General features: G+C 62.8%; 89 protein-coding genes, 1 tRNA gene and 1 pseudogene. 55 read left to right on the forward strand and 36 right to left on the reverse strand.

Annotated elements, in window-relative coordinates; genetic code table 11:
• Positions 1 to 490 precede the first annotated feature (490 nt).
• The 6 genes from PARACOCCUSGL_RS0110000 (at position 491) to PARACOCCUSGL_RS0110025 (ending at position 7676) form a co-directional block, all read left to right on the forward strand.
• Complete coding sequence (locus tag PARACOCCUSGL_RS0110000; RefSeq protein ID WP_029371975.1) at positions 491 to 1618, forward strand: aminodeoxychorismate synthase component I; 1128 nt, start codon at positions 491 to 493, stop codon at positions 1616 to 1618.
• Complete coding sequence (locus PARACOCCUSGL_RS0110005; protein WP_010395915.1) at positions 1576 to 2211, forward strand: aminotransferase class IV family protein; 636 nt, start codon at positions 1576 to 1578, stop codon at positions 2209 to 2211. Before PARACOCCUSGL_RS0110000 ends, PARACOCCUSGL_RS0110005 begins: the two co-directional genes overlap by 43 nt.
• A 186-nt stretch (positions 2212 to 2397) precedes the next feature.
• On the forward strand, positions 2398 to 3450 hold the full coding sequence (nadA, locus tag PARACOCCUSGL_RS0110010; protein ID WP_010395918.1) for a quinolinate synthase NadA: 1053 nt from the start codon (positions 2398 to 2400) through the stop codon (positions 3448 to 3450).
• A gap of 3 nt (positions 3451 to 3453) precedes the next feature.
• On the forward strand, positions 3454 to 5019 hold the full coding sequence (locus tag PARACOCCUSGL_RS0110015; RefSeq protein ID WP_010395921.1) for an L-aspartate oxidase: 1566 nt from the start codon (positions 3454 to 3456) through the stop codon (positions 5017 to 5019).
• Complete coding sequence (gene nadC, locus PARACOCCUSGL_RS0110020) at positions 5016 to 5867, forward strand: carboxylating nicotinate-nucleotide diphosphorylase (protein WP_010395923.1); 852 nt, start codon at positions 5016 to 5018, stop codon at positions 5865 to 5867. Before PARACOCCUSGL_RS0110015 ends, nadC begins: the two co-directional genes overlap by 4 nt.
• Positions 5868 to 6044: 177 nt before the next feature.
• Complete coding sequence (locus PARACOCCUSGL_RS0110025) at positions 6045 to 7676, forward strand: alpha-D-glucose phosphate-specific phosphoglucomutase (protein WP_010395925.1); 1632 nt, start codon at positions 6045 to 6047, stop codon at positions 7674 to 7676.
• Positions 7677 to 7725: 49 nt separating this feature from the next.
• Here PARACOCCUSGL_RS0110025 and PARACOCCUSGL_RS0110030 read toward each other — a convergent pair whose 3' ends face one another.
• The 4 genes from PARACOCCUSGL_RS0110030 to PARACOCCUSGL_RS0110045 all read right to left on the reverse strand — a co-directional run bounded on the left by PARACOCCUSGL_RS0110030 (position 7726) and on the right by PARACOCCUSGL_RS0110045 (position 10375).
• Complete coding sequence (locus PARACOCCUSGL_RS0110030; protein WP_029371978.1) at positions 7726 to 8868, reverse strand: alpha-D-ribose 1-methylphosphonate 5-triphosphate diphosphatase; 1143 nt, start codon at positions 8866 to 8868, stop codon at positions 7726 to 7728.
• A gap of 160 nt (positions 8869 to 9028) precedes the next feature.
• Positions 9029 to 9709 (reverse strand): NAD-dependent deacylase, encoded by a 681-nt coding sequence (locus tag PARACOCCUSGL_RS0110035; RefSeq protein WP_010395928.1) that lies wholly within the window; start codon positions 9707 to 9709, stop codon positions 9029 to 9031.
• 7 nt (positions 9710 to 9716) lie between these two features.
• On the reverse strand, positions 9717 to 10022 hold the full coding sequence (locus PARACOCCUSGL_RS0110040) for a hypothetical protein (protein ID WP_010395931.1): 306 nt from the start codon (positions 10020 to 10022) through the stop codon (positions 9717 to 9719).
• A gap of 167 nt (positions 10023 to 10189) precedes the next feature.
• Positions 10190 to 10375, reverse strand: coding sequence for a heavy-metal-associated domain-containing protein (locus tag PARACOCCUSGL_RS0110045; protein WP_010395932.1), 186 nt, complete (start codon positions 10373 to 10375; stop codon positions 10190 to 10192).
• Between the two features lie 104 nt (positions 10376 to 10479).
• Here PARACOCCUSGL_RS0110045 and PARACOCCUSGL_RS0110050 point away from each other — a divergent pair, with 104 nt between their 5' ends.
• The 4 genes from PARACOCCUSGL_RS0110050 to PARACOCCUSGL_RS0110065 all read left to right on the forward strand — a co-directional run bounded on the left by PARACOCCUSGL_RS0110050 (position 10480) and on the right by PARACOCCUSGL_RS0110065 (position 14186).
• Positions 10480 to 11382 carry a DMT family transporter gene (locus PARACOCCUSGL_RS0110050; protein ID WP_010395934.1) on the forward strand — a complete coding sequence of 301 codons (903 nt, stop codon included), beginning with the start codon at positions 10480 to 10482 and terminating at the stop codon, positions 11380 to 11382.
• A 41-nt stretch (positions 11383 to 11423) separates the two neighbouring features.
• Entirely contained in the window at positions 11424 to 13223 is a 1800-nt protein-coding gene (gene lepA / locus PARACOCCUSGL_RS0110055) for a translation elongation factor 4 (protein WP_010395937.1), read from the forward strand.
• 269 nt (positions 13224 to 13492) lie between these two features.
• Positions 13493 to 13804 carry a hypothetical protein gene (locus tag PARACOCCUSGL_RS20485; protein ID WP_050804183.1) on the forward strand — a complete coding sequence of 104 codons (312 nt, stop codon included), beginning with the start codon at positions 13493 to 13495 and terminating at the stop codon, positions 13802 to 13804.
• A gap of 79 nt (positions 13805 to 13883) precedes the next feature.
• On the forward strand, positions 13884 to 14186 hold the full coding sequence (locus tag PARACOCCUSGL_RS0110065; protein WP_010395942.1) for a hypothetical protein: 303 nt from the start codon (positions 13884 to 13886) through the stop codon (positions 14184 to 14186).
• Between the two features lie 32 nt (positions 14187 to 14218).
• Here the strand turns inward: PARACOCCUSGL_RS0110065 and PARACOCCUSGL_RS0110070 are convergent, their stop codons facing one another.
• Positions 14219 to 14989: an alpha/beta fold hydrolase gene (locus tag PARACOCCUSGL_RS0110070; RefSeq protein WP_029371984.1), complete on the reverse strand. Its 771-nt coding sequence runs from the start codon at positions 14987 to 14989 to the stop codon at positions 14219 to 14221.
• Positions 14990 to 15075: 86 nt separating this feature from the next.
• Here PARACOCCUSGL_RS0110070 and PARACOCCUSGL_RS0110075 point away from each other — a divergent pair, with 86 nt between their 5' ends.
• Positions 15076 to 15459: a hypothetical protein gene (locus PARACOCCUSGL_RS0110075; protein WP_040601964.1), complete on the forward strand. Its 384-nt coding sequence runs from the start codon at positions 15076 to 15078 to the stop codon at positions 15457 to 15459.
• A gap of 178 nt (positions 15460 to 15637) precedes the next feature.
• Here PARACOCCUSGL_RS0110075 and glyA read toward each other — a convergent pair whose 3' ends face one another.
• Positions 15638 to 16921, reverse strand: coding sequence for a serine hydroxymethyltransferase (gene glyA / locus PARACOCCUSGL_RS0110080; RefSeq protein ID WP_010395948.1), 1284 nt, complete (start codon positions 16919 to 16921; stop codon positions 15638 to 15640).
• 143 nt (positions 16922 to 17064) lie between these two features.
• On the opposite strand from glyA, the gene PARACOCCUSGL_RS0110085 reads away from it, so the two are divergent.
• Positions 17065 to 17814 (forward strand): NAD kinase, encoded by a 750-nt coding sequence (locus PARACOCCUSGL_RS0110085; protein ID WP_010395950.1) that lies wholly within the window; start codon positions 17065 to 17067, stop codon positions 17812 to 17814.
• A 49-nt stretch (positions 17815 to 17863) separates the two neighbouring features.
• The gene (locus tag PARACOCCUSGL_RS0110090) at positions 17864 to 19459 is read left to right on the forward strand and encodes a peptide chain release factor 3 (RefSeq protein ID WP_010395952.1); all 1596 of its coding nucleotides are present in this window, start codon (positions 17864 to 17866) and stop codon (positions 19457 to 19459) included.
• A 41-nt stretch (positions 19460 to 19500) separates the two neighbouring features.
• Here the strand turns inward: PARACOCCUSGL_RS0110090 and PARACOCCUSGL_RS0110095 are convergent, their stop codons facing one another.
• A complete protein-coding gene (locus PARACOCCUSGL_RS0110095) occupies positions 19501 to 20808 on the reverse strand; it encodes an MFS transporter (RefSeq protein ID WP_010395954.1) in 1308 nt (435 codons plus the stop codon).
• A gap of 255 nt (positions 20809 to 21063) precedes the next feature.
• A complete protein-coding gene (locus PARACOCCUSGL_RS0110100) occupies positions 21064 to 21486 on the reverse strand; it encodes an OsmC family protein (protein WP_010395957.1) in 423 nt (140 codons plus the stop codon).
• 105 nt (positions 21487 to 21591) lie between these two features.
• On the opposite strand from PARACOCCUSGL_RS0110100, the gene PARACOCCUSGL_RS0110105 reads away from it, so the two are divergent.
• Positions 21592 to 22485 (forward strand): DMT family transporter, encoded by an 894-nt coding sequence (locus PARACOCCUSGL_RS0110105; protein ID WP_010395960.1) that lies wholly within the window; start codon positions 21592 to 21594, stop codon positions 22483 to 22485.
• Between the two features lie 68 nt (positions 22486 to 22553).
• Positions 22554 to 22913: a DUF305 domain-containing protein gene (locus PARACOCCUSGL_RS0110110; protein WP_010395962.1), complete on the forward strand. Its 360-nt coding sequence runs from the start codon at positions 22554 to 22556 to the stop codon at positions 22911 to 22913.
• Positions 22914 to 23003: 90 nt separating this feature from the next.
• Here PARACOCCUSGL_RS0110110 and PARACOCCUSGL_RS0110115 read toward each other — a convergent pair whose 3' ends face one another.
• A complete protein-coding gene (locus PARACOCCUSGL_RS0110115) occupies positions 23004 to 24140 on the reverse strand; it encodes a deoxyguanosinetriphosphate triphosphohydrolase (RefSeq protein WP_010395964.1) in 1137 nt (378 codons plus the stop codon).
• 75 nt (positions 24141 to 24215) lie between these two features.
• Between PARACOCCUSGL_RS0110115 and PARACOCCUSGL_RS0110120 the strand changes: the two genes are divergently transcribed.
• Together PARACOCCUSGL_RS0110120 and xth are read left to right on the forward strand one after the other, a co-directional pair.
• Positions 24216 to 24551 (forward strand): iron-sulfur cluster assembly accessory protein, encoded by a 336-nt coding sequence (locus PARACOCCUSGL_RS0110120; RefSeq protein WP_010395967.1) that lies wholly within the window; start codon positions 24216 to 24218, stop codon positions 24549 to 24551.
• A 38-nt stretch (positions 24552 to 24589) separates the two neighbouring features.
• A complete protein-coding gene (gene xth / locus PARACOCCUSGL_RS0110125; protein ID WP_010395970.1) occupies positions 24590 to 25375 on the forward strand; it encodes an exodeoxyribonuclease III in 786 nt (261 codons plus the stop codon).
• An 80-nt stretch (positions 25376 to 25455) separates the two neighbouring features.
• Here xth and PARACOCCUSGL_RS0110130 read toward each other — a convergent pair whose 3' ends face one another.
• Genes PARACOCCUSGL_RS0110130 through PARACOCCUSGL_RS0110140 form a run of 3 tightly spaced genes read right to left on the reverse strand, consistent with a single transcriptional unit; the run spans position 25456 to position 27785 of the window.
• Positions 25456 to 25794 carry a hypothetical protein gene (locus PARACOCCUSGL_RS0110130; RefSeq protein WP_010395971.1) on the reverse strand — a complete coding sequence of 113 codons (339 nt, stop codon included), beginning with the start codon at positions 25792 to 25794 and terminating at the stop codon, positions 25456 to 25458.
• Positions 25794 to 25931 carry a hypothetical protein gene (locus PARACOCCUSGL_RS22155; protein ID WP_010395973.1) on the reverse strand — a complete coding sequence of 46 codons (138 nt, stop codon included), beginning with the start codon at positions 25929 to 25931 and terminating at the stop codon, positions 25794 to 25796. The genes PARACOCCUSGL_RS0110130 and PARACOCCUSGL_RS22155 overlap by 1 nt, the downstream gene beginning before the upstream one ends.
• The gene (locus tag PARACOCCUSGL_RS0110140) at positions 25932 to 27785 is read right to left on the reverse strand and encodes an extracellular solute-binding protein (RefSeq protein ID WP_010395975.1); all 1854 of its coding nucleotides are present in this window, start codon (positions 27783 to 27785) and stop codon (positions 25932 to 25934) included.
• On the opposite strand from PARACOCCUSGL_RS0110140, the gene PARACOCCUSGL_RS22160 reads away from it, so the two are divergent.
• Both PARACOCCUSGL_RS22160 and PARACOCCUSGL_RS0110150 read left to right on the forward strand, forming a co-directional pair.
• The gene (locus PARACOCCUSGL_RS22160) at positions 27685 to 27945 is read left to right on the forward strand and encodes a hypothetical protein (RefSeq protein WP_176224523.1); all 261 of its coding nucleotides are present in this window, start codon (positions 27685 to 27687) and stop codon (positions 27943 to 27945) included. The two genes, PARACOCCUSGL_RS0110140 and PARACOCCUSGL_RS22160, sit on opposite strands and share 101 nt — an antisense overlap.
• Before the next feature lie 125 nt (positions 27946 to 28070).
• Entirely contained in the window at positions 28071 to 28853 is a 783-nt protein-coding gene (locus PARACOCCUSGL_RS0110150) for a 3-hydroxybutyrate dehydrogenase (protein ID WP_029371988.1), read from the forward strand.
• A gap of 47 nt (positions 28854 to 28900) precedes the next feature.
• Here PARACOCCUSGL_RS0110150 and thyX read toward each other — a convergent pair whose 3' ends face one another.
• Positions 28901 to 29806, reverse strand: a complete 906-nt coding sequence (thyX, locus tag PARACOCCUSGL_RS0110155; protein ID WP_010395983.1) for an FAD-dependent thymidylate synthase — start codon at positions 29804 to 29806, stop codon at positions 28901 to 28903.
• A gap of 189 nt (positions 29807 to 29995) precedes the next feature.
• On the opposite strand from thyX, the gene PARACOCCUSGL_RS0110160 reads away from it, so the two are divergent.
• Positions 29996 to 30424, forward strand: a complete 429-nt coding sequence (locus PARACOCCUSGL_RS0110160; protein WP_010395985.1) for a VOC family protein — start codon at positions 29996 to 29998, stop codon at positions 30422 to 30424.
• 72 nt (positions 30425 to 30496) lie between these two features.
• Here PARACOCCUSGL_RS0110160 and PARACOCCUSGL_RS0110165 read toward each other — a convergent pair whose 3' ends face one another.
• Together PARACOCCUSGL_RS0110165 and PARACOCCUSGL_RS0110170 are read right to left on the reverse strand one after the other, a co-directional pair.
• Entirely contained in the window at positions 30497 to 31009 is a 513-nt protein-coding gene (locus PARACOCCUSGL_RS0110165; RefSeq protein ID WP_138918330.1) for a MarR family winged helix-turn-helix transcriptional regulator, read from the reverse strand.
• A 91-nt stretch (positions 31010 to 31100) separates the two neighbouring features.
• Positions 31101 to 31346 (reverse strand): succinate dehydrogenase assembly factor 2, encoded by a 246-nt coding sequence (locus PARACOCCUSGL_RS0110170; protein ID WP_010395989.1) that lies wholly within the window; start codon positions 31344 to 31346, stop codon positions 31101 to 31103.
• A 106-nt stretch (positions 31347 to 31452) separates the two neighbouring features.
• Between PARACOCCUSGL_RS0110170 and PARACOCCUSGL_RS0110175 the strand changes: the two genes are divergently transcribed.
• On the forward strand, positions 31453 to 32655 hold the full coding sequence (locus tag PARACOCCUSGL_RS0110175) for a pyridoxal phosphate-dependent aminotransferase (protein ID WP_010395991.1): 1203 nt from the start codon (positions 31453 to 31455) through the stop codon (positions 32653 to 32655).
• Between the two features lie 48 nt (positions 32656 to 32703).
• On the opposite strand, the gene aspA is transcribed toward PARACOCCUSGL_RS0110175, so the two are convergent.
• The 3 genes from aspA to PARACOCCUSGL_RS0110190 form a co-directional block, all read right to left on the reverse strand.
• A complete protein-coding gene (aspA, locus tag PARACOCCUSGL_RS0110180; RefSeq protein ID WP_040601966.1) occupies positions 32704 to 34110 on the reverse strand; it encodes an aspartate ammonia-lyase in 1407 nt (468 codons plus the stop codon).
• A 155-nt stretch (positions 34111 to 34265) separates the two neighbouring features.
• Positions 34266 to 35162: a LysR family transcriptional regulator gene (locus PARACOCCUSGL_RS0110185; RefSeq protein WP_010395996.1), complete on the reverse strand. Its 897-nt coding sequence runs from the start codon at positions 35160 to 35162 to the stop codon at positions 34266 to 34268.
• Positions 35163 to 35237: 75 nt separating this feature from the next.
• The gene (locus PARACOCCUSGL_RS0110190) at positions 35238 to 35702 is read right to left on the reverse strand and encodes an Lrp/AsnC family transcriptional regulator (protein WP_010395998.1); all 465 of its coding nucleotides are present in this window, start codon (positions 35700 to 35702) and stop codon (positions 35238 to 35240) included.
• Positions 35703 to 35812: 110 nt separating this feature from the next.
• Here PARACOCCUSGL_RS0110190 and putA point away from each other — a divergent pair, with 110 nt between their 5' ends.
• Positions 35813 to 39238 carry a bifunctional proline dehydrogenase/L-glutamate gamma-semialdehyde dehydrogenase PutA gene (putA, locus tag PARACOCCUSGL_RS0110195; protein ID WP_010396000.1) on the forward strand — a complete coding sequence of 1142 codons (3426 nt, stop codon included), beginning with the start codon at positions 35813 to 35815 and terminating at the stop codon, positions 39236 to 39238.
• Between the two features lie 35 nt (positions 39239 to 39273).
• On the opposite strand, the gene PARACOCCUSGL_RS0110200 is transcribed toward putA, so the two are convergent.
• The 5 genes from PARACOCCUSGL_RS0110200 to PARACOCCUSGL_RS0110220 all read right to left on the reverse strand — a co-directional run bounded on the left by PARACOCCUSGL_RS0110200 (position 39274) and on the right by PARACOCCUSGL_RS0110220 (position 44391).
• Positions 39274 to 40107, reverse strand: a complete 834-nt coding sequence (locus PARACOCCUSGL_RS0110200) for an alpha/beta fold hydrolase (RefSeq protein ID WP_010396002.1) — start codon at positions 40105 to 40107, stop codon at positions 39274 to 39276.
• The gene (locus tag PARACOCCUSGL_RS0110205) at positions 40107 to 40895 is read right to left on the reverse strand and encodes an enoyl-ACP reductase (protein WP_010396004.1); all 789 of its coding nucleotides are present in this window, start codon (positions 40893 to 40895) and stop codon (positions 40107 to 40109) included. Before PARACOCCUSGL_RS0110205 ends, PARACOCCUSGL_RS0110200 begins: the two co-directional genes overlap by 1 nt.
• Before the next feature lie 19 nt (positions 40896 to 40914).
• Positions 40915 to 42144, reverse strand: a complete 1230-nt coding sequence (gene fabB / locus PARACOCCUSGL_RS0110210) for a beta-ketoacyl-ACP synthase I (protein WP_010396005.1) — start codon at positions 42142 to 42144, stop codon at positions 40915 to 40917.
• A gap of 21 nt (positions 42145 to 42165) precedes the next feature.
• Positions 42166 to 42675, reverse strand: coding sequence for a bifunctional 3-hydroxydecanoyl-ACP dehydratase/trans-2-decenoyl-ACP isomerase (fabA, locus tag PARACOCCUSGL_RS0110215; protein ID WP_010396008.1), 510 nt, complete (start codon positions 42673 to 42675; stop codon positions 42166 to 42168).
• A gap of 231 nt (positions 42676 to 42906) precedes the next feature.
• Positions 42907 to 44391, reverse strand: coding sequence for a PLP-dependent aminotransferase family protein (locus PARACOCCUSGL_RS0110220; protein ID WP_010396011.1), 1485 nt, complete (start codon positions 44389 to 44391; stop codon positions 42907 to 42909).
• A gap of 167 nt (positions 44392 to 44558) precedes the next feature.
• Between PARACOCCUSGL_RS0110220 and tauA the strand changes: the two genes are divergently transcribed.
• The 8 genes from tauA (at position 44559) to pta (ending at position 53083) form a co-directional block, all read left to right on the forward strand.
• Positions 44559 to 45578: a taurine ABC transporter substrate-binding protein gene (gene tauA / locus PARACOCCUSGL_RS0110225; protein WP_010396012.1), complete on the forward strand. Its 1020-nt coding sequence runs from the start codon at positions 44559 to 44561 to the stop codon at positions 45576 to 45578.
• A gap of 63 nt (positions 45579 to 45641) precedes the next feature.
• On the forward strand, positions 45642 to 46451 hold the full coding sequence (locus tag PARACOCCUSGL_RS0110230; RefSeq protein ID WP_010396014.1) for a taurine ABC transporter ATP-binding protein: 810 nt from the start codon (positions 45642 to 45644) through the stop codon (positions 46449 to 46451).
• Positions 46444 to 47271 carry an ABC transporter permease subunit gene (locus PARACOCCUSGL_RS0110235; protein ID WP_010396016.1) on the forward strand — a complete coding sequence of 276 codons (828 nt, stop codon included), beginning with the start codon at positions 46444 to 46446 and terminating at the stop codon, positions 47269 to 47271. The genes PARACOCCUSGL_RS0110230 and PARACOCCUSGL_RS0110235 overlap by 8 nt, the downstream gene beginning before the upstream one ends.
• An 88-nt stretch (positions 47272 to 47359) precedes the next feature.
• Positions 47360 to 47770 carry a nuclear transport factor 2 family protein gene (locus PARACOCCUSGL_RS0110240; RefSeq protein ID WP_010396017.1) on the forward strand — a complete coding sequence of 137 codons (411 nt, stop codon included), beginning with the start codon at positions 47360 to 47362 and terminating at the stop codon, positions 47768 to 47770.
• 8 nt (positions 47771 to 47778) lie between these two features.
• Positions 47779 to 49170 (forward strand): FAD-binding oxidoreductase, encoded by a 1392-nt coding sequence (locus tag PARACOCCUSGL_RS0110245; RefSeq protein WP_010396018.1) that lies wholly within the window; start codon positions 47779 to 47781, stop codon positions 49168 to 49170.
• A 12-nt stretch (positions 49171 to 49182) separates the two neighbouring features.
• Positions 49183 to 50964 (forward strand): sulfoacetaldehyde acetyltransferase, encoded by a 1782-nt coding sequence (gene xsc / locus PARACOCCUSGL_RS0110250; RefSeq protein WP_010396019.1) that lies wholly within the window; start codon positions 49183 to 49185, stop codon positions 50962 to 50964.
• A gap of 120 nt (positions 50965 to 51084) precedes the next feature.
• Positions 51085 to 52101, forward strand: a complete 1017-nt coding sequence (locus tag PARACOCCUSGL_RS0110260; protein WP_029371998.1) for a YeiH family protein — start codon at positions 51085 to 51087, stop codon at positions 52099 to 52101.
• Positions 52102 to 52105: 4 nt separating this feature from the next.
• Positions 52106 to 53083: a phosphate acetyltransferase gene (gene pta, locus PARACOCCUSGL_RS0110265; RefSeq protein WP_010396022.1), complete on the forward strand. Its 978-nt coding sequence runs from the start codon at positions 52106 to 52108 to the stop codon at positions 53081 to 53083.
• Here pta and PARACOCCUSGL_RS0110270 read toward each other — a convergent pair.
• The gene (locus tag PARACOCCUSGL_RS0110270) at positions 53080 to 54546 is read right to left on the reverse strand and encodes a PLP-dependent aminotransferase family protein (protein ID WP_010396024.1); all 1467 of its coding nucleotides are present in this window, start codon (positions 54544 to 54546) and stop codon (positions 53080 to 53082) included. The genes pta and PARACOCCUSGL_RS0110270 overlap by 4 nt on opposite strands.
• A gap of 63 nt (positions 54547 to 54609) precedes the next feature.
• Positions 54610 to 55989, reverse strand: coding sequence for a hypotaurine--pyruvate aminotransferase Tpa (gene tpa / locus PARACOCCUSGL_RS0110275; RefSeq protein ID WP_010396025.1), 1380 nt, complete (start codon positions 55987 to 55989; stop codon positions 54610 to 54612).
• A 331-nt stretch (positions 55990 to 56320) separates the two neighbouring features.
• Here tpa and PARACOCCUSGL_RS0110280 point away from each other — a divergent pair, with 331 nt between their 5' ends.
• From PARACOCCUSGL_RS0110280 to PARACOCCUSGL_RS0110315, 8 genes are all read left to right on the forward strand, one after another.
• Entirely contained in the window at positions 56321 to 57532 is a 1212-nt protein-coding gene (locus tag PARACOCCUSGL_RS0110280; protein WP_010396026.1) for an ABC transporter substrate-binding protein, read from the forward strand.
• Between the two features lie 64 nt (positions 57533 to 57596).
• Positions 57597 to 58451: a branched-chain amino acid ABC transporter permease gene (locus tag PARACOCCUSGL_RS0110285; RefSeq protein ID WP_010396027.1), complete on the forward strand. Its 855-nt coding sequence runs from the start codon at positions 57597 to 57599 to the stop codon at positions 58449 to 58451.
• Between the two features lie 2 nt (positions 58452 to 58453).
• Positions 58454 to 59431 carry a branched-chain amino acid ABC transporter permease gene (locus PARACOCCUSGL_RS0110290; protein WP_083825831.1) on the forward strand — a complete coding sequence of 326 codons (978 nt, stop codon included), beginning with the start codon at positions 58454 to 58456 and terminating at the stop codon, positions 59429 to 59431.
• A gap of 1 nt (position 59432) precedes the next feature.
• Entirely contained in the window at positions 59433 to 60200 is a 768-nt protein-coding gene (locus tag PARACOCCUSGL_RS0110295) for an ABC transporter ATP-binding protein (RefSeq protein ID WP_010396031.1), read from the forward strand.
• Positions 60197 to 60901: an ABC transporter ATP-binding protein gene (locus PARACOCCUSGL_RS0110300; RefSeq protein WP_010396033.1), complete on the forward strand. Its 705-nt coding sequence runs from the start codon at positions 60197 to 60199 to the stop codon at positions 60899 to 60901. Before PARACOCCUSGL_RS0110295 ends, PARACOCCUSGL_RS0110300 begins: the two co-directional genes overlap by 4 nt.
• 10 nt (positions 60902 to 60911) lie before the next feature.
• Positions 60912 to 62171: a Zn-dependent hydrolase gene (locus tag PARACOCCUSGL_RS0110305; RefSeq protein ID WP_010396036.1), complete on the forward strand. Its 1260-nt coding sequence runs from the start codon at positions 60912 to 60914 to the stop codon at positions 62169 to 62171.
• Complete coding sequence (locus PARACOCCUSGL_RS0110310; RefSeq protein WP_010396038.1) at positions 62168 to 63652, forward strand: M81 family metallopeptidase; 1485 nt, start codon at positions 62168 to 62170, stop codon at positions 63650 to 63652. Before PARACOCCUSGL_RS0110305 ends, PARACOCCUSGL_RS0110310 begins: the two co-directional genes overlap by 4 nt.
• A gap of 8 nt (positions 63653 to 63660) precedes the next feature.
• The gene (locus PARACOCCUSGL_RS0110315; protein WP_010396040.1) at positions 63661 to 64431 is read left to right on the forward strand and encodes a FadR/GntR family transcriptional regulator; all 771 of its coding nucleotides are present in this window, start codon (positions 63661 to 63663) and stop codon (positions 64429 to 64431) included.
• Positions 64432 to 64467: 36 nt separating this feature from the next.
• Here PARACOCCUSGL_RS0110315 and ssb read toward each other — a convergent pair whose 3' ends face one another.
• Positions 64468 to 64959, reverse strand: coding sequence for a single-stranded DNA-binding protein (ssb, locus tag PARACOCCUSGL_RS0110320; protein WP_010396041.1), 492 nt, complete (start codon positions 64957 to 64959; stop codon positions 64468 to 64470).
• A 211-nt stretch (positions 64960 to 65170) separates the two neighbouring features.
• On the opposite strand from ssb, the gene PARACOCCUSGL_RS0110325 reads away from it, so the two are divergent.
• Positions 65171 to 65818 carry a lytic transglycosylase domain-containing protein gene (locus PARACOCCUSGL_RS0110325; RefSeq protein WP_010396043.1) on the forward strand — a complete coding sequence of 216 codons (648 nt, stop codon included), beginning with the start codon at positions 65171 to 65173 and terminating at the stop codon, positions 65816 to 65818.
• Positions 65819 to 65874: 56 nt separating this feature from the next.
• Here the strand turns inward: PARACOCCUSGL_RS0110325 and PARACOCCUSGL_RS0110330 are convergent, their stop codons facing one another.
• Both PARACOCCUSGL_RS0110330 and hemB read right to left on the reverse strand, forming a co-directional pair.
• Positions 65875 to 66429 carry a YSC84-related protein gene (locus PARACOCCUSGL_RS0110330; protein ID WP_010396045.1) on the reverse strand — a complete coding sequence of 185 codons (555 nt, stop codon included), beginning with the start codon at positions 66427 to 66429 and terminating at the stop codon, positions 65875 to 65877.
• A gap of 89 nt (positions 66430 to 66518) precedes the next feature.
• Entirely contained in the window at positions 66519 to 67517 is a 999-nt protein-coding gene (gene hemB / locus PARACOCCUSGL_RS0110335) for a porphobilinogen synthase (protein WP_010396047.1), read from the reverse strand.
• A gap of 154 nt (positions 67518 to 67671) precedes the next feature.
• Between hemB and PARACOCCUSGL_RS0110340 the strand changes: the two genes are divergently transcribed.
• The gene (locus PARACOCCUSGL_RS0110340; RefSeq protein WP_010396049.1) at positions 67672 to 68238 is read left to right on the forward strand and encodes a hypothetical protein; all 567 of its coding nucleotides are present in this window, start codon (positions 67672 to 67674) and stop codon (positions 68236 to 68238) included.
• A gap of 42 nt (positions 68239 to 68280) precedes the next feature.
• Positions 68281 to 71745, forward strand: a complete 3465-nt coding sequence (mfd, locus tag PARACOCCUSGL_RS0110345; RefSeq protein WP_010396052.1) for a transcription-repair coupling factor — start codon at positions 68281 to 68283, stop codon at positions 71743 to 71745.
• Positions 71746 to 72165: 420 nt separating this feature from the next.
• On the opposite strand, the gene clpA is transcribed toward mfd, so the two are convergent.
• Both clpA and gloB read right to left on the reverse strand, forming a co-directional pair.
• Positions 72166 to 74487, reverse strand: a complete 2322-nt coding sequence (gene clpA / locus PARACOCCUSGL_RS0110350; protein WP_010396055.1) for an ATP-dependent Clp protease ATP-binding subunit ClpA — start codon at positions 74485 to 74487, stop codon at positions 72166 to 72168.
• A gap of 261 nt (positions 74488 to 74748) precedes the next feature.
• Positions 74749 to 75495: a hydroxyacylglutathione hydrolase gene (gloB, locus tag PARACOCCUSGL_RS0110355; protein ID WP_010396057.1), complete on the reverse strand. Its 747-nt coding sequence runs from the start codon at positions 75493 to 75495 to the stop codon at positions 74749 to 74751.
• Positions 75496 to 75546: 51 nt separating this feature from the next.
• Between gloB and PARACOCCUSGL_RS20490 the strand changes: the two genes are divergently transcribed.
• From PARACOCCUSGL_RS20490 to PARACOCCUSGL_RS0110390, 7 genes are all read left to right on the forward strand, one after another.
• Positions 75547 to 76335, forward strand: coding sequence for a methyltransferase domain-containing protein (locus PARACOCCUSGL_RS20490; RefSeq protein WP_010396058.1), 789 nt, complete (start codon positions 75547 to 75549; stop codon positions 76333 to 76335).
• Between the two features lie 325 nt (positions 76336 to 76660).
• Positions 76661 to 77221, forward strand: coding sequence for a F0F1 ATP synthase subunit delta (locus PARACOCCUSGL_RS0110365; protein ID WP_176224526.1), 561 nt, complete (start codon positions 76661 to 76663; stop codon positions 77219 to 77221).
• Entirely contained in the window at positions 77221 to 78756 is a 1536-nt protein-coding gene (atpA, locus tag PARACOCCUSGL_RS0110370; protein WP_010396062.1) for a F0F1 ATP synthase subunit alpha, read from the forward strand. The genes PARACOCCUSGL_RS0110365 and atpA overlap by 1 nt, the downstream gene beginning before the upstream one ends.
• 12 nt (positions 78757 to 78768) lie before the next feature.
• Positions 78769 to 79641 carry a F0F1 ATP synthase subunit gamma gene (locus tag PARACOCCUSGL_RS0110375; RefSeq protein ID WP_010396064.1) on the forward strand — a complete coding sequence of 291 codons (873 nt, stop codon included), beginning with the start codon at positions 78769 to 78771 and terminating at the stop codon, positions 79639 to 79641.
• Between the two features lie 18 nt (positions 79642 to 79659).
• Positions 79660 to 81084, forward strand: a complete 1425-nt coding sequence (gene atpD, locus PARACOCCUSGL_RS0110380) for a F0F1 ATP synthase subunit beta (protein WP_010396066.1) — start codon at positions 79660 to 79662, stop codon at positions 81082 to 81084.
• 9 nt (positions 81085 to 81093) lie between these two features.
• The gene (locus PARACOCCUSGL_RS0110385; protein ID WP_010396070.1) at positions 81094 to 81540 is read left to right on the forward strand and encodes a F0F1 ATP synthase subunit epsilon; all 447 of its coding nucleotides are present in this window, start codon (positions 81094 to 81096) and stop codon (positions 81538 to 81540) included.
• A gap of 154 nt (positions 81541 to 81694) precedes the next feature.
• Complete coding sequence (locus tag PARACOCCUSGL_RS0110390) at positions 81695 to 81994, forward strand: H-type lectin domain-containing protein (protein WP_050804186.1); 300 nt, start codon at positions 81695 to 81697, stop codon at positions 81992 to 81994.
• Between the two features lie 9 nt (positions 81995 to 82003).
• On the opposite strand, the gene PARACOCCUSGL_RS0110395 is transcribed toward PARACOCCUSGL_RS0110390, so the two are convergent.
• Together PARACOCCUSGL_RS0110395 and PARACOCCUSGL_RS0110400 are read right to left on the reverse strand one after the other, a co-directional pair.
• Positions 82004 to 82774 (reverse strand): alpha/beta fold hydrolase, encoded by a 771-nt coding sequence (locus tag PARACOCCUSGL_RS0110395; RefSeq protein ID WP_010396073.1) that lies wholly within the window; start codon positions 82772 to 82774, stop codon positions 82004 to 82006.
• A complete protein-coding gene (locus PARACOCCUSGL_RS0110400; RefSeq protein ID WP_010396074.1) occupies positions 82771 to 83370 on the reverse strand; it encodes a 2-hydroxychromene-2-carboxylate isomerase in 600 nt (199 codons plus the stop codon). The genes PARACOCCUSGL_RS0110395 and PARACOCCUSGL_RS0110400 overlap by 4 nt, the downstream gene beginning before the upstream one ends.
• Positions 83371 to 83451: 81 nt before the next feature.
• Here PARACOCCUSGL_RS0110400 and PARACOCCUSGL_RS0110405 point away from each other — a divergent pair, with 81 nt between their 5' ends.
• Entirely contained in the window at positions 83452 to 84471 is a 1020-nt protein-coding gene (locus PARACOCCUSGL_RS0110405) for a ribose-phosphate pyrophosphokinase (protein ID WP_010396076.1), read from the forward strand.
• A 69-nt stretch (positions 84472 to 84540) separates the two neighbouring features.
• On the opposite strand, the gene PARACOCCUSGL_RS0110410 is transcribed toward PARACOCCUSGL_RS0110405, so the two are convergent.
• The 3 genes from PARACOCCUSGL_RS0110410 to rlmB form a co-directional block, all read right to left on the reverse strand.
• A complete protein-coding gene (locus tag PARACOCCUSGL_RS0110410; RefSeq protein ID WP_010396080.1) occupies positions 84541 to 84993 on the reverse strand; it encodes a CoA-binding protein in 453 nt (150 codons plus the stop codon).
• A gap of 187 nt (positions 84994 to 85180) precedes the next feature.
• Complete coding sequence (locus tag PARACOCCUSGL_RS0110415) at positions 85181 to 85594, reverse strand: YHS domain-containing (seleno)protein (RefSeq protein ID WP_010396084.1); 414 nt, start codon at positions 85592 to 85594, stop codon at positions 85181 to 85183.
• Between the two features lie 98 nt (positions 85595 to 85692).
• Complete coding sequence (gene rlmB, locus PARACOCCUSGL_RS0110420; RefSeq protein ID WP_010396086.1) at positions 85693 to 86490, reverse strand: 23S rRNA (guanosine(2251)-2'-O)-methyltransferase RlmB; 798 nt, start codon at positions 86488 to 86490, stop codon at positions 85693 to 85695.
• A 167-nt stretch (positions 86491 to 86657) separates the two neighbouring features.
• Here rlmB and PARACOCCUSGL_RS0110425 point away from each other — a divergent pair.
• From PARACOCCUSGL_RS0110425 to PARACOCCUSGL_RS20495, 6 genes are all read left to right on the forward strand, one after another.
• Positions 86658 to 86741, forward strand: a tRNA-Tyr gene (locus PARACOCCUSGL_RS0110425).
• A 230-nt stretch (positions 86742 to 86971) separates the two neighbouring features.
• Positions 86972 to 87829 (forward strand): hypothetical protein, encoded by an 858-nt coding sequence (locus PARACOCCUSGL_RS0110430; protein WP_010396088.1) that lies wholly within the window; start codon positions 86972 to 86974, stop codon positions 87827 to 87829.
• On the forward strand, positions 87822 to 89183 hold the full coding sequence (locus PARACOCCUSGL_RS0110435; protein WP_010396090.1) for a plasmid recombination protein: 1362 nt from the start codon (positions 87822 to 87824) through the stop codon (positions 89181 to 89183). Before PARACOCCUSGL_RS0110430 ends, PARACOCCUSGL_RS0110435 begins: the two co-directional genes overlap by 8 nt.
• A 104-nt stretch (positions 89184 to 89287) precedes the next feature.
• Positions 89288 to 89533 (forward strand): type II toxin-antitoxin system ParD family antitoxin, encoded by a 246-nt coding sequence (locus tag PARACOCCUSGL_RS0110440; protein WP_010396097.1) that lies wholly within the window; start codon positions 89288 to 89290, stop codon positions 89531 to 89533.
• A complete protein-coding gene (locus PARACOCCUSGL_RS22405) occupies positions 89530 to 89706 on the forward strand; it encodes a type II toxin-antitoxin system RelE/ParE family toxin (RefSeq protein ID WP_237701510.1) in 177 nt (58 codons plus the stop codon). The genes PARACOCCUSGL_RS0110440 and PARACOCCUSGL_RS22405 overlap by 4 nt, the downstream gene beginning before the upstream one ends.
• Entirely contained in the window at positions 89622 to 89810 is a 189-nt protein-coding gene (locus tag PARACOCCUSGL_RS20495) for a type II toxin-antitoxin system RelE/ParE family toxin (RefSeq protein ID WP_237701509.1), read from the forward strand. The genes PARACOCCUSGL_RS22405 and PARACOCCUSGL_RS20495 overlap by 85 nt, the downstream gene beginning before the upstream one ends.
• A gap of 77 nt (positions 89811 to 89887) precedes the next feature.
• On the opposite strand, the pseudogene PARACOCCUSGL_RS20500 reads toward PARACOCCUSGL_RS20495, so the two are convergent.
• A pseudogene (locus PARACOCCUSGL_RS20500) lies at positions 89888 to 90049 on the reverse strand (transposase domain-containing protein); the annotation flags it as partial.
• Between the last annotated feature and the right edge of the window lie 33 nt (positions 90050 to 90082).

Genomic DNA, 90082 nt, shown 5'->3' on the forward strand with positions numbered 1-90082 from the left:
GCTTCGCCATTTGTCAACATGACCTAGTCCTTGGATTTCTCTCTGTCCGGAAATATTCCGTGCATTCCAGCACCGTATAGTTTCGTCAGTTTGCGACTGGAATCCAGTGGGTCACACAGTTGGATCAGCCGCGCCATCGCCTGTCGCGCGGATCAGATGCCGCGCATCAGATCCGCATCTCCATCGGCCACTCGGGGGCTGTCAGGAGGGGTTTGCCAATATCCATGGCTAGGCGACGCGCGCCATTCCCCACCCGCCGATCGGGTGGTCGGCCCAATCCGGCGGTGATCTTTCCCGCTATTCGTGAGGGGCTTGAGGGCGTCATCTTCGTCGATGTCTGCCTGCGCTCAGGCCGGCGCAATCGGGCCTGGGTGTCGCTCGCGCTATAATCGCCCCGGCGTCCACTGTTGTTGTCGCGTCGGTTCCTTTGCCGGCCATTGTTCCTGTCGCCGCGCCTGTGCTACCTCGCGGCGCAGGAATGGAGGCATGTGTGATCCTTTGCGAATTCGGTCCTGAGAGCGGGCCGGTCCTGTTTCAGGACCCGCAGGAAGTCGTGGTAGTGACCCGCGCCGAGGACGCCGCCCCCGCGCTTTCCCGGCTTGAGGATCTGCGTCGGCGGGGGGCGTGGATCGCGGGCTGGCTGTCCTATGAGCTGGGCTATGCGCTGGAGCCGGTGCTGACCGCTGATATGCCCGCCGACCGCCGTGCGCCGTTGATGGTCTTTGCCGCCTTTGCCGCGCCCGTGCCCGCGCCCGCGCTGCCATCCGGCGATGGCGCACGGCTTGCGCCCTTGCAGCCGATGATCTCGCAAGGGGAATATGCCGCGGCCTTTGCCCGTACGCTCGACTATATCGGGGCGGGGGATTGCTATCAGATCAACCTGACCTTTCCGATCCGCTCGTGCCTGGTGGCAGGCACCCCGCCTGAACTTTACGCGGCGCTGGCCGCGCGGCAGCCGGTGGGGTTTGGTGCCTATGTCGACCTTGGGGTGGGGCCGGTGGTGGTTTCACGCTCGCCCGAGCTGTTCTTTCGCCTCGATGCGCAAGGCAGGATCGAGGCGCGGCCGATGAAGGGCACGGCCCCGCGAGATCCCGATCCGCTGCGGGACGCGGCGCTGGCGGCGGGGCTTGCCGCCTCGGAAAAGAACCGGGCCGAGAACCTGATGATCGTCGATCTTTTGCGCAACGATATTGCCCGCATTTCGCATGTCGGCTCGGTGCGGGTGCCCGAGCTTTTCGCCGTGGACAGCTTTGCCACTGTCCATCAGATGAGCTCGCGCGTGACTGGTCAGCTTGCGCGTCCGGCCGAGCTGGGCGAGCTGATGCGGGCGCTGTTTCCCTGCGGATCGATCACCGGTGCGCCCAAAATACGGGCCATGCAGATCATCCGCGAGGTCGAACCGTACCCTCGCGACGTCTATTGCGGTTCGATCGGCTGGATGGCGCCGGATGGGAGGGCGTGTTTCTCGGTCGCGATCCGGACCCTGTCGATCTGGCCCGATGGAGAGGTCATCCTGAATGTCGGCGGCGGCGTCGTCCAGGATTCGACCGCCGAGGGCGAATGGGAGGAGGCATTATGGAAAGCGGGCTACGCGCAGCATCTGGCGACCCCGACCTGAGGCTGATCGAGACGGTGCTGTGGGACGGCATCCAATGCCCCCGGATCGAAGGGCATCTGGCCCGTCTTGCCTCGGGTGCGCGCGCGCTTGGCTGGCCATGCGATCTGCGGGCGGCGCGCGCGGCACTGGTCGCCCCGTGGGGCCAGCCTGCGCGGCTGCGCCTGACCCTCGACCACGCCGGGCGGACTGAGGTGACGCAGGCGGCGCTGCCCCGATCGCGGCCCGAGTGGCGGCTGGCACTGGCCGGGACCCAGCTGTCTTCGGACGATCCGTGGCTGCGGCTCAAGACCACGCGGCGGGCGCATTACGATGCTGCCCGCGCCGCTTTGCCCAAAGGGATCGACGAGGTGATTTTTCTTAACGAGCGGGGTGAGGTTTGCGACGGCACAATCACCACGCTGTTCTTTGATCGCGGACAGGGTATGCGCACGCCGCCGCTTGCCTCAGGCCTGTTGCCGGGTGTCCTGCGCGGCCAGATGCTTGCCAGCGGGGAATGCCGTGAAGAGTTGCTGCTGGCTGCGGATATGCCCCATCTCAGGCTATGGGTCGGCAATGCGCTGCGCGGCCTGATCCCGGCGGTCTGGGTGGGATAGGGCGCGACGGGGGGCTTTCGTCCGGGGATCAGCGGCTTGGGCCTTGTTACCTAACTGTCGCATTTGCATTGCCCGAGTGACCTCCATCCGTTAGGAAACCCGACTCACGGGCGGGGGCGGCTTTGGCATCAGGCTGACCGCATCGCATCGGAGGGACCGCGCCGCGGGCAGAGCAGGGGGGACCGAATGCTCGATCTGACGACCATCCGCAGCGAGCTTGGCTCGCATTACGATCTTGAGCCCTCGCTCGAACTGGCCGAGCGTATGGCCGATATCCATGCGCGCATGGGCCGTGTCATGCCATGGCCGGACTGGGCAATTCATGCCCCCTATGTCGCCGCGATCAACAAGCTCAAGAAAGAGCGGAATGCCGTCGTGCTGGCGCATAACTATATGACGCCCCAGATCTATCACGGTATTTCGGATGTCGTGGGCGACAGCCTTGCGCTTGCCATCGCAGCGACCAGGGTCGAGGCCGAGGTGATCGTCCAATGCGGCGTGCATTTCATGGCCGAGACCTCAAAGATCCTGAACCCGCAAAAGACCGTGCTGATGCCTGATATGGAGGCCGGCTGCTCGCTTGCCGAAAGCATCACCCCAGAGGGGATCGCTGAAATGCGCGCCCGTTTCCCGGATGCGCCGGTGGTCAGCTATGTCAACACCACGGCCGAGGTAAAGGCTGCCTCGGACATTTGCTGCACCTCTGCCAATGCGGCGCAGATCGTTGCGGCGCTGGACTGCGATACGATCATCATGACGCCTGACAAGTGGCTGGCACAGAATGTCGCCCGGCAGGTCCCGCAAAAGCGGATCGTCTGGTGGGACGGGGCTTGCGTTGTGCATGAACGCTTTACTGCGCAGGATCTGCGGGATTTTCGCTCGTGGAACCCGGGGCTGAAGATTATCGCCCACCCTGAATGCCCGCCCGAGGTGGTGGCCGAGGCCGATTATGCCGGCTCGACCGCCAGTATTCAGGACTGGGTCGAACGTGAGCAGCCCCGGCAGGTGATGTTGGTCACCGAATGTTCGATGGCCTCGAACATCTCGGACACTAACCCGGACGTCGAGTTCCTGGGCCCCTGCAACATGTGCCCCTATATGCAAAAGATCACGCTGGAAAAGGTGCTCTGGTCGCTGCACACCATGACCGGAGTGGTCGAGGTGGACCCCGAAATCGCTGCACGCGCGCGCCTTTCGGTCCAGCGTATGATCGACCTGTCGCAACGCTTGGCGGCCTGACGCATGCGCGAGGTCTCGACCGGCCGCGTCGTCATCGTCGGCGCCGGGCTGGGCGCGCTTTATGCGGCGCTGAAACTGGCGCCGCGCCCTGTGCTGATGATCTCGCCCGAGGTGCTGGGGCAGGGGGCCAGTTCGGCTTGGGCGCAGGGCGGGGTGGCTGCGGCCATGGACCCCGCCGACAGCCCTGCCGCCCATGCCCGCGACACGCTGATTGCGGGTGCGGGCACCGTCGATCCCGAGGTTGCCCACCGCGTCACCCAAGAGGCCCGCGCCCATATCCTTGACCTGACCACGCTTGGCACGCCGTTCGACCGCAGGCCGGACGGCGGCTATGTCATGTCGCGTGAGGCGGCGCACAGCTTTGCCCGCGTCGTGCGCGTGCGCGGGGATCAGGCGGGGGCGGAAATCATGCGCGTCCTTGTCGCCTGCGTGCGCGAGACGCCCTCGGTGCAGGTGCTTGAGGGCGTGATTGCAACTGGCCTGTCGGTCGAAAACGGCGCCGTGACGGGGGTCGATGTGGCGCTTTCCGGTCCGCAAGGTTCGGCCCCTTTGCGCATCCGCGCCCCGGCGGTGCTGCTGGCGGGCGGCGGCTCGGGCGGGCTTTACGCGCTGACGACCAACCCTTCGCGCATTCGCGGACAGGTGATCGGCATGGCGGCGCGGGCCGGGGCGGAAATCGCCGATGCCGAATTTGTCCAGTTTCATCCGACTGCGATTGATTGCGGCGAAGATCCCGCGCCCCTGGCGACCGAGGCGCTGCGGGGTGAGGGGGCGCATCTGATCAACCGTCTGGGTGAGCGGTTCATGCCGGCGATCCACCCCGATGCCGAGCTTGCGCCACGCGATGTGGTGGCCCGCGCCATTTATGCCCAGACTCAGGCAGGGCTGCGGCCGATGCTTGACACCCGGGCCTGTCTTGGGCCGCGCCTCCTCACCGATTTTCCCGCTGTGGCCGAGGCCTGTGCCAGGGCGGGCATCGACCCCACGCGCGAGCCGATCCCGGTCGCTGCCGCCGCGCATTACCATATGGGCGGCATCGCGGTGGATGATGATGGCAGGGCCAGCCTAGACCGGCTTTGGGTCTGTGGCGAGGCCAGCTCGACCGGGCTGCATGGTGCAAACCGGCTGGCCTCGAACGGGCTGCTTGAGGCGCTGGTCTTTGCCCGCCGCTGCGCGCTTTCGATTGAGGCGCAACCAGTTCCTGTGCAGGATGAACCACAGGTCCTGTTGCCCGATTTGCCTCCGGGCACGGTGCCCGATCCTGCGCTGGTCGCCCGGCTGCGCCGTGCCATGACCGAGGGCGCGGGCGTCTTGCGCGACGCCGATGGCCTTGCCCGCTGCCTGCGCGAGATTGCTGCCATCGAGGCTGCCCAACCCGATTGCCCCGCGCTTTTGAACATGACCGCAACCGCGACCCTGATCGCTGCGGCGGCGCTGATGCGGCAGGAAAGCCGGGGGGCGCATTGCCGCACCGATTTCCCGCAGACCATGGCCGAGGGCCGCCGCTCGCGCCTGACGCTGGCGCAGGCGCTGGCCTTGCGCGCCTCGCTTGAACCGGAGACGACATGACCGACATGCCCCCGCTGCCCGAGATGATCCTTGAGCCCCTGGTACGGGCCGCACTGACCGAGGATCTGGGCACCTATGGCGATATCACCACCCGCACGGTGATCCCGGCCGGGACCCACTATCGGGCACGGATCGTGGCACGCGAGGCGGGCGTTGCCTCGGGCATGCAACTGGCTGCCATCGCCTTTCGGCTGATCGACCCGAGCCTTGTCTGGCGGCTGCATCATTCTGACGGCAGCCCCTTTCAGCCGGGCGATACCTTGGCCGAGATCGAGGGCGAGGCCGCCTCGATCCTATCGGCCGAGCGGGTGGCGCTGAACTTTGCCGGCCGCCTTTCCGGTATTGCGACCCAGACGGCGGCTTTCGTGGCCGAGACGGCGGGCACCCGGGCGCGCATCACCTGCACGCGCAAGACCACTCCGGGTCTGCGGTTGGTCGAGAAACAGGCGGTGCTGCATGGCGGCGGTTTCAACCACCGTTTCAGTCTGTCGGATGCGATCCTGATCAAGGACAATCATATCGCCGCGGCGGGCGGCATTCGGCCGGTGTTGCAGGCGGTCAAGGCGCGCGCCTCGCATATGATGCGGGTCGAGATCGAGGTTGACCGCCTTGACCAGCTTGCCGAGGTACTGGACGAAGGCGGTGCCGATGTCGTTCTGCTTGACAATATGCGGACCGAGGATCTGCGCGAGGCGGTAGTGATGGCACAGGGCCGCGTGGTGCTGGAGGCGTCGGGCAATATGAGACTTGCCCGTATCGCCGAGGTGGCGACGACGGGTGTTGACTATATCTCGGTCGGGGCGCTGACCCATTCGGCACGCACGCTGGATCTGGGCCTGGATTTCTGAGACACAGAGCCATGTCGCCGCCCTGCGCGGGATCCTGCCCATGCACCTGTTGCCTGCCCGGCGCATAGCCACACAGGCTGTTGCGCCGGGCCTTGATAGCTGGTGATTTCCAACCATTGCCCTTAGTCGTGCTGGCTGCCAGCATCCCGCCCGACCAAGAACGTTAAGGAGAGGTCCATGACCGTTCATACCGTCCCGACCCGGCCCATTGAGGGCCAAAAGCCCGGCACGTCCGGCCTGCGCAAGAAGACCCCGGTCTTTATGCAGCCGCATTATCTGGAAAATTTCGTGCAGGCGATCTGGAACGGTACCGGGGGCGCGTCGGGTAAGACCTATGTTCTGGGTGGGGACGGGCGCTATTTCAGCGACCGCGCCGCGCAGGTGATCCTGCGCATGGCTGCGGCGAGCGGCGCGAAAAAGGTGATCGTCGGGCAGAATGCACTGCTGTCGACCCCCGCCGCCTCGCATCTGATCAGGCTGCGCAAGGCAGATGGCGGCATTATCATGTCGGCCAGCCACAACCCCGGCGGCCCGAATGAGGATTTCGGCGTCAAATACAACACCGCCAATGGCGGCCCCGCGCCCGAGCCGGTGACCGAGGCGATTTTTGCCGCCAGCAAGACGCTTGGTGAATATCACATCCTGGATGCACAGGACGTCGATCTTTCCACCCCCGGTACAACGACCCTTGGCGGGATGGAGGTCGAGGTCGTCGATCCGGTCGCCGATTATGCCGAGCTGATGCGCTCGATCTTTGATTTTGACAAGATCCGGGCGCTGTTTGGCGATGGTTTCCGCATCCGCTTTGACGCCATGCATGCCGTCACCGGGCCCTATGCCAAGGCGATACTTGAGGGCGCGTTGGGGGCGCCTGCGGGTTCGGTGGTCAATGCCGTGCCTAGCCCCGATTTCGGCGGCGGTCATCCCGATCCCAACCCGATCTGGGCCAAGGATCTGATGGATGTAATGTTTGGCGCCGATGCGCCGGATTTCGGCGCTGCCTCGGACGGGGATGGCGACCGCAACATGATCGTCGGGCGGAATTGCTATGTGACGCCCTCGGACAGCCTTGCGGTACTTGCCGCCAACGCGACGCTGGTGCCTGCCTATGCCAAGGGGCTGAAGGGGGTTGCCCGTTCGATGCCGACCTCGCGTGCGCTGGACCGCGTGGCCGAAAGCCTGGGCCTTGCCTGCTGCGAAACCCCGACCGGATGGAAGTTCTTTGGCAATCTGCTTGACGCCGACCGCGCCACGCTTTGCGGCGAGGAAAGCGCCGGAACCGGTTCGGATCATGTGCGGGAAAAGGACGGCTTGTGGGCGGTGCTGTTCTGGCTGAACGTGCTTGCCGAGCGCCGTCAGTCGGTTGCCGAGGTCATGGCTGATCACTGGGCGAAATTCGGCCGCAACTATTATTCGCGCCACGATTACGAGGCGGTTGATGCCGGCGCGGCCTCGGAGCTGATGGAGGCATTGCGCGCCCGTCTGTCCGAACTGCCGGGCCAGACCATTGCCGGCCTGCGTATCGAGGCGGCGGATGAGTTTGCCTATGATGACCCGGTGGATGGTTCGCGGACCGAACGTCAGGGCCTGCGGATCATGACCCAAGGTGGTGGGCGCATCGTAATGCGCCTGTCGGGTACCGGGACCGAAGGCGCGACCCTGCGCGTCTATCTTGAGCGGGTCGAGACCGATCCGGCCCGGATGAAGGACGATCCGCAAGCGGCACTGGCCCCGATCATCACAGCCGCCGAGGAAATCGCCGGTATCCGCGCCCGTACCGGCCGGCCTCGGCCCGATGTGATTACCTGAGACCTTGCGGCGGCGGGGTGTCCCCGCCGCCCTTGTCCACTGCCGGTGTTCAGACCCTTTGGCCGCGCACCCATGTTCCGCGCATGACCGGGGTTTCGCCCATCATTGAGAATCGGATCAGATCGGCCCGCAGCCCCGGCGCGATACGGCCGCGATCTGCAAGGCCCGCAGCCTTGGCCGGGTTTCGGGTTACAGTTGCGATGGCACGGGGCAGGTCATCCCAGATCCGCGCAAGGATCAGCGCCCCGGCCAGCAAAGCCGAGGGCACATAATCCGAGGACAGAATGTCCAGATGCCCGGCCCGTGCCAGTTCGGCTGCCGAGACATTGCCGGAATGCGATCCGCCACGCATCAGGTTCGGCGCCCCCATCATCACCATGATGCCATGAGCGTGGCATGCGGCCGCCGCCTCGGGCGTGGTCGGGAACTCTGCCAGCCGCACCCCATGACCTGCCGAAGTCACGACATGTTCGGCGGTAGTGTCGTCATGGCTGGCGAGTACCGCGCCCAGACGATGCGCGATCTCGACCGCCGCTGCCTCGTGCTGGTCGCCGAAACGGGCACGCAAATCCCGCAGTCTTGCGACATGCCGGGCGAATTCCTCGTCCGACAGTTTGTACTTGCCCTGCACATACTGGGCGAGCTTGCTGATATCGCGGAACTGACGCTGACCGGGGGTATGGTCCATCAGGCTGATGATACCGACGCGGTCCTCGGGGCCGAATTCGTCCAGTTCGGCCAGCAGGGTCTCTGAGCAGACCTCGGCACGCAGATGCAGCAGATGACTGATCCGCAGCACATCTTTTTCACGCAGCGCGGCCAGTTCATGGGCAAGCGCGCGGGCATATTTCTCGTAATCCTTGTCCGGTCCATTATTCGGGATCGAGCCCACGCGCATCGCATCAAAGACCGTGGTGATGCCACAGCCTGCCAGCTCGGCATCATGGGCGAGGATGGCATTGGCATGGGGCCAATCCACGCCAGGGCGCGGGCGCAGGTGACGTTCAAGGTTGTCGGTATGCAGCTCGACCATGCCGGGGGCGAGGAAATCGCCTTGCAGATCCTCGGCCCCCGTCGGGACAATCTCGCCGGGCTCGATCGCTGTGATGACACCATTCTCGATGATAAGTGCGCCGGTCGTCACGGTATCAGGCAGGATCAGGCGGGCATTGGCGAGGATGGTGCGGGTCATGGTGGGCCTTGAGGTTGCGGGCAGGCGAAAGGTGCAGGCAAGGGGTGGCGGATCGGCTTGCAATGGTCAAGCCTTGCCCCCTGCTCTGCTGCGGGCTGCTGTTGCGCCGGCGGCGCGGATCAATGGATATTTAGACACGAAAGAAGTCTGGAGGCGCTGCTCAGGAGCAGAGCATATCGACCCATTCGGGCACGACCGTCGTGGCGGGGCCGATGCGGCGTTGGGTGAAGTCGCGACTGACGGCCGAGTCGACGAGATTCAGCTCGATGGTTTCGGCACCATTGCGGCGCGCGTGTTGGGCGAGACCGGCGGCGGGATAGACGAGGCCCGAGGTGCCGATGGCGGCAAAGATCCCGGCGTTTTCGACAGCAGCCCAGATTGCCTCCATATGATAGGGGATTTCGCCGAACCAGACGATATCGGGCCGGGTTTCCGGTGCCCCGCAGGAGGGGCAGAGATCTTGTGCCCGCATCACCAGCGGTGCTGGCCATCGACAGCCGCAGGCGGCGCAGAGGGCGCCGAGCAGGCTGCCGTGCATATGGATCACCTCGGTCGAGCCGCCGCGTTCGTGCAGATCGTCGACATTCTGCGTGATCAGTGTCAGGTGGTGATGCCGGGCCAGCCGGGCCAGCGCCCGATGCGCGGCGTTGGGCTGGGCGCGGACCGCAGTGGCGCGGCGCTGGTTATAAAAGCGATGAACCAAAGCTGGATCACGCCGAAAGCCCTCGGGCGTTGCGACGTCCTCGATCCTATGATTTTCCCACAGCCCGTCACTGGCGCGAAAGGTCCGGATCCCGCTTTCGGCCGAGATGCCGGCCCCGGTCAGCACGGTGATGCGCATATCAGGCTCAGCGTGCGCAATAGGCCTCGGCCGCGGCGGCAAAGCTTTTGTAGCGTGCCCAGAAGGCGTTGTCGGCGTCGCTTTTCGACATGCGGACCTTTTGCGCCTCGTCCGCGTCACGGAAAAAGCGGGCAGCGCGGCGCTGGTCAGAGCGCGATAGCGTCTGGTCGGCGACCTGCTGGATGCAGCCACAGACCTGGCTGTTGCGGGCGCCGCGTTCTGAGCGCACGCATGCAGAATCAATCGGCCCTGCTACGGCCCATGGCGCAGTAAGCACCACCGCCGCGGCGGCGGTCATCAGTCGGTTGAACATTCCTGTCTCCTCGGCTCGTGTCGCGGCATGGGGCTGGGCACCCTCTGTCTGCTGCGATCTTTCTGCCATCAAGGTTAGCAGAAGCTGCCTTTGGTCTCAATTATGGCGGGCAGCGAACGACGGGCCAAGGATGGCGGCTGAGCCGCGACGAGGCCCAAGATATGCCCTCAGGCCGGTTCGGGGGTATAGCCGGCGTCGCGAATCACCTGGGCGGCGCGGTCGCGCTCCAGCCCCTCGACAGTGACGCTATGCGTGGGCAGATCGCAGCTGGCATGGCCGCCTGCCTCGGCCACCGCCTTTTCGATCGCGGCAGTGCAATGGTTGCAGCTCATGTCCTCAACGCGGAACTTCATCAGGGCATCCTTTCGCCTGGCCGGACCTTTCGCTTGTCCGGGAACCGACCTATGATCGCGCCACGGCGCCACGGGCGCAACTCCCCCTCATGAGGCTGCGACCGATGGTCACCGAAAATTTCCGTGGTGCGATCCTGATGGTGATCTCGATGGTGCTGTTCGCCTTCGAGGACATGTTCATCAAGCTGCTTTCGGCCGAGCTGCCTTACGCCCAAGTGCTGGCGCTGATCGGGCTTTTGGGGCTTTGCGTCTTTGGCACCATGCTGAAGCTGAAAGGTGGGCGGCTTTTTACCCGTGACCTTGTACGGCCAGTCGTGTTGTTCCGCGGGTTGATGGAGGCAGTCGGCTCGATCGGGATCGTCGTGGCGCTGGCACTGACAGAGCTGTCTTCAACTTCGGCGATCATGCAGGCCTTGCCGCTTGCCATCGTGGTTGGCGCGGCGCTGATGGGCGAGCCGGTCGGCTGGAGACGCTGGGTCGCGATTATTGTCGGCTTTCTTGGCGTATTGTTGGTGATCCGGCCGGGGCTGGACGGGTTCCAGCCGATCTCGCTGATGGCGCTTCTGGCGGTGGTGGGGCTTGCAGGCCGTGATCTGTGCACCCGGCATGTACCGGCGCGTATCCATTCCGACCAGCTTGCCGCCTCGGCTTTCTTTGCCATTTTGATTGCTGCCCTGCAGATGGGGTGGGTGCTGGGGCAGGAGTTCGTCATGCCCGACCTGCGTCAATGGCTGCTGGTAGTGGGCTGTATCGCTGTGGGTGTGGGTGGGTATGGATTGCTGGTTGCCGCAACCCGCGTCGGTGAGGCCTCGGCCCTGGCTCCATATCGTTATGCCCGTCTGGTGTTTGCCCTGATTCTTGCCTTTGTGGTCTTTGGTGAGCGGCCGGATGTTCTGACCATGCTGGGTGCTGCGATCATCGTTGCCTCGGGTTGCTACACGATGTGGCGCGAGGCGGTGCTGCGTCGGCGCCAGCTGCGCGCAGCCGGCTTTGCCCCGATCTCTTGAATCCTCTTCCCGCAACGCAAAAGCCCTTGTATAGCCCGGCCATGACCGACCTTGATCTCATCCGCAATTTTTCGATCGTGGCACATATCGACCACGGTAAATCCACCTTGGCCGACCGGCTGATCCAGATGACGGGCACGGTCGCCGAACGCGACATGAAAGCCCAGCTGCTGGACAGCATGGATATCGAACGCGAGCGCGGTATCACCATCAAGGCCAACACCGTGCGCATCGAATACCCGGCCAGGGACGGGCGCACCTATGTGCTGAACCTGATCGACACCCCCGGCCACGTCGACTTTGCCTATGAAGTCAGCCGCAGCATGCGCGCCGTCGAAGGCTCGCTGTTGGTTGTGGACGCCACGCAAGGGGTCGAGGCACAGACGCTCGCCAACGTTTATCAGGCCATCGATGCCGGGCATGAGATCGTGCCGGTTCTGAACAAGATCGACCTGCCTGCCGCCGAGCCTGGTCGCGTCAAGGAGCAGATCGAGGACGTGATCGGCATCGACGCCCATGACGCGATCGAGATCTCGGCCAAGACCGGTCTTGGCATCCCTGATGTGCTTGAGGCCATCGTTACCCGCCTGCCAGCACCCAAGGGCGACCGGGACGCACCGCTTAAGGCGATGCTCGTCGATTCGTGGTATGATCCCTATCTGGGCGTTGTCGTGATGATCCGTGTCATGGATGGGGTGATCCGCAGGGGCGACCGCATCCGTATGATGCAGACTAATGCCGTCTACGGCATCGACAAGCTTGCGGTCCTGCGTCCCCAGATGCAGGATATTGCCGAGCTGGGGCCGGGTGAAATTGGCGTGCTGACTGCGTCGATCAAGCAGGTGCGTGACACCCGCGTCGGCGATACCATCACCCATGAGCGTAAGGGCTGTGAGCAGCCGCTGCCGGGCTTCAAACCCGCGCAGCCGGTCGTATTCTGCGGGCTCTTCCCGGTCGATGCCAACGATTTTGAGGCGTTGCGCGATGCTATCGAAAAGCTCGCACTGAACGACGCCAGCTTTAGCTATGAGATGGAGACCTCGGCCGCGTTGGGTTTCGGTTTCCGCTGCGGATTCCTGGGCCTTTTGCATCTTGAGGTGATCCGGGACCGGCTGGAGCGCGAATACGATCTGGATCTCATTACTACTGCACCTTCGGTGGTGTTCAAACTTTACATGAAGGATGGCGAGGTGCGGGACCTTCACAACCCCGCTGATATGCCTGACCTGACCCATGTTGATCACATCGAAGAGCCGCGGATCAAAGCCACCATTATGGTGCCTGACGAATATCTGGGTGATGTGCTGAAGCTTTGTCAGGACCGGCGTGGTATCCAGCTTGACCTGACCTATGCCGGCAATCGGGCCATGGTGGTTTATGACCTGCCGTTGGCCGAGGTGGTTTTCGACTTCTATGACCGGCTCAAGTCGGTGACCAAGGGCTATGCCAGCTTTGATTACCAGATCTCGGAATATCGCGAGGATTATCTGGTCAAGATGTCGATTCTTGTGAACGATGAACCGGTCGATGCGCTGGCGATCATGGTTCACCGCGACCGGGCCGAATCGCGTGGCCGTGCCATGGTCGAAAAGCTTAAGGACCTGATCCCGCGGCACATGTTCAAAATTCCGATTCAGGCAGCGATCGGTGGTCGGGTGATTGCGCGTGAAACGCTTAGCGCCCTGCGTAAGGACGTGACGGCAAAATGTTATGGCGGTGACGCAACGCGTAAGAAAAAATTGCTGGAAAAACAAAAGGCTGGCAAGAAAAAGATGCGCCAGTTCGGCAAGGTCGAAATTCCGCAGACCGCCTTTATTCAGGCGCTGAAGATGGATAGCTGATAGTTGCACTACCCTGAACCGGGTGCGCGCAAGCAGCCCCGGTTCAGGGCAGATATGTGCAAAAGAAGGCAGGCGAGTGCTGGTCGTCATAGACCCATCCTGGCGCCCACAGGTTAAATTCGGGTTACCTTCAAAGAGGCTGGGGGTCCCTGCGGCAGATAAATCCCTCCCACTGCATGTCTGGTTGGGAAGGTCGCAGCAAATTGACGCAGATCAAAGTCGCCGAGGCGCATTTTGTGTATGGCCCTGTCCGCGAACAGGAGCGCCTTATGAAGCTGACCACCCGCAAAACCATTTTGACCGCGCGTCGAGATGCTATTCATGCTGATCTGGCGATGATTCGTCATGAGCTTGAGGCCTCTCAGCCCCAATCTATTTCAGGGGAACACGGGGCCGTTATTCACGCCCTTGGTCAAGCTGGTCAGGCTGAACTGGAGCAGATCGAATCGGCGCTGCAGCGGATCGCTGGCGGTGACTATGGAGTTTGCACCTGCTGCGGTGCTGTGATCCCGGCAGAGCGGTTGGATTCGTTGCCGGATATCCTCACCTGCACGGGCTGCCAATCGCGCGGGTTAAGCTGAGGCGACAGTCCGGCCGCCTGATTAATTGCCTAGTCGTAAGGGTTTGTTAACCCCTGGTGGCTAAACAGGGGTCATGCGTATGATCCTGTCCCTGGTCCTGATTCTTTCCGCCTGCGCTTCGCCATCGCCGCAATTCTTTGGCGCCACCCGGTATGACACGACGCTGGATGGTGTCCGGTTTGTCGTTTTTCACGACGGTGCGCGGGCGCAGGTGATCCGCCTTGGTTATCTTGACCGTCAGACCCGTGCCAGAATTCCTGAACTGATGGTGGTGGCCGCCGAACAGACAACCGGATGCCGGGTCATTCCCAACAGCCTTCGCAGTCGCATTCCCGGCGACACAGGCGAGGCGCAGCTGTCTCTGCGGTGCCCTGACGGATGATCCGTGATAAATGCCGCTGTCTGGGTCAGGACTTAGTCCAGAAAGGCCGCGACTGTCCCGGCCACTTCGGCGGGACGATCCGCATGCAGCCAATGTCCGGCACCGGCGATGGTGCGAATGTCAGCCTGCGGGAAATGCGCCCTGATCGCTTCGGATTGCTGCGGGGCGCGACAATAGTCCGATTCCGAGCCGATCAGAAATAACGCAGGGCCGGTAAAGCTGCCTTTCGGGGCGTTCTCGGGCCAGCCCACCAGAAACGGCATCTGATCCCGCAAAGCTGCAAGGTTGAATTTCCACTGCGGCGGATCGGCTTTCAGGTCCAGCGATTGCAACAGAAAGGCACGCACACCCGGATCTGAAATATGTTCGGCCAGACGTGCGTCTGCCTCGGACCGCCGCTCGATACCGGCCAGATCGGTTGCCTCCATTGCGTCGATATGGCTGGCTTGACTATGCGCATAGGCAAAGGGGGCGATATCCATGATGATCAGCCGACGAACAAGGTCCGGCTGGGTCAGCGCCAGCATCATTGCCGCCTTGCCTCCCATCGAATGGCCCAGAATATCGGCCTGTCCCCCTTCGGCAGCGACGATCTGGGCCAGATCATGGGCGAGGGCGGGGTAGCTGTGATCGGGATCGTGAAAGCTGTCGCCATGATTGCGCATATCGACCGCGATCACTCGCCGTGTCTCACTCAGGCGACGGGCCAGACCGCCCAGATTGCGCCCCGATCCGAACAGCCCGTGCGCCAGCAGAACTGGCGGCTGATCCGAATCTCTACCCGTAATTGTCATGTTCAGCATCATGGATCTAACCTAGCGACACTGGCGAGCTTGCGCCAGAGAGGGTAGGTTGGCGAAAACCTGCAATGGGCGTGACGGGGGACGTCATGGGTATCGAGAAGATCCGGCCGATGGCCGATGAGGTGGCGGGCCTTATGGCGGCGCGGTTTGGTGGTGTCCGTCGCGGGCAGCACGCCGATCTGGGGAGCATGCTGCGCAAGCGCGGCGGTGCCTTGCCGCGGCGGCTGAGGCGCGAGGCCCGGGTACTGGCCGACGCCGATCTGAAGGCTGGACAGCCCAAATTGGCGCGGCAGGTCGATTTTGAACAGCTTGAGCGCGCGCATAAGGCGCTGGTTTCTTACCTGCGTCCGCTTGGGCAGGGGGGGCGGATGCAAGGAGGCGTGGTCGGCGTTGCGGCAAGCGTGATGTTCGGCCTGCTGATTCTGGCGGCCGTCGCCATCTGGATCATGAAGGTGCGCGGGTTGATCTGAGCCGCAGGGGGGGAGGGTCGAGCCTGAAGAGCACAATAGAAAAAGCCGGCGCATATTGGCCGGCTTTTTCTTTGTATCAGATGCTCAAAGAAGGTGTGGGTCAGGAATGCTGTAAGAATACCTATTCCGCCCGGTCTTGTGAGCTGCGCAGGGCTGTCTGTCCCGCGCAGCGTTGCGATCACAGGCCTTCGTAAAGGGGGAAGCGGGCGCAGAGCTCGGTCACCTCGGCCTTGACGCGGGCCTCGACCTCGGCGTTGCCCTCTTCGCCATTTGCGGCCAGGCCATCGACCACTTCGACGATCCAGCGGGCGATCTGGCGGAACTCTTCTTCCTTGAAGCCGCGCGTGGTGCCAGCCGGTGCGCCCAGCCGGATGCCCGATGTCACGAAGGGTTTTTCGGGATCAAAGGGCACGCCGTTCTTGTTGCAGGTGATATGCGCGCGACCCAATGCCGCCTCGGTCGCCTTGCCGGTCACGCCTTTGGGGCGCAGGTCTGCAAGGCACAGGTGGTTGTCGGTGCCGCCCGAGACGATGTCGATGCCGCCCTTCATCAGTTCGTCCGCCATGGCGCGGGCGTTGGCCACGACCTGAGCGGCATAGCCCTTGAACTCGGGGCGCAACGCCTCGCCAAAGGCGACGGCCTTGGCGGCGATGACATGCATCAGCGGGCCGCCCTGCAGGCCGGGGAAGACGGCCGAGTTGATCTTTTTGGCGATCTCGGCGTCATTGGTCAGGATCATGCCGCCACGCGGGCCGCGCAGGGATTTGTGGGTGGTCGTGGTGACGACATGTGCGTGGGGCAGCGGCGAGGGATGCTGGCCGCCCGCCACCAGACCGGCGATATGGGCCATGTCCACCATCAGATATGCGCCCACTTCGTCGGCGATCTTGCGGAATTCAGCCCAGTCCCAGATGCGGCTGTAGGCGGTGCCACCGGCAAGGATCAGCTTGGGCTTATGCTCATGGGCGTGTTTGCGGATCTCTTCCATGTCAAGCAGCTGGTCCTGCTGGCGCACGCCGTACGAGACAACGTTGAACCATTTGCCCGACATGTTGACCGGCGAACCGTGGGTCAGGTGGCCGCCCGAGTTCAGGTCAAGCCCCATGAAAGTGTCGCCCGGCTGCAAGAGAGCCAGGAACACTGCCTGGTTCATCTGGCTGCCCGAGTTCGGCTGAACGTTGGCAAATTCGCAGCCAAACAGCTCTTTGGCGCGCTCGATGGCCAGATTCTCGACGATATCGACATATTGGCAGCCGCCATAGTAGCGCTTGCCCGGATAGCCTTCGGCGTATTTGTTGGTCAGAACCGAGCCCTGCGCCTCAAGCACCGCTTTGGAGACGATGTTTTCGGAGGCGATCAGCTCGATCTCGTCGCGCTGCCGGCCCAGTTCCTTGCGGATGGCGTCGAAAATCGAAGAGTCGCGGCTGGCGAGCGTCTCGGTGAAGAATCCGGTGTCGGTCATCTGGTCCTCATGCAAAAAGCAGGCTCGCTGGCCTTCTAACGCGTTTCATTCTGGCCCGCTAGGATGGATGCGACGCAGGGGCGGTAGATTATCCCATATGCCAAAGGGCTTGCACCCGGCACGCTGCACGCCATGATGGCCGCATGAAAATGCACTTTATCGCCTCTGGTACCGAAACCGCCGTGACCGCCGCCGAGGCGTTGTCCGAACGTTATGGTCATGTGCCGATCCGCGAGGCAGAGGTGATCGTCGCGCTTGGTGGCGACGGGCTGATGCTGTCGGTGATGCATCAGAACCGCGGGCTGCCGGTCTATGGCATGAACCGGGGCACGGTCGGTTTTCTGATGAACACCTATTCAGAAGAGGATCTGCCCGGCCGCATCAGGGCAGCCGAAGAGACGCTGATCAACCCGCTGGCCATGACCGCCGGAACCACCGACGGGCATGAGCACTGCGCACTGGCGATAAATGAGGTCAGCATGCTGCGCGCCGGACCACAGGCGGCACGGCTGCGCATCAGCGTGAACGGCCGGGTGCGGCTGGAAGAGCTGATCTGCGATGGTGTTCTGCTATCCACGCCTGCAGGCTCGACGGCCTATAATTATTCGGCAAACGGGCCAATCCTGCCCTTGGGTTCAGGTGTGCTGGCGCTGACGGCCATCGCCGCCTTTCGCCCGCGGCGCTGGCGTGGGGCGATCCTGCCGAAAAGCGCGACAGTGCGCTTTGACGTGCTTGAACCCGACAAGCGCCCCGTGATGGCCGATGCCGATTCGCGTGGCGTCGATTCGGTCCTGTGGGTCGAGATCCGGTCCGAGAAAACGATCCGTCATCGCCTGCTGTTTGATCCCGGACACGGGCTTGAGGAACGGGTGATCCGCGAACAGTTCGTCTGACGCCCGATTCCATTTGAGACTGCGCGCGCTGCGCGGTAAAGGGCCGGACATGATGAATCGTCCTGATCTTCCCGCCGAAATCGCTCGCCGCCGCACCTTTGCGATCATTTCGCATCCCGACGCCGGCAAGACCACCCTGACCGAAAAGTTCCTGCTGTTTGGCGGGGCGATTCAGATGGCTGGTCAGGTCCGGGCCAAAGGCGAGGCGCGGCGTACGCGCTCGGACTTCATGAAAATGGAGCAGGAGCGGGGGATTTCGGTCTCGGCCTCGGCCATGTCCTTTGACTTTGACAACTGGCGCTTCAACCTGGTCGATACCCCCGGCCACAGCGATTTCTCTGAGGACACATATCGCACCCTGACTGCGGTGGACGCGGCGATCATGGTCATCGACGGCGCCAAGGGCGTCGAAAGCCAGACGCGTAAACTGTTCGAGGTTTGCCGGTTGCGCGACCTGCCCATCCTGACCTTCTGTAACAAGATGGACCGCGAAAGCCGCGACACGTTCGAGATCATCGACGAGATTCAGGAAAATCTGGCCATCGACGTCGCCCCGGCTTCATGGCCGATTGGCATGGGCCGCGACTTTATCGGCGCCTATGACCTTTTGAACGACCGGCTGGAGATCATGGACCGCGCCGACCGCAACAAGGTGGCCGAGTCGATTCAGATCAGCGGGCTCGACGATCCGAAACTGGCCGAACATGTCCCCGCCGGTCAGCTGGAAAAGCTGCGCGAAGAGCTTGAGATGGCACGTGAGCTTTTGCCCGCCTTCAATCGCCAGTCCTTCCTTGAGGGGCATATGACCCCGATCTGGTTCGGTTCTGCCATCAACAGCTTTGGTGTGCGCGAGCTGATGCGCGGCATCGGCGAATTCGGCCCTGAGCCGCAGCCGCAAGGCGCGGCTGAGCGTCAGATCGCGCCCGAGGAAAAGCCGGTGACGGGCTTTGTTTTCAAGGTTCAGGCCAATATGGACCCCAAGCACCGTGACCGGGTGGCCTTTGTCCGTCTTGCCTCGGGCCATTTCGAACGTGGGATGAAGCTTTTGCACGTCCGTTCGAAAAAGCAGATGGCGGTGTCGAACCCGGTGCTGTTTCTTGCCGCCGATCGCGAACTGGCCGAAGAGGCCTGGGCGGGCGATATCATCGGCATTCCGAACCACGGCCAGCTGCGCATCGGCGATGCGCTGACCGAGGGCGAGGCGCTGCGCTTTACCGGCATCCCCTCATTCGCGCCCGAGCTTTTGCAGGCCGTGCGCGCGGGCGACCCGATGAAGGCCAAGCATCTGGAAAAGGCGCTGATGCAATTCGCCGAAGAAGGCGCGGCCAAGGTCTTTAAACCGATGATCGGCTCGGGCTTTATCGTGGGCGTCGTCGGGGCGCTGCAATTCGAGGTGCTCGCCAGCCGGATCGAACTTGAATATGGCCTGCCGGTTCGGTTCGAGGCGACGCAGTTCACCTCGGCCCGCTGGCTTTCGGGTCCGAAAGACAAGGTCGAGGCCTTTTCGCAGACGAACAAGGGCCATATGGCGCAGGATCATGACGGCGATCTGGTCTATCTGACCCGGCTGCAATGGGACATCGACCGGGTTACCCGTGACCACCCCGAGCTTAAGCTGACCGCCACCAAGGAAATGATGGTGTAAGCGAAATCCGTGGCGACGTGGATCGCCGCCACGGTGATCTTTCAGCGCAGTTGCTTGCGCTTGGTCTCTGGCGCCCACATGATCGAAAAGATCAGCCCGATAAGCGGGAACATCGCCATGATGATCATGGTTTTGGATGCGCCCAGGACCTCAAGCGAGGTTGGCAGCAGATAAACCGCCGTAGCTGCTGATATCCGCGAGAAGGCGGCCGAGAAACCGACGCCGGTCGAACGCAGCCGGGTTTCAAAGATCTCGGCCGGATAGACGTATTCGATGTTGTTTGCAGCCGGGGCGACGAACATGTAGATCGCAAACAGCGCGACCACCACCCAGACCGGCGCCTGCGGGAACAGGCCAATCGCCAGCAGGACCGCGAACATGACCGCGAAGGTCGAGATCACGAAATGCCGCCGCGTCAGCCAGTGCAGCAGAAACAGGCCAAAGATCGCGCCGAGAATTTGCACCGTATTCAGCCAGACATCGACCACTGTCGCATCATGGATCTGAAGCATCTCAAAGACCGGGCCGACAAAGGTGAAGATGGCGAAGAACGGCCCGACCTGACAGAACCAGAACAGCCCGGAATAGATGTGCTGGCGCCAATGAGGCGAGGTCAGCAGCTCGACCGGCGAGGCGTGCGATTTCTCCAGCACCACATCAGGGATGTCGTATTCGGCTCCGAAATGTTTGGTGACCACTGCGCGGGCTTCGGTGTCACGCCCCCGCGCCTTGAGCCACATCGGGGTTTCGGGCAGGCGCAGCCGCAACAAAAAGGTGATCAGCGCCGGTACCGCGCTGGTCGCCAAAAGAAAGCGCCAGTCATCGCCCTTGTAAAGATTGCCGATGATAAAGGCGGCGGTAAAACCGACCTGCCACCCGACTGAGAAACAGCCCAGCAGCACGCCACGCCCTTTGCGGCGCGAGAACTCGGCCAGAACCGAGGTTCCGACGGCGTATTCCACCCCGATCGCCAGTCCCAGGGCCAGCCGCAGCGCCACCAGCTGCCAGACCTCGCCCACCATGAGCTGCAAAAGCGACAGCACCACAAAGGCCAGCAGGTTATAGGCGAACACTGGCCGGCGGCCATATTTGTCCGCAAGGTTGCCAAAGAACATCCCACCGACGAAAACGCCTATCAGCGCGCTTGCCGCGATCAGGCCCTGGCTTAGCGCAGAAAGCGCCAGTTCTTGCTTGGCGAGCGTCAGCGAGGGGCCGACGATACCCAGAACATAGCCATCCAGCGCCGCGCCCCCCAGCGAGGCGGCAACGGCGATGATGTGAATGGGCTTCAGCGGCGCCTCGTCCAGACTGCGCAGCCGGGGGCCTCCGTTCTCGGCGAATTGTTTCATGCAGTTCCTCCTGCTCCTCTTACCCCGCCCGAGACCGGCAGCTCGCAGCCGGGATAGATCGGGAGGGGTGCCTCCGCGGCAGAGGATGCATTGCGCCAAGGCAGCAGCAAGGGGGGAAGCGGGCAATATCAGCCTTAGGATACCGTGGGTTGCGACACCTGCCCGGATGAATTGCGACAAGGGGTCTTTTGCATGGAATATGCCGCCGCCCGTAAAGCACAGGGGGCGGCGTAACGCGATTCTGTACGGTCGTTCTCAGACCACCGTGACGTCCATCGTCACCTCGGCATTCAATACCTTGCTGACGGGGCAGCCTTTTTCGGCCTTGCGGGCGCATTCCTCGATCACTGCCTTGTCGCCGTCGCCGCGGATTCTGGTGTTCAGATGCGCAGTCTTGATCGAAAAGCCGTCGCCATCCTTGGCCAAGCCGATTTCCGAGGTGGTCTCGATCTTCACATTGGTGATGCCCGCTTCTTGCAGGATCAGGGACAGCGCCATGCTGAAACAGGCGGCATGAGCCGCGCCGATCAGTTCTTCGGGGTTGGTGCCGGGCAGCCCCTCAAAGCGGGTGTTAAAGCCATAGGGCTGGCTGCTCAGCGCACCGGATTTGGTCGATACTGCGCCCTTGCCGTCCTTGAGCGCGCCTTCCCATACTGCTGAACCGGAATTGACAATCATCGCCGTTCTCCTTTCTGCCGTGACCTGCCGACAGAATGCGCAATCCCTTGCGCGGGTTCAATCGCCAGCCTATCCCGCCACAAGGAATGGTAGAGGAAAAACCGCATGCCGGTGCATGAACTTGCCGCTTTGGGCGCTGCGGCCTGCTGGGCGATTACCGGCATCCTGTCGCAATCGGCGGCCCAGGCGCTGGGACCGTTCGGCTTTAACCGCCTGCGTCAGGGCATGGTCGCGATCATGCTGGCGGTTATTGTCATTGCTACCGGGCGGCTGGGCGGGATCGCTTTCGGGGATCTGTGGCGGCTTTCCTTGTCGGGCGTGGTCGGCATTTTTCTGGGCGATACACTGCTTTACGTGACGCTGATCCGGCTTGGCCCAAGGCGCTCGGGGGCGCTGTTTGCACTGAACGCGCCTATGGCGGCACTGATGGGCTGGCTTGCTCTTGGCGAGTCTCTCTCTCCCTTGGCGATGCTCGGCGTCGTGCTCTCGACGGCTGGCGTTGCCATGGCGGTGCTGGGCCGGCCTGGACGATCGGGCGCGCACCGGTTCGAGACGATCGAGGGTTCGGTCTGGATCGCTACCGGTTACGGGCTGCTGGCGGCGGCGGGGCAGGCGCTTGGCTCGCTGATCGCGCGGCCGGTCATGGCATCGGGCTTTGACCCCTATGTGGCCTCTCTGGTGCGGGTTTCGATCGCGGTCGCCTGCCTTATTCTGCTCATGGCGCTGCCGATCGCCGAATTAAAGCCCCGCAATAAGCCGACACCACGCGTGCTGCTGCTGACTGCGCTCTCAGGGCTGATCGCCATGGTCATTGGCATGACGCTGCTGATGTTTGCGCTGCAGGGGGGCAAGGTCGGCATCGTCTCAACGCTTTCCGCGCTGTCGCCAGTCCTGATCCTGCCGGTACTTTGGGCGATGACAGGGGCGCGACCCTCGCCGACCTCATGGGCGGGGGCTGTGATGGCGGTCATGGGTATGGCGCTGATCTTTCTTTCCTGACGGGGATGTCATTAGCTGGTGGATGCGGTGCCCGGCTTCCATCAGCGCCGCCTTACGGAGAAAGCACCATGCGTTCTGTTACCTTTATTGCAACCACTCTGATCGCCCTGCCTGCCATCGCACAAGAGGCCGCGACCATGGACCATTCCGGCCATGGTGCCGTCACGAGTTCCTCGACCGTCGACTATGAACAGGCGATGGAGCGGATGCACGCCGATATGATGATTGAATATACGGGTGACGCCGATGTCGATTTCATGCGCGGTATGATCCCGCATCATCAGGGTGCCGTAGACATGGCGAAGGTCGTACTGGAGCAAGGCAAGGACCCCGAGGTCCGCAAACTTGCCGAAGAGGTCATCCGCACCCAAGAGGCTGAAATCGAGCAGATGCAGAAATGGCTGCAAGAGCACGACAAGGCTGAATAAACCTGATTCTTTTGTGTCCAAATATCCTGGGGGAGCTGATCTGGCCCCCGTCGAGGGGGCCGGATCAGCGGGGGCAAAGCCCCCATCCCCTTAGCCCAACAGACGCTGCGCCTCGTGAATGGCGAAACGGTCGGTCATGCCAGCGACATAGTCCAGGACCACCCGGGCACGGCCGGTCTCGTCCCTTGCACCATCGGCTGCCTCGCTCCAGGTCTGCGGCATCTTTGACGGATCGTTCAGGAACAGCGGGAACAGCCCGTTCAGCATTTCTGTAACCCGCTTGCGTTCGGTCACCACCGATGGCGCGCGGTACATGCGCTGGAACAGGAACAGCTTGATCGCCTTGAGGTTCTGGTACAACGGCTTTGAAAAGCGGATGATCGGCCCCTCCATATCACGGATTTCCTGCACATTTCCGGGCTGCAGGCTGGCAAGACGGTTCTGGGCGACCGCGATTACATCCTCGACCATGACGCCAAAGACGCGGCGCAAGGCCTCGTGCCGGCGCCGCATGGTCTCAAGCCCCGGGTGCAGACGGTCTACTTCGGCAAAGGCTTCGCCGATAACCGGCAGTGCTGCCAGGTCTTCTTCGGTAAACAGCCCTGCACGCAGCCCGTCATGCAGGTCATGATGGTTATAGGCGACATCATCGGCGACGGCTGCGACCTGTGCCTCGGCGCTGGCATTGCTATGCAGCTCAAGATCCCATTCTTCGTTCACCTCGGCCAGCGCATAGGGCAGGGGACCGGAGACCGGGCCATTGTGTTTGGCGATGCCTTCAAGGCTTTCCCAGGTCAGGTTCAGCCCATCGAAATCGGCGTAATGACGTTCAAGCCTGGTCACGATGCGCAGCGCCTGTGCATTATGGTCAAAGCCGCCATAAGGGGCCATCAGCGCCGCCAAAGCGTCCTCGCCCGTGTGGCCAAAAGGCGGGTGGCCCAGGTCATGGGCCAGCGCCACGGTCTCGGCCAGATCGGTATTCAGCCCCAGCGCCCCGGCAATCGTGCGGGCGACCTGGGCGACCTCGATCGTATGGGTCAGGCGGGTGCGGTAATAATCGCCCTCATGTTCCACAAAGACCTGGGTCTTGTGCTTAAGGCGGCGAAAGGCGCTAGAGTGGATGATCCGGTCGCGGTCCCGCTGCCAGGGACTACGAAAGGTGGACATGCGCTCGGGCCAGCGGCGGCCACGGCTTTCTTCGGGCTGGCAAGCATAAGGTGCCGTCATCTGATCCTGCGTTTCTTGCGAGACTGCGGTCCAGACCCTATATTCCACAGCGGAAGACGGAAACGGGAACGCCCCATGAACAATGGCTTAAACCTGCCCCCTAAGGTTACCGAACGCGCCTTTGCCCGGCTGGCCGAAATCAATGGTGACGGCCCGGTGCGCCCCTTGCGGGTCGCCGTCGCGGGCGGCGGCTGTTCGGGGTTTCAGTATGACATCCGCCTGGACGACGTGGCCGAGGATGATCTGATCCTCAGCAACGGCGGCCAGGCCGTGGTTGTCGATCCGGTCTCGTTGCCCTTTCTTGCCGGGGCGACCATCGACTTTACGGATGAGTTGATCGGTGCGCGCTTTACCATCGACAACCCCAACGCCAGCTCGTCCTGTGGCTGCGGCACCTCTTTCTCGATCTGATCTGGCGCGCGGACGGGCAGGCGGCTAGTCTTGCCCGTATGAAAATCGCGACCTTCAACATCAATGGCGTCCGCGCCCGTATCGAGACCCTGACCGGTTGGCTGGCCGCAGTCCAGCCCGACGTCGTCGTCCTGCAGGAGATCAAGACCCAGGACGAAGGTTTTCCGCATGAGCCGATCGCCGATCTTGGCTACAACATCGAAACCCACGGGCAGAAGGGTTTCAACGGCGTCGCTATCCTCTCCAGGCTGCCGCTTGAGGATGTGAGCCGCGGCCTGCCCGGCGATGACGGTGATGAGCAGGCCCGCTATATTGAGGCGACGGTTGTCGGCCGTGATGCCCTGCGCATTGCGGGGCTCTACCTGCCGAACGGCAACCCTCAGCCGGGACCCAAGTTTGATTACAAGCTGGCGTGGATGCAGCGGCTGCACGACCGGGCAAGGGCGCTGCTGAAGTCCGAGATGCCGGTGGCGATGATGGGTGACTATAACGTTATCCCCGAGCCACGCGATGCGGCCTTCCCCGAAAAATGGGTCGACGACGCGCTGTTTCAGCCCGAAAGCCGGGCGGCCCTGCGCCGCATCATCCATGACGGCTGGATCGAAGCGGTACGGCTGCATCATCACGGCAGCCAGCGCGGCCCGTTCACTTTTTGGGATTATCAGGCCGGTGCCTGGCAAAAGGACAACGGCATCCGCATCGATCATGTGCTGTTGTCGCCCGAGGCCGCTGATCTGCTGATAGATGTCGGCATCGACCGCGATGAGCGGGCAAAGGAAAAGCCCAGCGACCACGTTCCGGTCTGGGTCGATCTGAACCTGTAAAGGCCACGCCCGCAGGAAAGGGCGGGGATCACCTGCCCTGCATGCCCCCTTGGCACGGGTTCCCGTGGACGGCGATTGCTTTAGTCGCCGTCGTCAGGCACCTCGTCATCATCGCCAAAGCGGGCGTCGTCGTCAAATTCGTCTTCGCCCTCACCAACATATTTCGAGGACAATCTGATCGAATGATTGTCATGGATCGGGTCCATGACGATATCTGCCGGGATCTCTCCCGCCAGCCATTCGCGGATTTCGTCCTTGGTCTCGTCGACGTCCTGTTCCGTGACCCTGGCGATATAGGTTATGAAGGCACGCTGATCGCCGTCGATCTCTTCCAGGTCGCCTTCATCGGCCTCGGGCCATTTTTCAACGATGGCGTCGAAAAAGGCGGGCCAGTTATCGCGGACATGTGCCCATTTCATCAGTAGCCCCCTCCACCACCGAAGCTGCCCTGAACCAGACGCGACGCGCCGGTGATATCTTCGCCTATGCCGGCAACGGTATTGCACGCCGTCAGTCCAAGAAGGGTCAGGACAACAACGATTCGACTAAGTCTCATTTACTTTACCTCCTGCCACCAGGTTTCTGGCATAAAGCCGGGCCAGTCACCGTAAAGCGGCGTCTTTTCAGGATAATCCAGATCGGCGCGATGGGCCAAGCGGGAAATCCGTGAATAGCTGACCGGGATGACATAACGTCCGGCGGTTAAGACACGGTCAAGCGCCCTCACCGCGGCGAGATAATCCTCGCGCGAGCGGGCCTGACCCATTTCGGCGATCATCGCCTCGGCGGCGGGCGAATCCATGCCCATCCAGTTCTTGCTGCCTGTCGTCGTCACCCCGTCGCGGCCCCAATACAGCCGCTGCTCATTGCCCGGCGACAGTGACAGGCCGCGCTCATACCAGGTCATGTCGAACTGGTAATTGTTGGTCCGCTCGACATATTGCGCGGCATCGAGTTGGGTGACGCGTGGGTGAATACCCAGATTGCGCAGCGACTGGACAAAGATATCGACGATCTGCCGGGTCTCGGCGGCGGTGCGCATGGCGCTGCCGGACTGGTTCAGCAAGATCTCAAAGCTGAACGGGCGGCCCTGCGCGTCACGCAGCTCGCCATCTTGCACGGTCCAGCCCGCCTCGGCCAAAAGCTCAAGCGCGGCGCGGATCCCCTTGCGGTCGATGGCCCGCTCACCCCCTTCGGGCAGGGCATAGCCTCCGATCGTGCCGGGGGGCAGGTCGTTGGCAAAGGGGGCCAGCAACTCGGCCTCGCGGCCAGAAGCGGGACCGGGTTCCATCGCCAATTCCGAGTTTGAGAAATAGCTGGTGATACGAGGGTCCTTGCCGCCGCTAAGCGTCATATTGATGAAGCGGTAGTTAAAGGCTTCGATCATCGCTTGCCGCACCCGCCAGTCGGCGAATAGCGGATTGCGGGTGTTCATCACCAGACCAATGATGCCCGAGGGCCGGCCATGGGTGATTTCGGATTTCACGATCCGGCCGTCGCGCATGGCAGGAAAATCAAAGTTCTTTTCCCAGCGTGCCGCGACCAGCTCGCGCCAGACGTCGATCTCGCCAGCCTTGAAAGCCTCGAACATGGCTGAGGCGTCGCCGAAATAGTCGTAACGGATGGTGTCGAAATTGTTCATGCCGCGGGTCACCGGCAGATCGCGTGCCCAGTAGTCGGGGTTGCGGCGCAGTGTGATCGCGCGACCCGGATCAACCTTGTCGATGATATAGGGGCCCGAGCCGATGGGGGCCATCAGGCTGGACTGACCAAAGTCGCGCCCCTCCCATTGCGCCTTTTTCAGTATCGGGCGCATGCCCATCAGCATCACAAGCTCACGATCCGGGGTATTGAAGGTAAAGCGGACCGAGCGCGGGCCAGTCTGCTCCATCTTTTCGACCTTTGACCAGACGACGGTGTAGCGCGGATGCCCTTTGGTCCCCAGCGTCTCATATGACCACATCACATCTTCGATAGTGACCGGAGAACCGTCCGAAAAACGCGCTTCGGGACGCAGAGTGAACTCAACCCAGCTGCGTTCATCATCGGTTTCGACTGTTTCAGCAAGCAGTCCGTAAAGCGTGAAGGGCTCGTCCAGCGAACGCATCATCAGCGGCTCGGCCACGATTCCCGGCTGGGTAAACAGGGGCCAGACCGGGTTGCCCATCAGGATCCACGGGTTCAGCGAATCGAAAGTGCCCGTCTCGGCCAGGCGAATCGTCCCGCCTTTTGGCGCCTCGGGGTTGACGTAAGGCAGATGAGGAAAGCCCGGTTCAAGCGCAGGTTCTCCATACATTGCAATGGCATGCATGGGTTCGGCAGCACTTGCCAGCGGCATGCATGCAACACCCAGACAAAGCGCGATTCGCCGCCAGATCGCGGATTCGTTAGCAAATTTGAAGAATCGCATGCTCGATTGCCCTGATTTCCGGGTCGGTGATCTTGTTAAGCCCGAGATTAACCGGCTGTTCACCGCGACGCAAACTTACGCCTTGGACTCAGAAGGCGAAAAGCGTATAGATAAGGCACTGCTCGATAGGTTTCTTGCCTGTATGAAACCTGCCTCATGACTTGCGCCCGCCTAGTGCGGGCGCTTTTTTTCCTGGGCCTTTCGACCGCTGCTCCTGCTCTTGTGTGGGGCAGGCTTTTTGCCCATGCTGCCGCCAGATTTTGGTTCATGTGGCAGGAGACGGCGATGTTCGAGAAATTCCTTGGCGGCAAGACGGCGGTGGTAACCGGCTCGAATTCGGGAATCGGCCTTGGCATCGCCCATGAACTGGCGCGGGCTGGTGCGGATGTCGTTCTGAACAGCTTTACCGATGCGCCCGAGGATCATGCGCTTGCCGAAAGCATGGCACGTGAACATGGTGTCAAGGTGCGCTATATTCAGGCTGACATGTCAAAGGGGGCCGATTGCCGCGCGCTGATCGAAAAGGCGGGGACCTGCGATATCCTGGTGAATAATGCGGGCATCCAGCATGTTGCGCCGATCCCAGATTTTCCGGCCGGGAAGTGGGATGCGATCATCGCCATCAACTTAAGCTCGGCCTTTCATACCACTGCGGCGGCGCTGCCGCTGATGCGCAAGGCCGGGTGGGGGCGGGTGATCAATATCGCCTCGGCCCACGGCCTGACCGCGAGCGAGTATAAATCGGCTTATGTTGCGGCCAAACATGGTGTCGTCGGTCTGACCAAGGTCACGGCGCTTGAGACGGCGAAAGAGCCGATCACCTGCAACGCGATTTGCCCGGGCTATGTTCTGACCCCGATCGTGGAAAAGCAGATCCCGGACCAGATGAAGACCCATAACATGAGCCGTGAGGATGTGATCGCCAAGGTCATGTTGCAGCGCCAGCCTTCGGGGCAATTCGCCACAGTCGAGCAAATGGGTGGTACCGCAGTGTTCCTGTGCTCGCCCGCAGCGGATCAGATCACCGGGACGACCATTTCGGTCGATGGTGGCTGGACGGCGCTGTAAGCTGGAATTATGGGGCGGCCCGACCGCCCCATAATTTGATCCGGGCCTTAGCCCCAAACCGCCTCAAACTCGCGCCACTCGCCCTTGCTCATGCCGCTGTTTTCCTGGGTCACCGTCTCGCCGGCGAGGCGGCGTTTCAAAACCTCGACGCCTTTCGCGGATAGCTGGACGGCACCCAGACGGTAATCCTCGAACGCGGCATAGGCATGGGGGACCCAGTCGCGGACGATGTTACAAATCACCTCGGCATAGGCGCGAATTTCATATTGTGCATGGGCGTCGGCGCGCAGACGCAGGAAGTGGAACAGGTTGTGCAGGTCCACCTTCCAATACCATTGCGTATAGACATTGGCGGGCAGATTCATGCGCGCCAGTTCACGGGCCAGACCCTGCTGACCTTCCTGGCTCAGCATCTGTTCGTAATGGTCATAGGCGCGCATCGCGTCCTCGCGCAGCAGGTCAAGCACGCGCGCAGCCTCATCCCCTTCCAGCACCTGACCCCGGCCCTGATTGTTCACTGTCGATTGCGCCGCCAGATGCTCGGGGGCGGGAATGTAGAACTCACGGTCAAGAATCGAATAGCGCGCCGAATATTCGTTTACGTTGGCAGTGCGGTGGCGAATCCATTGACGGGCGACAAAGACCGGCAGCTTGACGTGAAGCTTGATCTCGCACATCTCGAAGGGGGTCGAATGCCAGTGCCGCATCAGATAGCGGATCAGCCCTTCGTCATTCGACACCGATTTCGTGCCCCGGCCATAGCTGACCCGCGCCGCCTGGGTGATGGCGGAATCGTCGCCCATATAGTCGATGACACGCACAAGGCCGTGGTCCAGAACCTCATGGGCCTTGTAAAGATGCTGCTCCATCCCCTCGGAAACCGCACGCAGGGTAGGGCTGGGATTTGCACGCTGCTCGTCGATCTGGGCCTGTTGTTCGGGGGTGATGGGCATGGCGGAATCCTCGGCTGATTAAGCATATCTTGTGGCATTACCCGCCGCTACATTCAACAGTTTGTGTCGGCCGTTTGCCGGGGCAGGCTGCCGCAGGCGTTGCAGATACGGGCGTGAAATGTCACTCTGCCGGCGATGGGGCGCCATGACTTGCGCCCGCCAGGCACATCCTGACAGGAGGAAACTACGATGAAGATTCGATATCTGCACACTATGGTGCGGGTGCTGGACCTTGAAAAGAGCATGGCGTTTTTCAAGCTGCTGGGGCTTGAGGAAACCCGGCGCATCGAAAACGAAAACGGGCGTTTTACGCTGGTCTTCATGGCACCGCCCGGCCAGCCCGAATGTCCGGTCGAGCTGACTTGGAACTGGGACGGTGATGAGGGGCTACCGTCGGACAGCCGTCACTTTGGTCATCTCGCCTATCGCGTCGAGAATATCTATGAGATTTGCCAGAAACTGATGGATGCCGGCGTTGCCATCAACCGCCCGCCGCGCGACGGGCACATGGCCTTTGTCCGCAGCCCCGACAATGTCTCGATCGAGCTGTTGCAGGAGGGTGAGCATTTACCCCCGCAAGAACCTTGGGCCAGCATGGAAAATACCGGCCACTGGTAAGACGCGCAAAGACGCAGGGGGTACAAACCCGCCCGTCTGCCACGTGCGATCCCGGGTAAGGATCAGCAGGGATCAATAGATATAGCGGATCTGTTCGGTCCAGAAACGTTCGACCCGCCGCCATTGCAGGTTCACCGCCTCAAGCGGCGGGTCATCAAGCACGCCGGACATCTCCAGTCCCTCAGCGTGGCGCATAAAGAGCTGTGCCACGCAATCGTGCACCTCTTGCCCCGCCGGGGTCAGGCGGACCCGGACTGATCGGCGGTCCATCTCACAACGCTCGTGGTGCAGATACCCCAGCTCGACCAGCTTCTTGAGATTATAGGATACGTTCGAGCCCTGATACATGCCGCGCGACCGCAACTCGCCCGCCGTCACCTCGGCCGTACCAAGATTATAGATCAGCAATGCCTGCACCGGCGTCAGTTCTGACCGGCCCAACCGCTCGAACTCATCCTTGATGAGGTCGAGCAAAAGCCGGTGCAGTCGTTCCAGCACCTGCAGGCTTTCCAGATAAGCCTCGATCCGGCCATTCCGCGGCGGGGCCTGCGGGGCGGGGACCATTCGGGCAGATCTGTGTTGCATGGGCGATTTCCGTTCATGGCCTTGTTTGGGCCAAGATGGCGCAGATTTGCCAATCTTCGGTTAACCGCCGGCAGGTTCGCTAAAATTGCCGCTATTTCTTTACCAGCCGCTCTGCGGCAAAGCGCGCCACGCGGTTCAGCATCGGCACCAGCGCTTCGGGCCCGGCCTGCCGGCCCGAGAGTCGCGCCGTGATCCAGGGGTAAAGATCCTGGTCATTTTCATCGAGCAGCGTTTCGTAGAGATCAAGCTCGGGGTCGTTCATCCCCTCAAGCTCGCTGTCCGAAAAGGGGCCAAGGATCAGATCCATCTCTTTGGTGCCCCGCCGCCAGCTGCGCATCCGCAGCCTTTTCAGCCTTGTCTGTCTGTCGTCCACGCTCGCCCCCGGCTTGCCTGTCTGCGGGGGCGGGCCTATGACAGGACAGCCCAGCCGCAGGATGAGTTCGATGAGCCTTTTGTCCCAGACGCTTGCCCGCGTCAAACCCTCGCCCACTATTGCCATCACGGGCCGCGCGCGCGAACTTGCCGCCGAAGGCCGTGATATCATCAGCCTCTCTGCAGGCGAACCTGATTTCGACACCCCGGCCCATATTCGCGAGGCAGCCAAGGCCGCGATCGACGCCGGCCACACTCGCTATACCGCAGTCGATGGTATCCCCGAACTGAAGCGTGCGATCTGTGACAAGTTCGCGCGGGAAAACGGGCTTGATTACAAGCCCTCGCAGGTCACCGTTGGCACCGGAGGCAAGCAGATCCTATATAACGCCCTGATGGCGACGCTGAACCCGGGGGATGAGGTTATCATCCCCGCGCCCTATTGGGTCAGCTATCCAGATATGGTGCTGTTGGCCGGGGGGACGCCGGTCGTTATCGAAGGGGCGATGCAGAACGGCTATCGCATCACCCCCGAGCAGCTTGAGGCGGCGATCACACCGCGGACGAAATGGGTGATTCTGAACTCGCCTTCGAACCCGACCGGTGCGGGCTATGGCAAAGATCACCTGCGCGGCCTTGCCGATGTCCTGATGCGCCACCCGCATGTCTGGGTACTGTCGGACGATATTTATGAGCATCTGGTCTTTGACGACTTCCGCTTTGTCACGCCTGCACAGGTCGAGCCGGGGCTGAAGTCGCGCACGTTGACCATGAACGGCGTTTCAAAAGCCTATGCGATGACCGGCTGGCGCATCGGTTATGGTGCGGGACCCGAAGAGCTGATCCGCGCCATGGCCAAGCTGCAGTCGCAATCGACGTCGAACCCCTGTTCGATCAGCCAGTATGCGGCACTGGCCGCGTTGGAGGGGCCACAGGATTACATCAACGAAAGTCGCGCCGTCTTTCAGCGCCGCCGCGATCTGGTCGTCGCGGGGCTGAATGCCTGCCCCGGCATTGATTGCCCGGTGCCGCAGGGGGCATTCTATGTCTACCCCTCGATTGCGGCATTGATCGGCAAGACCTCGGCCGCTGGTACGGTGATCGTGGATGATGAGGCTTTTGCCACGGCGCTGCTGGATGAGACCGGGGTTGCGGTCGTCTTTGGCGCGGCCTTTGGGCTGTCGCCGCATTTCCGTATCTCTTACGCGACCTCGGATGAGGTGCTGGCAGACGCCTGCGCGCGTATCAAGCGTTTCTGCGAAGGCTTGCGCTGAAAACGGCGGCGGCGGGGCAGGGACCCCGCCGCCCTGTCACAAGACCGGTCAGGCCACGAAAAGCTGGGGTTTCGTCAGGCTTTCGGGGCGCAGGATCGCGTCCAGACGCTCTTTGGGCAACAGACCCTTTTCCAATACCAGCTCATAAACGCCGCGGCCGGTCAGATGCGCCTCGGTTGCGACCTCGGTTGCGGCGGCATAGCCGATATAGGGGTTCAGTGCCGTGACAATCCCGATCGAGCGGCGCACGGTTTCCTTGAGCACGTCGCGATTGGCGGTGATGCCGCGCACGCAGTTATGTTCCAGCGTCTGACAGGCCGCGATCAGATGGCTGACCGAACGGAACATGCTGTAGGCTATCACCGGCTCAAAGGCGTTCAGCTGCAATTGCCCGCCCTCGGCCGCCATGGTGATGGTCATGTCATTGCCGATCACCTCGAAACAGACCTGATTGACGACCTCGGGGATGACCGGGTTCACCTTGCCGGGCATGATCGATGAGCCGGCCTGTTTCGCAGGCAGGTTGATTTCGTTGAACCCGGCGCGCGGCCCGGATGAGAGCAGCCGCAGGTCGTTGCAGATCTTGCTGAGCTTGACCGCCACGCGTTTCAGCACACCGGATACCTGTACAAAAGCGCCGCAATCCTGCGTTGCCTCGACCAGATCGGGGGCGGTGACCACTGGGATCACGGTGATTTCCGCCAGCCGTGCCCTTACCCGTTCGGCATATTCGGGGTGAGTGGTGATGCCGGTTCCGATGGCCGTAGCGCCAAGGTTGATCTCGCAAACGAGGCTTGCTGCTTCGGCAAGGCGGGTCTCATCCTCTCCGATGGTGATGGCAAAGGCGTTGAATTCCTGCCCCAGTGTCATTGGCACCGCCTCTTGTAGCTGGGTGCGGCCCATCTTGAGGATATCAGAGAACTCGGCGCCTTTTTCGGCAAAGGCCCCACGCAACGAGGCCAAAGCCGCGATTACATTTTGCAACCCACGCCACGAGGCCAGCCGCAATGCCGTCGGATAGACGTCATTGGTGGACTGGCTCATGTTCACATGTTCGTTCGGGTGCAGATATTGGTATTCGCCCTTGGCATGGCCCATGATTTCAAGGGCGCGGTTGGCGATCACTTCATTGGCATTCATATTGGTCGAGGTCCCGGCCCCGCCCTGAATCTGATCGACCACGAACTGATCGTGCAGCTTGCCGGCGCGGATTTCTTCGCAGGCTGCGACGATGGCGTCGCGGCGCTCGGGCGAAAGCAGACCCAGATCGGCATTGGCCAGCGCCGCCGCTTGCTTGATCGCGGCAAGGGCCCGGATCAGCTCGGGAATTTCACCGATCGGCCTGCCCGAGATCGGGAAGTTCTCGACGGCGCGCAAGGTATGGACGCCCCAATAGGCCTCGGCAGGCACCTCGCGATCGCCAAGCAGGTCGTGTTCGATGCGGGTTTTTTTCATGTTCACCTCGGGCGCAGGCACCCGGCCCGCCAAGGCGGTTCCGGCGCGATGCGCATTTCTGTCGGATATGTTGCTATGACAGGGCGTGACGCGCCCCTGTGTGTTCAAGATTTAGGCAGGATCAGCAGCGTTTTCCAATGCCAAGTCGCGCTGGGTTATTCTGTTTCTGCATAACCCTCGCCAAGCTCACGCGCGGCCTGCCACACCCGGCCGGTAATCCCGCGCCCGCGGGCGGCATTGCGGTAAAGGCGGATCTCCATCGGCAGTTCGGGGGCGACGACTTCCAGGCGGCTGGTCTCGATTTCGCTTTCGACCAGCCGGCGGGGCAGCCAGACCACGCCGTGACCGGCGACGGCCATGCTTTTCATCGCCTCGGCCATGCTCGCTTCATCGGTATGGGCGACATAGACTTTGGGCGCGCCGGGTTGGGTCAGCGCGATCCGGGCCATGGCGTTCAGAAACGAGCCGCGTGAATATTTCAGCATCGGCATGCCCTCGGTCAGCCATTCCTCGGGCCAGCCGGGGCGGGCGACGGCGACAAGGCTGTCCTGACCGACGACCAGATGCGGAAAGCCCTCTGGGTCCAGCGGGATGTTCACCTGTGGGTGGGCATAGGTCAGGAAAAAATCATAACCGCCCTCGGTCAGGGCCTCGATGCAGCGGTCAAAGTTTTCGGGCTTGACGCGGCTGGTCATCTGGCCGGCCACTGCCTTTAGCCGCATCAGCCAGCTGGGCAGAAAGGTCACGGTCAGACTGTGCAGCGCCACAAATGAAATCTCTCTGCCATGACTGCGGGTGTGATCCCGAAACTCGGCGCGGCGGGCGTTGATCATGCGCACGGCCTCTTCGGCGGTTTCGCGAAACAGCACACCTTCCGGGGTCAGGGTCACCGGATAGCTTTCGCGTGACAAAAGGTCCGTTCCCAGCCATTCCTCAAGTGCACGGATGCGGCGGCTAAAGGCGCTTTGCGTCACCCCGCGCAACTCGGCCGAGCGCGAGAAGCTGTGCGTTTCGGCCAGAACCAGAAAATCCTCAAGCCATTTGAAATCCATGTGCCCCCCTTTTGCCCGCTTTAGCCGAGCCCTCGCCAGCGCGCCACGACAAAGGCGGCTGCGGGTGCTGCGGGGTCAGATCTCGGTCCAGTTCTGCTCGACCACCGCCTCCATCGAAACATAGCTGTTCGTTGCGTGCAGATGCGGCAGGGTCGAGATGTGCTGGGCAAGGATCCGGCGATAATCGGTCATATCGCGCGAACGGACCTTGATCAGATAATCAAAGCCTCCGGCGATCATGTAGCACTCTTCGACCTCAGGGATGGCGCGGACGGCGGCGTTGAAGCGCTCCAGCGCCGGCTGCCGGGTATCGGACAACCGTACCTCGACATAGGTGACGTGCGTGAGGCCCAGCTTGAGCGGAGAGAGGATGGCGCGATAGCCCGTGATCAGCCCCATTTCCTCAAGCTGGCGGATGCGCAGCGCCACCGGTGTCTTGCTAAGCCCGACCTTGCGCGCCAGCTCGGTGATGGGAATACGGGCATTTGCCACCAGCTCTTGCAGGATCTTGCGATTGGTGGCGTCGAGCGCTTCTTCCATGGTCCAGATATGGCCTGATCTTCGTGACGATTGGCTATGAAGATGGCATAATATGGTCACATGGTCTAGCTCATTGCCGCTATCAGGGCCTTGTCTTGCAGGAGAATGCCATGCCCGTTCCGTCCCGTTCCGCTGATCTGCCCCTTTCTGCCCTGGACCTTGAGGCAAAGTTCCAGCCCGAGGCCGCGCTTTTGCAGCGCCTCAGTGCCGAGGCGGCGCTTTCGGATGCTCAACGTGCCGCGATCACGGCCCGGGCTGCTGATCTGGTGCGCCGGATCCGGTCCGAGGCGAAACCGACTCTGATGGAGCATTTTCTGGCCGAATACGGCCTTTCGACGCGTGAAGGCGTGGCGCTGATGTGTCTGGCCGAGGCGATGCTGCGCGTCCCGGACCGCCAGACCATCGACGCGCTGATCGAGGACAAGATCGCGCCCTCGGACTGGGGCAAACATCTGGGCGAGGCGTCCTCATCGCTGGTCAATGCCTCGACCTGGGCGCTGATGCTGACGGGCAAGGTGCTGGACGACGATCAGGGCGGCATCGCTGGCACTTTGCGTGGGGCCATCCGCAGGCTGGGCGAACCGGTGATCCGCGCCGCCGTCGGCCGGGCGATGAAAGAGATGGGGCGGCAGTTCGTGCTGGGTCAGACCATCGAGGCGGCGCTTGAACGTGCCGCGCAGCGCGAGGCGCAGGGCTTTACCTACAGCTATGACATGCTGGGCGAGGCGGCGATGACCGGTGCGGATGCGGCGCGCTATGCCCGGGACTATTCCGATGCCATCGCGGCGATTGCCAAGGCCTGCACCAAAGGGTCGGTGCAGATGAACCCCGGCATCTCGATCAAGCTGTCGGCGCTGCATCCACGTTACGAGGTTGCGCAAGAGGCCCGGGTCATGGCCGAACTGGTGCCGGTGGTGCTGTCACTTGCCCGGCAGGCCAAGGCTGCTGGCATGGGCATGAACATCGACGCCGAAGAGCAGGACCGGCTGGTCCTGTCCCTGAAAGTGATCGAGGCGGTGCTGTCTGACCCCTCGCTTGCCGGCTGGGACGGGTTCGGCGTCGTGGTTCAGGCCTATGGCAAACGCGCCGGTCAGGTGATCGACTGGCTGCATGCTTTGGCTGAAAGGCTGGATCGCCGCATCATGGTCCGGCTGGTCAAGGGCGCATACTGGGACAGCGAGATCAAGCGCGCTCAGGTCGAGGGGCTGCCGGGCTTTCCGCTGTTCACCACCAAGGTTGCAACCGATGTCAGCTATATCGCCAATGCCCGTAAGCTGATCGGCTATGCCGACCGCATCTATCCGCAATTCGCCACCCATAACGCCCATACCGTGGCCGCGATCCTTGAAATGGTTGGCGATATCGAATTTGAGTTCCAGCGCCTGCATGGCATGGGTGAACGTCTGCATGACATTGTTTTGCGCGATCACAACGGTCGTTGCCGTATCTATGCGCCGGTCGGGGCGCATCGCGACCTGTTGGCCTATCTGGTCCGCCGCCTGCTGGAGAATGGCGCCAACAGCAGCTTTGTGCATCAGATCGTGGATGAGGCGGTTACGCCCGAAGAGGTCGCGCGTGATCCGCTTGAGGCATTGGCCTCGGCGCAGCCTCCTGCCGGGCTGGTGGCACCTGATGCACTGTTTGGCGCGACGCGTCCCAACTCGCAGGGGTTTGACCTTAGCGATGAAACAACGCTCGCCCGGATCGAGGCCGCTCGGCAGGGCTCGCTGCCTGACGCTGCGTCGCTGACCGTCTCGCCCTCCTCGGGGCAGCGGGCAGAGGTCCTGAACCCCGCAAGTGGTGAGGTCGTTGGCCATGTGACCGAGGCGGATGCCGAAACCGTTGCGCGCGCCATCGAGGATGCCCGGATCTGGGACGCATCCGCCCCTTTCCGTGCTGAGGCTCTGCGCCGTGCCGCTGATCTTTACGAAGCGAATTTCGGCCCGATCTTTGCGGTTCTTGCGCGCGAGGCGGGCAAGACCCTGCCCGATTGTGTGGGTGAACTGCGCGAGGCGGTGGATTTCCTGCGATATTATGCCGCCGAGGGCGAGGCCCAGACCGGACGTCCGCGCGGCGTGATCGCGGCGATCAGCCCGTGGAACTTTCCGCTGGCCATTTTTACCGGCCAGATCGCGGCGGCTTTGATGGCTGGCAATGCAGTGCTGGCGAAACCGGCCGAGCAGACGCCGCTGATCGCTGCCATTGCCGTGCGCCTGCTGCATGAGGCAGGGGTGCCCAAATCTGCGCTGCAACTTCTGCCCGGTCAGGGCGGGACGGTCGGTGCGGTGCTGACCTCGGACCAGCGTATCAATGGCGTGGTCTTTACCGGCTCGACCGAGACGGCGCAGATCATCGCGCGCGCCATGGCCGAGCATATGGCCCCCGGCACACCATTGATTGCCGAGACCGGGGGACTGAACGCGATGATCGTCGATTCGACTGCCCTGCCTGAACAGGCGGTGCGCGATATCGTCGCCTCAAGCTTCCGTTCGGCGGGGCAACGTTGCTCGGCGCTGCGCTGCCTTTACGTGCAAGAGGATATCGCACCGCATCTGATCGCCATGATCAAAGGCGCCATGGATGAGCTGCGCATCGGCGATCCGTGGCGGCTTGCGACCGATGTCGGGCCGGTGATCGACGCCGAGGCACAGGCAAATATCGAGCAATATCTTGAAAGCCGCGCGAATCTCGTCCTGCATCGGGTCTGGGCGCCGAAACAGGGGCATTTTGTGGCGCCGGTGCTGCTTGGTGTCAAAGGTATCGACGATCTTGACCGTGAAATCTTTGGTCCCGTCCTGCATGTCGCAACCTTCCGCGCGGGAGAGCTGGATCAGGTGATCGCGGATATCAACCGGCGTGGTTTTGGCCTGACCTTTGGCCTGCACACCCGGATCGATTCGCGGGTGCAAGAGGTGTCGGACGCGATCCATGCCGGCAATATTTACGTCAACCGTAACCAGATCGGCGCGGTGGTCGGCAGTCAGCCCTTTGGGGGCGAGGGGCTGTCGGGCACCGGCCCGAAGGCGGGCGGGCCGCTTTATCTGGGACGCTTCTTTGCGCCCGAGACCGTGAACGTCACAGATGCGGGGCAGGGCGGAACGGCGGATCTTGGTACGCTAAGTGCCGCTTTGCGTACGGCCGGCGCAGCCCGGATCGACGAGCGGCTGATGCCCGGCCCGACCGGAGAGCTGAACCGTCTCGTTCTTCATGCCCGTGCGCCGCTGATCTGCCTTGGGCCGGGGCGCGAGGCGGTCGCGGCGCAGGTGGCGGCGGTCAGTGCACTTGGCGGTCATGCCGTGCCGGTCCATGGACATCTGCCCCCCGAGGCGCTGGAGGCGCTGCAAGGTTTCTCGGCGGTACTGTGGTGGGGCGATGCCGCCCAGGGGCGCGCCTATGCCCGTGTGCTGGCAGCGCGTAAAGGACCGATCCTGCCGTTGATTACCGCTGCACCTGATCTGGCCCATGTCGCGCATGAGCGTCATCTGTGCGTCGATACCACTGCTGCGGGCGGTAATGCCGCATTGCTGGCGGGTTAAACACGCATAGCTCCGGCCCGCGTCGGGCGGGCCGGTCAGTCCTTGCGCATTGCCTCAAGCCAGGCATGGATCGCGGTCAAAGCCTCGGGTTCGTCAAGAAAGGGGATATGCGCGCGGTCGGGGACCTCGGCCCGGATCATGTCCGGACGGCGACGCTGCATTTCGTTGGCAGTATCTCTTGCCAAAAGGTCCGAATTCGCCCCCCGGATCAGTGCCAGAGGCAACCCCTGCGCCGTGTCGAACATCGGCCAAAGATCGACCTCGGGTCCCTCAAAGGCTGCCATGAACGCCTGCCGCAGTTCGGGATCGTAGTTGATGCGCAGGCCAGCGGGCGTTTCAAGATAATGGCGCTGTGCCTCTTCCAGCCAGCGGCTTGCGGGGACATTGGCAAAGCCGGGCATATTCGCGGGCAGACGCTGCGCCAGATCCTCCAGGGTTTTGGCGGCAGGGTTGCGGCCCAGATAGTCGAAAATACGAACCAGCCCTTCACGTTGCAGGACCGGACCGACATCGTTCAGACACAGGCCCAACAGCCGGTCATGCGCGGTCGCGGCCAGAAACATGCCGATGATCCCGCCCCGCGAGGTGCCGAGCACCGCCGCCCGCTCAATCCCCAGGTGATCCAGAAGGGCCAGCGCATCCCGTGCCTCTTGCAGGACGGTATAGCTGTTGCCGCCGGTCCAGTCGGAATCGCCTCGGCCCCGGTAGTCGGGCCGGATCAGCCGTACCCCGGACAGATGCGGGGCAAGATAGTCAAAGTCGCGCCCCGTCCGGGTCAGACCGGCCAGTGCCAGAACCGGCAGCCCTTCGCCTTCATCGCGATAGGCAAGCTTTGCGCCGTCCTCGGCCCGGAAAAAGCGCGGGCTCATTACAGGTTTTCCGATTGCGGCATTCCCAGAACGTGATAGCCGCCATCGACCAGCACGATTTCCCCTGTGGTGCAGGCACCCCAGTCCGAACACAGCCAGACCGCCGTGCCGCCGATCGCCTCAAGCGTCGCATTGGCGCGCAGTGGGGCGTTGGCCTCGGTGTGGCGATAGGTCTTGCGCGCGCCGCCGATCGCTGCGCCGGCCAGCGTTTTCATCGGGCCGGGGCTGATCGCGTTGACGCGGATCCCCTCGGGGCCAAGGTCATTGGCCAGATAGCGGACCGAGGATTCCAGCGCCGCCTTGGCCACCCCCATGACGTTATAGAACGGCGTGACCCGGTTCGAGCCGGCATAGGTCAGCGTGATGATCGAACCGCCGTCCTTCATCAGCGGCTGCGCGCGGCGGGCCAGATCAATCAGCGAATAACAGGAAATCGTCAGCGAGTTCTTAAAGTTGTCGCGGGTCGTATTGATAAAACGGCCAGTCAGTTCAGTCTTGTCGGAGTAGGCGATGGCGTGGATCAGAAAGTCGAGCCCACCCCAGCGCGTCTCGATCTGTCCAAAAGCGCGGTCGAGCGATTCGTCATCCAGCACGTCCACATCCATCAGGAAATCAGAACCAAGCGACTGCGCCAGCGGCTCGACCCGCTTGCCAAAGGCTTCGCCCTGATAGGTAAAGGCCAGTCCGGCACCCTCGTCAGCCAGAGCTCGCGCAATCCCCCAAGCGATAGAACGGTCATTCGCGACCCCCATGACAAGGCCGCGTTTCCCTTTCATCAATTCGCCCATGGTTTAACCTTTTCCTGATTCATTCACGATATTTGGACAACACCAGCGTGGCGTTGGTGCCGCCAAAGCCGAAACTGTTGGAAAGGACGCTGTCAAAATCGACATTGTCCATCCGTTCACGCACGACCTCGGCGGGTTGGATTTCGGGGTCGAGTTCGGTGATATTGGCCGAGGCGGCGATAAAGCCGTTCTGCATCATCAGCAGCGAATAAATCGCCTCATGCGCGCCGGTCGCGCCCAGCGAATGCCCGGTCAGGGATTTGGTAGATGAGATGGGCGGTACAGCGCCCTCGCCAAAGACGCGGCGCAGCGCCTTGACCTCGCCGACATCACCCACCGGGGTCGAGGTGCCATGCGCATTGACATAGCTGACCTGCCGCCCCTCGGGCAGGGTAGACAGTGCCAGCCGCATCGACCGCTCTCCGCCCTCGCCAGAGGGGGCGACCATGTCATAGCCGTCGCTGGTCGCGCCATAGCCCGTGACTTCGGCATAGATCTTGGCACCGCGCGCCAGCGCGTGACCCAGTTCCTCAAGCACGACGACGCCGGCGCCACCGGCAATGACAAAACCGTCGCGGGTAACGTCAAAGGGCCGGGATGCGCTTTGTGGCGTGTCGTTATATTTCGACGACATCGCCCCCATGGCGTCAAAAAGGCAGGACAGCGTCCAGTCCAGCTCTTCGCCACCACCCGCAAAGACGATGTCCTGCTTACCCATCTGGATCAACTCGGTACCATTGCCGATGCAATGGGCCGAGGTCGAGCAGGCCGAGGTGATCGAATAGTTCACACCCTTGATGCGGAACGGCGTCGCCAGACAGGCCGAATTGGTCGAGGACATGCAGCGCGTGACCATAAAGGGTCCCATACGCTTGGGCGCACCCTTTTCCAGCACGATGCGATGCGCGTCGAACAGATTCGCGGTCGACGGCCCGCCAGACCCCATGACCAGGCCGGTGCGTTCGTTCGAGACATCCTCGGGCGCAAGGCCCGCGTCCTCGATCGCCTGTTCCATGGCGATGAAGTTATAGGCGGCACCCATGCCCATAAAGCGCAGGTTGCGCTTGTCGATGTAATCCTCGACCGCGATTTGTGGCATGCCGTGGACCTGGCTGCGAAAGCCGTGCTCGGCATATTCCGGGGCAAAGACGATCCCCGACCGGCCGGTCCGCAAGCTTTCGGTGACTTCGGCGGCATTATTGCCGATGGGAGAGACGATGCCCAACCCGGTGATGACGACACGGCGCATGGCGTGCTCCTGGTTCCTGGGTCAGGCGGCCGACAGGGCCACCTTCATATCCTTGACCTCGTAGATCGTTTCACCGTCGGCCTCGACGCGGCCGTCGGCAACGCCCATGGTCAGTCGGCGGGTCTGGATCGCCTTGGTAAAGTCGACGAAATAACGCAAAAGCTTGCGGTCGGGGCGTACCATGCCGGTCAGCTTGACCTCGCCCACACCCAGCGCATAGCCGCGCCCCTGCCAGCCGCGCCAGCCAAGGTTAAAGCCGGTCAGCTGCCACAGCCCGTCAAGACCCAGACAGCCGGGCATGATGGGGTTGCCGGGGAAATGGCACGGAAAGAACCAAAGCTCGGGATGAATATCGAATTCGGCGACAACATGGCCTTTGCCGTGCAGGCCACCCTCGGCCGAGATATCGGTAATGCGGTCCATCATCAGCATCGGCGGTTCGGGCAATTGGGCATTTCCGGGGCCGAACAGCTCGCCACGGGCGCAGGCCAGCAAATCTTCCTTGTCAAAGCTGGTCCGTGTCATCGTCATGCGCGTCTGTTCTCCTCGATCCGGCATTGCGTTGCTCATGCTGTCCGTGCTGCTGTCGCCGGGCAACGCCCTGCACGAAACCTGACCTTCGATCTATCATTCCGTCGCGGCAAGGCGCAAGGGCGCAGGGGGTGTTGATGATCGGGCCCTCTGTCGCACCCACCTGTATATTGGAAAGCCCCCGCCGGTTTCTTCTTTCGTGTAAAAATATCCATTAATAACAGTGCATCGTCAGGCCGCGTGTTCTGCCAATTCACCGGCTCGCCGCGCGATCAGGCCGATCCCAGCCGCAATATCACCGTCGCGGATCGAGGAATAACCCAGACGAAAGAACGGGCAGGGGACCGGCGGGGTCTCGAAAAATACTTCTCCCGGCTCGATCAGAACGCTGTCGTCAAGCAGCCGCGCGGCCAAAGCGCCGCTATCGATCCCCACTGGTCCTTCAATCCACAGGCTTGAGCCGCCCGAACGTGCTGCCCCGGCAATGCGCAGGGGTGTGGCAGCCAATGCGTCTTCCATCAACGCGCGACGACGCTTCAGCGCGCCGCGCAGCCGCACGATATGGGCGTCGTAATGCCCTAGCGCGAGAAAATAGGCAGTGATCCGTTGCAGGTGGTTCGGAGGGTGACGCAACATGATCGCCCGTAGCGCCCGCGCCCGCGCAATGAATGGCTTGGGGGCAACCATGTAGCCGATGCGCAGTCCCGGAAACAGCGACTTTGAGAAGCTGCCGATATAGATCACCCGCCCGCTGTGATCGAGCGATTTCAGCGCCGGGGCCGGTGGGGCAAGATAGGACATCTCGAAATCGTAATCATCCTCGATGATCAGAAAATCCTGCGCGGCGGCGCGGGCCAGCAGGTCGCGGCGGCGCGGCAGCGGCATGGTCGCGCCGGTAGGGATATTGTGACTGGGGGTGACGATCACCAGCCGCGTGTCCTGGGGCAAAAGCTCGGGGTTCAGCCCGCCCTCATCGACGGTCAGAAAGGTCGTGGGACTGTTCGCGCGGCGCAACGTTTCGGCGAAATCGGGGTAGCCGGGATCCTCGGTCACCGCCAGCCGGTCACCCCGGGCAAGCAGTTCAATGGCAATGAAAAGTGCGTTTTGCGCCCCAAGCGTCACCAATACTTCATCTGGCTCGGCCTGAATCCCGCGCCGGGGCAGTGAGTGCGAGCAGATATAGTCGATCAACATCGGATCGTCGGCGCCGTAAAGATCCGAAGCAAGTTCGCCAAAGTCCCGCGTCCCCCAGGCCCGTCGTGCGCAGTCGCGCCAGGCGTTGTGGTCAAACAGCGCCGCATCGCTTTGCCCATAGATGAAGGGATAGCGAAAATCCTGCCAGTTTGAGGGCTTGCGGATCACCCGCTGACGCGGCACCTCGCCTGCAAGCCAGCGGTCCCAGTCAAGAGCGGTCTGGCCGGGCAAGGATCTGGCGGCCCTCAGCCGGCGATGGGGGACGGTTGCGGCGACCATGACGCCGGAACGCGGCCGGGTCTCCAGATAACCCTGGCTGATCAGCTCCTGATAGACCAGCGTGACGGTCATCCGTGACAGGCCCAGCGATTCGGCCAGCCCCCGGGTTGAGGGCAGCCGCGTGCCCGGCCGCGCCCGTGTCTCAAGGATCGCCCGTACGATGGCGGCTGCCAGCCGCGCCTGCAACGTCCCTGCCTCGCTGTCGCGCAGGAAGTACATCTCGACGGGGATTCGGTCGCTCATCTGGACTTATCTTTCCTTTTAACTGGACATATCGTTACGCCCCGTCACCTGCAACATTTTGCCGCATAAGCAGCCGCTGAGAGCTGTCCCGTGTCAGGAAGATTTGTCCGGGCGAAAAGCCCGGTCACGTCGCAGGACCAACAACGCAAAGACAGGGAGTCATGACAATGACCAGCATGGACCGGGCCGGAACGTTTCTGGCCGCGATCGCGCTTGCCGCAGGGCTGGGCCTTGCAGGGCCGGCCGGGGCCGAAACCACGGTGGTGGTGGGCTATCAGCAGATCGTCGGCCCCTTTATCGCCGCCATTGCCGATGGGCGGCTGGACGCCGCTGCCGAAAAGGCGGGCTACAAGATCGACTGGCGGCAGTTCTCATCGGGCGGGGATATCTCGACCGCGCTTGCCTCGGGCAATGTGCCGGTGGGGGTGCTGGGCTCGACCGGGATCGCCGCTGCCACCACGCGCGGGGTTGAGTTCGAGCTGTTCTGGATCCTCGACAATATCGGCAAGGCCGAGGCGCTGGTCGCCCGCAAAGGCTCGGGCATCGAAAGCACTGCCGACCTGACTGGCAAGGATGTCGCGGTGCCTTTTGTCTCGACCTCGCATTTCCATCTGCTGGTCGGCATGGACCAGGTGTGGAAGATCGACCCGCGCGGTGTGAACATCCTGAACATGAAACCGCCGCAGATCCTTGCGGCCTGGCAGCGCGGCGATATCGACGCGGCCTATGTCTGGCCTCCGGTGCTGACCGAACTGATGAAAGAGGGCAAGGTCATCGCCGATAGTGAGGTGATCGGCGCGGCAAGTGTCCCGATCTTTGACGGGCTGGTCGCGGATAAGGATTTTGCCGCCAGGAACCCTGCATTCATGGAGGCGTTCACCAGCACGCTGGCCGAGGCTTATGCCGATTACAACGCCAATAAAGCGGCATGGACGGCGGATTCCCCGCAGGTCGCGGGTATCGTCAAGATGATCGGCGGCGACCCCGCCGGCACGGTCGAGGCGCTGAATATGCTGACCTTTCCCGACGCGGCCGAACAAGCATCTGAAAGATGGCTGACCGGCGGTGCGGAACGGGCACTGGGCGAAAGCGCGCGATTCCTTGCTGAGCAAAAGCAGATCGACCGCTCGCTCGACGATTATGCCCCCTTTGTGAACGCAAGCTACGCCAGTGCCGCTGCGCAATAGCCGTCCCGATCCCATCCGCAGAAAATTCCGCGCTGCAAACCCTCGTTCTGAAGGATCGCCGAGATGCAGACACTGAAAGTTTCAAACGTCAGCCTGATCTATCCGGGCCATCACCAGGGCGCGCCGATCACCGCGCTCAAGGGTGTCGACCTTGAAGTCAAAAGCGGCGATTTCGTCGTCGCCCTGGGGGCTTCGGGTTGTGGCAAGACCACGCTGCTGAACCTGATGGCGGGGTTCATGGCCCCCTCGTCGGGACAGATCACGCTGGGCGACCGCCCTGTCACCGGGCCCGGCGCTGACCGGGGTGTCGTGTTCCAGAAACATGCGCTGCTGCCCTGGCTGAACGTGATCGACAATGTGGAATTCGGTCTCAAGCTGCAGGGCGTGGACGCCAGGACCCGGCGAGAGCGTGCGGTCAGGAACCTTGCTTTGGTTGGCTTGCAGGATTTCCACAACCAGATGATCTATCACCTGTCGGGCGGCATGCAGCAGCGTGTCGGCATCGCCCGCGCGCTGACCTGCGATCCGGCCATGCTGCTGATGGACGAGCCGATGGCGGCGCTGGACGCGCTGACCCGCGAGACGGTGCAAGAGCTGTTGCTGCAGATCTGGCAACAGACCGACAAGATGTATTTCTTTATCACCCACAGTGTCGAAGAGGCGCTGTTTCGCGGCTCGCGGCTGATCGTCATGTCACCGCGTCCGGGGCGCATCACCCATACCTATGAGCTGGACTTCAACCGCCGCTTTCTGGCCGGGGGCAATGCCCGCGCCATCAAGTCCAGCCCTGACTTCATCGAAATGAGGGAGCAGATCCTTGGCATCATCTATGGTGACGAACGTGCCGCCGCGCGGGAGAAGGTCCATGCTTGAGCGGTTGACAAGGGCGCGTCCGGCTCGGCCGGGTGTCTCTTACGGGGCGCCCGGGGATGGCTCCAGCGCGATTATCAGCCTGGCCACGGCGCTGGTACTGATTGCGCTGTGGTTTCTGATCACCGGCATGGGCTGGGTCCGGCCGCTGTTTCTGCCCTCACCCGGGGCGGTCTGGGACAAATTTGTGCTGGCCGTGACCGAGGGCGTATCGAACTCGACCCTTGTACAGCATACTCTGGCCAGCCTTGGCCGGGTGCTGGGGGCCTTTTTCCTGGCGCTTGTCATCGCGGTGCCGGTTGGCATTCTGATGGGGGTGAACCGGGTGGTGCGGGGTCTGCTTGACCCGGTGATCGAGTTCTATCGCCCGCTGCCGCCGCTGGCCTATCTGCCCCTTATCATCATCTGGTTGGGCATCGGCGAGTTTCCCAAGATATTCCTGATCTTCCTTGCCATCTTTGCACCCATGGCGATTGCCGCGCGTTCGGGCGTGCGCTCTGTCTCGACCGAGCAGATCCACGCCGCCTATGCGATGGGGGCCAGCAGGCTGCAGGTGATCCGGCATGTGATCCTCAAGGCTGCGCTGCCTGAAATCTTTACCGGCATGCGTATCGGTATCGGGGTCGGCTGGACCACGCTGGTCGCGGCCGAGATGGTGGCAGCGCATCGAGGCCTGGGCTTCATGGTTCTGAACTCGGCCGAATATCTGGCAAGCGATGCTGTGATCATGGGGATCATCGTCATCGGTGTGCTGGCCTTTGCCTTTGACCTGCTTATCCGCCGCATCGAACGGGCACTGATCCCGTGGAAGGGCAAGATCTGACCGTCCCGATCTGAGAACCGGAAATTTTTACCAGAACTGTCCCGGAGGTGCGCCCGCGTGCCGCCGACCGGGGAAGGAGTATCCAGAAATGACCCGTAAGCTGACTGCTGATGATCTGAAGGCCACGTTCGACGCCTTTAACCGCCATGACATCGACGGGGTGATGACCCATTTTGCCCCGGACTGCGTGTTCTACACCGTGGGTGGTGAGTACGAATACGGCAACCGGATCGAGGGTAAGGCGGCCATCGCCAGTGCTTTTCAGGCGGTCTGGACGACAATGCCGGACGTGCAATGGGCCGATCACACGCATTTTCTGTCCGGGGATGGAACGCGCGGGGTCAGTCAGTGGACCTTTCGCGCCACCAACCCCGACGGCACCCGGATCGAGGTGCAGGGCGTGGATCTGTTCCGCATCCGCGACGGGCTGATCGTTGAAAAACAGGCGCTGCGCAAGCAACGCCCGGCGATCCCGGCCATGGTCTCTGCCACGAAATGAGGGCCGCCATGCAGGCTATCGAAAAACGTGCGGGCTCGGTCCCATTCGACCCGTTCTATGACCCGATGACGACGCGGGGGTTGGGACCGCGCAGTGACTACGCGCCGACCTACTGGATCGGAACCGCAGGTCCTCCGCCCGCAGATGACGGGCCGGTCACGCGTGACATGGATGTCGATGTGGCGGTGATCGGTTCGGGCTATACGGGCCTTTCCTGCGCCATTCATCTGGCACGGATGCATGGCATCAAGGCCACCGTGCTTGAGGCGAACGGCGTTGCCTATGGCTGCTCGACCCGCAACGGCGGGCAGGCGCAGATCAGTGCCGGCCGGCTTAAGCGCAGCCAGTGGATCGAACGCTGGGGCCTTGATACAGCCCGCCGCCTTCATGCCGAAATCTGCGAGGCTTTTGCCCTGTTCCGGAACCTGATCAGCGATCCGCTGATCGACTGCGACCCACAGGATGGAGGGCACTATTATATCGCCCACAAGGCCTCGGCCATTCCGGCGCTGGAACGCGAGGCCGCTCTTTTGCGCGATACCTTCGGCTATGACGCCCGGATGATCTCACGCGATGAGCTGCACCGCTCGGTCGTGCGCGACATGGAGGCGCATGGCGCCATGTGGGAGGCAGACGGCGTCGGCATCCATGCCGCGAAACTGGCCTTTGGCTATCTGCGGCTGGCGCGCGAACTGGGTGCAACCGTCCATACCGACAGCCCGGTTCAGGGGTGGGAATACAAGGGCGGCGTGCATTACCTGCGCACCCCTGGCGGGGTGGTGCGGGCGCGCCGGGTGGCGGTGGCGACGGCGGCCTATGCGCCGCGCGGTCTGCATCTGCGGCTTAAGGACCGGCTGATGCCGATCATGTCGAACAGCATCGTCACCCGGGTCCTGACCGGGGATGAGTTGCAGGCGGCCGGCATCCGCAAACTGTCGCCGCTGACCGATACGCGCACGCTGCGCCATTATTACCGGCTTTTGCCTGACAACCGGCTGCAAATCGGATCGCGTGCTGCAATCACGGGGCGCGATGCGGCGAACCCCGCCCATCTGCATGCACTGCAAGAGGGGATGTATCGCAAGTTCCCCGCCCTGCGCGGGATCGAGCTTGATTACAGCTGGTGGGGCTGGGTGGACGTCAGCCACGACATGATGCCGCGCATTACCGGCATGCCCGATCTGCCGGGGGCGTTCTATGCGCTCGGCTATGGCGGCAATGGCGTGATGTATTCGGCCATGGCCGGGCGGCGCATGGCGCAGCTCGTGGCCGGAGAAAGCCTGCCCGACCTGCCCATCTTTAACAGCGAGTTGCCGCATGAGGGCTGGAGGACGCCGTTTCGGCGCCTCGGCCAATGGGGCCTCTACAAGATCTATCACTTCCGCGACGAGCGTAGATAAGGAGCCATCGCCATGCGCATGACGACAGAGGAATCGTTTATCAAGGTTTTGCAACTTCACGGGATCGAGCATGCCTTCGGGATCATTGGTTCGGCGATGATGCCCGTCTCGGACCTGTTCCCGCGCGCCGGGATCCGGTTCTGGGACTGCGCGCATGAAACGAACGCCGGGATGATGGCGGATGGGTTCACGCGCTCGACCGGCAAGATGTCGATGGCGATCGCGCAGAACGGCCCCGGCGTGACGGGCTTTGTGACCGCGGTCAAGACTGCCTACTGGAACCACACGCCGCTGTTGCTGGTGACGCCGCAGGCTGCGAACCGCACCATAGGGCAGGGCGGTTTCCAGGAGATGGAGCAGATGCGTCTGTTTGCCGATTGCGTCTGTTATCAGGAAGAGGTCCGCGACCCCGCCCGTATCCCCGAGGTGCTGAACCGGGTGATCATGCGTGCCTGGCGCAGCTCGGCCCCGGCACAGATCAACATCCCGCGCGATTTCTGGACGCAGGTGATCGACGTTGAACTGCCTCAGGTGGTTGAGTTCGAGCGTCCGGCGGGCGGCGAACAAGCAGTGGCCGAGGCGGCGCAGCTGCTTTCCGGGGCGCGCTTTCCGGTGATCCTGTCGGGCGCGGGTGTGGTTCTGTCGGGGGCGATCCCTGATCTTGTGCGGCTGGCTGAGCGTCTGGATGCGCCGGTCTGCTCGAACTACCAGCACAATGACAGCTTCCCGGGCAGCCATCCACTGGCCATGGGGCCCTTGGGCTACAATGGCTCAAAGGCGGCGATGGAGACCATTGCCCGCGCCGATGTGGTGCTGGCGCTTGGCACCCGGCTTAACCCGTTTTCGACGCTGCCGGGCTATGGCATCGACTACTGGCCGAAAGGGGCCCGGGTGATCCAGGTCGATATCAATGCCGACCGCATCGGGTTGACGCGTCCGGTTTCGGTCGGGATCCAGGGCGATGCGGCCAAGGTGGCGCGCGGCATCCTTGACCGGCTTGCCCCCGGGGCGGGCGATGCCGGACGGGCCGAGCGGCGGGCGCTGGTTGCTCAGACCCGCTCTCGCTGGGCGCAGGAACTGTCGAGCCTTGATCACGAAGAGGACGATCCGGGCACCGAATGGAACGCGCAGGCGCGTCAGCGCGACGCCGGACTGATGAGCCCGCGTCAGGCGTGGCGGGCGATCATGCAGGCGGTGCCGAAGGATGCGATCATCAGCTCGGACATTGGCAATAACTGCGCAATTGGCAACGCTTACCCCAGTTTCGAGGCGGGCCGGAAATATCTTGCTCCGGGCCTGTTCGGACCTTGCGGCTATGGTTTCCCGGCGATCCTCGGGGCCAAGATCGGCAATCCCGATGTGCCGGTCATCGGCTTTGCCGGGGACGGCGCCTTTGGGATCTCGATGAACGAGATGACGGCCTGTGGGCGCGAGGACTGGCCCGCGATCACCATGGTCATCTTTCGCAACTACCAATGGGGTGCGGAAAAACGCAACACGACCCTGTGGTATGACAACAACTTTGTCGGGACCGAGCTGAACCGCGAGGCCTCCTATGCGCGCATCGCCGAGGCCTGTGGGCTGGTCGGTGTTCAGGTCACCGGCACCGAGGCGCTGACAGCCGCGCTGCACGAAGCGATAGAGCGGCAGATGCAAAAGGGCGAAACGACCTTCATCGAGGTGCTGCTTAACCAGGAACTGGGCGAGCCTTTCCGCCGCGATGCGATGAAAAAGCCGGTGGTCGTGGCGGGCATAGATCCTGCCGACATGCGGCCCCAGCAGGGCGCTGTCTAAGGCGCCCGGACGCGCCCGGGCCCGAATGCGGCAGGCGCCGCCGGGCCCGGTTTCCCCATATCAAACTTTCCGGCGCGACACGCTTCGCGCGGGTCCCGGCCCTGCATTGTGGTGATGACGATGATGACCTCCATGTTCCCTTCGCGCAGCCTTCTGGCTGAGGTTTTTCCGGGCTTTGCGGTCTCGGCGCTGGTCGCTGCCACAGCGCAGTTTCTGTCGGATCATTACGGAGCGCCTGCGATGCTGCTCGCGCTGCTTTTGGGTCTGGCGCTGAACTTTCTGGCCGAAGATGGCACCCGCACCGCACCCGGCATTGCCTTTACCGCCCGCACGGTGCTGCGGCTGGGGGTGGCGCTGCTTGGGGCGCGGATCTCGGTCGATATGCTGACGGCGCTTGGGCCGCGCTCGATCGCGCTGGTGGTGGCCGGGGTGGTGCTGACGATCCTGTTTGCGCTGGTGGTCGGCCGCCTTGCCGGGCGTGGCTGGCGCTTTGCGCTATTGACCGGTGGTTCGGTCGCGATCTGCGGGGCCTCGGCCGCTATGGCCATTGCCGCCGTCCTGCCGCGCCATGAAAAATCTGAACGTGACCTGGTCTTTACAGTCCTGTCCGTCACCGTCCTTTCGACCGTGGCAATGGTGATCTATCCGATGCTTTCGAACGCCTTTGGTTTCACCGCGCGCGATTCTGGCGTGTTTCTGGGTGGGACCATCCATGACGTTGCGCAGGTGGTCGGTGCTGGTTTTTCAATCGGTCCCGAGACCGGAGAGACCGCCACGCTTGTCAAGTTGATCCGAGTCTCGATGCTTGCGCCGGTGGTGCTGTGCATATCACTGGCGATCCGGGCACGCGGGCTGGCCGCGCGCGATGAGGGCAAGGCGCCACCGCTGCTGCCCGGCTTTGTCATTGGTTTTCTGGCGCTCGCAGCGATGAACAGCGTGGGGATGATCCCGCAGACGGTATCTCAGGCGGCGGGGCAGCTGTCGCGCTGGGCGCTGCTGATTTCCATTGCGGCGGTCGGGATCAAGACCTCGCTTGGCAGGATGCTGGAGGTCGGGACGGGCGCCATCGCGCTGATCGTGGCCGAGACCGTTTTTCTGGGCGCTTTCGTGGTCGCCGGCCTGCATTTTCTGGGGTGATAAGATGAAACCGCTTGATCGTATCCGTGAAACCGCCCGTGCCCTGAACCGGCATATCATCCTGTCCGAAGGCGATGATCCCCGCGTGGCCGAGGCCGCCCTTCAACTGACAGATCAGGGGCTGGCCCGCGTTACCCTGATGGGCGGGCCTGATATCCCCGGCCTGCACCGCATCGACCCGGTCTCGGCGTCAGATCTGGCCGAACTGGCCGATCATTGGCATCGGTTGCGTGCGCCCAAGGGCATGACCGCCGCCCGGGCGCTGGATGAGATGCGCGACCCGGTCCGCCAAGCAGCCATGCGTGTGCGGCTGGGGCAGGCTGACGGGACAGTTGGTGGCGCGGTCGCGACCACCGCCGATACGGTGCGCGCTGCCTTGCAGATCATCGGCCGGGCCCCCGACGCGGGTATCGTGTCGAGCTTTTTCCTGATGCTCTCATGCGGCCCGGGCGCACCGATCAAGGGCGGCATGATCTTTGCCGATTGCGGTCTGGTTATTCAGCCCGACGCCGAAGAGCTGGCCTCGATCACGTTATCCGCCGCGGCCAGCTGCCGGCAATTGCTGAAGGAAGAGCCCAGAGTCGCGCTTTTGTCCTTTTCCACCGCTGGTTCCGCCGACCATCCCAGCCTTGAGCGCCTGCGTGAGGCTTTGGCGCTGATCCGCGGCAAAGCCCCAGATCTGGAGGTCGATGGCGAGATGCAGTTTGACGCCGCGCTTGACGATGCGATCCGGGCGAGAAAGGCGCCGGGATCCCGGCTGACCGGACGGCCGAATGTCTTTATCTTTCCAGATCTTGCCTCGGGGAATATCGGCTACAAGATCGCCCAGAGACTGGGTGGGCTGACGGCTATCGGTCCGATCCTGCAAGGTCTTGCCCGACCGGCAAATGACCTTTCGCGCGGTTGTTCGGTTCAGGACATCGTTGACGCCTGCGCTGTGACCGCCGTGCAGGCCGGGGCGGCAGCAAAGGTGCCTGCCTAGCCGGTCAGTTCACGCAGGGTATCGGCGATGCGGCGCATCCCTTCGGGAATGCGCTCGGACGAGATCGAAGAATAAGCCAGACGGAAAAAGCCCCGCCCTTGGCCCGGGACAGCAAAGAAAGGCGCCCCCGGTTCGATCAGCACCTCGCGCTTTTTAAGGAGCCCGGCAAGTGCGGCGGAATCGACGCCTTCGGGCGTGGCCAGCCAAAAGCTTGACCCGCCCGTCGCCTCGGGCGAGGCAAGGCGCAGCCCCTCTTGCGCGATGGCCGCCAGCATCACCTCGCGCCGCCGGGCAAAGGCGCGGCGCATCCGGTTCGCCTGTGCGTCGTAATGCCCAAGCGACAGGAAATGCGCCAGCGTGCGCTGCATATGGCCGGGTGGGTGGCGCAGCATCATGCCGCGCAGCGCCCGCGCCTCGGCGATGAAGCGCGGGTCGGCGACCAGATAGCCCAGCCGCACACCCGGAAAGACTGATTTCGAGAATGAGCCGATATAGATCACCGCGCCCGCCCGGTCGATGGCCTTAAGCGCGGGCGAGGGCGCGCCGGCAAAGGACATCTCGAATTCGTAATCATCCTCGACCACCGCAAAACCCTGTGCCTGCGCCCGGGCAAGCAGCGCCTTGCGCCGGGACAGGGGCATGGTCGAATTGGTCGGGCATTGATGGCTGGCGGTGGTAAAGACCGCCGCCACTCCGGGCGGGATCGCATCGGGCGGCAGGCCGTGGCGGTCAACGGGCACTGGCAGGATACGGGCGCGGCTGGCAAGCAGGATCTCGCGCTGGCCGGGGTAGGATGGGTCTTCGATCGCGCAAGAGGCCCCGGGTCGCAAAAGCACCTGCGTGACCAGCCACAGCGCGTTCTGCGCTCCCATGGTCAGCAAGATCTCGTCACGCCCGGCACTGATGCCGCGCCGGGGCAGGATCTGGCGGGCGATGTGGTCGATCAGTTCGGGGTCATCGGCGTCATAAAGGTCGCCGGTCAGGCTGTCGAATTCGCGCCGGCCAAGCGCTCGCATGGCGCAGTCCCGCCAGGCGGCATGATCAACCAGCGCCGGATCGGCCTGACCATAGACAAAGGGAAAGGCGTAGCGGTGCCATTCCCGTTCACGGTCACGGCGGGCAGCGCGGGCAAAGCGCCCTTCCAGCTTGTCGTCCCAGTCAAAGCGCGGTGTTGATGCGGCCAGAGGTTCGGCCTCAATCCGCCGCTCGATACTGTCCGAGATGTAATGCCCCGAACGGTCGCGGCTGGTCAGGTAATCGGTTGAAACCAGTTCGGCGAATGCCTGCGCCACCGTCACCCGTGCAACGCCCAGATGACGGGCCAGTGCGCGGGTCGAGGGCAGTTTCTCGCCAGCGCGGAAATGTCCGGCTGTCACGGCGGCGATGATCTGGCGGCGCAGCTGGACCTGCAGGGGCAGGCCAGCGGCGTGGTCCAGAAAAAAAGCGTCGGGAGGAATCGTCATGGGGTGATCCGCGGCGGCTGACGGGGTCCATCAGTTCCCCGAATGCCGTCGCGGATCAAGTGCTCAGCCAAGGACCTTGGTCAGCGCGTGGTCGATGGTGTCAGTAATGCGGTCGATGTCATCGGCGGTGGCGATCAGCGCAGGCGACAGGCACAGGGTATTGTTCAGCCCGGGCAGTGAGCGGTTGGTCGCGCCGATGATGACGCCCTGCGCCAGACATTCGGCAACCACGGCCTGCACGCGTTTTTCGTCCATCGGCTCTTTCGAGGCGCGGTCCGAGACCAGCTCGGCCCCGCAGAACAGCCCCTTGCCGCGCACATCGCCGATCACGGCATGTTTTTCCATCAGCCCATGCAGATTGGTCATCACCCGCTCACCCATACGGGTGCAGTTGTCGAGCAGCCCTTCGTCCTCGATGATGCGCATATTCTCGATCGCGGCCACAGGCCCGGCGGTGCAGCCGCCGAAGGTCGAGATGTCACGGAAATAGCTCATCCCGTCCTCGGGCGCGTCTTTGAACATCTCAAAAACGCGCTCGGTCGTGACGGTGCAGGAAATCGCCGCATAGCCCGAGGCGACGCCCTTGGCCATGGTGACGAAATCGGGTTCGATCCCGTATTGCTGATAGCCGAACCAGGTGCCGGTCCGCCCGAGCCCGCAGACCACCTCATCAATATGCAGCAGGATGTCGTATTTGCGGCAAATCTCTTGCACGCGCTGCCAATAGCCTTCGGGCGGGGTGATGACGCCGCCACCTGCGGTCACCGGTTCAAGCACGATGGCGCCGACGGTGTCCGGACCTTCGCGCAGGATCACCTCTTCGATGGCATCGGCGGCGCGCTCACCATAATTCTCGACGTCCCACTGCTTGCGGTATTCAAGGCAATGGGGCACGCGCACGAAACCGTCGGGGTAGGGGCCGTATTGCATCGCCCGCTGATCCTGACCCGAGGTCGCCAGCGTCCCGATGGTCGTGCCGTGATAGTCGCGGTCACGGTAAAGGATCTTCCACTTTCTGCCGCCATGATGACGCGCTGCGATCTGGCGCACCATCTTGTAGACCTTTTCATTCGCCTCGGACCCCGAGTTCGAATAATAGACCCGGCTCATTCCCGGCATCTTTTCGATCAGTTTCCGGGCAAAGACGGCGCCCGGTACCGTGCCTGCCGCGCCCGCGTAATAGTTCAGCTTGATCAACTGGTCGCGGATCGCATTCGCGATGCTTTCACGGCCATAACCGACGTTCACCGTCCAGACGCCGCCCGACACCGCGTCAAGGAATTCACGGCCGGTCGCATCCCACAGCCGCATGCCCTTGCCTTCGACAAAGACGCGCGGGTCGATGGTCTCATACTGCTTGTGCTGGCTTAGGTGGTGCCAGACATGGCTGCGGTCGGCGGCGACCACGTGGGACATGTCATTGGGGTTCAGATCAAGCGTCATGGCCGGATTCCTGCGATGAAGGGTTTATTCCTGACTGCGCCCGAATGCGGCAAAGAGATAGAGCCAGTTTAGGGCGATGTATGGGGCCAGTTTGCCGCGACGGGGGTCGAATCAGATGACATCCTCTGCGTCAGACGTGGATTTCACGACTGCTGTTTCTGCGGGCGCAAAGGGTTACGCTGCGCCGCAAAAGCAGTCAGACAATTGTTTTTCATGGAAAATTTATGCTGCTCCGGGTCAAACCATTTATAGACAGATAATCCTATCTATACGTATAGTTTTGAAAGTTGCCTCCCCAAGAACCAATGCAACGCCAACAACAGGGTATCCCATGATTAACCGTCGTCGTTTCCTGACCACGTCCACTCTGGCCGCGGCCTCGCTGGCTGCGCCGGGTCTTGTCTCCCGCGCCCTTGCCCAAAGCGAGGCATTGAAGATCGGCGTGCCGGTGCCGATTTCGGGCGCTTTTGCCGCCAATGGAAAGTTTGCCACGATCGGTGCGGTTCTTGCTGCCGAAGAGGTGGCGGCCGCCCATGGTATCGAGGTCTCGACCCTTGATCTTGACACCGAGGGGAAACCCGCAACCGCCGTGCGCAAGGTTCAGGACGCGCTGGCACAAGACGGGGTCAAGCTGTTCGCCGGTGGCATCCTGTCCTCGGAATCGCTGGCCATGGGCAAGGAGGTCGAGCGCGGTGGTGGGGCCTTTATGACCACTGCCGGCGCGGATGAGATTACCGGCGTCGATTGCAACAAGGCCACCTTCCGCTGGTCGGTGCCGACCTATGGTGCGATCAACGAAACCGTGCGCCCGATTATCGACGCGCTGCCCGATGCCAGGAAGTGGTACACGATCACGCCGCAATATGTCTTTGGCGACGGGCTGTTGAATGCCGCCAAGGCGGTGTTTGAGGAAAAGGGCATCGAACATGTCGGCAACAGCTATCACTCGCTGACGGACAAGGAATTCTCGGGCTATCTGACCAATGCGATTGCCGCGCAGCCGGATGTGTTGCTGGTGCTGAACTTTGGCGCGCAAAGTTCGGACACGCTGCGGCAAGCGGTCAGCTTTGGCCTTAAGCAGCGCATGACCATCGTGGTGGCATGGGCCTCGGGGCTTGAGCAGTTCGAGGCGCTGGGGCCTGATATCTGCGAGGGCGTCTATTTCGGTGCGCAATACTGGCATGGCGCCGACACCGAGCTGAACCGCCAGCTGGTGGCCAAAGTCCAGGAAAAGCACGGCTTCAATCCCAACTACTCATTTGCCGGCAGCTACATCCTCAGCAAGCTGCTGCTTGAGGCAGCGGTCAAGGCGGGTTCGCCCGACGGGGCAGGGGTCGCCGAGGCGCTGAGGGGGCTGAAATACCAAGGCCTGACCGGCGAAGAGGAAATCCGCGCTGCCGATCATCAGGTGATCAAGGATTACTACCTGCTCAAGGGCAAGGCCAGGGCCGATATGGCCGACAAAGACGACTATGCCGAGATCATCAGCTCTGGCAAATCCTTCCTCTCGCCCGAGGAAGCCGGCTGCAAGATGCCCGCCTGAACCCCCGCCTGCCCGCGCGATCCCGGTCGCGCGGGGCCTTTCCGCCCGGTTTCAGGAGAAGCCCGTGATCTACCTTTTTCAGGTTCTGAACGGCATCGGTCTGGGGATGCTGTACTTCCTGCTCGCCGTTGGTCTCAGCGTCATCTTCGGCCTGCTGCAATTCGTGAACTTTGCCCATGGCGCTTTTTACCTGCTTGGCGCCTATCTGACCTATGATCTGACCATGCGTGGTTTCAGTTTCTGGCTGGCCATGCCGCTGGCCACGCTGGCTGTCGCCGGTATCGCCGCGCTGATCGAGGTGGTGCTTTTGCATCGCATCTACAAGCTGCCGCATACTTTCCACATTCTGGTGACTGTGGGCCTTGCGCTGATCGTGCAGGAGCTGGTCATCATCGCCTGGGGGCCCTTGGGCGGCTCGGTCCCGGCGCCTGCCGGGTTGCAGGGCGTCTTTATCATGGGCGATTTCATCTATCCGCAATACCGGCTGTTCACCATCGCCTTTACCGCCGTTCTGGCCGGGCTTTTGTGGTGGCTGCTCGAGGGGACGCGGCTTGGGGCCATCGTGCGGGGCGGCTCCGAGTCGCCCGCGAATATGGCGCTGCTTGGCTATAACACGCTGCGTATCAACACCGCCGTCTTTGGCTTTGGTGCCGGGCTTGCCGGGCTGGCCGGGGCGCTTGCCGCGCCCATCCGGGGGGTTGAGCCGTTCATGGGCGTCGAGGCGCTGTCGGTCGCTTTCGTCGTCGTCGTGATCGGGGGCATGGGCAGCTATACCGGTGCGCTGGTCGCGGGCCTGCTGGTCGGCGTCGTGCAAAGCGTCATGACCACGCTGTGGCCCGAAGGGGCACGGCTGATGATCTATGTCGGCATGGCACTGGTCATTGCGCTGATGCCGCGCGGCCTGCTGGGGAGGGCATGAGCATGAACCCGCTCGATAAACCTCCTGTTCAGCTGGGGCTGGCGCTGCTGACCGTGCTGGTCCTGCCGCTGGTGCTGAAATCCGGCATCCTTGCGACCGAGATCCTGATCTTTGCCATGGTCGTCGCGGCGTGCAACCTGCTGCTGGGCTATACCGGTCTTCTGTCCTTTGGTCAGGGCATCTTTTTCGGAATCGGGACCTATGCGGCGGGGATCTGTCTGACGCGCTGGTCGATCCCGGTGCCTGTGGTGCTGGGCGGCGCGGCGCTGCTCGGTGCGCTGACGGCCACGCTGGTCGGCTGGCTGTCGATCCGCCGGCAGGGCGTATATTTCGTCATGCTGACGCTGGCTTTTTCGCAGCTGTTCTATTTCGTCGCCTATACCTTCAGCGACCTGACCGGCGGCGATAACGGCCTTTTGGGCGTCCCTCGCCCCTCGGTCGGGGGCGCGGCGCTGAATACACCTTGGGCCTATTACACCTTTGTCGCGGTCTGCTTTGTCGCGGTCTTTGCCTTGCTGGTGATGGTCACTCAATCGACCTTTGGCCGCACTCTGATCGCCATTCGTGAGAATGAGGGCCGCGCCGCCGCCATCGGCTTTCCGACCCGGCTGTTCAAGATCGAGGCCTTTGCCATCTCGGGTGCGGTCACCGCCTTTAGCGGCGCGTTGCATGCCATGCTGATCGGCGTCGCACCCCTGTCGAACATTGAATATCACACGAGTGAGCTGATCCTGATCATGACCATCATCGGCGGCAGCTCCAGCCTGTTCGGCTCGGTTCTGGGGGCGGGGTTCTATCTGCTGCTGGCGGATGCGCTTTCGACCGTCTGGCCGCGCTGGCTGCTGCTGCTGGGTCTGGTGCTGGTTACCGTGGCGCTGTTCTTGCAACGCGGGCTCTGGGGTCTGGTCGAGCGCGGCTACGACCTGATCTTCCGTCGCGGCCGCAGCATCGACAGCGAAACCCCGGCCAAGGAGCATTGAGATGACCGACATCGCCTTGCAGACCCATGGTCTTGGGGTCAAATACGGGACCTTTCATGCGCTGGCGGATGTGGATTTGCGGATCCGCCGCAACTCGGTCCATTCGATCATCGGTCCGAACGGAGCGGGCAAGACCACTCTGTTTCATGCCCTGACCGGGCGGGTGCGCGCCTCATCGGGCCGGATCGAACTGGACGGCCGCGACATCACCAATACTTCGGATGATGACCGGGTGCGGCTGGGGATCGCGCGTTCCTTTCAGGTCACAAGCCTGTTTCCGAACCTTTCCCTGCGCGAGAACCTGCGCCTTGCCGCACAGGGGCGCACGCCGTGGCAGGCGCTTGCCCCATGGCGGCGGGCCGAAAGCAACCGCGAGGCGCTGGCGACCGCAGATGAGGTCATCGGCCGGCTGGCCCTTGGCGCGGTTGCCAACCGGCTTGCGGGCGAGCTGTCGCATGGTCAGCAGCGCCGGCTGGAGGTCGGCATGGCCATGGCATCGCGCCCCCGGGTCATCCTGCTTGATGAGCCGACATCGGGCATGGGCATCGACGATATCGAGGCGATGAAGCAGCTGATCCGCGACCTTGGCCGCGATCATACCGTGCTGTTCATCGAACATAACATGGGCATCGTCATGAACATCTCGGACATGGTCACGGTGATGCGGCTGGGACGCAAGCTGGTCGAGGGCACTCCGGCCGAGGTTCGCGAAGACCCCGAGGTGCAGCGCGCCTATCTGGGCAATATGATCACGGGGGATATCGCATGAGCGCCGCGCTGCGACTGACCGATCTGCACAGTTATTACGGTAAAAGCCACATCCTGCAGGGTGTCTCGCTGGAGGTGGGACAGGGCGAGATCGCGACCCTGCTTGGCCGCAACGGCGCGGGCAAAAGCACGACGCTGAAATCGGCTGTCGGCCTTATTACCCCACGTCAGGGCCGGATTGAGCTGGATGGCCGCGACATCACCGGCCAGCCCGCCCATCGCATTGCCGCCGCTGGCCTGTCGCTTGTCCCCGAAGATCGCGGCATCTTTCAGCTGCTGACGGTGGAAGAGAACCTGCGCATTGCCGAAAGGCGTGGCTCGCCCTGGTCTCTGGCCGATATCTATAGCATCTTTCCCCGCCTGCATGAGCGGCGCCGGAATGGCGGTGGCCAGTTGTCGGGGGGCGAGCAGCAGATGCTTTCCATCGCGCGGGCACTGCTCAACGGTCCCAAGGTGCTGATGCTTGACGAGCCGGTCGAGGGGCTGGCCCCGATCATCGTCGAAGAGATTGTCGCCCAGATCCGGCTGATCCGTGAGGCGGGGGTGCCGATCCTGCTGGTCGAGCAGAACCTTGCTGTTTGCAGCCAACTGGCCGACCGGCACTACATTCTGGAGCTTGGCCGTATCGTGCATTGTGCCAATGCCAACGAGTTCCGCAACGATCCCGATACGATTGATCGCTATCTGGGCGTGAAGGCATAAGGAAAACACCATGTCCAACCTGACAATCGATGCCGAAAGGCTGTGGGGCAGCCTGATGGAGACTGCACAGATCGGGGGTACCCCCGATGGTGGCATCGCCCGGCTGACGCTGTCCGACGAGGATCGCCGCGTGCGCGACTGGCTGCGTGCGGAATGTGATGCGCTGGGGTTAAGCCTGACCGTGGACGAGGTGGGCAATATGTTCGCCACCCGTGCCGGTACCCGCACCGATCTGCCCGCCATCGCCATGGGCAGCCATCTGGACACTCAGCCGACCGGGGGCAAGTTCGACGGTGTGCTGGGCGTGCTGGCGGGGCTTGAGGTGCTGCGCACGCTTGATGCGGCGGGTTATCAGACCGAAGCGCCGCTGATGCTGGTCAACTGGACGAACGAAGAGGGCTCGCGCTTTTCTCCGGCCATGCTTGGCTCGGGCATCTGGGCGGGGGTCTATAGCCGTGAATATGGTGACGGCCGCACCGATCCGACCGGCGACAGCTTTGGCGCAAGCCTTGACCGCATCGGTTATCGTGGCAAGGCCAGGGCCGGCTCGGTCAGCTTTGGCGCGATGTTTGAACTGCATATCGAACAGGGCCCGATCCTGGAGGCCGAAGGGGTCAGGATCGGCGTTGTGCAGGGCATTCAGGGTATGCGCTGGTTTGACCTGACACTGACCGGGACGGCGGCACATACCGGCTCGACCCCGATGAACATGCGCCGAAACGCATTGCTTGGCATGGCGCAGGTGATCGAGGGGATCGACCGTATTGCCAAAGCGCATGAGAACGCTGTCGGCACCATCGGCTTTCTGGACATCAGCCCCAATTCGCACAACGTCATTCCCGGAGAGGTGCGGGCGACCATCGACCTGCGCCACCCCTCTGATGAAGTGTTGGACCGCATGCAGGCAGAGGTCGAGGTTCTGGTGCGCAAAGCCGCCCAAGCGGTTGGGCTGGAGTACCGGTTTGAACAGATCTCGCGCACCGCACCGGTGATCTTTGATCCGGAATGCATCGCCTCGGTGCGGGCAGGGGCAAAGGCTGCGGGATATGACACGCGCGACCTGATCTCGGGCGCGGGTCATGACGCGGCCCATGCAGCGGCCAAGGTCCCGACGACGATGATCTTTGTGCCCTGCAAAGGCGGGCTTAGCCATAACCCCGCCGAGTCCACCTTGCCCGGGGAATGCGCCGCCGGTGCTCAGGTCCTGCTGGAGGCGGTGCTGGATTATGACCGCCGCATGGCCGAGGCCCGCAAGGAGGTGGCTGCATGACCCGCCTCGTGCTTGCCCGACTGAACCACGAAACGAACAGCTTTTCCCCCGTCAGGACGCCGCTTGCGGCCTTTGCCCCGAAATGGGGTGCTGAGGCGCTGGCGGCGGCGGACGGCTATTCCGCCGCCATCGGTGCCTTTCACGCTTTTGCCCGCCGCATCGGAGCCGATATCGAGGTGCCCCTGGTCGCCCATGCCATGCCCTCGGGCCCGGTCGAGGATGACGCTTTCGAGGCCATGGCCCAGGCGATCCTGACTGCGGTCGAAAAGGGCTGCGACGGTATCTTGCTGGATCTGCATGGCGCCATGGTCACGCGCAGCCATGATGATGGCGAGGGTGAGCTGTTGCGCCGTGTCCGTGCCGCTGCGCCCAAGGTGCCGATCGGCGTGGCGCTGGACCTGCATGGCAATATCACGCCAGCAATGCTTGAACATTGCGACGTGATCGTCGGTTTCAAGACCTATCCCCATGTCGATATGGTCGAGACCGGCGAACACGTCGTGCGTCTGTTCGAGCCTTTGCTTGCCGGTGCGCCGCGTCCGGCGATGGCGCTGTGTCATCCGCCGATGCTGGCCGCGACCCTGTGCATGAACACCGCCACCGACTGCGCCATGACCGATCTGGTCGCCTTGGCGCGGCAGGCCGAAACGCGCCCCGGTGTGCAGGCGGTGACGGTTTTTGGCGGTTTTCCCATCGCTGATCTGGCTGAAACCGGGCTGTCCATCGTTACTGTGGCTGACAGCCCCGGACTTGCCCATCAAGTCGCGCAAGAGCTTGGCCGCGAGGCATGGCGGCGGCGCGCGGAATATGTCTATTCCGAAGAGCCCTTGCCCCAATCTGTCGCCCGCGCCGCTGCGCTGGCAGATGGCTTGGCGCCGGTGCTGCTGCTGGATCATGGCGACAATTGCATGTCGGGCGGCAGTTGCGACGTGATGGACGTGCTTGAGGAACTGCTGGCGGCCGGACAACAGGGCATTCTGGTTGGCCCTGTCGCTGATCCGGAAACCGTGGCCAAACTGTTTGAGGCGGGGGAAGGGGCCGAGGTAGAGATTGCGCTTGGTAACAAGACCCCGGCCGAGGGGCTGCCCGCGCCGCGTCCTCCCCTGCGGCTAAGTGGTCGGGTGCTGGCGCTTTCCGACGGGCGCTACCGGGTCAGCGGCCCGATCTATCATGGCCAGGTGCTGTCGATGGGGCGCACCGCCGCCTTTGACACCGGCAAGGCACGCATTGTCATCTGCGAAGACCCGCATGAACCGCTGGATCTGGGCTGTTTTGCCTGCGTCGGTCTTGATGTGTCCGGCGCGCGCTTCCTGCATCTGAAATCGCGCATGTATTGCCGCCCGGTGTTTGAGCCGCTGGCAAGCGCGGTGGTAGAATGCGCGAGTTCCGGGGTAACTGCTTCGGATTACGATCTCTTTGCTTTCAAAAAGCTCAGCCGGCCCATATATCCGCTGGACCCTGAGACAAACTGGTTAGGTTAAGAGGTCGCATGGATCAGGACGCGCCGGCAGGCAGGGAACGCAGGCTGACCCGCATCAAACTGTCGGATCAGGTGGCCGAGGATATCCGCCGCCGCATCGCCCGCGACGGATTGCGTCCCGGAGACCGCCTGCCGCATGAGCGCGCGCTGATGGAGCATTACGGCTGCTCGAAAGGCACCATTCGTGAGGCGCTGAAGGCACTTGAGGTCGAGGGGCTGGTGCGCATGCTCTCGGGTCCGAATGGCGGGCCCGAAATCCAGCCCGCCTCGATCGACATCGTGACCCAGCAACTGCGGCAATATCTGCATTTCCAAAAGATCGACTTTGCACAGGTCTACGAGCTGCGCCGCTCACTTGAGGTCAGCCTTGCGCGCAATGTCATCGGCAAGCTGAGCGAGGCGCAGTTTCGCCAGCTGGAAGAGAACGTCCGCATCTGCGAAGAGGCGAATGCTGCGCAAGACCGCGCCGTCGTCCGTCGCGCCGAGACCGAGTTTCACGATATTCTGTGCGAGGCCTCGGATAACGTCATTCTGGTTTTCATGTGCCGGTTTCTGAACAGCATGCTGCGCGATCTGGTCAGCTATCGCAGTGAGAGCATGCATGAGCATGAAATCTTTGGCGAGGCGAATATCGACAGCCATAAACAGTTGCTTGTCGCCCTGCGCGCCGAGGATGGCGATGCCGCCGCGCGGATCATGCACGAACATATGTGCTGCGCGGAAAGCTATATGCGGCGGCTGGATGCCTCGTTCCGGTCGGACCTGCTCAGCCGGTTCTGAAAGGAAAATCCCGGCCGCGAGGGGCCGGGATCGGGATCAGAACGGGATGTCGTCGTCGAAATCGGGCTTGCTTTGAGGGGGCTGGCCGCCGCCTGACGAGGCTCCGCCACCGTAGCTGCCACCCCCGCCATAGCTGCCGCCACCATAGCCGCCCTCATCGCGGCCACCACCGGCGCCGCGGCTGTCGAGCATATGCAGCTCACTGCGGAAGGGGCGCAGGGCGACTTCGGTCGAATAGCGGTCATTGCCGCTTTGATCCTGCCATTTGCGGGTCTCAAGCTGGCCTTCCACATAGACCTTGGCCCCTTTTTTCAGGAACTGCTCGACGACACGGATCAGCGGTTCGGAATAGATCACCACGGTGTGCCATTCGGTGCGCTCGCGCCGTTCGCCGGTATTGCGGTCTTTCCAGCTTTCCGAGGTCGCGATCCGCAGGTTGGCAACCTTGCCGCCGTTCTGGAAGCTGCGGATTTCCGGGTCCTGACCCAGATTGCCGACCAGGATCACCTTGTTCACGCTGCCAGCCATTTGCGGGTCCTTTTCCTTGGGTGTTGTTCTGCGCGGGTGTAGCGCGGCGGTCCTTGTTACGGTAGCACAGCGATACGGGAAAGAGGATATAGGCAAAAATCCGCCGAAGAATCGATGGATGCACGGATAACGAAATCCTCTTGCGGCGCTTGGCTGGCTTTGCGCTATAGTGCAGCCCAAAAAAGAGCATGTTGTGCATGAGGGACCAGTGATGCTTTCAGGCGATCGGGCAATGCTGCGTCAGCTGGGACGGGCTGCGCTTGCCCTGACGATCTCGGTCGGGCTGGCTGTGCCCGCGGCGGCAGATGGTCTGCGGCTGCAGGTGAAAAGCGGCAAATCTCGTCTGGCGCAGTTCGAACGTCAGACCCGGCTGATGGATACGCGGCTGGCGACACAATATCAGCGTTCGGCGCGGCTGCGGCCTGGCGGCACCTCGACCAAGAGCGTCGTCGATCTGGACCTGCCTACCGCCATTCCCACGTATAAAGGCAGCCGGCGCAGCCAATATTTGCCACATGCCCGGGCGATGGCACGCAAACATGGCGTACCTGAGGATCTGTTCCTGCGCCTGGTGCAGCAGGAATCGGGCTGGAACCCCTCGGCGCGTTCGCACAAGGGTGCGCGGGGGCTGGCGCAGCTTATGCCCGGGACCGCTGCCAAACTTGGTGTAGACCCGAACGATCCGATCCAGAATCTTGAAGGTGGCGCGCGGTATCTGCGCATGATGTACAACACCTTTGGCAGCTGGCGGCTGGCGCTTGCAGCCTATAATGCCGGGCCGGCGGCAGTGGCGAAATACGGCGGCGTGCCACCCTATCGTGAGACGCGTAACTACGTACGCATCATTCACGGCGGCTGAAACGAAAAAGGCCGGGTTGAACGCCCGGCCTTTTCGATTCTGTTCCCGAAGGAGTGTCAGAACGCCGAGGGGATAACCCGGGTGTATTTCGTCCCGGCGATCGAGGCCCCGGCCATCAGCCCGGATTGGCCAAAGATCATCGCCACCACCGGCTGTTGTGCGGTGATCGTGTCGGTGCCCATGGCAACCCCACCGGCGGGCAGGGCGTAATAGGCCCCGGCCTCGGCCACCCAGCCCGGAGCCCGGCGGAAGTCGGCAAGCGCTGCATCGGTCTGGAAGATCAGCACATGGGCATATTGCTGTGCGCCGATCTGAAAGCCGACACTGGCCTGTGCGGCCGAATAGTAATCGACCGTCACGTCGTTGATGCGTAGCGCACCTTGGCCATAGGCGCCGCCGACGCCAAAGCCCGCCTCGGTCATCAGCGGCATATAAAGCACGCCCTTGGCGTTTTGCACCATGGGTGCGACGCTGGGATAGGTGCGCAGTAAAAAGTCCCGCGTAGCATCGACGCGCGCGTCGAGCCGTGCAGAAGCGTTCTGTCCGACCGCGTTCGAGCAGCCTGCAAGCCCCAGGGCCGCCCCGCCCAGCAGCACAAGGCGCCGGCTCATCCGCTTGGAATCCGTCATTTTTCGCCCTCGTTCCGTGATCGGCGGCTGGCCCGCCTGTCAGGGCCGCGATGATAGATGAGCCTGCGGCCTCATGCCAGCCTTTCGGCTACCTGCGGCGCATAATAGGTCAAAATGCCGTCGCAACCCGCCCTGCGAAAGGCGATGAGGCTTTCCAGAACCACGTCGCGCGACAGCCAGCCATTGCGGATCGCGCCCTCGATCATCGCGTATTCACCGCTGACCTGATAGGCAAAGGTCGGGGCGGCGAACTGGTCTTTTACCATGCGGCAGATATCCAGATAGGGCATCCCCGGCTTGACCATGACCATATCTGCGCCTTCGGCCAGATCGCGGGCGACGCAGCGCATCGCCTCTTCGCGGTTGGCAGGGTTGACCTGATAGGTCTTTTTATCGCCGACGAGCCGGCCCGACGCGCCCACCGCGTCGCGGAAAGGTCCATAAAAGCCGCTGGCGAATTTCGCCGCATAGGACAGGATCGCCACATCCTTGTGGCCATTCGTCTCAAGCAGGGTGCGCAGCGCACCGATACGCCCGTCCATCATGTCCGATGGACCAAGGATATCCGCCCCGGCCTCGGCCTGTGCAAGTGCCATCCGGCCAAGCGCCTCGACCGTCTCGTCATTCAGGATGATCCCGTCACGCACCAGCCCGTCGTGGCCGTTGGCGTTATAGGGGTCCAGCGCGATATCGGTCATCACCGCCAGATCCGGGGCCACCTCTTTGATGGCGCGGATGGCACGGTTGCCGATATTGTCGGGGTCCCAGGCGCGTTCGCAGGTCTCGGTCTTCAGGTCGGGATCAGAGTGGGGAAAGATGCAGATCGCCGGAATGCCAAGCTGCATGGCGGTTTCGGCGGCGCGGCGCGCACCGTCCAGTGTCAGCCGCTCGACGCCGGGCATCGAGGGGATCTCGCCCGCGCCGCCCTCGATCTCGGTCACAAAGACCGGCCAGATCAGATTGGCGGGGGTCAGGTTCACCTCTGTCACCATTGCGCGCAAGGCGGGGGTGCGGCGCAGCCGGCGCAGGCGGGCAGCGGGGAAGGGGGCGAGGATCGGGGTCGGGGACATGGCGGGCCTGTGACTTGCGGTGGCGGGTGCGTCCCTGAAACTGCACCCCGGGCGCGCAGGGTGCAACCCCCAGGCATCGGGAAGGGATTTTCCCGGTTTTCCTTTGCAGCAGGCGCGGTTAGTTTGCATGTCGCAACCGACGCAAGGAGAAGACGTGCCCCGACCTGAGGGAATCCTCGCCCTGCTGGACAGCCGGTCCTTCAGCTCGATCTGGTTCTGGGTGATCCTGACTTTGGCCTGGACCATGGCAGGGCGGCGCGTCCTTGGCGTGCCGTGGGATGTGGTCGCCGGCGCAGGCCGCATCACGTCCGGTCCAAAGGACGATCCGGCCGCGATCAACCTGCTTGACTGGTTGTCCCTGACCCTGCCGCGCTGGCGCATAGATTCGCGTGAGGGGGCGATATTGCTTGGCATGGGGTCGTTTCTGCTGACCACGCTTGCTACCCTTGGCTTTGTCTACGGGCTTGAGATGGCACAGGCGCTGGTCCTGCTGATCCTGCCCTTTGCATTGCTCTTCGCGCTGGATCTGCGGCTTGCGCGCCGCCTGCGGCAGGTCCTGGCGCAGGCAGAGGTGGGCCAGCCCGTGAATGAGGCGGGGGCCGAGGCCGCGCGCCTGATGCGCCGCCATCGGGTGCTGATCCTTGGGCTGTCGATCCTTTCGGTTGCGGTCGCGGCGTTTTATGGCGCGATCTGGATGATCACGCATCCCTTTGGCTTTTGAACCGGCCTTGACTTCGGCTGTACCGGGTTTACCTCACCGTCCATGTCCGCTCATCCCGAACACCTGATCCTTTCCGGCGCGCCCGAAGGCATGGATGCCGCGCTGCTCGCGCGCGAGCTGGCCCGTGGCAACCCGGTCATCCATATCGCCCGCGACGACCGGCGCATGGCCGCGATGCGTGCGGCGCTGGCCTTTTTCGCCCCCGGCGCGGTGGTGCTTGAGTTTCCTGCCTGGGACACGACCCCCTATGACCGGGTCTCACCCGCGCCCGGCGTGATGGCTGCGCGGATGGCGGTGCTGACGGCGCTGGCTCATGGTGCGCTGAAAGGCCCGTTGATTCTGCTGACGACGCTGTCCGCCGCCATGCAGCGCGTACCTGCGCGCGAGGTGCTGCGCGATGCGGGCTTTTCTGCCGCGGTGGGTGACCGGATGGATGAGGCGGGCCTGCGCGCCTTTTTGTCGCGCATGGGCTTTTCGCAGGCCCCGACCGTGACTGAGCCCGGCGATTTTGCCGTTCGGGGCGGGATCATCGACATCTATCCTCCGGGCGAATCGGGGCCGATCCGGCTGGATATGTTCGGCGATGTGCTGGATGGCGCGCGGCGTTTCGACCCCGAGACGCAACGCTCGATCGAAAAGCTGGACCGGATCGAGCTTGCGCCCATGTCCGAGGTGATTCTGGATGAGGCTGCGATCACCCGTTTTCGCCAGAACTACCGTGCCGAATATGGCGGCGGGGCGAATGATCCGCTGTATGAGGGGATAAGCGCCGGTCGCAAGATGGCGGGGATGGAACATTGGTTGCCCTGGTTCCATGCGCGGCTGGAAAGTCTGTTTGACTATCTGCCCGGCGCCTCGGTGATGACGGACGATCATCTTGATCAGGTCCGCGATGCGCGCTGGCATACGATTACCGAGCAATTCGAGGCCCGGCGCGAGGCGCTGGCTCGCAAGGGCGGCTCGGACACGGTCTATCGCCCGGTCCCCCCCGCCGAGATGTTCCCCGATGAGGCCGAATGGTCGCGCTGGCTGGCGGCGCATCGCGTGCTGCGCCTTTCGGTCCTGCCGCAGCCGCCCGGTCCGGGCATTCTGGACGCAGGGGGTCGGATCGGGCGTAACTTCGCACCCGAGCGTCAGGCCGAAAAGGGTAATCTTTTTACCGCACTGGCCGACCATCTGCGCAAACTGCAATCGACGCATAGGGTGGTGATCGCCAGCTTTTCCGAAGGCGCGCGCGAGCGGCTGGCCGGCCTGATCGCCGATGAAGGCGTGCAGGGTGCAAAACCCATCACCGATCTGCGCGACCTGCCCGAGCAACCCGGCGCGCTGGGGTTGGCGGTCTGGCCACTGGAAGAAGGCTTTGTCTCGGATGGTTCGGCCACCGGGCGGCTGGCCGTAATCTCGGAACAGGATGTGCTGGGCGACCGGCTGATCCGGGGCGCGAAAAAGCGTCGCAAGGCCGAAAATTTCCTGCGCGATACCACTACGCTTTCCCCCGGCGATCTGGTCGTTCATGTCGAACATGGCATCGGGCGCTATACCGGGCTTGAGACCGTCATGGCTCTTGGCGTGCCGCATGACTGCGTGGCGCTGGAGTATGCGGGCGGAGACCGGCTGTATCTGCCGGTCGAGAATATCGAACTGCTGAGCCGTTACGGGCATGAAGAAGGGCTGCTCGATAAGCTGGGCGGCGGCGCATGGCAGGCCCGCAAGGCCCGGCTGAAAGAGCGGATCAAGCTGATCGCCGACCGGCTGATGCGGGTGGCCGCCGAACGCCTGCTGCGTCCTGCGCCCGTGCTTGAGCCCGAACATCATGAGATGGAAAGCTTTGCTGCCCGCTTTCCCTATGCCGAAACCGAGGATCAGGCGGCCGCCATCGTTGACGTGACCGAGGATCTGGCCGCCGGGCGGCCAATGGATCGGCTGGTGGTCGGCGATGTCGGTTTTGGCAAAACCGAGGTCGCCATGCGCGCGGCCTTCATTGCTGCCTCACAGGGTGGGCAGGTTGCGGTGGTTGCGCCGACGACGCTGCTTGCGCGGCAACATTTCCGCACCTTTGCCGAACGTTTCCGCGGCACCGCGATCAATGTCCGGCCGCTGTCGCGCTTTGTCTCGGCCAAGGATGCGGCCGAAACCCGCAAGGGGCTGGCCGAGGGTACGGTTGATATCGTCGTCGGCACCCATGCGGTGCTGTCGAAACAGGTGCGCTTCAAGAACCTGACCCTGCTGATCGTGGACGAAGAACAGCATTTTGGTGTCGCCCATAAAGAGCGGCTGAAAGAGCTGCGCAGCGACATCCATGTTCTGACCCTGACTGCGACGCCGATCCCTCGCACGCTGCAACTGTCGTTGACCGGGGTGCGTGATCTGTCGATCATCGGCACTCCGCCGGTCGATCGGCTGTCGATCCGTACTTATGTCAGCGAATTCGACGGGGTAACCATCCGTGAGGCGCTGCTGCGAGAGAAATACCGTGGTGGACAGAGCTTCTTTGTCGTGCCGCGCCTGGCCGATCTGCCCGAGGTCGAGGAGTGGCTCAAGGAGCATGTGCCCGAGGTCAACTATATCGTCGCCCATGGCCAGTTGGCGGCAGGCGATCTGGATCAGCGGATGAACGCCTTTTACGACCGTGGGGCGGATGTGCTTCTGGCAACCACTATTGTCGAATCGGGACTGGATATCCCGACCGCCAATACCATGGTGGTCTGGCGTGCCGATATGTTCGGCCTTGCTCAGCTCTACCAGATCCGTGGGCGGGTCGGCCGCTCGAAAACCCGGGCTTACTGCTATCTGACAACCAAGCCGCGTGTGCCGCTGACGCCGCAAGCGATCCGGCGGCTCAAGTTCCTGGGCGCCATCGACAGTCTTGGGGCGGGCTTCAACCTTGCCTCGCAGGACCTTGATCTGCGCGGCGCAGGCAACCTTTTGGGTGAGGAGCAGTCTGGCCATATCAAGGAGGTGGGCTTTGAGCTGTACCAGCAGATGCTGGAAGAGACGATCGCCAAGCTGAAATCCGGCGAAATCGAAGGCACGCCCGAGGACGAATGGGCCCCGCAACTGAACCTGGGGGTGCCGGTAACGATCCCCGAAAGCTATGTGCCGGATCTGGATGTACGGTTGGGCCTTTATCGCCGGTTGGCCGAGCTGACCACCAAAGTCGAGCTTGAGGGTTTTGCGGCCGAGCTTATTGACCGGTTTGGCCCCCTGCCGCGTGAGGTGAACACGCTGCTGCTGGTCATTCGCATCAAGGCAATGGCCAAGCGTGCCAATATTGCCAAGCTGGATGCTGGTCCGAAAGGCGCGACCATTCAGTTCCACGGCGACAAGTTTCCGAACCCTGCCGGGCTGGTGGAGTTCATTCACGACCAGCGCGGGCAGGCAAAGATCACCGATAACCGGATCGTGCTTTTGCGCGATTGGGCGACGGAAGCCGACCGTATCAAGGGCAGCTTTGCCATCGCCAAGGAACTGGCGGCCAGGATCAAGGAAGGCAAAGCCAAAGCATAACCAGAATGACGGTTATGATGTTTGCACCTCCGGAGGCTTTGCCTCCGGAGGTGCAATGGATATTTAGACACGAAAGAAGCCGAGGTGGCGGTTGAGGTGTCATCGGAGGTTTGATTGGGTGGCGGTTTTTCTTGCCGAGGCGATGGTTGCGCGGGGGCGCCGGGCTTAGCTGTTTCCAGCGTGCCTCGTGCCTCGTGCCTTGGGGGCGGGCCGGGTGTGGTGTCCTCAGAAATCTGCGACGTCTGCGGCACCCGTTCAGACATTGGCGTAGCGCGGCCTCTCAGCGTCGCAGGGATTTTCCGGGACCTGTGCCCAACGGTCTCGCAAGGCCAGCCAGATTTCGCTTTGAAACTCTGGTTGGTGATCCGATCCCAGAATAGGTGAAGGGCGGCACGATTGTGCCGCCCTTTTGAGTTTCGGTTAGTCAGCTGTCAGAAGGGGTGGCCGGGTATTGCTGATCCGGGGCGTTTCGGGACCAGTGATGTCGAAGACAGGTTTGTCGTCTTCGATCCGGACCCGGACCACGCCGCCTTTGGTCAGGCGGCCGAACAGCAGTTCTTCGGCCAGGGGCTTTTTAATCCATTCCTGAATCACCCGGCCAAGAGGGCGGGCGCCCATCTGTTCGTCATATCCACGCTCGGCCAGCCAGTCGGCCGCCTCTGAGCTGAGTTCGATATGGACGCCGCGGTCGATGAGCTGGGCTTCAAGCTGCAGCACGAATTTCTCGACCACTTGTACGATGATTTCGCGCGCGAGCGGCGCGAAGCTGATGACGGCATCCAGCCGGTTGCGGAATTCTGGCGTGAAGGTCCGTTCGATGGCGGCGGTATCCTCGCCCTCGCGGCGTTCGCGCCCGAAACCGAAAGCAGCCTTGGCCTGATCGGCGGCGCCCGCGTTCGAGGTCATGATCAGGATCACGTTGCGGAAGTCCACCTGACGACCATTGTGATCGGTCAGTTTGCCGTGGTCCATGACCTGAAGCAGGATGTTGTAGACATCCGGATGGGCCTTTTCGATCTCGTCGAGCAGCAGCACGCAATGCGGATGCTGGTCCACACCATCGGTCAGAAGCCCGCCCTGATCGAAGCCGACATAGCCCGGAGGCGCGCCGATCAACCGGCTGACGGCATGTTTCTCCATATACTCGGACATGTCAAAGCGCAGCAGTTCGACCCCGAGGGTCGAGGCGAGCTGCTTGGCGACCTCTGTCTTACCGACGCCAGTGGGGCCGGCAAAGAGATAGTTACCGATCGGTTTTTCCGGCTCACGCAGGCCAGCCCGTGCCAGTTTGATCGAAGAGGCCAGTGCCTCGATCGCTGCGTCCTGACCAAAGACCAGACGTTTCAGCGTCGCCTCGAGATCCTTCAGCACTGCCGCATCGTCCTTGGAGACGTTCTTGGGCGGGATGCGGGCAATTTTGGCCACGACTGCCTCGATCTCTTTCGGGCCAATCGTCTTACGGCGCTTGCTTTCCGCGACCAGATGCTGGGCCGCTCCGGCCTCGTCGATCACATCGATGGCCTTGTCGGGCAGCTTACGGTCGTGGATGTAGCGAGCCGAAAGCTCGACAGCGGTGCGGATCGCGTCGTTGGTGTAACGCAGATCGTGGTGCTTTTCGAAGCTCGGTTTCAGCCCCATGAGGATCTTGATCGTATCGGGCACGGTCGGCTCGTTCACGTCAATCTTTTGGAAGCGCCGCGACAAGGCGCGGTCCTTTTCGAAATGCTGGCGGAACTCTTTGTAGGTGGTCGAGCCCATGCAGCGCAGCTTGCCGCCGGCGAGCGCCGGCTTGAGCAGGTTCGAGGCATCCATTGCGCCACCAGAGGTTGCGCCCGCGCCGATCACAGTATGGATCTCATCGATGAAGAGGATGGCGTCAGGATGCTCTTCCAGTTCCTTGACCACGGCTTTCAGCCGTTCCTCGAAGTCGCCGCGATACCGGGTACCGGCCAGAAGGGCGCCCATATCCAGCGAGAAAATGGTCGAGCCCGCCAGCACCTCGGGCGTTTCGCCTCGGGTGATCTTGAGCGCCAGCCCCTCGGCGATCGCAGTCTTGCCGACACCGGGATCGCCCACCAAAAGCGGGTTGTTCTTGCGGCGGCGGCAGAGGACCTGAATGCAACGCTCAACCTCGTCGGCGCGGCCGATCAGCGGATCAACATCGCCTTTGGAGGCTTTCTTGTTCAGGTTGACACAGTATTTTGCCAGCGCGGATTCGTCCTTACCCTGCCCCTGTTCGGTCTGGGCTTGCTCGGCTTGCTGTTCAGCGCCCTGAATCGTGCGGTTTTCCGAGAAGGACGGGTTTTTTGCCACGCCATGGGCGATGAAATTCACCGCGTCATAGCGTGTCATATCCAGCTCTTGCAGGAAGAAGGCGGCGTTCGATTCCCGCTCGGCGAAGATGGCGACAAGGACGTTCGCCCCGGTCACCTCGGTCCGGCCCGAGCTTTGGACATGAATCGCGGCGCGCTGGATTACGCGCTGGAAAGCGGCGGTGGGGACGGCCTCGGAACCCTCTACATCGGTGATAAGGGTCGAGAGATCATCTTCGATGAACTCGACCAGCATGCGGCGCAGCTCGTCCAGATCGACATTGCATGCCCGCATTACCTTTACGGCGTCGGGTTCCTCCGTCAGCGCGAGCAACAGATGCTCTAGCGTGGCAAGCTCATGGCGATGTTCGTTGGCCAGCGCGAGCGCAGCATGGATGGCCTGTTCCAGGGAGGTCGAAAAGGACGGCACTTCAAGCTCCTGTCAGTCGGCTGGCGGTTTGGGCCGCCAGATTTAGCGGTCCACCTGACCAGACTGTCACGATACAGTTAAGAATTGGTGGATTTTCGCGCAATTCAAGCGGTATTTGCTTCCGCTCATGCGGATTTTTCCGCCGTTGAGGCAGATGTGATATCCGGCTGGCCGGATTTCAAGCATCTGGCCGGTGGGAAATCCGGTTAACGGAATATCTGCGGGGCGGAGGCGAATTTTCTTGCCGTGTCACAAATAGGGTCAGAATCGGTCCTTCATCGCCCGCAGCTCGGCAAAGACTTTGGCGTCCGCGGCACCGGCAAGGCCCAGCGAGGCCGCCAGTTCGCGTACGCGCAGGAAGGGATTTGTTGCCCGTTCCTCGGCCAGGGTCGAGGGGACGCAAGGGCGTGCACCTGTCGTGGTTTCGGTCAGCCGCTGTTGCAGCGCGGCGTTATCAGGATCGACCGACAGGGCAAAGGCGCCGTTGCCGCGGCAGTAGTCGTGCCCCGAGCAGACCAGTGTTTCGGCGGGCAGCGCGTTCAGGCGTGAGAGCGAGGCCCACATCGTGTCGGCATCGCCTTCGAACAGGCGGCCGCAGCCAAGCGCCATCAGGCTGTCGGCGGTAAAAACCATCGCCGATCCGGGCAGGTGAAAGGCGACATGACCGATGGTGTGGCCGGGAACGTCAATGACCCCGGCCGTTTCTCCGCAAAGATCAAATTTCTCACCGGGCCGCACGGCCTGATCTAACGCTGGCAGACGCGTGGCATCGTCGGCATTGCCGATTACTACGGCGCCGGTTGCGGCTACAAGTTCAGGCACCGCCTGAATATGATCGTCATGGTGATGGGTCAGCGCGATCTGGCTCAATGACCAGCCACGTGCACGGAGTTCGTGTAGAATCGGCTCTGCTTCCGGGGCGTCTATCAATGCGGTCTGTCCGTTGCCGTGCACAAGCCAGGCATAGTTGTCGGTCAGACAGCGGACAGGGACGAGTTCCAGCGGCATTGGCAAATTCCTTTCTTTGCCGCACTCTGGCGCTGCGAAGCCGGAGGCGCAATGCATCACGATGTATTCGAGCTACGTAAGTTCTACTATACCCGCGCGCTGGGGCGGGTGGTGCAGCGCATATTGCGCGACCGTCTGACAGACCTGTGGCCCCCCGATCAGGCGCAGGGCATGACCGTGGCGGGATATGGCTTTGCTGCACCGCTGATGCGGCCTTATCTGGGGCGTGCGCGGCGGGTGATCTCGTTGATGCCGGGTCCGCAGGGGGTGATGGCCTGGCCGGTCGGCCTGCCCAATTGCTCGGTCCTGTGCGAAGAAACAGCCTGGCCGCTGGATACCGGCAGTGTGGATCGGCTGGTGCTTTTGCATGCGCTAGAGACCGCCGATCATCCGTCGGTGGTGATGGACGAGGCGTGGCGGGTCCTGGGCCCCGGCGGTCGGCTGATGGTGATGGTGCCCAACCGGGCCGGGCTGTGGGCGCGTTCCGAGACGACGCCGTTCGGCTTTGGGCGCAGCTATACTGCCGGTCAGCTTGAGGTGCAGGCGCGGGCGGCGGGTTTCGTCACCGAGCGCACCGGAGCCGCGCTTTATATCCCGCCCTCGGATCGGCGGTTCTGGCTTAAAAGCGCCCAGATGTGGGAGCGGGCAGGCCTGCGTATCAGTCAGGTGCTGGTCGCGGGACTGGTTCTGACCGAGTTCAGCAAGCAGGTGCCTGCTCCGGTCGGGCGGGGCAGGGGGGTCAGCGTTCCGAGCCCGCTTGACGTGCTGGAGGGGATCGCACGACCCCGGCCCGCCGGGCAGGGCGCCGGTCGCATCGCCCGCGATCCGGGACCGGGCTGAACGCCCCCCTTGCGAAGGCGAATCCTCACGCCGGTCGCCGGTCGCTTTGGGCGAATCTTTGCCAGTGGGCGTTGGGGTAACAGGGCCACAGTGACGGACTGTTTGCGCAATCGGTCGTAGCGGCGCTCCACCAAGGGTCGCAAACCCTCATATTTCCGTGTTCAAGGCGGTTGCGGCAGCGAAAATCACCTGCTAGAGACGCCGCAGATTTTCGGGAAGGCTCCAGCCGGATTGTGCCAGAGCCGCCCCTTGGACCCGCGCTCCGCGACAGACCGGCCCTTCAGCCGGCCCGCCTGCGGAGCTTGCGCTAACCGGAAGGATGACCGTGGCCAATTCCGCTTCGATTTCCGCTGATATCGCCGGGCGTTATGCGCAGGCCCTGTTCGATCTGGTCAGGGATGCGGGCGGTATCGACGCCCTGTCTGCCCAGATCGACGATCTGGCCTCGGCCTATGACGCCAGCAAGGACCTGCGCGATCTGACCCTCTCGCCCATTTATGACCGGCAGCAGCAGGAGGTTGCGGTTACGGCTTTGGCCGGGCGCATGGGCCTGTCGGCTGAACTGGCCAATACGCTGCGGCTGATGGCCCGCAACCGCCGGCTGTTTGCACTGCCGCAATTCGTTGCCCGGCTGCGCACGCTGATCGCCGACGCCAAGGGCGAGGTGACGGCTGATGTGGTCAGCGCCCAGGCGCTGAGCGACGAACAGAGGACCCGTCTGGCGGAAACACTGGCCGCCAAATCGGGCAAGAAGGTGAAACTGAACGCGCGCGTCGATGAAAGCCTCATCGGCGGCATGATCGTCAAACTGGGCTCGCAGATGATCGACAGCTCGATCCGCTCGAAGCTCGCCTCCCTCCAGAATGCTATGAAAGAGGTCGGATAATGGGAATCCAGGCAGCCGAAATCTCGGCCATCCTCAAGGATCAGATCAAGAATTTCGGTCAGGACGCCGAGGTGGCCGAGGTCGGGCAGGTGCTGTCCGTCGGTGACGGTATCGCCCGCGTCTATGGCCTGGACAAGGTTCAGGCCGGTGAGATGGTCGAATTCCCGGGCGGCATCCGCGGGATGACCCTGAACCTTGAAGCCGACAACGTCGGTATCGTGATTTTCGGCGATGACCGCGACATCAAGGAAGGTGACACCGTCAAACGGACCGGCACCATCGTGGAAGTCCCGGCCGGCAAAGAACTGCTTGGCCGCGTCGTTGACGCGCTTGGTAACCCGATCGACGGCAAAGGCCCGCTGAACGCCTCGGAGCGCCGCATCGCCGACGTCAAGGCGCCGGGCATCATGCCGCGCAAATCGGTGCACGAGCCGATGGCCACCGGCCTCAAGTCGGTCGACGCCATGATCCCGATCGGCCGCGGCCAGCGCGAGCTGATCATCGGCGACCGTCAGACCGGCAAAACCGCCATCGCTCTGGACACCATCCTGAACCAGGCGAACTACAACGGCCGCGAAGCTGACGGCATGAAGACCCTGCACTGCATCTATGTCGCAGTGGGTCAAAAGCGTTCGACCGTCGCCCAGCTGGTAAAAAAGCTCGAAGAAACGGGCGCCATGGCCTACACGACCGTCGTGGCCGCGACCGCTTCGGACCCCGCACCGATGCAGTATCTGGCGCCCTATTCGGCGACCGCCATGGGCGAATATTTCCGCGACAATGGCATGGATGCGCTGATCATCTATGACGACCTGTCGAAACAGGCTGTCGCCTATCGCCAGATGTCGCTGCTGCTGCGCCGTCCGCCGGGGCGTGAAGCCTATCCGGGTGACGTTTTCTACCTGCATTCGCGTCTGCTTGAGCGTTCGGCCAAGATGAACGACGCCAATGGCGCCGGCTCGCTGACCGCGCTGCCGATCATCGAAACCCAGGCGGGCGACGTGTCGGCCTATATCCCGACCAACGTGATCTCGATCACTGACGGCCAGATCTTCCTGGAAACCGAGTTGTTCTTCCAGGGTATCCGCCCGGCCGTGAACACCGGTCTGTCGGTGTCGCGCGTTGGTTCGGCCGCCCAGACCAAGGCGATGAAATCGGTCGCCGGCCCGGTGAAACTGGAACTGGCGCAGTACCGCGAAATGGCTGCCTTTGCCCAGTTTGGTTCGGACCTCGACGCGGCGACGCAAAAGCTGCTGAACCGTGGTGCGCGCCTGACCGAGCTGATGAAACAGCCGCAGTACTCGCCGCTGACCAACGCCGAAATCGTGATCGTCATCTATGCCGGTACGAAAGGCTATCTGGACAGCATCCCGGTCAGGGACGTGACCAAGTGGGAGCGCGGCCTGATCCAGTACCTGCGCAACCAGAAGGCTGATCTGCTTGAGGACATGACCAAGAACGACCGCAAGGTTGCGGGCGAGCTTGAGGATGCGATCAAGGCAGCGCTGGACGGCTACGCCAAGACCTACGCCTGAGAGGAGGGATAGATGCCCAGCCTCAAGGACCTCAAGAACCGGATCGGCAGCGTCAAGAACACGCGCAAGATCACCAAGGCGATGCAGATGGTCGCCGCCGCGAAACTGCGCCGTGCGCAGGAAGCGGCCGAGGCCGCGCGCCCCTATGCCGACCGGATGTCGGCGGTGATCGCTGGCCTGACCGCCGCTGCGGCTGGTTCGGCCGCGGCACCGCGCCTGCTGGCCGGCACCGGCGAAGATCGTCGCCACCTTCTGGTGGTGATGACCTCCGAGCGCGGGCTTGCGGGCGGATTCAACTCGTCCATCGTCAAGCTCGCCCGGCTGCGCCTGCAAGAGCTGCAGGCGCAGGGCAAGCAGGTGTCGATCCTGACCGTCGGCAAAAAGGGCCGCGAACAGCTCAAGCGCGAATACGGCGCCCTCTTTGTCCATCACGTCGACATGAGCGAGGTCAAACGTATCGGCTATGAGAATGCGCGCGACATTGCGGACGAAATCCTCGCCCGCTTTGACGCTGGCGAGTTCGACGTGGCGACGCTGTTCTTCAACCGCTTCGAATCGGTGATCAGCCAGGTGCCGACGGCCCTGCAGGTTATCCCGGCGGTCGTCGAGGAAGGCGAGGCCGCGGCCTCGGCGCTTTACGACTATGAACCGGACGAAGGCGCGATCCTGAACGACCTGCTGCCGCGTGCGGTGGCCACGCAGGTCTTTGCCGCGCTGCTGGAAAACGCGGCTTCGGAACAGGGTGCGCGGATGACCGCCATGGACAACGCGACCCGCAACGCCGGTGACATGATCGACAGGCTGACGACGGAATATAACCGCTCGCGTCAGGCCGCGATCACCAAAGAACTGATTGAAATCATCTCGGGCGCAGAGGCGCTCTGACACGTAGGGGTTAAACACATGGCAGAGGCCAAGGGAAAAATCACGCAGGTGATCGGCGCCGTCGTCGATGTGCAGTTCGACGGCCCGCTTCCGGCGATTCTGAACGCACTCGAGACTGAAAACAACGGCAAGCGTCTGGTGCTGGAAGTGGCTCAGCACCTGGGTGAGAACACCGTCCGCACCATCGCGATGGACGCGACCGAAGGTCTGGTCCGTGGTCTGGCCGTGCGCGACACCGGCGGCCCGATCACCGTGCCGGTTGGTGACGCGACTCTGGGCCGGATCCTGAACGTGGTTGGTGAGCCGGTGGACGAAGGCGGTCCGGTTGACGCAAGCCAGACCCGCGCCATCCACCAGCCGGCTCCGGACTTCGCCGCTCAGGCGACCGCGTCCGAGATCCTGGTTACCGGTATCAAGGTTATCGACCTGCTCGCGCCCTACTCCAAGGGTGGTAAGATCGGCCTGTTCGGCGGCGCCGGCGTTGGTAAGACGGTTCTGATCATGGAACTGATCAACAACATCGCCAAAGTGCACTCGGGCTACTCGGTGTTCGCCGGTGTGGGCGAGCGTACCCGCGAAGGTAACGACCTGTACCATGAGATGGTGGAATCGGGCGTTATCAAGCCTGACAACCTGTCGGAATCGCAGGTGGCTCTGGTCTATGGCCAGATGAACGAGCCTCCGGGTGCGCGGATGCGCGTGGCGCTGACCGGTCTGACCCTGGCCGAGCAGTTCCGCGACCAGTCGGGCACCGACGTTCTGTTCTTTGTCGACAACATCTTCCGCTTTACGCAGGCGGGTTCCGAGGTGTCGGCGCTTCTGGGCCGTATTCCCTCGGCCGTGGGTTATCAGCCGACGCTGGCGACCGACATGGGCGCCCTACAAGAGCGGATCACCTCGACCAAGAGCGGCTCGATCACCTCGGTGCAGGCCATCTACGTTCCGGCCGACGACCTTACCGACCCGGCTCCGGCGACCTCGTTTGCCCACCTCGACGCCACCACGGTTCTGTCGCGCGCCATCTCCGAGCTTGGTATCTACCCGGCTGTGGACCCGCTCGACTCGACCTCGCGGATCCTTGATCCGGCGATCGTTGGCGAAGAGCACTATCAGGTTGCGCGCGACGTTCAGGGTATCCTGCAGAAATACAAGTCGCTGCAGGACATCATCGCCATTCTCGGCATGGACGAACTGTCGGAAGAGGACAAGCTGACCGTGGCCCGCGCCCGGAAGATCCAGCGCTTCCTGTCGCAGCCCTTCGACGTGGCGAAAGTCTTCACCGGCTCGGACGGTGTGCAGGTGCCGCTTGAGGACACGATCAAGTCCTTTAAAGCGGTGGTTGCCGGCGAATACGACCACCTGCCGGAAGCGGCCTTCTACATGGTCGGCGGCATCGAGGACGTGAAAGCCAAGGCGCAGCGCCTCGCCGCTGACGCGGCGTAAGGGGGCGATATGGCCGATACGATGCAGTTCGACCTCGTCTCGCCGGAACGGAACCTGCTTTCCGTTGCGGCGCGCGAGGTGCGCCTGCCCGGCGCCGAAGGCGATCTGACGGCGATGCCCGGCCATGCTCCGGCCATCGTCAATCTGCGCCCCGGTCTGGTGACGGTGGTTGCGGCCGACGGGACCGAGACGGAATTTGCAGTGACCGGCGGTTTCGCCGAGATCAACGGTGAATCCGTCAGCCTGCTGGCCGAACGCGGACATCCGCGCGCCGAGATGACGCAAGAGGTCTTTAACGAAATGATGGCTCAGGCCCGTCGTCGCGTTGAGACCGCCAAGGAACGCGAATCCGCCGGAGAAGAGCTGGTCGCCGCTGCGGTCAAGCTGCTGGCCGATATGGAGGCGCTTGGCACGCACATCGGGCTGGACCCCAATCAGGCCAATTTCCCGCACTGACGGGGAATTGACGCCAACAGCGGCAGGCCCCATAGTAAGCCCCGGTTTTTCCGGGGCTTTATTCTTTTTCGCAATCACCTTTCATGAAAGATTGGGGGGACTCCTGAGATATTTTGGCCAGTTTGCCGTTGGGGTCGCTCAGGGCACGACCGAGATGTTCTCGGCATTCGAGAGTGGCGGCCCGATGTGGACCGGAGAGGGGCCTAGGGTCGAGGCCCAGCAGGTCCAGTTTGACGAGCCCTTTATTGAGCCACCGGTAGTCCACGTTTCACTGACGATGTGGGATATTGATTGCGGCGCCAACCAGCGCGCCGATATCCGCGCGGCGAACGTGACCGAGACAGGATTCGAGCTGCAATTCCGGACCTGGGGCGACACGCGTGTTGCGCGGGTGCGGGCCAGTTGGATGGCCATTGGCCCGCTGCGCCACCATGACGATTGGGAGGTCGGCTGAACGCCGGCCTTAGGCCCGTTCGAGGTTCAGCGCGATCAGCTCGGCCACCTGGCGTGGATGGGTGATCGGCAGCATATGGCTTGCTCCGGGTACGCGGGCGCGACCGACATCAGGCATCCGCGCAGCCAGAGCATCCGCAATCGCGGGAATGACGGGCGGGGACTCTTCACCCATGATGATCAGTACCGGTGCGTCGATAGCCTCTAGCCCGTCAGGACGCAGGATATTGGCCGCGTCATGGCGCAGCGCCTCGTTGCTGGCGTGAACAAGGTGAATTTGCCGCGCAAGCCGCGCCCGGCCCGCAGGCGTCTGTGCATCCCAGTCCAGCCCGCCCCAGCAGGCAAGAAAGGCTCGTGCCGCCTCGGCATCTTCGCCTGCTTTCAGCTTGGCCTCGACCTCGGCCATCAATGCGTCGTTATGAGCGTCGGGCGCGGCGGCAAAGAGCACTGGCTCGATCAGGGTCAGGCTTCGTACGGCCTCGGGCGCGGCGACGGCGATGCGCAGGGCGACGGTCGCCCCCATGCTGTGACCGATCAGATCCAGCGGCCGGTCGATCAGCGCGGCAACGGTGCGCGTGGTAAAGGTGTGGTAGTCAGGCGTCCCGCCATCCCAATCCGGGCTTTGCCCGTGGCCGGGCAGGTCAGGCGCGCTGATCCGCACATGATCACGCAGAGTCTCGGCAATCGGACCCCAATAGACGCCATTGCCCATCATGCAATGCAGCGCCAGTGCCGGGCGATCCTGGTTCCCCGGCCATTGCCTTAGATGCAGCACGCTCACAGTGAGGCCAGATGCCGGTCAAGAAAGTCCAGCCGGTCCTGACCCCAGAACCGCTCACCCGTTTCGCGCACGATGTAGAAGGGGGCGCCAAAGACGCCGTCCTCGACCGCTTGCTCAAGGTTGCGTGCAAAGGTCTCGGCACCGATGAACAGGCCTTTGTTGGCAAGTTCGGGGTCAAAACCTGCCGCAGAGAGTTTGTCACGGATCACCGCGTCATCGGCGATGTCGGCCTCTTCTGCCCAGACCCCGCGCAGGAAACTTTGCACCAGGCCAGCCAGATCGCCGCCGCCGGCCTCTTGCGCGGCAATGATCGCATAGGACGAGGGCGCGGGGTTCACGGGCCAGAAGGCGGGCCTCAGGTTCAGCGGCTGACCCAGATGTCCGGACCAGCGGCGCAGCTCTTGTGCGCGGTACTCCATGCGCGAGGGATGGCGGTTCGCCGGGCGGATGCCGCCGGTGCGGTCAAAGAGCTGTAGCAGATCGACAGGCTTGTAGGTGATCGTTGCGCCGTGCCGGGCGGCGATTTCCTCCAGCCGGTTTCCGGCGAGATAGGCCCAGGGGCTGGGTGTGCCGAAGTAATAGTCGATATGCGCCATGGTTTTATCCTCGGGGTTTGCGAGCAGGCTAGCCCGGTGCTAAGCGAGGTGCAATCGCACGAATCCAGACAGGACACGCCCATGCCGGCCATGACCGAACCCAAGCTCATCGCGGGAAATGCGAACCGGCCTCTGGCCACCGCGATCGCCCGCCGCATGTCGATGCATCGCGGGATGAATGTCGCCCCGATCGAGGCGCGGGTCGAACGCTTCAACGATCAGGAAATCTTTGTCGAGGTCTATGAGAACGTCCGCGGCGAGGACATGTTCATCATCCAGCCGACCTCGAACCCGGCCAACGACAACCTGATGGAGCTGCTGATCATGACCGATGCGCTGCGGCGCTCGTCTGCGGCACGTATCACGGCGGTCATCCCCTATTTCGGCTATGCCCGGCAGGACCGCCGCGCCAAGGCCCGCACGCCTATCAGCGCCAAACTGGTTGCGAACCTGCTGACCGAGGCAGGCGTTGACCGGGTTCTGACGCTGGACCTGCATGCCGCCCAGATTCAGGGCTTTTTCGATATTCCGGTGGACAACCTTTATGCTGCCCCGGTCTTTGCACTGGATATCAAACATCACTTCCGTGACCGCATGTCGGACCTGATGGTGATTTCGCCTGACGTTGGCGGTGTTGCCCGGGCACGTGAACTTGCACAAAGGATCGGCGCACCGCTCGCCATCGTGGACAAGCGCCGCGAAAAGCCGGGCGAAGTCGCCGAGATGACGGTGATCGGTGATGTGACCGGCAAGACCTGCATCATCGTTGACGATATCTGCGACACCGCTGGTACCTTGTGCAAGGCTGCACAGGTGCTGACCGAGCATGGCGCGACCGAGGTTCACGCCTATATCACCCATGGTGTGCTTAGCGGCCCGGCGGTCGAGCGGGTTCAGAATTCGGTGATGAAATCGCTGGTCATCACAGATTCGATCGAGCCGGGCGCCAAGGTGAAATCGGCCACGAACATCCGCATCGTACCCACGGCGCCGATGTTTGCTCAGGCGATTCTGAACATCTGGAACGGCACCTCGGTCAGCTCGCTGTTCGAGGTGGGGACGCTGGGCCCGATCTACGAAGGGCTTTATTCGGGCTTCTGATCGTCCGGAAATCAATCAGGGCCACGGATCGCGGGCAGGGGCTGTTTCGCGATCCGTGGTCCTGTTCATTCAAAGAAAGCGCGGGAATTCGATCTTGGGGCAGCGATCCTCGATCACCGTCAGACCACGGGCGCGCGCCCGGGCGGTGGCCTGCGGATGGCTGATGCCAAGCTGCATCCAGATCGTGCGCAGCTTCGGCAGATGAGCGATGGCCTCATCGACTATGGCGGGCACTGCGTCGACGCGGCGGAAGATATCCACCATGTCGACCTCGATTTCGGGCGGGATCGAACGCAGGTCAGGATAGACATGCTCATCCAGAATCATGCTGCCAGCATGCGTCGGGTTGACCGGCACGATTCGATAGCCCTGAGATTTCAGATAGCGCGCAACGCCCCATGACGGACGCACCTCGTTCGGCGACAGGCCGACGATGGCAATGCAGCGGGCGGTGCGCGCGATCCGCGCTATGTCGTCATCAACCGGCGAACTGCCTGTGTCGCGAAGTATGGCCAGATTCATTCTGATCCTCCCCCAAAGATCTCAACCGAAAGTGGCATGGAAAAAGCGCCCGGTCCAGAGTGCTGGCCGGGCGCAAGTCGCGGAACGAGGGACAGTGATCTGAACATGACCGTTCCGAGGTCATGTCCAATAAATAAATGGGAACTGTGGCGAAATGGTTCCATCGTTATCACGAGAAAGTGAATTTTTAGGGATTAAGTTGCACCCAAACGGCTTTTGCGCGCATCAGAATGCCCTGTGGGTCGGCTAAAAGCCGCTCGCGTGCCCGTTCAGAGCGCACAAGATAGGTTCGCTGGCCAATGACCACGAAATAGCGCGGATTGCCGGGCTCTGAGCGCCCTTCGGACAGGGCGACGACGCAAAGTCCGCCCAACCCCGGCGCATAGGCCTTGGGGTTTGCTTCGAAAAGGTTGCGGTTATGCTCGCTGGCAAAATGCCAGGCCTGACCGCGCCAGACGGTGACCAGATCGTTACGCCCCGGAACGGCCGCATTCTCCATCCCGTATGAGACCGGGTCCATACCGTCGAGCGCCCAATCCTCTGCCATCGTCGCGTTGGCAGGCAGGAAAAGGAACAGGCTGGCGAGAATCGGTCGAATCATGGCTGCGCATAGGCTGAGGGTTGCCTATGGATCTGGCAAATCGCCTTGCGATTCTCAACCGGGACGGGCGCTTTCTAGCGCCGTTGTGATGGCACCGCTCAGCTCTGTGAAGCGGCGTAAAGCGCCACGGCCGCCGCGTTCGAGACGTTGAGCGAGCCGAAATCGGCTGCAAACGGGATACGCAGGATATGATCGCAGGTTTCGCGTGTGCGTTCGCGCAGCCCCGGTCCCTCGGCGCCAAGCACCAGGCAGATCGCACGACCCGAGAGGGCGCGCAGAGTTTCGGGCAGGGTTTCTTGCCCGGTCCCGTCGAGCCCAAGGACGGTATAGCCCATGGCCTTCAGCTCGATCAGCGCATCGGCAAGGTTGGTGACGCGCAGATAGGGCTGGCGTTCCAGCGCGCCCGAGGCGGTCTTGGCCAGTGCCCCGGTTTCGGGTGCGGAATGGCGGGCCGGGGCGATAACTGCCCGTGCGCCAAAGACCTCGGCCGAGCGCAGGATTGCGCCTACGTTATGCGGATCGGTCACGCGGTCCAGCGCCACCATCAACGGGCGCCCCGGTCCGGACAGCGCCAGATCCTCAAGCTTGCCCCAGGCAAGCGGCCTGACCTCCAGTGCGGCGCCCTGATGGACGCTGTCGGGTGCCAATGGTACGGCCTTGTCAAAGGTCCGGGCATCGGTGATTTCTGGTTCGGTCCCCTCTGGCAGAGGGCCCAGACGATCAAGCGCATTGCGAGTGACGACCAGGCGCAGCTTTTCGCGGCGGGGGTTAGCCAGCGCATCGCGCACCGCATGCAGGCCGAATAGCCACAGCGTTTCGGCTGCGGCGGCGCGGCGGGCGCGTTCCTTGTCGATGACCCAGGCGGGTTTTTTGGTTTTCTGCGGTTTCTCGGCCATATCCTGTCCCCGGCTGTCGTTCCGACTGCGCAGAAAATGCGGGAAATTGCAAGTTCTGCTGCGGGATGGTCGAAACTGATGGCTGGCCACAACTTTTCCCCTGATCCCTGCTTGACGCCCTGCGCCGGGCGGGATAATCACCCCTCCACACGCCGAAAGCGTTCGGCGGGCGACGTGCTGCAAGGTGCGGCAGCGGACTGTAACTCCGCCGGGGAGACCCATGCCTGGTTCGATTCCAGGGTCGCCCACCACTTCTTCTGAAAACTGAACGAAATCAACGAAGTGGTGTCCCGCATTCGTGCAATGCGGCAGTATACAAATCAATAGGTTATGACGCAGGTGTCCCGCAGTTCCGGGCCTTGTCTGTGCAAAAGAAAGCCGCCGGAGGAGCTGGCACTCCATCCGACGGCACTGTCAAAGGTCTTCTGACAAAAGAATATGTCACAGTTTCCCGCCGCGCAACCCCGTGGGGAGGTGCAGCATGAGCTGGAAGGTCGCGAATCTTTGCGCCGGGCGGCGCTTCGGTAGTCCGGTGCGAAAACAGATCATCATGTTTCTGGCCGACAAGGCCAGCGATGACGGGTCGGGCATCTGGTGTTCCAAGGGAACGATCCAGCGCTACACCGAGCTTGGCGAAACCACCGTCAAGCGCACGATCAACGAATTCCTGAACGAAGGCATCCTGATCGAGACCGGCCGCCGTGCCTGCAAGAACGGTTTTACCGTCGTCTATCGCATTTCCCTTGCCGCCGTCCGCACCCTGGAGGGCATTGCCGAACCCGATGATGAGACGGGGTCCACAGAGGACGGGGTCTACCGTGAACCCGGAACGGGGTCCGCTGCGGACCCGGTACCCCGTCCACAGCGGACCCCAAACCATCCTGAAACCATCCATAAACCACCTTCGCGCGCAGGCGCGCGCGAGGCGGCGGCTGAATCTCTTGAGATATTGAAGGCCTATCCAACCGACCGATGTCGCAACGAAGCGGCCTGCCTGCACCACGTTGAGGCTGCCATGCAGGAGGTCGGGTATGAAAAGCTTCTCTCGGCTGTAAAGCGCTATGCGCTGGAGACCGCAGGCTATACGCGCTCAAAGGTCTGCTTCTCGGATAACTGGTTCAGGGTGGGCCGCTGGCGCGATTACATCGCGGACGAGCCGGAATCGCCTCAGGTGCCCACCCCGGCGCATGCGGCAAAAACTGCCGACTGGATCAAATCCCGTCACCCTTTGTGTCGAACGCTCAGCGTCGGGCAGGTCCGTATGGCGCTGGACCTGGAGCTGGTTTCCCGCAGCGAAGTGCGCGCCGCAGGCTTCAGCGAGGGCTTGCGTTATGTCTGAGCGTAGCGGCAAATCGATCTTCGCGCACAAGCAGACCTATTCGCGCAAGGGCAACAGCAAGAGCCGGTCGGTCAGCGAGGTCGCGGATGAGGCCGAGCGGCTGGACGGGGCCTGCCCGCATGTCGAAGATCCGCAGCCGCCCACCATCCTCGAAGGCATGCGGCCTTCGGAGGTGGTCGCGCTGATCGAGCAGCGCGTCGCCGAACAAAACAAGCTGCTGCGCCGATTGCGCAAGGAGCAGCCGGAGCGGAAGGAGGCGCTGCGGAGCATCCGCAGCGACACGCATGTGATGATCGGCAGCGTCTTTAGTTTTCCCGACCCGGTCGAGGATATGGATGAGGCCGATTATCTGCGCTGGCGCAAGGACGTGATCGCCTTCGCCAGGGTCGATGCCGCGCGCAACGCGGCCGAGGTGGTGAGCATCGTCGAGCATCGCGACGAAGCCCACCCGCATGTGCATGTGCTGGCCGTGCCCATATGTGCAGAGGGCAATATGCGCATGGACGCCAAGCGCTGCCATGAGGGCCATCGCGAGCAGGACCGGCACAAGGATCACGGCTGGTCCGGTTCGCCGTCGCGCAGCTACAAGCAGGCGATGCGCGGCTGGCAGGACCGCTATCACGCCGAGGTCGGCGCGAAGCATGGGCAGGCCCGGACGGGACCACGCCGCCGCCGTCTGGACCGGCCTGCGTGGAAGGCCGAGCAGGAGCGGCTGAAGGCGCAGAAGGAGGCAGAGATTGCCATCTTGCGCGCCGAAGAGGCTCGTCGCCTTGCCGACGAGGAAGAGCGCCGCCGCGACCTGGTCATGCAGGACACGGTCGCCAGACGGCTTCGGGAGGCCGAGACGGTCCATGCCATCGCTGCCGGTGGGCTGATCGCCGCCATCCGGCAGATCGATCCCGACCCGGTGCTGCGGGAGCGGCTGGAGACGCCGGGGGAGATGGGCGCTTGGACGCATCACGATGCAGATCGCAACCGCGAAATGCACAACGCGCTGGCGCCGGTTCTCAGCGACGGGCTGGAAGCCCTGCGCCAGCCGCTGACAGGTCGGGGGCTGCTCGGCGGTCTGTCCGGCTTCCTGCGCGGGGTCGCGGGTTGGGTCCATCGCCTCGCCGATACCAGCCCGCGCTGGCTGAAATGGCCGGAGACCGTGGCCTATGTGGCGCAAGGGGCGAAGCAGGCGTTCGGCACGACTTACACGGCCTCGACCCTGGTCGGGGTCATTGAGGCCTCGCCGGCATGGCAATCCTTCAGCGGCGAGGCGAGAGCGCGGCTGGATCAGGTGCGGGCGGTGCAAGCGCTGACGAATCCGCGCGACTCTCGACCAGACGCTTCATCGCAAAGGGGCATATGACAACATGCGCCTATGCCAATATGCCCATCCGGCAACCCAGAGCCGGCAATTGCGGATGATACGATTTTTTGGTAATATCTGGTATCGACGCGTAGGAGGCCCGCATGTCCCGCAACACATCGGTTTCGCTCGGCGATCACTTCGTCAGCTTCATCGACGCGCAGGTGAAGGGCGGCCGCTATGGCTCGGCCAGCGACGTGGTGCGGGCAGGGCTGCGGCTCCTGGAGGAGCACGAGGCCAAGGTAAAGGCCCTTCAGGACGCCCTGATCGCCGGAGAGGACTCCGGCCGGGCGGAAGGCTTCGACCTCGACCAGTTCATTGCCCGCAAGATGGCCGGCCGCAACGCATGAAGGCGCTGGCCTTCACCGTCGCGGCAACGGTCGATCTGGAGAAGATCTGGAATTATACGGAACGCGAATGGGGCCTCGCGCAAGCTATGTGCAGGAGCTGCGCGACACCTGCCGCGCGCTGGCCTCAGGGCAAAGGTGCGGCAGAAAAGTTGGTGTTCGGCCTGGCTATCTGAAGTGCCTGAGCGGATCGCATGTCATCTTCTTCCGGGATCTGGGCGATACGCTGGAAATCGTCCGCATCCTGCACGGCGCGCAGGATGCCGAGCGGCATCTGTGACTGGTGCAGACTTGTGCGGATGGCAGAATGCACGAAGGACAGGATCGCAATATGACCATATGTAAGCGCTGTCCTGATCACACGGTTACGGGGTAGTTCCACGGGATCAGGTCGTCGATCTGGCCTTGTTTGTGGCCTTTGACGATGGCGGTGAGTGTGGCGGTCAGCCATGCGTGAGGATCGACGCCGTTCATCTTACAGGTCTCGATCAGTGAAGCGATGACAGCCCAGTTTTCGGCTCGGTGTCAACGGCGGAGCAAAAGTCGGCCGGG

This window comes from Paracoccus sp. TRP (assembly GCF_000185925.1).
Lineage (GTDB): Bacteria > Pseudomonadota > Alphaproteobacteria > Rhodobacterales > Rhodobacteraceae > Paracoccus > Paracoccus kondratievae.

Excerpts from the sequence above, each read along its gene's own strand:
- hemB (WP_010396047.1), bottom strand. The coding sequence starts at position 67,517 with ATGTCCCCGACCCCGATCCTCGCCCCCTTCCCCGCTGCCCGCCTGCGC.
- xth (WP_010395970.1), top strand. The coding sequence starts at position 24,590 with ATGAAAATCGCGACCTTCAACATCAATGGCGTCCGCGCCCGTATCGAG.
- fabB (WP_010396005.1), bottom strand. The coding sequence starts at position 42,144 with ATGCGCCGTGTCGTCATCACCGGGTTGGGCATCGTCTCTCCCATCGGC.
- PARACOCCUSGL_RS0110170 (WP_010395989.1), bottom strand. The coding sequence starts at position 31,346 with ATGCGCAGCTGGCGGCGGGGCACCAAAGAGATGGATCTGATCCTTGGC.
- PARACOCCUSGL_RS0110315 (WP_010396040.1), top strand. The coding sequence starts at position 63,661 with ATGGATCAGGACGCGCCGGCAGGCAGGGAACGCAGGCTGACCCGCATC.
- PARACOCCUSGL_RS0110105 (WP_010395960.1), top strand. The coding sequence starts at position 21,592 with ATGCCGGTGCATGAACTTGCCGCTTTGGGCGCTGCGGCCTGCTGGGCG.
- PARACOCCUSGL_RS0110140 (WP_010395975.1), bottom strand. The coding sequence starts at position 27,785 with ATGCGATTCTTCAAATTTGCTAACGAATCCGCGATCTGGCGGCGAATC.
- PARACOCCUSGL_RS0110415 (WP_010396084.1), bottom strand. The coding sequence starts at position 85,594 with ATGATTCGACCGATTCTCGCCAGCCTGTTCCTTTTCCTGCCTGCCAAC.
- xsc (WP_010396019.1), top strand. The coding sequence starts at position 49,183 with ATGCGCATGACGACAGAGGAATCGTTTATCAAGGTTTTGCAACTTCAC.
- PARACOCCUSGL_RS0110440 (WP_010396097.1), top strand. The coding sequence starts at position 89,288 with ATGTCCCGCAACACATCGGTTTCGCTCGGCGATCACTTCGTCAGCTTC.
- PARACOCCUSGL_RS0110240 (WP_010396017.1), top strand. The coding sequence starts at position 47,360 with ATGACCCGTAAGCTGACTGCTGATGATCTGAAGGCCACGTTCGACGCC.
- PARACOCCUSGL_RS0110150 (WP_029371988.1), top strand. The coding sequence starts at position 28,071 with ATGTTCGAGAAATTCCTTGGCGGCAAGACGGCGGTGGTAACCGGCTCG.
- PARACOCCUSGL_RS0110165 (WP_138918330.1), bottom strand. The coding sequence starts at position 31,009 with ATGCAACACAGATCTGCCCGAATGGTCCCCGCCCCGCAGGCCCCGCCG.
- PARACOCCUSGL_RS0110430 (WP_010396088.1), top strand. The coding sequence starts at position 86,972 with ATGAGCTGGAAGGTCGCGAATCTTTGCGCCGGGCGGCGCTTCGGTAGT.
- PARACOCCUSGL_RS0110115 (WP_010395964.1), bottom strand. The coding sequence starts at position 24,140 with ATGACGGCACCTTATGCTTGCCAGCCCGAAGAAAGCCGTGGCCGCCGC.
- thyX (WP_010395983.1), bottom strand. The coding sequence starts at position 29,806 with ATGCCCATCACCCCCGAACAACAGGCCCAGATCGACGAGCAGCGTGCA.
- PARACOCCUSGL_RS0110310 (WP_010396038.1), top strand. The coding sequence starts at position 62,168 with ATGACCCGCCTCGTGCTTGCCCGACTGAACCACGAAACGAACAGCTTT.
- PARACOCCUSGL_RS0110305 (WP_010396036.1), top strand. The coding sequence starts at position 60,912 with ATGTCCAACCTGACAATCGATGCCGAAAGGCTGTGGGGCAGCCTGATG.
- PARACOCCUSGL_RS0110400 (WP_010396074.1), bottom strand. The coding sequence starts at position 83,370 with ATGGCGCATATCGACTATTACTTCGGCACACCCAGCCCCTGGGCCTAT.
- PARACOCCUSGL_RS0110295 (WP_010396031.1), top strand. The coding sequence starts at position 59,433 with ATGACCGACATCGCCTTGCAGACCCATGGTCTTGGGGTCAAATACGGG.
- PARACOCCUSGL_RS0110090 (WP_010395952.1), top strand. The coding sequence starts at position 17,864 with ATGATGAATCGTCCTGATCTTCCCGCCGAAATCGCTCGCCGCCGCACC.
- nadC (WP_010395923.1), top strand. The coding sequence starts at position 5,016 with ATGACCGACATGCCCCCGCTGCCCGAGATGATCCTTGAGCCCCTGGTA.
- tauA (WP_010396012.1), top strand. The coding sequence starts at position 44,559 with ATGACCAGCATGGACCGGGCCGGAACGTTTCTGGCCGCGATCGCGCTT.
- PARACOCCUSGL_RS0110035 (WP_010395928.1), bottom strand. The coding sequence starts at position 9,709 with ATGCGCATCACCGTGCTGACCGGGGCCGGCATCTCGGCCGAAAGCGGG.
- atpD (WP_010396066.1), top strand. The coding sequence starts at position 79,660 with ATGGCAGAGGCCAAGGGAAAAATCACGCAGGTGATCGGCGCCGTCGTC.
- PARACOCCUSGL_RS0110270 (WP_010396024.1), bottom strand. The coding sequence starts at position 54,546 with ATGACGATTCCTCCCGACGCTTTTTTTCTGGACCACGCCGCTGGCCTG.
- PARACOCCUSGL_RS0110050 (WP_010395934.1), top strand. The coding sequence starts at position 10,480 with ATGGTCACCGAAAATTTCCGTGGTGCGATCCTGATGGTGATCTCGATG.
- PARACOCCUSGL_RS22405 (WP_237701510.1), top strand. The coding sequence starts at position 89,530 with ATGAAGGCGCTGGCCTTCACCGTCGCGGCAACGGTCGATCTGGAGAAG.
- atpA (WP_010396062.1), top strand. The coding sequence starts at position 77,221 with ATGGGAATCCAGGCAGCCGAAATCTCGGCCATCCTCAAGGATCAGATC.
- glyA (WP_010395948.1), bottom strand. The coding sequence starts at position 16,921 with ATGACCGACACCGGATTCTTCACCGAGACGCTCGCCAGCCGCGACTCT.
- rlmB (WP_010396086.1), bottom strand. The coding sequence starts at position 86,490 with ATGGCCGAGAAACCGCAGAAAACCAAAAAACCCGCCTGGGTCATCGAC.
- PARACOCCUSGL_RS0110040 (WP_010395931.1), bottom strand. The coding sequence starts at position 10,022 with ATGTTCAACCGACTGATGACCGCCGCCGCGGCGGTGGTGCTTACTGCG.
- aspA (WP_040601966.1), bottom strand. The coding sequence starts at position 34,110 with ATGAAAAAAACCCGCATCGAACACGACCTGCTTGGCGATCGCGAGGTG.
- PARACOCCUSGL_RS0110015 (WP_010395921.1), top strand. The coding sequence starts at position 3,454 with ATGCGCGAGGTCTCGACCGGCCGCGTCGTCATCGTCGGCGCCGGGCTG.
- PARACOCCUSGL_RS22155 (WP_010395973.1), bottom strand. The coding sequence starts at position 25,931 with ATGAGACTTAGTCGAATCGTTGTTGTCCTGACCCTTCTTGGACTGACG.
- PARACOCCUSGL_RS0110120 (WP_010395967.1), top strand. The coding sequence starts at position 24,216 with ATGAACAATGGCTTAAACCTGCCCCCTAAGGTTACCGAACGCGCCTTT.
- PARACOCCUSGL_RS0110435 (WP_010396090.1), top strand. The coding sequence starts at position 87,822 with ATGTCTGAGCGTAGCGGCAAATCGATCTTCGCGCACAAGCAGACCTAT.
- PARACOCCUSGL_RS0110235 (WP_010396016.1), top strand. The coding sequence starts at position 46,444 with ATGCTTGAGCGGTTGACAAGGGCGCGTCCGGCTCGGCCGGGTGTCTCT.
- PARACOCCUSGL_RS0110390 (WP_050804186.1), top strand. The coding sequence starts at position 81,695 with ATGTTCTCGGCATTCGAGAGTGGCGGCCCGATGTGGACCGGAGAGGGG.
- PARACOCCUSGL_RS0110230 (WP_010396014.1), top strand. The coding sequence starts at position 45,642 with ATGCAGACACTGAAAGTTTCAAACGTCAGCCTGATCTATCCGGGCCAT.
- PARACOCCUSGL_RS0110325 (WP_010396043.1), top strand. The coding sequence starts at position 65,171 with ATGCTTTCAGGCGATCGGGCAATGCTGCGTCAGCTGGGACGGGCTGCG.
- PARACOCCUSGL_RS22160 (WP_176224523.1), top strand. The coding sequence starts at position 27,685 with ATGGGTTCGGCAGCACTTGCCAGCGGCATGCATGCAACACCCAGACAA.
- PARACOCCUSGL_RS0110205 (WP_010396004.1), bottom strand. The coding sequence starts at position 40,895 with ATGGGCGAATTGATGAAAGGGAAACGCGGCCTTGTCATGGGGGTCGCG.
- PARACOCCUSGL_RS0110030 (WP_029371978.1), bottom strand. The coding sequence starts at position 8,868 with ATGACCCGCACCATCCTCGCCAATGCCCGCCTGATCCTGCCTGATACC.
- PARACOCCUSGL_RS20490 (WP_010396058.1), top strand. The coding sequence starts at position 75,547 with ATGCATCACGATGTATTCGAGCTACGTAAGTTCTACTATACCCGCGCG.
- nadA (WP_010395918.1), top strand. The coding sequence starts at position 2,398 with ATGCTCGATCTGACGACCATCCGCAGCGAGCTTGGCTCGCATTACGAT.
- PARACOCCUSGL_RS0110405 (WP_010396076.1), top strand. The coding sequence starts at position 83,452 with ATGCCGGCCATGACCGAACCCAAGCTCATCGCGGGAAATGCGAACCGG.
- PARACOCCUSGL_RS0110300 (WP_010396033.1), top strand. The coding sequence starts at position 60,197 with ATGAGCGCCGCGCTGCGACTGACCGATCTGCACAGTTATTACGGTAAA.
- PARACOCCUSGL_RS0110260 (WP_029371998.1), top strand. The coding sequence starts at position 51,085 with ATGATGACCTCCATGTTCCCTTCGCGCAGCCTTCTGGCTGAGGTTTTT.
- ssb (WP_010396041.1), bottom strand. The coding sequence starts at position 64,959 with ATGGCTGGCAGCGTGAACAAGGTGATCCTGGTCGGCAATCTGGGTCAG.
- pta (WP_010396022.1), top strand. The coding sequence starts at position 52,106 with ATGAAACCGCTTGATCGTATCCGTGAAACCGCCCGTGCCCTGAACCGG.
- PARACOCCUSGL_RS20485 (WP_050804183.1), top strand. The coding sequence starts at position 13,493 with ATGAAGCTGACCACCCGCAAAACCATTTTGACCGCGCGTCGAGATGCT.
- PARACOCCUSGL_RS0110245 (WP_010396018.1), top strand. The coding sequence starts at position 47,779 with ATGCAGGCTATCGAAAAACGTGCGGGCTCGGTCCCATTCGACCCGTTC.
- PARACOCCUSGL_RS0110110 (WP_010395962.1), top strand. The coding sequence starts at position 22,554 with ATGCGTTCTGTTACCTTTATTGCAACCACTCTGATCGCCCTGCCTGCC.
- PARACOCCUSGL_RS0110175 (WP_010395991.1), top strand. The coding sequence starts at position 31,453 with ATGAGCCTTTTGTCCCAGACGCTTGCCCGCGTCAAACCCTCGCCCACT.
- PARACOCCUSGL_RS0110290 (WP_083825831.1), top strand. The coding sequence starts at position 58,454 with ATGAACCCGCTCGATAAACCTCCTGTTCAGCTGGGGCTGGCGCTGCTG.
- PARACOCCUSGL_RS0110190 (WP_010395998.1), bottom strand. The coding sequence starts at position 35,702 with ATGGAAGAAGCGCTCGACGCCACCAATCGCAAGATCCTGCAAGAGCTG.
- PARACOCCUSGL_RS0110130 (WP_010395971.1), bottom strand. The coding sequence starts at position 25,794 with ATGAAATGGGCACATGTCCGCGATAACTGGCCCGCCTTTTTCGACGCC.
- mfd (WP_010396052.1), top strand. The coding sequence starts at position 68,281 with ATGTCCGCTCATCCCGAACACCTGATCCTTTCCGGCGCGCCCGAAGGC.
- tpa (WP_010396025.1), bottom strand. The coding sequence starts at position 55,989 with ATGACGCTTGATCTGAACCCCAATGACATGTCCCACGTGGTCGCCGCC.
- PARACOCCUSGL_RS0110185 (WP_010395996.1), bottom strand. The coding sequence starts at position 35,162 with ATGGATTTCAAATGGCTTGAGGATTTTCTGGTTCTGGCCGAAACGCAC.
- PARACOCCUSGL_RS0110025 (WP_010395925.1), top strand. The coding sequence starts at position 6,045 with ATGACCGTTCATACCGTCCCGACCCGGCCCATTGAGGGCCAAAAGCCC.
- PARACOCCUSGL_RS0110375 (WP_010396064.1), top strand. The coding sequence starts at position 78,769 with ATGCCCAGCCTCAAGGACCTCAAGAACCGGATCGGCAGCGTCAAGAAC.
- PARACOCCUSGL_RS0110075 (WP_040601964.1), top strand. The coding sequence starts at position 15,076 with ATGGGTATCGAGAAGATCCGGCCGATGGCCGATGAGGTGGCGGGCCTT.
- PARACOCCUSGL_RS0110070 (WP_029371984.1), bottom strand. The coding sequence starts at position 14,989 with ATGCTGAACATGACAATTACGGGTAGAGATTCGGATCAGCCGCCAGTT.
- PARACOCCUSGL_RS0110200 (WP_010396002.1), bottom strand. The coding sequence starts at position 40,107 with ATGAGCCCGCGCTTTTTCCGGGCCGAGGACGGCGCAAAGCTTGCCTAT.
- PARACOCCUSGL_RS0110385 (WP_010396070.1), top strand. The coding sequence starts at position 81,094 with ATGGCCGATACGATGCAGTTCGACCTCGTCTCGCCGGAACGGAACCTG.
- PARACOCCUSGL_RS0110100 (WP_010395957.1), bottom strand. The coding sequence starts at position 21,486 with ATGATTGTCAATTCCGGTTCAGCAGTATGGGAAGGCGCGCTCAAGGAC.
- fabA (WP_010396008.1), bottom strand. The coding sequence starts at position 42,675 with ATGACGATGACACGGACCAGCTTTGACAAGGAAGATTTGCTGGCCTGC.
- PARACOCCUSGL_RS0110005 (WP_010395915.1), top strand. The coding sequence starts at position 1,576 with ATGGAAAGCGGGCTACGCGCAGCATCTGGCGACCCCGACCTGAGGCTG.
- PARACOCCUSGL_RS0110065 (WP_010395942.1), top strand. The coding sequence starts at position 13,884 with ATGATCCTGTCCCTGGTCCTGATTCTTTCCGCCTGCGCTTCGCCATCG.
- putA (WP_010396000.1), top strand. The coding sequence starts at position 35,813 with ATGCCCGTTCCGTCCCGTTCCGCTGATCTGCCCCTTTCTGCCCTGGAC.
- PARACOCCUSGL_RS0110085 (WP_010395950.1), top strand. The coding sequence starts at position 17,065 with ATGAAAATGCACTTTATCGCCTCTGGTACCGAAACCGCCGTGACCGCC.
- PARACOCCUSGL_RS0110045 (WP_010395932.1), bottom strand. The coding sequence starts at position 10,375 with ATGAAGTTCCGCGTTGAGGACATGAGCTGCAACCATTGCACTGCCGCG.
- PARACOCCUSGL_RS0110095 (WP_010395954.1), bottom strand. The coding sequence starts at position 20,808 with ATGAAACAATTCGCCGAGAACGGAGGCCCCCGGCTGCGCAGTCTGGAC.
- PARACOCCUSGL_RS0110160 (WP_010395985.1), top strand. The coding sequence starts at position 29,996 with ATGAAGATTCGATATCTGCACACTATGGTGCGGGTGCTGGACCTTGAA.
- PARACOCCUSGL_RS0110330 (WP_010396045.1), bottom strand. The coding sequence starts at position 66,429 with ATGAGCCGGCGCCTTGTGCTGCTGGGCGGGGCGGCCCTGGGGCTTGCA.
- PARACOCCUSGL_RS0110280 (WP_010396026.1), top strand. The coding sequence starts at position 56,321 with ATGATTAACCGTCGTCGTTTCCTGACCACGTCCACTCTGGCCGCGGCC.
- PARACOCCUSGL_RS0110410 (WP_010396080.1), bottom strand. The coding sequence starts at position 84,993 with ATGAATCTGGCCATACTTCGCGACACAGGCAGTTCGCCGGTTGATGAC.
- PARACOCCUSGL_RS0110220 (WP_010396011.1), bottom strand. The coding sequence starts at position 44,391 with ATGAGCGACCGAATCCCCGTCGAGATGTACTTCCTGCGCGACAGCGAG.
- gloB (WP_010396057.1), bottom strand. The coding sequence starts at position 75,495 with ATGCCGCTGGAACTCGTCCCTGTCCGCTGTCTGACCGACAACTATGCC.
- lepA (WP_010395937.1), top strand. The coding sequence starts at position 11,424 with ATGACCGACCTTGATCTCATCCGCAATTTTTCGATCGTGGCACATATC.